The 113,499-nt window shown below is 62.9% G+C and carries 109 protein-coding genes, 3 tRNA genes, 1 other RNA gene and 1 pseudogene (1 of these 114 only partly in view); 55 read left to right on the forward strand and 59 right to left on the reverse strand.

The window, feature by feature from the left end:
• Positions 1-93, forward strand: a 93-nt coding sequence (locus tag HV823_RS27220) for an IS3 family transposase (RefSeq protein ID WP_343051870.1), incomplete at its 5' end; no start/stop codon positions are given.
• 367 nt (positions 94-460) lie between these two features.
• Here the strand turns inward: HV823_RS27220 and HV823_RS26725 are convergent.
• The 9 genes and pseudogenes from HV823_RS26725 to HV823_RS15320 all read right to left on the reverse strand — a co-directional run.
• Positions 461-1,165 (reverse strand): annotated as a pseudogene (locus HV823_RS26725) (DEAD/DEAH box helicase family protein); the annotation flags it as partial.
• A 761-nt stretch (positions 1,166-1,926) separates the two neighbouring features.
• Positions 1,927-3,315: a type IV secretory system conjugative DNA transfer family protein gene (locus HV823_RS15285; RefSeq protein ID WP_176950599.1), complete on the reverse strand. Its 1,389-nt coding sequence runs from the start codon at positions 3,313-3,315 to the stop codon at positions 1,927-1,929.
• Positions 3,312-3,533 (reverse strand): hypothetical protein, encoded by a 222-nt coding sequence (locus HV823_RS15290; RefSeq protein ID WP_176950600.1) that lies wholly within the window; start codon positions 3,531-3,533, stop codon positions 3,312-3,314. Before HV823_RS15290 ends, HV823_RS15285 begins: the two co-directional genes overlap by 4 nt.
• Positions 3,530-4,018 carry a hypothetical protein gene (locus HV823_RS15295; RefSeq protein WP_176950601.1) on the reverse strand — a complete coding sequence of 163 codons (489 nt, stop codon included), beginning with the start codon at positions 4,016-4,018 and terminating at the stop codon, positions 3,530-3,532. The genes HV823_RS15290 and HV823_RS15295 overlap by 4 nt, the downstream gene beginning before the upstream one ends.
• A 16-nt stretch (positions 4,019-4,034) precedes the next feature.
• Entirely contained in the window at positions 4,035-5,303 is a 1,269-nt protein-coding gene (locus HV823_RS15300; protein ID WP_176950602.1) for a relaxase/mobilization nuclease domain-containing protein, read from the reverse strand.
• A complete protein-coding gene (locus tag HV823_RS15305) occupies positions 5,300-5,731 on the reverse strand; it encodes a hypothetical protein (RefSeq protein WP_176950603.1) in 432 nt (143 codons plus the stop codon). Before HV823_RS15305 ends, HV823_RS15300 begins: the two co-directional genes overlap by 4 nt.
• A gap of 442 nt (positions 5,732-6,173) precedes the next feature.
• Positions 6,174-6,575 carry a DUF1398 domain-containing protein gene (locus HV823_RS15310; protein WP_176950604.1) on the reverse strand — a complete coding sequence of 134 codons (402 nt, stop codon included), beginning with the start codon at positions 6,573-6,575 and terminating at the stop codon, positions 6,174-6,176.
• A 42-nt stretch (positions 6,576-6,617) separates the two neighbouring features.
• A complete protein-coding gene (locus tag HV823_RS15315; RefSeq protein ID WP_176950605.1) occupies positions 6,618-7,070 on the reverse strand; it encodes a MarR family winged helix-turn-helix transcriptional regulator in 453 nt (150 codons plus the stop codon).
• Positions 7,071-7,263: 193 nt separating this feature from the next.
• Positions 7,264-9,669, reverse strand: a complete 2,406-nt coding sequence (locus HV823_RS15320) for a calcium-binding protein (protein ID WP_176950606.1) — start codon at positions 9,667-9,669, stop codon at positions 7,264-7,266.
• Between the two features lie 408 nt (positions 9,670-10,077).
• Between HV823_RS15320 and HV823_RS15325 the strand changes: the two genes are divergently transcribed.
• Positions 10,078-13,182 (forward strand): glycosyltransferase, encoded by a 3,105-nt coding sequence (locus HV823_RS15325; protein ID WP_176950607.1) that lies wholly within the window; start codon positions 10,078-10,080, stop codon positions 13,180-13,182.
• Between the two features lie 113 nt (positions 13,183-13,295).
• Positions 13,296-14,168 carry a glycosyltransferase gene (locus HV823_RS15330; RefSeq protein ID WP_176950608.1) on the forward strand — a complete coding sequence of 291 codons (873 nt, stop codon included), beginning with the start codon at positions 13,296-13,298 and terminating at the stop codon, positions 14,166-14,168.
• An 81-nt stretch (positions 14,169-14,249) separates the two neighbouring features.
• On the opposite strand, the gene HV823_RS15335 is transcribed toward HV823_RS15330, so the two are convergent.
• The 3 genes from HV823_RS15335 to HV823_RS15345 form a co-directional block, all read right to left on the reverse strand.
• Entirely contained in the window at positions 14,250-15,215 is a 966-nt protein-coding gene (locus HV823_RS15335; RefSeq protein ID WP_176950609.1) for a phytanoyl-CoA dioxygenase family protein, read from the reverse strand.
• 213 nt (positions 15,216-15,428) lie between these two features.
• Positions 15,429-15,504 (reverse strand) — tRNA-Ala (locus HV823_RS15340).
• A 145-nt stretch (positions 15,505-15,649) separates the two neighbouring features.
• The gene (locus tag HV823_RS15345; protein WP_176950610.1) at positions 15,650-16,039 is read right to left on the reverse strand and encodes a TIGR02300 family protein; all 390 of its coding nucleotides are present in this window, start codon (positions 16,037-16,039) and stop codon (positions 15,650-15,652) included.
• Positions 16,040-16,358: 319 nt separating this feature from the next.
• Here HV823_RS15345 and aroA point away from each other — a divergent pair, with 319 nt between their 5' ends.
• The 3 genes from aroA (at position 16,359) to rpsA (ending at position 20,322) form a co-directional block, all read left to right on the forward strand.
• Positions 16,359-17,705, forward strand: coding sequence for a 3-phosphoshikimate 1-carboxyvinyltransferase (gene aroA, locus HV823_RS15350; RefSeq protein ID WP_176950611.1), 1,347 nt, complete (start codon positions 16,359-16,361; stop codon positions 17,703-17,705).
• Between the two features lie 165 nt (positions 17,706-17,870).
• A complete protein-coding gene (cmk, locus tag HV823_RS15355) occupies positions 17,871-18,500 on the forward strand; it encodes a (d)CMP kinase (protein ID WP_176950612.1) in 630 nt (209 codons plus the stop codon).
• 115 nt (positions 18,501-18,615) lie between these two features.
• Positions 18,616-20,322: a 30S ribosomal protein S1 gene (gene rpsA, locus HV823_RS15360; protein ID WP_176950613.1), complete on the forward strand. Its 1,707-nt coding sequence runs from the start codon at positions 18,616-18,618 to the stop codon at positions 20,320-20,322.
• 94 nt (positions 20,323-20,416) lie between these two features.
• Here the strand turns inward: rpsA and HV823_RS15365 are convergent, their stop codons facing one another.
• Positions 20,417-22,135: a hypothetical protein gene (locus HV823_RS15365; protein ID WP_176950614.1), complete on the reverse strand. Its 1,719-nt coding sequence runs from the start codon at positions 22,133-22,135 to the stop codon at positions 20,417-20,419.
• A 351-nt stretch (positions 22,136-22,486) separates the two neighbouring features.
• Between HV823_RS15365 and HV823_RS15370 the strand changes: the two genes are divergently transcribed.
• On the forward strand, positions 22,487-22,819 hold the full coding sequence (locus HV823_RS15370) for a DUF6665 family protein (RefSeq protein WP_176950805.1): 333 nt from the start codon (positions 22,487-22,489) through the stop codon (positions 22,817-22,819).
• 49 nt (positions 22,820-22,868) lie between these two features.
• Here HV823_RS15370 and HV823_RS15375 read toward each other — a convergent pair whose 3' ends face one another.
• Both HV823_RS15375 and HV823_RS15380 read right to left on the reverse strand, forming a co-directional pair.
• Positions 22,869-24,110 (reverse strand): hypothetical protein, encoded by a 1,242-nt coding sequence (locus HV823_RS15375; protein WP_176950615.1) that lies wholly within the window; start codon positions 24,108-24,110, stop codon positions 22,869-22,871.
• Positions 24,111-24,210: 100 nt separating this feature from the next.
• Positions 24,211-24,837: a ribonuclease D gene (locus tag HV823_RS15380; RefSeq protein ID WP_176950616.1), complete on the reverse strand. Its 627-nt coding sequence runs from the start codon at positions 24,835-24,837 to the stop codon at positions 24,211-24,213.
• 106 nt (positions 24,838-24,943) lie between these two features.
• Between HV823_RS15380 and HV823_RS15385 the strand changes: the two genes are divergently transcribed.
• Entirely contained in the window at positions 24,944-25,294 is a 351-nt protein-coding gene (locus tag HV823_RS15385; RefSeq protein WP_176950617.1) for a hypothetical protein, read from the forward strand.
• Between the two features lie 74 nt (positions 25,295-25,368).
• Here the strand turns inward: HV823_RS15385 and HV823_RS15390 are convergent, their stop codons facing one another.
• A complete protein-coding gene (locus HV823_RS15390; protein ID WP_176950618.1) occupies positions 25,369-26,115 on the reverse strand; it encodes a type 1 glutamine amidotransferase in 747 nt (248 codons plus the stop codon).
• A 220-nt stretch (positions 26,116-26,335) separates the two neighbouring features.
• Between HV823_RS15390 and HV823_RS15395 the strand changes: the two genes are divergently transcribed.
• The 3 genes from HV823_RS15395 (at position 26,336) to pyrC (ending at position 28,545) form a co-directional block, all read left to right on the forward strand.
• Positions 26,336-26,962 (forward strand): nucleoside triphosphate hydrolase, encoded by a 627-nt coding sequence (locus HV823_RS15395; RefSeq protein ID WP_176950619.1) that lies wholly within the window; start codon positions 26,336-26,338, stop codon positions 26,960-26,962.
• A gap of 108 nt (positions 26,963-27,070) precedes the next feature.
• The gene (locus HV823_RS15400) at positions 27,071-27,421 is read left to right on the forward strand and encodes a DUF805 domain-containing protein (protein ID WP_176950620.1); all 351 of its coding nucleotides are present in this window, start codon (positions 27,071-27,073) and stop codon (positions 27,419-27,421) included.
• Positions 27,422-27,507: 86 nt separating this feature from the next.
• The gene (gene pyrC / locus HV823_RS15405; protein ID WP_176950621.1) at positions 27,508-28,545 is read left to right on the forward strand and encodes a dihydroorotase; all 1,038 of its coding nucleotides are present in this window, start codon (positions 27,508-27,510) and stop codon (positions 28,543-28,545) included.
• 9 nt (positions 28,546-28,554) lie between these two features.
• Here pyrC and HV823_RS15410 read toward each other — a convergent pair whose 3' ends face one another.
• Positions 28,555-29,316, reverse strand: a complete 762-nt coding sequence (locus tag HV823_RS15410) for a Crp/Fnr family transcriptional regulator (RefSeq protein ID WP_176950622.1) — start codon at positions 29,314-29,316, stop codon at positions 28,555-28,557.
• 257 nt (positions 29,317-29,573) lie between these two features.
• Here HV823_RS15410 and HV823_RS15415 point away from each other — a divergent pair, with 257 nt between their 5' ends.
• Positions 29,574-29,957: a hypothetical protein gene (locus tag HV823_RS15415; RefSeq protein ID WP_176950623.1), complete on the forward strand. Its 384-nt coding sequence runs from the start codon at positions 29,574-29,576 to the stop codon at positions 29,955-29,957.
• Here the strand turns inward: HV823_RS15415 and HV823_RS15420 are convergent.
• A complete protein-coding gene (locus HV823_RS15420; protein ID WP_176950624.1) occupies positions 29,948-30,397 on the reverse strand; it encodes a DoxX family protein in 450 nt (149 codons plus the stop codon). The genes HV823_RS15415 and HV823_RS15420 overlap by 10 nt on opposite strands.
• 200 nt (positions 30,398-30,597) lie before the next feature.
• On the opposite strand from HV823_RS15420, the gene HV823_RS15425 reads away from it, so the two are divergent.
• Entirely contained in the window at positions 30,598-30,882 is a 285-nt protein-coding gene (locus HV823_RS15425) for an Rdx family protein (RefSeq protein ID WP_176950625.1), read from the forward strand.
• Between the two features lie 54 nt (positions 30,883-30,936).
• Here HV823_RS15425 and HV823_RS15430 read toward each other — a convergent pair whose 3' ends face one another.
• Entirely contained in the window at positions 30,937-31,395 is a 459-nt protein-coding gene (locus HV823_RS15430; RefSeq protein WP_176950626.1) for a BA14K family protein, read from the reverse strand.
• A gap of 200 nt (positions 31,396-31,595) precedes the next feature.
• Here HV823_RS15430 and HV823_RS15435 point away from each other — a divergent pair, with 200 nt between their 5' ends.
• On the forward strand, positions 31,596-33,032 hold the full coding sequence (locus HV823_RS15435; protein ID WP_176950627.1) for a phosphohexomutase domain-containing protein: 1,437 nt from the start codon (positions 31,596-31,598) through the stop codon (positions 33,030-33,032).
• 101 nt (positions 33,033-33,133) lie between these two features.
• Positions 33,134-33,220: transfer RNA gene (locus HV823_RS15440), tRNA-Leu, on the forward strand.
• Positions 33,221-33,374: 154 nt separating this feature from the next.
• On the opposite strand, the gene HV823_RS15445 is transcribed toward HV823_RS15440, so the two are convergent.
• Both HV823_RS15445 and HV823_RS15450 read right to left on the reverse strand, forming a co-directional pair.
• Positions 33,375-34,214 carry a hypothetical protein gene (locus HV823_RS15445; RefSeq protein ID WP_176950628.1) on the reverse strand — a complete coding sequence of 280 codons (840 nt, stop codon included), beginning with the start codon at positions 34,212-34,214 and terminating at the stop codon, positions 33,375-33,377.
• 113 nt (positions 34,215-34,327) lie between these two features.
• Positions 34,328-35,743, reverse strand: a complete 1,416-nt coding sequence (locus HV823_RS15450; RefSeq protein WP_176950629.1) for a helix-turn-helix domain-containing protein — start codon at positions 35,741-35,743, stop codon at positions 34,328-34,330.
• Positions 35,744-35,877: 134 nt separating this feature from the next.
• Between HV823_RS15450 and HV823_RS15455 the strand changes: the two genes are divergently transcribed.
• From HV823_RS15455 to HV823_RS15475, 5 genes are all read left to right on the forward strand, one after another.
• A complete protein-coding gene (locus HV823_RS15455) occupies positions 35,878-37,410 on the forward strand; it encodes an acyl-CoA carboxylase subunit beta (RefSeq protein ID WP_176950630.1) in 1,533 nt (510 codons plus the stop codon).
• A 15-nt stretch (positions 37,411-37,425) separates the two neighbouring features.
• Entirely contained in the window at positions 37,426-37,803 is a 378-nt protein-coding gene (locus HV823_RS15460) for a hypothetical protein (RefSeq protein ID WP_176950631.1), read from the forward strand.
• Between the two features lie 2 nt (positions 37,804-37,805).
• Positions 37,806-39,812 (forward strand): acetyl-CoA carboxylase biotin carboxylase subunit, encoded by a 2,007-nt coding sequence (locus HV823_RS15465; RefSeq protein ID WP_176950632.1) that lies wholly within the window; start codon positions 37,806-37,808, stop codon positions 39,810-39,812.
• Positions 39,813-40,066: 254 nt separating this feature from the next.
• Positions 40,067-42,205: a methylmalonyl-CoA mutase gene (gene scpA / locus HV823_RS15470; protein WP_176950633.1), complete on the forward strand. Its 2,139-nt coding sequence runs from the start codon at positions 40,067-40,069 to the stop codon at positions 42,203-42,205.
• A 305-nt stretch (positions 42,206-42,510) separates the two neighbouring features.
• On the forward strand, positions 42,511-43,002 hold the full coding sequence (locus HV823_RS15475; RefSeq protein ID WP_176950634.1) for an acyl-CoA thioesterase: 492 nt from the start codon (positions 42,511-42,513) through the stop codon (positions 43,000-43,002).
• Between the two features lie 89 nt (positions 43,003-43,091).
• On the opposite strand, the gene HV823_RS15480 is transcribed toward HV823_RS15475, so the two are convergent.
• The 3 genes from HV823_RS15480 to HV823_RS15490 all read right to left on the reverse strand — a co-directional run bounded on the left by HV823_RS15480 (position 43,092) and on the right by HV823_RS15490 (position 47,016).
• Positions 43,092-44,297, reverse strand: coding sequence for an MFS transporter (locus HV823_RS15480; protein WP_176950635.1), 1,206 nt, complete (start codon positions 44,295-44,297; stop codon positions 43,092-43,094).
• Between the two features lie 199 nt (positions 44,298-44,496).
• Positions 44,497-46,329: a translation elongation factor 4 gene (lepA, locus tag HV823_RS15485; RefSeq protein WP_176950636.1), complete on the reverse strand. Its 1,833-nt coding sequence runs from the start codon at positions 46,327-46,329 to the stop codon at positions 44,497-44,499.
• An 87-nt stretch (positions 46,330-46,416) separates the two neighbouring features.
• Positions 46,417-47,016, reverse strand: a complete 600-nt coding sequence (locus HV823_RS15490; protein WP_176950637.1) for a GNAT family N-acetyltransferase — start codon at positions 47,014-47,016, stop codon at positions 46,417-46,419.
• A gap of 80 nt (positions 47,017-47,096) precedes the next feature.
• Between HV823_RS15490 and HV823_RS15495 the strand changes: the two genes are divergently transcribed.
• Positions 47,097-47,498, forward strand: coding sequence for a ketosteroid isomerase-related protein (locus HV823_RS15495; protein WP_176950638.1), 402 nt, complete (start codon positions 47,097-47,099; stop codon positions 47,496-47,498).
• A gap of 63 nt (positions 47,499-47,561) precedes the next feature.
• On the opposite strand, the gene HV823_RS15500 is transcribed toward HV823_RS15495, so the two are convergent.
• The gene (locus HV823_RS15500; protein ID WP_246301484.1) at positions 47,562-48,878 is read right to left on the reverse strand and encodes an MFS transporter; all 1,317 of its coding nucleotides are present in this window, start codon (positions 48,876-48,878) and stop codon (positions 47,562-47,564) included.
• A 103-nt stretch (positions 48,879-48,981) separates the two neighbouring features.
• On the opposite strand from HV823_RS15500, the gene HV823_RS15505 reads away from it, so the two are divergent.
• The 3 genes from HV823_RS15505 (at position 48,982) to HV823_RS15515 (ending at position 50,443) form a co-directional block, all read left to right on the forward strand.
• Positions 48,982-49,563 (forward strand): helix-turn-helix domain-containing protein, encoded by a 582-nt coding sequence (locus HV823_RS15505; protein WP_176950639.1) that lies wholly within the window; start codon positions 48,982-48,984, stop codon positions 49,561-49,563.
• A 14-nt stretch (positions 49,564-49,577) separates the two neighbouring features.
• Positions 49,578-50,114, forward strand: a complete 537-nt coding sequence (locus HV823_RS15510) for a GNAT family N-acetyltransferase (RefSeq protein WP_176950640.1) — start codon at positions 49,578-49,580, stop codon at positions 50,112-50,114.
• A 107-nt stretch (positions 50,115-50,221) separates the two neighbouring features.
• Positions 50,222-50,443, forward strand: coding sequence for a hypothetical protein (locus HV823_RS15515; protein ID WP_176950641.1), 222 nt, complete (start codon positions 50,222-50,224; stop codon positions 50,441-50,443).
• A 46-nt stretch (positions 50,444-50,489) separates the two neighbouring features.
• Here HV823_RS15515 and fabI read toward each other — a convergent pair whose 3' ends face one another.
• The 3 genes from fabI to fabA are packed head-to-tail and all read right to left on the reverse strand — an operon-like array spanning position 50,490 to position 53,089.
• On the reverse strand, positions 50,490-51,296 hold the full coding sequence (fabI, locus tag HV823_RS15520; protein ID WP_176950642.1) for an enoyl-ACP reductase FabI: 807 nt from the start codon (positions 51,294-51,296) through the stop codon (positions 50,490-50,492).
• 7 nt (positions 51,297-51,303) lie between these two features.
• On the reverse strand, positions 51,304-52,527 hold the full coding sequence (gene fabB / locus HV823_RS15525) for a beta-ketoacyl-ACP synthase I (protein ID WP_176950643.1): 1,224 nt from the start codon (positions 52,525-52,527) through the stop codon (positions 51,304-51,306).
• 46 nt (positions 52,528-52,573) lie between these two features.
• Complete coding sequence (gene fabA, locus HV823_RS15530) at positions 52,574-53,089, reverse strand: 3-hydroxyacyl-[acyl-carrier-protein] dehydratase FabA (protein WP_176950644.1); 516 nt, start codon at positions 53,087-53,089, stop codon at positions 52,574-52,576.
• Between the two features lie 320 nt (positions 53,090-53,409).
• Between fabA and irrA the strand changes: the two genes are divergently transcribed.
• On the forward strand, positions 53,410-53,832 hold the full coding sequence (gene irrA, locus HV823_RS15535; RefSeq protein ID WP_176950645.1) for an iron response transcriptional regulator IrrA: 423 nt from the start codon (positions 53,410-53,412) through the stop codon (positions 53,830-53,832).
• A gap of 51 nt (positions 53,833-53,883) precedes the next feature.
• Here the strand turns inward: irrA and HV823_RS15540 are convergent, their stop codons facing one another.
• Positions 53,884-54,519 carry a TRIC cation channel family protein gene (locus HV823_RS15540; RefSeq protein ID WP_176950646.1) on the reverse strand — a complete coding sequence of 212 codons (636 nt, stop codon included), beginning with the start codon at positions 54,517-54,519 and terminating at the stop codon, positions 53,884-53,886.
• A 129-nt stretch (positions 54,520-54,648) separates the two neighbouring features.
• Between HV823_RS15540 and HV823_RS15545 the strand changes: the two genes are divergently transcribed.
• The gene (locus HV823_RS15545; RefSeq protein WP_176950647.1) at positions 54,649-55,122 is read left to right on the forward strand and encodes a hypothetical protein; all 474 of its coding nucleotides are present in this window, start codon (positions 54,649-54,651) and stop codon (positions 55,120-55,122) included.
• A gap of 4 nt (positions 55,123-55,126) precedes the next feature.
• Here HV823_RS15545 and HV823_RS15550 read toward each other — a convergent pair whose 3' ends face one another.
• The 11 genes from HV823_RS15550 to rimP form a co-directional block, all read right to left on the reverse strand.
• Positions 55,127-55,918 (reverse strand): YdcF family protein, encoded by a 792-nt coding sequence (locus HV823_RS15550; protein WP_176950648.1) that lies wholly within the window; start codon positions 55,916-55,918, stop codon positions 55,127-55,129.
• 181 nt (positions 55,919-56,099) lie between these two features.
• Complete coding sequence (locus HV823_RS15555) at positions 56,100-57,116, reverse strand: class I SAM-dependent methyltransferase (RefSeq protein ID WP_176950649.1); 1,017 nt, start codon at positions 57,114-57,116, stop codon at positions 56,100-56,102.
• A gap of 96 nt (positions 57,117-57,212) precedes the next feature.
• The gene (pnp, locus tag HV823_RS15560) at positions 57,213-59,357 is read right to left on the reverse strand and encodes a polyribonucleotide nucleotidyltransferase (RefSeq protein WP_176950650.1); all 2,145 of its coding nucleotides are present in this window, start codon (positions 59,355-59,357) and stop codon (positions 57,213-57,215) included.
• Between the two features lie 337 nt (positions 59,358-59,694).
• Positions 59,695-59,964, reverse strand: a complete 270-nt coding sequence (gene rpsO, locus HV823_RS15565; protein ID WP_176950651.1) for a 30S ribosomal protein S15 — start codon at positions 59,962-59,964, stop codon at positions 59,695-59,697.
• A gap of 180 nt (positions 59,965-60,144) precedes the next feature.
• The gene (locus HV823_RS15570) at positions 60,145-61,875 is read right to left on the reverse strand and encodes a sensor histidine kinase (RefSeq protein ID WP_176950652.1); all 1,731 of its coding nucleotides are present in this window, start codon (positions 61,873-61,875) and stop codon (positions 60,145-60,147) included.
• A gap of 186 nt (positions 61,876-62,061) precedes the next feature.
• Entirely contained in the window at positions 62,062-62,997 is a 936-nt protein-coding gene (gene truB, locus HV823_RS15575) for a tRNA pseudouridine(55) synthase TruB (RefSeq protein ID WP_176950653.1), read from the reverse strand.
• Positions 62,998-63,007: 10 nt separating this feature from the next.
• The gene (rbfA, locus tag HV823_RS15580; RefSeq protein ID WP_176950654.1) at positions 63,008-63,409 is read right to left on the reverse strand and encodes a 30S ribosome-binding factor RbfA; all 402 of its coding nucleotides are present in this window, start codon (positions 63,407-63,409) and stop codon (positions 63,008-63,010) included.
• A 72-nt stretch (positions 63,410-63,481) separates the two neighbouring features.
• Positions 63,482-66,130, reverse strand: coding sequence for a translation initiation factor IF-2 (infB, locus tag HV823_RS15585; RefSeq protein ID WP_176950655.1), 2,649 nt, complete (start codon positions 66,128-66,130; stop codon positions 63,482-63,484).
• Positions 66,131-66,236: 106 nt separating this feature from the next.
• Entirely contained in the window at positions 66,237-66,899 is a 663-nt protein-coding gene (locus tag HV823_RS15590; protein WP_246301491.1) for an RNA-binding protein, read from the reverse strand.
• 140 nt (positions 66,900-67,039) lie between these two features.
• Positions 67,040-68,647: a transcription termination factor NusA gene (gene nusA / locus HV823_RS15595; RefSeq protein ID WP_176950656.1), complete on the reverse strand. Its 1,608-nt coding sequence runs from the start codon at positions 68,645-68,647 to the stop codon at positions 67,040-67,042.
• A gap of 126 nt (positions 68,648-68,773) precedes the next feature.
• Complete coding sequence (gene rimP / locus HV823_RS15600) at positions 68,774-69,361, reverse strand: ribosome maturation factor RimP (RefSeq protein WP_176950657.1); 588 nt, start codon at positions 69,359-69,361, stop codon at positions 68,774-68,776.
• 305 nt (positions 69,362-69,666) lie between these two features.
• On the opposite strand from rimP, the gene HV823_RS15605 reads away from it, so the two are divergent.
• The gene (locus tag HV823_RS15605; RefSeq protein ID WP_176950658.1) at positions 69,667-71,298 is read left to right on the forward strand and encodes an MFS transporter; all 1,632 of its coding nucleotides are present in this window, start codon (positions 69,667-69,669) and stop codon (positions 71,296-71,298) included.
• Between the two features lie 28 nt (positions 71,299-71,326).
• On the opposite strand, the gene HV823_RS15610 is transcribed toward HV823_RS15605, so the two are convergent.
• Together HV823_RS15610 and recR are read right to left on the reverse strand one after the other, a co-directional pair.
• Positions 71,327-72,646: a lytic murein transglycosylase gene (locus tag HV823_RS15610; protein WP_176950659.1), complete on the reverse strand. Its 1,320-nt coding sequence runs from the start codon at positions 72,644-72,646 to the stop codon at positions 71,327-71,329.
• A gap of 14 nt (positions 72,647-72,660) precedes the next feature.
• Complete coding sequence (recR, locus tag HV823_RS15615) at positions 72,661-73,266, reverse strand: recombination mediator RecR (RefSeq protein ID WP_176950660.1); 606 nt, start codon at positions 73,264-73,266, stop codon at positions 72,661-72,663.
• Positions 73,267-73,327: 61 nt separating this feature from the next.
• Between recR and HV823_RS15620 the strand changes: the two genes are divergently transcribed.
• Positions 73,328-73,939 carry an MOSC domain-containing protein gene (locus HV823_RS15620; protein ID WP_176950661.1) on the forward strand — a complete coding sequence of 204 codons (612 nt, stop codon included), beginning with the start codon at positions 73,328-73,330 and terminating at the stop codon, positions 73,937-73,939.
• 83 nt (positions 73,940-74,022) lie between these two features.
• Here the strand turns inward: HV823_RS15620 and HV823_RS15625 are convergent, their stop codons facing one another.
• The 3 genes from HV823_RS15625 to ffs all read right to left on the reverse strand — a co-directional run bounded on the left by HV823_RS15625 (position 74,023) and on the right by ffs (position 76,395).
• On the reverse strand, positions 74,023-74,346 hold the full coding sequence (locus HV823_RS15625) for a YbaB/EbfC family nucleoid-associated protein (protein ID WP_176950662.1): 324 nt from the start codon (positions 74,344-74,346) through the stop codon (positions 74,023-74,025).
• Positions 74,347-74,380: 34 nt separating this feature from the next.
• Positions 74,381-76,246, reverse strand: coding sequence for a DNA polymerase III subunit gamma/tau (locus HV823_RS15630; RefSeq protein ID WP_176950663.1), 1,866 nt, complete (start codon positions 76,244-76,246; stop codon positions 74,381-74,383).
• Positions 76,247-76,297: 51 nt separating this feature from the next.
• An RNA gene (gene ffs, locus HV823_RS15635) (signal recognition particle sRNA small type) lies at positions 76,298-76,395 on the reverse strand.
• Between the two features lie 121 nt (positions 76,396-76,516).
• Here ffs and HV823_RS15640 point away from each other — a divergent pair.
• Positions 76,517-76,927, forward strand: coding sequence for an HIT domain-containing protein (locus HV823_RS15640; protein WP_176950664.1), 411 nt, complete (start codon positions 76,517-76,519; stop codon positions 76,925-76,927).
• The gene (gene nudC / locus HV823_RS15645) at positions 76,924-77,898 is read left to right on the forward strand and encodes an NAD(+) diphosphatase (protein ID WP_176950665.1); all 975 of its coding nucleotides are present in this window, start codon (positions 76,924-76,926) and stop codon (positions 77,896-77,898) included. The genes HV823_RS15640 and nudC overlap by 4 nt, the downstream gene beginning before the upstream one ends.
• Positions 77,899-77,938: 40 nt before the next feature.
• Here the strand turns inward: nudC and HV823_RS15650 are convergent, their stop codons facing one another.
• On the reverse strand, positions 77,939-78,793 hold the full coding sequence (locus HV823_RS15650; RefSeq protein ID WP_176950666.1) for a prephenate dehydratase: 855 nt from the start codon (positions 78,791-78,793) through the stop codon (positions 77,939-77,941).
• Positions 78,794-78,804: 11 nt separating this feature from the next.
• A complete protein-coding gene (locus HV823_RS15655; RefSeq protein WP_176950667.1) occupies positions 78,805-79,560 on the reverse strand; it encodes a 3-deoxy-manno-octulosonate cytidylyltransferase in 756 nt (251 codons plus the stop codon).
• A 147-nt stretch (positions 79,561-79,707) separates the two neighbouring features.
• Here HV823_RS15655 and HV823_RS15660 point away from each other — a divergent pair, with 147 nt between their 5' ends.
• A complete protein-coding gene (locus HV823_RS15660; RefSeq protein ID WP_176950668.1) occupies positions 79,708-80,355 on the forward strand; it encodes a c-type cytochrome in 648 nt (215 codons plus the stop codon).
• A 162-nt stretch (positions 80,356-80,517) separates the two neighbouring features.
• Here HV823_RS15660 and HV823_RS15665 read toward each other — a convergent pair whose 3' ends face one another.
• Positions 80,518-81,465: an AEC family transporter gene (locus HV823_RS15665; RefSeq protein ID WP_176950669.1), complete on the reverse strand. Its 948-nt coding sequence runs from the start codon at positions 81,463-81,465 to the stop codon at positions 80,518-80,520.
• A 457-nt stretch (positions 81,466-81,922) separates the two neighbouring features.
• Here HV823_RS15665 and HV823_RS15670 point away from each other — a divergent pair, with 457 nt between their 5' ends.
• Positions 81,923-82,264: a hypothetical protein gene (locus HV823_RS15670; protein ID WP_176950670.1), complete on the forward strand. Its 342-nt coding sequence runs from the start codon at positions 81,923-81,925 to the stop codon at positions 82,262-82,264.
• A 72-nt stretch (positions 82,265-82,336) separates the two neighbouring features.
• Here the strand turns inward: HV823_RS15670 and HV823_RS15675 are convergent, their stop codons facing one another.
• Together HV823_RS15675 and HV823_RS27055 are read right to left on the reverse strand one after the other, a co-directional pair.
• Positions 82,337-82,663, reverse strand: coding sequence for a hypothetical protein (locus HV823_RS15675; RefSeq protein WP_176950671.1), 327 nt, complete (start codon positions 82,661-82,663; stop codon positions 82,337-82,339).
• Between the two features lie 437 nt (positions 82,664-83,100).
• The gene (locus HV823_RS27055; protein WP_281374095.1) at positions 83,101-83,235 is read right to left on the reverse strand and encodes a hypothetical protein; all 135 of its coding nucleotides are present in this window, start codon (positions 83,233-83,235) and stop codon (positions 83,101-83,103) included.
• Between the two features lie 223 nt (positions 83,236-83,458).
• Here HV823_RS27055 and HV823_RS15680 point away from each other — a divergent pair, with 223 nt between their 5' ends.
• The 6 genes from HV823_RS15680 to HV823_RS15705 all read left to right on the forward strand — a co-directional run bounded on the left by HV823_RS15680 (position 83,459) and on the right by HV823_RS15705 (position 90,836).
• Positions 83,459-84,169, forward strand: coding sequence for a thermonuclease family protein (locus HV823_RS15680; RefSeq protein WP_176950672.1), 711 nt, complete (start codon positions 83,459-83,461; stop codon positions 84,167-84,169).
• Between the two features lie 443 nt (positions 84,170-84,612).
• A complete protein-coding gene (arcD, locus tag HV823_RS15685) occupies positions 84,613-86,085 on the forward strand; it encodes an arginine-ornithine antiporter (RefSeq protein ID WP_210270815.1) in 1,473 nt (490 codons plus the stop codon).
• Between the two features lie 49 nt (positions 86,086-86,134).
• Complete coding sequence (gene arcA / locus HV823_RS15690; RefSeq protein ID WP_176950673.1) at positions 86,135-87,361, forward strand: arginine deiminase; 1,227 nt, start codon at positions 86,135-86,137, stop codon at positions 87,359-87,361.
• Positions 87,362-87,408: 47 nt separating this feature from the next.
• A complete protein-coding gene (locus HV823_RS15695) occupies positions 87,409-88,413 on the forward strand; it encodes an ornithine carbamoyltransferase (protein WP_176950674.1) in 1,005 nt (334 codons plus the stop codon).
• 2 nt (positions 88,414-88,415) lie between these two features.
• Positions 88,416-89,351 carry a carbamate kinase gene (arcC, locus tag HV823_RS15700; protein ID WP_176950675.1) on the forward strand — a complete coding sequence of 312 codons (936 nt, stop codon included), beginning with the start codon at positions 88,416-88,418 and terminating at the stop codon, positions 89,349-89,351.
• A 27-nt stretch (positions 89,352-89,378) separates the two neighbouring features.
• A complete protein-coding gene (locus HV823_RS15705) occupies positions 89,379-90,836 on the forward strand; it encodes a Na+/H+ antiporter NhaC family protein (protein ID WP_176950676.1) in 1,458 nt (485 codons plus the stop codon).
• Positions 90,837-90,906: 70 nt separating this feature from the next.
• Here HV823_RS15705 and HV823_RS15710 read toward each other — a convergent pair.
• Positions 90,907-90,996 (reverse strand) — tRNA-Ser (locus HV823_RS15710).
• A 238-nt stretch (positions 90,997-91,234) separates the two neighbouring features.
• Between HV823_RS15710 and HV823_RS15715 the strand changes: the two genes are divergently transcribed.
• The 3 genes from HV823_RS15715 to HV823_RS15725 all read left to right on the forward strand — a co-directional run bounded on the left by HV823_RS15715 (position 91,235) and on the right by HV823_RS15725 (position 93,505).
• Positions 91,235-91,555: a hypothetical protein gene (locus HV823_RS15715; RefSeq protein ID WP_210270816.1), complete on the forward strand. Its 321-nt coding sequence runs from the start codon at positions 91,235-91,237 to the stop codon at positions 91,553-91,555.
• 93 nt (positions 91,556-91,648) lie between these two features.
• Positions 91,649-92,299, forward strand: a complete 651-nt coding sequence (msrA, locus tag HV823_RS15720) for a peptide-methionine (S)-S-oxide reductase MsrA (protein WP_176950677.1) — start codon at positions 91,649-91,651, stop codon at positions 92,297-92,299.
• Positions 92,300-92,512: 213 nt separating this feature from the next.
• Positions 92,513-93,505, forward strand: a complete 993-nt coding sequence (locus HV823_RS15725) for a BMP family lipoprotein (RefSeq protein ID WP_176950678.1) — start codon at positions 92,513-92,515, stop codon at positions 93,503-93,505.
• A 96-nt stretch (positions 93,506-93,601) separates the two neighbouring features.
• Here HV823_RS15725 and HV823_RS15730 read toward each other — a convergent pair whose 3' ends face one another.
• A complete protein-coding gene (locus HV823_RS15730) occupies positions 93,602-93,832 on the reverse strand; it encodes a SlyX family protein (RefSeq protein WP_176950679.1) in 231 nt (76 codons plus the stop codon).
• 173 nt (positions 93,833-94,005) lie between these two features.
• Between HV823_RS15730 and HV823_RS15735 the strand changes: the two genes are divergently transcribed.
• The 7 genes from HV823_RS15735 to deoA are packed head-to-tail and all read left to right on the forward strand — an operon-like array spanning position 94,006 to position 100,931.
• The gene (locus HV823_RS15735) at positions 94,006-95,541 is read left to right on the forward strand and encodes an ABC transporter ATP-binding protein (RefSeq protein ID WP_176950680.1); all 1,536 of its coding nucleotides are present in this window, start codon (positions 94,006-94,008) and stop codon (positions 95,539-95,541) included.
• Positions 95,538-96,671, forward strand: a complete 1,134-nt coding sequence (locus HV823_RS15740) for an ABC transporter permease (protein ID WP_176950681.1) — start codon at positions 95,538-95,540, stop codon at positions 96,669-96,671. Before HV823_RS15735 ends, HV823_RS15740 begins: the two co-directional genes overlap by 4 nt.
• 4 nt (positions 96,672-96,675) lie before the next feature.
• Positions 96,676-97,647, forward strand: coding sequence for an ABC transporter permease (locus HV823_RS15745; RefSeq protein WP_176950682.1), 972 nt, complete (start codon positions 96,676-96,678; stop codon positions 97,645-97,647).
• Between the two features lie 3 nt (positions 97,648-97,650).
• The gene (locus HV823_RS15750; protein ID WP_176950683.1) at positions 97,651-98,043 is read left to right on the forward strand and encodes a cytidine deaminase; all 393 of its coding nucleotides are present in this window, start codon (positions 97,651-97,653) and stop codon (positions 98,041-98,043) included.
• Positions 98,040-98,849 (forward strand): purine-nucleoside phosphorylase, encoded by an 810-nt coding sequence (locus tag HV823_RS15755; protein WP_176950684.1) that lies wholly within the window; start codon positions 98,040-98,042, stop codon positions 98,847-98,849. The genes HV823_RS15750 and HV823_RS15755 overlap by 4 nt, the downstream gene beginning before the upstream one ends.
• Entirely contained in the window at positions 98,842-99,615 is a 774-nt protein-coding gene (deoC, locus tag HV823_RS15760) for a deoxyribose-phosphate aldolase (protein WP_176950685.1), read from the forward strand. The genes HV823_RS15755 and deoC overlap by 8 nt, the downstream gene beginning before the upstream one ends.
• A 2-nt stretch (positions 99,616-99,617) precedes the next feature.
• Complete coding sequence (gene deoA, locus HV823_RS15765; protein WP_176950686.1) at positions 99,618-100,931, forward strand: thymidine phosphorylase; 1,314 nt, start codon at positions 99,618-99,620, stop codon at positions 100,929-100,931.
• On the opposite strand, the gene HV823_RS15770 is transcribed toward deoA, so the two are convergent.
• From HV823_RS15770 to HV823_RS15800, 7 genes are all read right to left on the reverse strand, one after another.
• Entirely contained in the window at positions 100,921-101,451 is a 531-nt protein-coding gene (locus HV823_RS15770; protein WP_176950687.1) for a TIGR02281 family clan AA aspartic protease, read from the reverse strand. The two genes, deoA and HV823_RS15770, sit on opposite strands and share 11 nt — an antisense overlap.
• A 170-nt stretch (positions 101,452-101,621) precedes the next feature.
• On the reverse strand, positions 101,622-102,251 hold the full coding sequence (gene upp / locus HV823_RS15775) for a uracil phosphoribosyltransferase (RefSeq protein ID WP_176950810.1): 630 nt from the start codon (positions 102,249-102,251) through the stop codon (positions 101,622-101,624).
• 118 nt (positions 102,252-102,369) lie between these two features.
• Positions 102,370-103,338, reverse strand: a complete 969-nt coding sequence (locus HV823_RS15780) for an adenosine deaminase (RefSeq protein ID WP_176950688.1) — start codon at positions 103,336-103,338, stop codon at positions 102,370-102,372.
• A complete protein-coding gene (locus tag HV823_RS15785; RefSeq protein WP_176950689.1) occupies positions 103,335-104,564 on the reverse strand; it encodes a phosphopentomutase in 1,230 nt (409 codons plus the stop codon). The genes HV823_RS15780 and HV823_RS15785 overlap by 4 nt, the downstream gene beginning before the upstream one ends.
• Positions 104,565-104,706: 142 nt before the next feature.
• Positions 104,707-105,300 carry a TadE/TadG family type IV pilus assembly protein gene (locus HV823_RS15790; RefSeq protein WP_176950690.1) on the reverse strand — a complete coding sequence of 198 codons (594 nt, stop codon included), beginning with the start codon at positions 105,298-105,300 and terminating at the stop codon, positions 104,707-104,709.
• Positions 105,297-105,953, reverse strand: coding sequence for a TadE/TadG family type IV pilus assembly protein (locus HV823_RS15795; RefSeq protein ID WP_246301485.1), 657 nt, complete (start codon positions 105,951-105,953; stop codon positions 105,297-105,299). Before HV823_RS15795 ends, HV823_RS15790 begins: the two co-directional genes overlap by 4 nt.
• Before the next feature lie 169 nt (positions 105,954-106,122).
• Positions 106,123-106,560, reverse strand: coding sequence for a pilus assembly protein N-terminal domain-containing protein (locus tag HV823_RS15800; protein ID WP_246301486.1), 438 nt, complete (start codon positions 106,558-106,560; stop codon positions 106,123-106,125).
• A gap of 367 nt (positions 106,561-106,927) precedes the next feature.
• On the opposite strand from HV823_RS15800, the gene HV823_RS15805 reads away from it, so the two are divergent.
• The 7 genes from HV823_RS15805 to HV823_RS15835 form a co-directional block, all read left to right on the forward strand.
• Positions 106,928-107,116, forward strand: a complete 189-nt coding sequence (locus HV823_RS15805; protein ID WP_176950691.1) for a Flp family type IVb pilin — start codon at positions 106,928-106,930, stop codon at positions 107,114-107,116.
• 164 nt (positions 107,117-107,280) lie between these two features.
• Entirely contained in the window at positions 107,281-107,793 is a 513-nt protein-coding gene (locus HV823_RS15810) for an A24 family peptidase (RefSeq protein WP_176950692.1), read from the forward strand.
• A 231-nt stretch (positions 107,794-108,024) separates the two neighbouring features.
• Complete coding sequence (gene cpaB / locus HV823_RS15815) at positions 108,025-108,834, forward strand: Flp pilus assembly protein CpaB (RefSeq protein WP_176950693.1); 810 nt, start codon at positions 108,025-108,027, stop codon at positions 108,832-108,834.
• Positions 108,835-108,848: 14 nt separating this feature from the next.
• A complete protein-coding gene (locus HV823_RS15820; protein ID WP_176950694.1) occupies positions 108,849-110,393 on the forward strand; it encodes a pilus assembly protein N-terminal domain-containing protein in 1,545 nt (514 codons plus the stop codon).
• A 61-nt stretch (positions 110,394-110,454) separates the two neighbouring features.
• The gene (locus HV823_RS15825; protein WP_176950813.1) at positions 110,455-111,105 is read left to right on the forward strand and encodes a CpaD family pilus assembly protein; all 651 of its coding nucleotides are present in this window, start codon (positions 110,455-110,457) and stop codon (positions 111,103-111,105) included.
• A 30-nt stretch (positions 111,106-111,135) separates the two neighbouring features.
• Positions 111,136-112,425, forward strand: coding sequence for a CpaE/TadZ family protein (locus HV823_RS15830; RefSeq protein WP_176950695.1), 1,290 nt, complete (start codon positions 111,136-111,138; stop codon positions 112,423-112,425).
• Positions 112,426-112,462: 37 nt separating this feature from the next.
• Positions 112,463-113,499: the 5' portion of a TadA family conjugal transfer-associated ATPase gene (locus tag HV823_RS15835; RefSeq protein WP_176950696.1), read on the forward strand. 433 nt of this gene lie beyond the right edge of the window; the window shows 1,037 of its 1,470 coding nt (coding positions 1-1,037); its start codon is at positions 112,463-112,465; its stop codon lies beyond the right edge, outside the window.

Here is a 113,499-nt window from a genome sequence, read left to right on the forward strand (position 1 = left end):
GACTACATCGAAATGTTCTACAACCCGAAACGCAAGCATGTCAGAAACGGGATGCTGTCGCCGGTAGAGTTCGAGATGCGGCAGAAAACCTAACCCGAGGGTGTCTACGAAACTCGGGGCTATTCAACTGCCTTATCAAAGCGTCGCTGTTGCCTATCTTGGAATGCAACAGCAGCGGTTTCAGATCTGTGGCCAGGCGGTCGTAGATCTCATGTACTTTTTTTGCTTTCGTGATGTTCTTGCAGCGGACCATCATCAGATGATTGAAGCCATTAGCTAGGTCTGCTCTCAACCGTGCAATTGCAGCCTCAGCAATAATTGCATCGGCCTTGGATGATACAGGCTCATATATCGGCTGAAATGTGATTGGCTTGAAATAGTTTTCTTCCTGCGCGCGCCGCAAGGGATAGCTGTAAATGACTTGTCCATCGACAAGGAGGCCGTCACGCCGAAACGGTGTGGCGGTAAACTGCAAAACCTTTCGATCGCGAAAGGCGCCACGAAAAGAGCTCCAGCCTCTTGCAGCCACGTGATGTGCTTCATCCACGAAAAGCACCTTAACGCGCTTCGCGATTTCCTCAGCTAAATTGAATGCCGTTTCTTCAGCCGTATCGCCTTCGGCTTCTTCAATAGACTCTTCTTCATCATCATCTTCGTCCTTCTCGGCAGCGCTCTTCTTTCCTTGAAACGCCGCCATAGTGCTGACCACAACATGACACCGCTCAAATATCTCTAAGTCCTCAATAGTCTTTGGTCTTTTACTGATGATGCCAACGACGGGGTTTGAAACACTGTCATCCAATGCGTGCAGCTTCCGCAGCCAACCGAAATTCAGGAACTTGCCCGCAGTCTGACTTCGCAATGCATCTGTGGGGACGATAACCAGCACGCTTTGACAATCATAAGCTGCGAGGGTCGCAAGCATTGTCTCCGTTTTGCCTGTTCCTGTCGGCATCACAACGGTCGCTGGCTGGCTTGTTAGGCTCCAATGAGCGCCAATGGCGTGTAAAGCGCCAATTTGGGGAGGGCGAAGGCCTTCATTCCCAGCCGAAACAGTTCCATCTGCGTTTTGCTTTTCATGATGAAAATGAAATGAGGAAGGCCAATTACTTGAAATTGAATCGAGAACAGAAAGCCATCCTGTTTTCGCTGCTTTCTCATTCATCTCGTCGATAAGACGATGCGATTTCCATGTAAGACTTCCATCGGATTTCCGAGACAAGAGCCCGTCTATATCAACTGGCCGCTTGAGGTTGGAACGTTCGGTGATCAGAACTGTCTCGCCGCCATGAAGCGTGTAGACTGTTTCTTTCGACCTGGAGGTTACCGCTACTTCACCGGTGGGTTGAGCCGAAACAAGCTGTTTAGGTCGGAGTACGCATTGTATCGCGCCAACAGATGTCTTTACAGGCCCGTAGTTGAGCGGCGGCAAGCTGATCTCAATAGCCTCATCGAGAGCCAAGGTATTTATCGCATCCACGCTTGCTGACCCCGCATGTAGTGTATTCGTTAACACGATAAACTACATGTTGTGTATTTACTAGTCTCTGGCGCTGCCCAATACACGACTCATGCATCGTAGAGAGTCAACTAGGGCAGCGAAGCGTCGATGAGGGTCTGGTATTCGTAACCCGAGACGAAATTCCCGAAACGGGGCTGATCGCAGAGCATACTTTTCTAAGAAGTTCAGCGCATCCTCCAAGGTATCATCTCTGACATCCTCGTTAAATGCCCGCCTCACTGCGTCGGTTAGGATCGCCCAAGCGTCATGTTGGCCGAGCAAGTCAGCGCCTTCCTCAGCCCAGAGGCCGAAATGCTTCACACCGCGATACTTCTTGGAAAAATCATGCATAGAACAAATCAAGAACAAAAGAGTGGTTCTGTCCAGAAGAATCGACGCGTTCTTTCCAGAACTCCATGCATATCTTATGGCGTCAGCCACTCATACTTATCTGGCCTGTGACGAACATCGCGCAAATATCCTGCCATTTCAGGCCGTTCCCAGAAGTTCGGGAGGGCGACCGTATAAAATCCGTGGTCGCGAGACTCCAGCAGGCCACTATCGCCACCGGTGGCTTGCCTAATATTCTCAACCTGGAGAAGGGGGCGATGCTGTTCAGACAAGTTATCACCAGAACCATTCACCTGGTTCTGATTGACGTTGAAACCGCGTACCATAACCGATGTCTTGCCGGATCGATGTTCGATCTCTTTCAGCGTGTCTCCGTCGGGGAGGCCACGATAGATCGTATGTGCGACGGCTTTCTTCCAAATACGCGCGGTCTCTTTTCCATACCGGCTTTCGATTTGAGCTGCAGCATTCTGGAAGACGCCTAGGAAGTTAATGCCGCCCTGTCGGTAAAGTGTAAGCATTTCGAAGAAATTTGAAACGTAAAGTTGTCCCCATTCCTCACCGATAACAAGCGCGCGTAGCGGCCCATGTGCATCCGCAAAGCGATCAATGATGGAAGCAGCCATCGTCCCCACAAACATTCGGCTTGAATCGCTGCGAGCCGACCCGATGATGAAAAGCGCGGTGCGCCCATACTTCATATCAGCGGGGTCGAAGCTGTTGGTTTCGGTGACGTCGCGCGCCGCAGAGGATGGCTGAAAACCTTGAAGCCGTTCCACCACCGTTGAAGAATATGCGTTCCATTGATCGGTAGAGGCCGTGAGGTTTGCGATCATCCTGCACATACCCCAATCCTCCTCCATGTCGGGATTTTCGGCCCATTGGCTGAGGTCCCATGCAATCTCTTCCGGCGCGCGCCCGAAGAAATCCCAGAGCCCGCCAACCGTACATGGACGGTACGAGGAGGGATGCAGAGCCGCTATCTTGTAATATAGGGCGAAGCTCGTCCGCACGCCTTGGCCGATCCATTTATGGGCCGGATTTGGATCGACCGGAACGAGATAGCTAGCAGCGTCGTATGCAGCTTCCCACACGAGAGATCGCAACGCTGGATTACCAGCGATTTCCAAAAGGCGAGTATTCGGGTTGTAGGTTTCAGATGGGTAGCCGTAGAGCTTGCCAGGATTGATAAATCTGACGCGATAGCCTTCGCGTTCAAGTGTTTTCCACGAAACCCAAGCCAGCTCGCCGTCTTTTGGATCGGTGATAATCTTCGATAGGTGCGCCGTTCTCGGTGACACGAGATTGACGCCAAGAAACCGCGTGAGCTTGCCCTTGCCCGCCTGAGCGTCGATGGCAACTGGCTCGGTGCCATCGTAGATCAACGGATTGCCGTTGAAGAAACCAAGTTCGATCCCTCGTTTCAGGTTTCGATATACGGCGAGTTCGGTGCTGTGGGTCATAACAGGCCAGACCTTCTCAGCTCTTCTTCGTCATTGAGCTGCGCAGTGCCGAGCGCACCAGACGGATGAGCGGTGAGCATCGCGCGCATTCGCGCGCGCGCCTGTTTTTCTGCTCTATCTCGCGCAATCCGAGCTTGCGCGGCATCTTCCCATGCAAGGCGCTGTTGAGAATGAGATTCCAGCATCCAGAGGAAATTGTACGCCGAGGTGAGATTCATCGCGCTTCCTCGTCATCCCAAGATGCGTATCGGAACGGTTCGGCTTGCACTGGCGGCGGGGCAAGAGCGCGGGATGCAGGCTGCACGACTTCAGGGTCTTCAATCGCGTTCTTGCGTTTTTCTTCCTCCTGATGCGCGACATAGCTTTGCAACAACGCACCGAAGACATAACCGACCCATGGGCTGTAAGTCAGGACTTCCGGCTTGAAGGCCGTCCCTAATCCAGCGGACATCAGGACGACTAGCAAAGGAGCGACAACCGCGCCTATGAGCCCACAATATACGAAGCTACGTGCTTCCTCCGGCGTGATTGTTGTCCGCCAAATCGTTCTTGGCTCATTCCAAGCCCAGATCGCCACGACCGTGAGCACCGCAACGATGATTGCGAATACGAAGAATACGAACATAGCCAAGATGATGAAGCTCGCGGCTATCAATCCGGCGGCTGCGGCAAAATTAGCAGTTTCGTCATTCCGAGAAGACATTTTGACACTCCTTGGTTTAGCGTTCCAGACGAAGACCCCGCGAAATCACGCGGGTTTGCGATTGCCCTCGATTTTGCGAGAGATTGAGATAGCGACCGACATCCTTGCGGAGATCGCGAAGCAGCGAAGCTTGGTTTTTTCGCAGTTCGACAATTGATTTTTGCAGGCTTGCTCGCTCCGAGCGTTGCCGATCAACTAGCTGCGCACGTTCCGCCGCCTGGGCATTGAGGGTCGATTGCGCTTCCTGCTCGTTCTGCTGTCGAACCTTTTGGTATTGGCCAGTGAGACGATGCCAAAGCCCCCGCAGTCCTTTAGGGATGCGGCCCGCGCGTGTTCGGGTTTCATCGATCCAACGCTGGCCCTGACGGTCAGCAAGAGCGGCGCGTTCGGCGCGGTGCTCACGCGTCATCGCCTGTTTTAACTCACCAAGCGATGCAGATCGCTCAGCGAACCGCTTACGGGATTCATCAACGTGACGACGGATCGTAGGGCTCATCCGTACGCCAATTTCTCGTTGGAGCTTGCCCACATCCGGTAGATTGATGCCGTCACCTAAGCGACCCCGCATCTGCTTGGCTGTCATGCCAAGAGTGCGCGAGAGCGATTGAATGCCGCCTTCGTGATCGACCAAAACGAAGCTCCGACGGTCGCCGCGACCGAGGCGAAAGCCATATTCTCGGAGAGCGCGATCGAAGGTGGTTCCACTGTCCGACCTGGACCAGCAGTCTTGCACGAGTTGTTTAGTCCATCGTGGGTCAACGCCTTGGCGTTTGGCCTGCTGCCATTCCGCCAGTGTGAAATTTGTAGGATCGCGTTTCGCAGTATCGAGCATGCCGCGCGGCATGTCCCAGCCATGTTCAAGATAGAGGCTTTTGGAAATCTCCATCATTCGGTTCTTGAAAAAGGGAAGAGGGCGCGCCGTCATCGTGTCCGCATCGATCCTCGACCAGACGCAGTGAATATGAGAACGCCCGTCCTTCTCGTGACCAACGATTGCGCGGGGTTGGCCCGTCAGTCCCAGACGTTCTTCGACACGATCTATCGCCTGGTTGAAAGCTTCCAGCGAAACGACTTTGCCAGAGGGCGGATTCAGCGAAAGCGAGAAGAGGTACTGGCGGCATTTCGTGCCACGGCTCACAGCCTCAGCTTCTTTAAAAGCACCGTGCAGATCGTCCGCCGAGAACCCCCGCAATTCGTGGATATTGACGTGCTCATTGTCATCGATACGCATCAGGTGCGCCGCGAGATTTTGGCCGTTGCCTCGCTGTGAGCCTTTCAAAATCATCGCGCGGCTCCCGTTTGAAGCCCGAGCGCGTCGATCAGGATTTTTCGTAGTTCGACTACAGAGCGGCAGGCCTCAGCAAGATCGGCCTCCGTTTCTGGCGTGACGGGCAAAACGCCCAGGTGCACAGCTTTCGCAAGCTGATTGAGGTTCGACGCAAGATGCGAGCGCCCCAGAAGAGCCAGAATCTGTGCTAGTGCCTTCTGGTCTTCGACCGAAACCCCGATTGCGCGCCGTCCTTTCAAGGGCGGGGAGCCGAGCGCCTTCGATTTGATATAAGCGCCGAGGGGGACACCCCGAGCTTCGGCGTAAAGACGTGATCTTTCATCCTCGCTGAGGCGCAGGCTAAATGGCGCTTTCCGTCTCTTTGCCAGAATGGGTTGGACCGCTGAGACATGTGCTTTAGGCGAAAAATCTGCGCTCAGGGACATGGCGGCACCTGCAAGCCATCGCGCTTACGGTGCTCAAGGAAGGCGTTCCATTCGATAAGGGTCTCGAACAACTCGTTCGAAGTGGCGCTATCTATGCGCGCCATTCTTTCCACCACGCCTAAATAAGTCTAGGCACCACGAAGGATGAGGTAGCTTTGCGCTCTCTCGGTGGTTTGTGAGCGCGGACGCCCGCTTCCAAGGCGCTTCTCAATTCTGGAAAAAGGCCGACATCCTTGGACGGCTGACGCTTGAACGTCGCCGCATGCCCCTCCAGGGTATAGTCCGTCATCGGAGTCGGTCAGGTGGCGACCAGTGCTGCTCTGAACTCGCATTGCGACGGCTAAGCCACAGCTCGCGCGCATGAATACAGTTCCGAGCCCGAGGCAGACGGCGGGAACGGCCCCGCCGATCAAAAATCCGGAGCGTCATGACCGGTACCCCGTCACTTTGGGAAGCGCTCGACATGGGTCTCGGCCGTGCGGCCGAAATAGACGACGCGCCGGCCCAGGAACGAGACGAGATATCCCGCGCAGCCGGCGGCTTTCGCCTTCTCACAGAAGGCGACGTAGCTGTAGTCGGCGGGGTTCGCCTGCGCCCACCGCACCAGGCGCTCGACCTCGGTAGTATCGAAGGCAGCGGCGACGTTGCCAGCCGAGGGCTGCATATCCATCGGTACGCTGTCGCCGTCAGGCAGATAGTAGGTCTGGCTGTTGCGGCGATAGTCGACCATATAGCCCTCGAATCCGGCAGCGATCAGTTTGCCAACAATCTCCGGAAAGCTCAGGCTCCCCTCGCGAGCTGCGCGCAGGCAAGTTTCGGCAATAGAAATCCGTTCCGCGTCCATGACAGCTTCCTTTCGTTTCGATGTTGAGGTTGGCCGGCGGGTTCAGTCCACCGGGGTTGCTTTCAGCTCGCCCCGTTCAGCGAGAACCCTCAGGATACGGTCGAGCGCTTCGTGCTCTTCCTTCGTCAACACCCCGAAGAATTCAGCGTCATTCTGGTCGGCAAGCGATGCCAGGACGGGGATTTTGGCCCGGCCCTCCGCCGTCAGGGACAGGCTGTGGGCCCGCTTGTCGTCCGGGCTTTCCGCCCGCTTAACCAACCCTTTGGCCACCAGCCTCTCGGCAAGTTTGCTGATCGCGCCCTTGGTCATGCCCATCCTCCCGGCCAGAACTGACGGAGGCGTCGGCTCGAAGTCGTAGAGCGCTCGCATGAACGACCACTCCGCAACGGTGACATCTTCGCCCGATACCTTGCGCGCGAACTCCTGCGACACGGCGTTTGACACCATTCGCATCCAGTACCCGGTGTGATCGGTCAGCTCCGAGGTCGAGGTCATGAGGCACTCCTTGTTGACTAGGAAACTAACTCGATAAAGTTTCCTAGTCAATAACAAGACTGATTCCGACATGCCTATGAACGAGGCAACATTGGGAAGGAGGAACCACCACCCGGATCAGTTCACAAACGAAAAGAGCGCGCCCGTCGCGGCGCGCTCTCACGATCTTGAATGATCTCTCCGATCGGAGAATTCAGAGAATGAAGTCGGACGCCTTGAAGGTGATCAAGTGATCCACGAAGATCGAAAAGTCGGCCTTCTTGTCGCCATTCACATCGCCGGTGACGAGCGTCCCTGAGCCGGACTTCTCATACCGCAATTCACCGGCTTTGCCGCTGAATACGTCCTTGTCAATGAAGCTGAAAGCCTGGCCGCCGGACTTCTTCGTGTTGGCGTCGATCCGCGATACGTCGATCAGATCACCCTGGCTGCGATAGAAGTCCTTGATCGTGTCCCGACCGCTGGCAGCAACGGTGGAGTCCTTTGTCGAGGTGAAGATAAACCGGTCCGCGCCAGAGCCGCCGGTCAGCACGTCCGCACCCAGGCCGCCGGTGATGCGGTCGTTGCCGCTGCCGCCGGAAAGGATATCTTTGCCCTTGCCGCCGTCGATGAAGTCATTGCCGCTGCCGCCGTTGATCTTGTCCGCAGACGAACCACCCTCGATATGGTCGCTTCCTTTGCCGCCAGTGACGTTCAGCTTCGTGCCGGACGCCGCGGAAATGTATGCGCCGCCGTTGTCCAGCTTGACCGGACCCGAGCCGCTGATCCTGACGAGATCGACATCCTTGATGTCGGTCGTCGCGATCTTCGTTCCCGTGCTGTCAACCTTGACGGTCAGGTATCCCTTGTCGCTCTGGAGCGCTGTCTTCTTGCTGATCGTTACCGTGCCCACCGACGGCGCCTTCGTCATGTCGATGACTTCGATCCCGTCGAGGCGACCGAAGGCAGTCAACTTGAGGCTGGATCCCTTGACGACCTGAATGGTGTCTGTGCCGGCACCACCCACGAGATGGAGCTTGTCGTCGAGATAGCCGGGCGACATCTTGAACACGTCATTCTTGTTCGTGCCGGTCGCGCCCCGCTCCGAGCCCATCAGTTCGACGGTGACGCCCTTACTCACGGCCTTGCTGAAGGTGAAGTTCTTGTTGGCGAGCTTGCTGGCGGTCACGTTGTTGAGAACGACCTCGTCGCCCCCGCCAAGCGATATGACCGTCGATTTACCGATCTGGCGGATCGCAAGGTCGGCCTTGCGGACGATGCCGGTGCTGGAAAGATCAAGCTTGTCTTCGGAAAGCGAGAAATCAGTCACCGTGTCCAAGTCGTAGCCGCGCTTGAAGATGAAGAGATCGGCGCTGCCACCGCCTGTCAGGATATCATTGTCGGCACCGCCGTCGATACGATCCTTGCCGTTGCCGCCGACAAGCTTGTCCATGTCGGCACCGCCGGCGAGATCGCTGCCGGAGTTGGAACCGTAGATGTTGTCCTGCGCCGAGCTGCCGCGGAAATACTTGAACTTCACGTCGTTCGCATCGATCGTGGAATTCGGGTGGATCTTCGGATTGCCCGGTGCAACGCCGCCGTGAGCATATTTGCCGTCGTAGCTCAACACCGCGCGATCGACGTAGATGGTGTTCTGGTCGTCAGGGCTGCCGTGGAAGTTGATGTCGCGGTTTGTCGAAAGGACGTGGAAGCTATTGTAATGCTCCGCGCTCCACGAACCGAACAGAACCGAATGGCGCATGTCCATGTCGGTGAGGTTGACGAAGGTGTTGTTGAAGGCGTGCTTGAAGAAGAACGCGTAGCCGTTGCCCTCTGCGCCCTTGTTGTGCGAGCCGATGGTCGTCAGCCTATCACCCGAAATGCCGTATACCGAACTGAAGGTGAAGCCATGCGAGGCGTTGTCCTTCACTTCGATGTCGTGCAGATTGACATCGGTCGCACGGGTGACCTCGACGGTCGAGGAATTGTTGAACTTGTCAACCTTGTTGGTGAAGTCGAATTTGCCGGCCGTGCCAAGATCAGTCTTGATCGAGAGCCCGCCGATCTCGATGTTCTTGACCACGTTGACGACGCTGACGGTCGTCTTGCCCTTCTCAAAATTGTAAGGCGTTGGCGACTTCTCCAGCACCACCTCGCCGGTCTTGGTATTCACCGACTTGACCTTTGCGATCATTTCTCGGAGCGGGTCGGTTCCTGCGGCCTTAAGGTGCGTATTGCCCACGGACTTGAACCAGGCGTCGTCGTTCGCCTGCTGAAGCTGAATGATGGACCCTGCTGAAATGCCATCGACGTTCGACAACTTGAGCGTCGTCGTCTTTCCCTTGACGGTCGATTCCGTGAGACTGGCTGTCAGTTCGACTGCCTTGCCGCCCTGAATATCAAAGGCAGTGGCGTTGTCTGTGTCTTTCGCCTTGACCGTGATATTCGTCTTTCCGACGCCCGCGCCGAGGATGGTGATGTCGCTGCGTGCGATCACGACCTTGTCGTCGAAGGTGTAGTTTCCTGCCTTGAACTGGATCGTCGAGCCCGCGGCCGCGTTTTTGATTGAGGCAGAAATGTCGGCAGCTTTAGCGCCGACTTCGATCGTATATGTTGCCAATTTCGTCACCACCGTCTGTGATAGAGTTCAGGATTACTGACCGGAAAAATAGAACCCGCACATGTCAGTTGTTCCAGCCGAAAAAACTCAAGGCACCTATTCGAAGATCGCCCTAATTTTGCCGCTTGCTCAATCGACAGACATGCAGACGCCAGCCCCAGCTTCTGGCGGTCCGGGCCGCAGATCAGCACAGGTCGCCTTCAAGGTCGAGACAGTCTCCAAAATTCGTTAAAAAATGGCCCTCTCCGACCCCATGTATTTTGACTTCGACAGGGGCCTCCACTATGGATGTGCCGCTATTTCGGCGAACGGTGCCACAGCTGTAGCGGTCACTGGCAAAATCACTGCAATCGACCGCAACATCAAGAGGGATGCATGACAGGCCAGCATCAATCGCAAGACAACGGTATGCTTGACGCTTCTGGAGAAGCCCTTCCGATCGACGGCAACACCGGGACGCCGCATGTCTCCAATGGTGCGGACATACTTGCGCTGACAGAAGAGTTTCGCTCGCTGCTGGACCTGAACGCCGCCCTTCGGCTGCGCGTCGACGCTTCTGAGCGGGCCATGCGCAACGCTGCCGCCGCCGCCGACAGGCAGAAGGACCAGCTTGCCTACCGGCTTGGCAGCGAACTGATCGCGGCCAGCCGTTCCGTCTCCGGGCTCGTGGGGCTGCCGGTTTCGCTGCGCCGGGCCTACAGGGAATACAGGATAGACCTGTCGAAGCGCGGTCAGGACGCACCGTCTCCGGACGATCCGGTTGCCCATCCGGCAGAGGAGACGCACCCGGCGCTTTCCGAAACCGCTGACGATGCTCGATCACAGGCAGATCTCGCGGACAATCTTGCGGCCCAGATCGAGGCGCTCCAGCAAAATAACGCGATACTCCTGGAGCGTGCGGTTCAGGCAGACCAGGCCAAGCGGCGCTCAAAGGATGCGATCAGCCAGATCCAGGCCCAGCTCGCCTACCGCCTCGGCGCAGACATCGTCGCGGCACGATCGCTGCCGGCAATGCTGAAGTTGCCCTTCGCCCTGCGCCATACCTATGCAGACTTCAAAAGGAAGAGCAGGCAGGGTTCTGCGGGCAAGCGCGGCAAAAAGGGCGACGGCCAGGTATCGAACCATCGCAATATCGCCGACCTCGAAGCGAAAATGTGGGGCGGGTTTGCCAGATACGCGCACGCCGAACTCGAGCAATGCCTGGAAGACCGTGGCCTGAGCTCCAGCCAGCGATCAGCCGCAGCTTATGCTCTGGCGCGCTGGAGCTTCGTCGAGGGTGACTTCAGCCATGCGGCCGATCTTATGGAGCGCAGCATCCGGCTCCACCGCGACAACATTCGTGAGAAACGCCTGTGCCAGTTCATGTGCCTGGCGCAGGCGGGTCGCGCCGCGGAAGCCGACACGCTGATGCGCGGGATGCAGGCGAAGGTGGATTCCTTCATCGACTTCTCGCTCATGCAGGCGGACGTGCTACGCCGAAAGGCGCGTCTTGAGGGCCAGTCGCCGTCCGAGTGCGACCAGATCTATCTGAATGGCCTCAACTTCGCGATGACACCATCCGGCATGGCGCCGATCAGGCTCGCCGACCCCTCAAAACCTCTCAGCATCTGGAACATTATCGCGCATCCGCCCGCAAGCCAGGCGGCACAGGACCTGAAGGTTTCCATCATCATTCCGGCCTTCAATGCCGAGAAGACCTTGACGATGGTGCTGGAGAGCCTCGCGGCACAGACATGGCGCAACATCGAGATCATCGTCGTCGACGATTGCAGCACCGACGGTACCTGCGCGCTGGTCGAGCGGTTCGCGGCTGACGATCCGCGTGTCCGCCTCGTTCGGCGCAAGGTCAACGGCGGAGCCTATCCGTCGCGGAACGACGGTGTGGAAGTAGCGACCGGCGACTTCATCACCGTTTGCGACAGCGACGACTGGTCTCATCCGGAGAAGATCGAGCGGCAGATGCAGGAACTGCTGGCCAATCCGGACTGCGTGGCAGTCCTTTCCCACTGGCTTCGCGTCGACGACGACCTTGGCGTGGTCGGCTCCTGGATTCCGAAGAAGAGCCTGCTGGACATGAACTTCTCCTCCCTTCTGGTCCGGCGCGAGGTCTTCGACCGCCTGCGCGGCTGGGATGAAGTGAGGGTGACGGGGGACGCGGAGTTCAGGTCGCGGATTGTCGCCGTCTACGGCGATGCTTCGATCTGCAAGGTCAGACATAACAATATCCTGTCGTTCTCCCTGGCGCGCGAAGATTCGCTGACCCGCTCAAAGGCGACGCACATGCGCTCGCTCTACTACGGCGTTCGCGGCCAATACCGCGATTCCTACCGCAACTGGCATCTGAGCCTCGAGCAAGGCGGCGATCCCTATCTTCCCCGGACAAACGGCCGTTTCCCGGTGCCGATGGGTAACCAGCGCCGACCGGCCGGAGAGCAGACGTTCGATCTCGTGGTCATCTGCGACTTCGTCCTCAAGGGCGGCGCGTTTGTTTCGACGATGAACTACATTGCGGCCGCTGCCCGCTCCGGGCTCAAGATCGCCGCGGTCCACTGGCGAAAGTATGAGTTGAACGTTGAGTCGTCGCTCAATCCCGTTTTCTACGACGCCTGCCTCAAGCACGGCATTGCAATCCTCACGCCCGGCGACATTGTGAAGGCCAGCACGGTGCTGATCGGCTATCCTGCCGTGCTGCAGAACCTGCCCGACCGCTTTGCGAAGATCGAGGCCGACAACGTGATCGTGCTGATCAACCAGTTCGCGACACGGCTGGTGGACGGTTCCGACCGTCAGTATGAACCGGAGGTGATCCGCCAGCATCTGGTGGAGCTGTTCGGCACGCCCGGCACCTGGATACCGATCTCGCACTGGGTGAAGCGGCTCATGCAGGAGGATCCGACCTATCCGGAGCCTTATGCCGATCCGTGGCACCCGATGGTCGATACCGATACGTGGTGCTCGGAACCGATCGTATGGCGCGGCGGCGGTGATCGCCGCCCGGTCCTCGGCCGCCATGGCCGGGACGCCTACACCAAATGGCCCAGCACGCTCGAGGCGCTCAAGGCCGCCTACTGCGTCGACACCGATGTCGAAGTGAAGTTTCAGGGCGGCGCGAAGCATGCGAGAGGCATGCTCGGCTACTCGCCGCAGAACTGGGAAGTCCAGCATTTCGATGCCACGCCCGTCAGCACCTTCTTGGCGGACCTCGATTTCTTCATCCACTTCCCGCACGAACTCTATATCGAGGAATTCGGTCGTGCGCCCATGGAAGGGATGGCTGTCGGCAAGGTGACGATCCTGCCGCCGCAGTTCCGGGAGACCTTCGGGGACGCTGCCGTCTACTGCGAGCCCGAACAGGTTCTGGAGACTGTGCGCCGGTTCTGGAGCGATGAATCCGCCTACCGGGCGCAGGCCCAGAAAGGGCGCGACTTCGTTCTCCGCCACTGCAACCAGCAGCAGTTCCCGGCGCGACTGGAAGCTTTTGCGGGACGAGCAGAAATCTTGAAACGCGCCTGAACTCTGCGTCGAGAGAGGTCAGCCTGTTGCGGCCGCGGTCATTCCCGAGCGCATCCGGCGAAACGTCACGGATATATCATTGGCCGAGTCCGGCCAATCAATGGAGCCTGTTGGTGTCGCTACGCAAGATCGCCGGGGGAAGCCCTGCCAGCAATTCAGAGACGACCCTCGCCTTTGCGTTCGACAGTGGCTATCTCGCGCCCTTCGGCGCCATGCTACGCTCGATGGTCAAGCAGCGCACGCTGCTCGACTGTCCAATTGCCATCTACACCGACGATCCGAATGTCTTCAAGGATCCGCTGGTGCTGGCCGTCACCGACGTCAAGCGCACGGTCGACGGACCGCTTCTCGAAACCATGTACAAGGCGGCCAGGGACACCGTGAAGAGACCGGAGCGTGCGGCCTGGAACAAGGGCACGTTCCTCAAATGGTCGGTGTTCGAGCGCCAGCAAACAAGGCAGCTTCTTTTCCTTGACGTCGACATGATCTGCCGTGCCCCGCTGGAGGAGTTGCTGGCGCTGCGTCCTCGAAAGCCCTTTCTCTGCGCGCCGCAGATCCAGCGGTCGCTGTTCCAGGATGGCGACGGCAAGCGCCGGGCAGATGCTGACATCGAAGCCCGCTTGCAACGCCTGCTGGATGGGGAACTCTGGGGCCCGCATACGCGGCGCGTCAACAGCGGAATGATGCTCATCCGCGAACCCCTGCTGAGCACGGAATTTCGCGACGAACTGCTGCGCTATGCGTTTGCCTCCGAACCGCAATTGAACGAGCAGAGTCACTTCAGCAAATACTTCGCCGAGAACCCTTCACTCATGACGACAGTGAGCGTGAAATACAACTTTCAGGCGAATTACCTGCGCTACATCGAACAAGCCAAGCGCAGCGACTTCGCTTCCCAGGCAACGATCCTGCACTACGCCGGCAAGAGCAAGCCCTGGAATGCCACGAAGCACGAGCCGTTCCAGCTGGAATGGTTCTGCGCCTGATCTTTTCGTCATGCTGCTGCTGCTGGCGGCGTCACATCGGGCTTTGTCGTGCAAGCGGCAAGCTACCAAGCCATGCTTCGCTTACCTGATCACCGGCTCGCCGTGATAGCGCCGCCGTGATGGCTTGGATACGCCGAACCCGACTTCCATCATCAGGCGCGGCTTTTGCGTCGCCACCGTTCCCATATGGAATCCAAAGGGATCCTCCACGAAACCGAAGCCTGCGCTGCCGGTCAGCGTCTGGGCATTCTCCCTGCCGTAGAAATCCAGCACTTCGTTTGCCGGATGCCCGACGAGCAGCGTCAACTGATGTTTCAGGCGCCGGCGCCGATGGCTGCCGCGGACGTAGACATGCGGGCCTGCGGTCTCGTCGACATCGGTCAGATAAAAGAAGAACTTCAGCATGCGCCAATCGTCCAGATCGAAATGATACTTGAAGGAGGCACGGCTGAGATCGGCGTCGGAAGCTGATTTCGTCGGGAAACTCCACCAGATACGCGCGCAGATGAGCTGCGCCTCTCCGCCGAGATAGTGCCGGGCCACATCCAGCAGCAGCGGATCGCGCTGGACGGTAAGCGCCGCCTCGCATTGCATCACCCGCTCGAAATGATGGCCGCTGAGGATGGTCCTGCCGAAACGGCGCTCGGCCTGCTCATGATCGGCCGCCAGAAACTCGAGCTTGCGTTCGAAGTTGCCGAAGCACGGCGTCTCATGACCGAAGCGCGCGATTTCCTCGCGGATCTCGGCCGGCAGCACAAGACAGGTAGAGATGCCGCTGCTTCTCAACTCATTGGCGATACGCGCAGCATCCAGCATGCCGAAGATGGATGGCGCCGCAGCCGACGCGGGCGACACGCGCCGCGCGGTGAGCCAGTGCGCCCTGCGAAACGGCATGGTGCGCGCCAGCAAGAACATCGGTAGCCAGGCCGGGTTCTCCCTGAGATCGGCAAGATAGGTCGGAACGCGCGCCGCCATGCGGCGAAAGCGTCCTCCCGTACGGGCAATGGTCTCGAGATCCCTTGCTTGAGGTCCACGCGTGACAGGCATTTCGGCTTCCTTTCGGGAAAATCACCTTCCCTCCCGGCCCTCCGCCTCCCGCCGGAGCATTCTAGCGCGTCCCCGCAGGGCGGGCAGCCGCTTGCGATCCTTGCACACGGCCAGGGGCAACACCCAATGGAGATGTCGCGTACAGCCGATAGCATCGCGACGACATTCATCGATGCGAAACTTCGCCAATTCGTTAAGATTTCAGGTGATATTTGGTGGAGCTAAGCGGGATCGAACCGCTGACCTCTTGCATGCCATGCAAGCGCTCTCCCAGCTGAGCTATAGCCCCATCAAGGGTCCGGCGAGGCCGGTTCCGGGATACCGAACCGGGTTTTCCCCGGCAGGTGCGGCTTCATACTTCCGGTTTCAGAAGATGGCAAGCCGAAAAATCCAATCCGGCCGAATTTTTTAAATCCGGCCGGAAAATCATAAACTTAGACTTCCTCGTCGTCGCCGGTAACGCCGATGATGCCGCTCATGTCGTCGTTTTCGTCATCTTCGTCCTGTTCGAGGAAGGTGTCGTCGTCGTCATCGCCGATATCGACGTCGTCGTCGCCCAGATCCGGCAGGTCGTCGCCGCCCGATGCTTCGTCGTCAGCATCCTCCAGCGACACAATTTCGACTTCCGTGTTCTCGGTATCGACCTCGTTGACTTCCTCGTCCTCATCCTTCTCCAGGACGGCGGCCGCAGACGTCTCCTCGAAATAGGACAGCGGATAGGACTTGCCGGTGTAAGGCGATACGATTGGGTCGCGATTCAGGTCGTAGAACTTACGGCCCGTTTCCGGGTCAATGCGCTTGGTTCCAAGTTCCGGTTTTGCCACTGTCAAAGCCTCTTGAATGGCCGAATATTTCCGGCGAAGCCGGATAACCGGCGGATGGTCGGGTAAAAGAATTAGCCGGTCCCCATAATCGTCTTGACCGCCGCTGTCAAAGACTAACTTTGCCGCCTTTTGCGGGGCTTGCGGGCTTTAGAGTGGCTGCGGCTTTTTCTCGGGCGGGTTGATGACGCTCGATACGCTTTGTGATAGCACCCCGCAGAACTTCCGGCGAAGGGTCCCGCACGCAGGCCGCAGGCGCTTGCGGCCGCGCGGCCGTCCGTTCGCCAAGGCACGCACGCTCTTTATTGAAGGAACTCGCACCATGTCGCATGGCGCCCAGGCAAAGCCCGCAACTGCACGCAAGTCGAACGCCCTTTCCGGCACCGTCCGCATTCCCGGCGACAAGTCGATCTCGCATCGCTCCTTCATGTTCGGCGGGCTTGCCAGCGGCGAGACCCGGATCACCGGCCTTCTGGAAGGCGAGGACGTGATCAACACCGGCAAGGCGATGCAGGCCATGGGTGCGAAGATCCGCAAAGAGGGCGACACCTGGATCATCAACGGCGTGGGCAACGGCGCGCTTCTGGCACCGGAGGCATCGCTCGACTTCGGCAATGCCGGCACCGGTTGCCGGCTGACGATGGGCCTCGTCGGCGTCTACGATTTCGATTCCACATTCATCGGCGACGCCTCTCTGACGAAGCGGCCGATGGGACGCGTGCTCAACCCGCTACGCGAAATGGGCGTGCAGGTGAAGTCCGCCGACGGCGACCGGCTGCCGGTGACGCTGCGCGGCCCGACGACGCCGACGCCGATCACCTACCGCGTGCCGATGGCGTCCGCGCAGGTGAAGTCGGCCGTGCTGCTGGCCGGCCTCAACACCCCGGGCATCACCACGGTGATCGAGCCGGTCATGACGCGCGACCACACCGAAAAGATGCTGCAGGGCTTCGGCGCGAACCTGACGGTCGAGACGGACGTAGACGGTGTGCGAACGATCCGTCTTGAGGGCCAGGGCAAGCTGACCGGCCAGGTGATCGACGTGCCCGGCGACCCTTCCTCGACCGCCTTTCCGCTCGTCGCGGCCCTCTTGGTCCCCGGCTCCGATGTGACCATTCTGAACGTGCTGATGAACCCGACGCGCACGGGCCTGATCCTGACGCTGCAGGAAATGGGCGCGAACATCGAGGTGCTGAATGCGCGTCTCGCCGGCGGCGAGGACGTGGCCGACGTTCGCGTGCGGCATTCGGAACTGAAGGGTGTCACCGTGCCCGAGGAACGGGCGCCCTCGATGATCGACGAGTATCCGATCCTAGCCGTCGCAGCCGCTTTTGCCGAAGGGACAACCGTGATGAACGGGCTGGAGGAACTGCGCGTGAAGGAGAGTGATCGCCTTTCCGCCGTCGCCGAAGGGCTGAAGCTGAACGGCGTCGATTGCGACGAAGGCGAGGCCTCGCTGGTCGTGCGCGGCCGGCCGGACGGCCGTGGTCTCGGCAATGCCTCGGGCGCCGCCGTTGCCACTCACCTCGATCACCGCATCGCCATGAGCTTCCTGATCATGGGGCTGGTCTCCGAGCATCCGGTGACGGTCGACGATGCGACTATGATCGCCACCAGCTTTCCTGAATTCATGGGCCTGATGGCGGGACTGGGCGCGAAGATCGACTAGCAGCCGGCCTTGGCCGGCTCCGTCTCCCCGAACTGGAGGCGGCCGATCACCGAAACGTAAGCAGGACGTGAACAGACGCGCTGCAAAGGTGCACCTCTCCTCTTGGCAGCGCGCACCATTTTCCGCTAACACGCTCGTGAAACCGAAGTGCCGCAAGGGGGTGAAATGACGACGATCGCCATCGACGGCCCAGCGGCTGCCGGCAAGGGCACGCTGTCGCGGCTGATCGCGGACGCCTACGGTTTCCACCACCTCGACACTGGCCTGACCTATCGCGCCACGGCAAAGGCGCTGCTCGACCGCGGGCTGCCGCTGGACGACGAGGCGGTCGCCGCCGGCGTTGCCCGCAATCTTGATCTGTCCGGCCTGGACCGCACCGTGCTGTCTGCCCACGACATCGGCGAGGCTGCCTCGAAGATCGCAGTCATGCCGGCCGTCCGCCGGGCTCTGGTGGAGGCACAGCGCGAATTCGCCGAACGTGCGCCCGGCACCGTGCTCGATGGCCGTGACATCGGTACCGTCGTCTGCCCGGATGCCGTCGTGAAGCTCTACGTCACCGCGTCCACGGACGTGCGCGCCCGCCGTCGCTACGACGAAATCATCGCCAATGGCGGTGCTGCGGAATACGACGCCGTCTTTCAGGATGTGCGCCGCCGTGACGAGCGAGATATGGGGCGCCTCGACAGCCCGCTGCGGCCGGCGGAAAACGCGCACTTGCTTGACACCTCGGAAATGAGTATAGAGGCGGCGTTTTCGGCTGCGCGATCCATCATCGACGCTGCCATTAAACATTAGAGCGACAAGCCGTCCCCGCGCCGGTTTTGCTTCCCCAAAGGGAGGCGGATGTGCCTCGCTCGTTGTCAACGCTAACCCCCGGCGCCCGTGCCCCAGAGGCACATCAGGAGTTTCCATGTCTCAAGCTAATCCCACGCGCGACGATTTCGCAGCCCTTCTGCAGGAATCCTTCGCCACCAACGACCTGGCCGAAGGCTATGTCGCCAAGGGCATCATCACCGCCATCGAAAAGGATGTCGCGATCGTTGACGTCGGCCTCAAGGTCGAAGGCCGCATCGCGCTCAAGGAATTCGGCGCCAAGTCCAAGGACGGCACGCTGAAGGTCGGCGACGAAGTCGAAGTCTACGTCGAGCGCATCGAGAACGCGCTGGGCGAAGCTGTTCTGTCGCGCGAAAAGGCTCGCCGCGAAGAGAGCTGGGCCAAGCTCGAAGTCAAGTTCGAAGCTGGCGAGCGCGTCGAAGGCGTCATCTTCAACCAGGTCAAGGGTGGCTTCACCGTCGATCTCGACGGCGCCGTTGCCTTCCTTCCGCGTTCGCAGGTCGACATCCGTCCGATCCGCGACGTCACCCCGCTTATGCACAACCCGCAGCCCTTCGAAATCCTCAAGATGGACAAGCGCCGCGGCAACATCGTCGTTTCGCGTCGTACGGTTCTCGAAGAGTCCCGCGCCGAGCAGCGTTCTGAAATCGTTCAGAACCTCGAAGAGGGCCAGGTTGTTGACGGCGTCGTCAAGAACATCACCGATTACGGTGCGTTCGTCGACCTCGGCGGCATCGACGGCCTGCTGCACGTCACCGACATGGCATGGCGTCGCGTCAACCATCCCTCCGAGATCCTGTCCATCGGCCAGTCGGTCAAGGTTCAGATCATCCGCATCAACCAGGAAACCCACCGTATCTCGCTCGGCATGAAGCAGCTCGAGAGCGATCCGTGGGATGGCATCGGCACGAAGTACCCGACCGGCAAGAAGATCTCCGGTACGGTCACGAACATCACCGACTACGGTGCGTTCGTCGAGCTGGAGCCGGGCATCGAAGGCCTGATCCACATCTCCGAGATGTCCTGGACCAAGAAGAACGTACACCCCGGCAAGATCCTGTCCACGAGCCAGGAAGTCAGCGTCGTCGTTCTCGAAGTCGACCCGACCAAGCGCCGCATCTCGCTCGGCCTCAAGCAGACGCTCGAGAATCCGTGGGAAGCATTCGCGCATAGCCATCCGGCCGGCACCGAAGTCGAAGGCGAAGTCAAGAACAAGACCGAGTTCGGCCTGTTCATCGGTCTCGAAGGCGACGTCGACGGCATGGTCCACCTCTCCGACCTCGACTGGAACCGTCCGGGCGAGCAGGTCATCGAGGAGTTCAACAAGGGCGACGTCGTCAAGGCTGTCGTTCTCGACGTGGACGTCGACAAGGAGCGCATCTCGCTCGGCATCAAGCAGCTCGGCCGCGATGCGGTCGGCGAAGCTGCCGCTTCCGGCGACCTGCGCAAGAACGCTGTCGTCTCGTGCGAAGTCACCGCGATCAACGACGGCGGCATCGAAGTGAAGCTGGTCAACCACGAGGACATCTCGTCGTTCATCCGCCGCGCCGACCTGTCTCGCGACCGTGACGAGCAGCGCCCCGAGCGTTTCTCGGTCGGCCAGGTCGTCGATGCACGCGTGCTGAACTTCTCCAAGAAGGACCGCAAGATCCAGCTGTCGATCAAGGCTCTGGAAATCGCCGAAGAGAAGGAAGCCGTCGCACAGTTCGGTTCTTCCGACTCGGGCGCTTCGCTTGGCGACATCCTGGGCGCGGCCCTGAAGAACCGCCAGAACAACGAGTAATCGTTCTTCACGGTCTGAAACAGTAAACCCGCGGGGAGCGATCCCCGCGGGTTTTCAGTTTGTCGGCCACGTCACTTCCGTCGCCACGCAGCCGTCACGTCCAGTATTCGCCACGCTTCTGGTAGTATGCGAAGCCGGGGTCGGGTGGGCCGACCAGATCCTCGATCTTGCGGCGGCGGCGTTCGATGTCCGGAGTATCCGCTTCCGCGGCCGGTTCCTGGCCATCGCCTTGCGCGTCGCCCTCGCCGGCACTCTCGTCTTGCGTCCGGTCTTCCGGCGTCTCTTCGTCCTCGGCGGTAGGCTTGTCCTCCTCCGCCTCGTCCTTGCGCCGTGCCTCGCGCGTCTCCAGATCATCTGCGGCAGGCAGGTAGGGGACGAACGGGACGGCAATTCCATCGCGCATTATCGTCGGCAATGGCGGTCTTTCCGCCGGCTGATCTGGCAGCGCGACAGCCGGCGGGCGGGCGGGCGCCGGCTCGCCATGAACGGCGGTGCGCGGCTGACCGGCCTGCGTTTCACTGTCGGCAGGTGGCGTCAGGGACGCAGGCGCTGCGGCCGCCCTGCCCCTCGCAGCTTCGGCCGGAGCCTGCTCCGGGGCGCGTGCCGCAGTCGCCTCAGTGGCGAGTGCCTGCACCGTATTTGCCGCCCTTGGCAGCTTTTCGGGCTGTTCGTCGCCTTCCTGCTCGGGAACGAGTTGCGGCGCCGGCACATCCGGCTCTTCCGGCAGAGGCGCCTGCAGCAGCAGACGAAGCACCAGCGCCTCGTCCTCGCTCAGATTTGCGACGACGCCGGCGATCAGGCGCATCACGCCTTTCTGTTCGCGCCCGGTATTTACGGCCATAGGTGCGCTCACCGGAGGGCTTACGGGCTCGCCCATGTTTGTCGTCTGCGCGGCTCCTGCCGTGACCTCGCGCCCTCCCGTGGTCGGCATCGGGTTGGCGGTTCCGGCGAGCGGCCTGTTCACCTCACTGGCAGGACGGCCAGGCGCCCGTGCGTCCTCGCGCACCGGCGCCTGCGGCTCCGTGGCGGGGCGAGGGGCTGGCTGCTGGGGTCGAGAAGCCTCTTCCGGTGCCGGCTTTCGCGATGGCGTGGGCGCATCTTCGCGCAGAGCGGGCAGCGCGGGTCGAGCGGGCGCACCCGTATTCGTCTCCTTCTCACCTTCGAACAGACGCCGGAGTGCTGCCTGCAGCGAGCGGCTGTCGACGATACCTTCGCGGCCCGGCTGCACCGCCTCCCCTTCCCTGCGGACTGCCGCGGCCAATAGGGCCTCGGCAGGGAAAAAGCGCTGGAGAGTACGGACCGCCGCCGGCGCATCGTCGTCGCTGCCGATTTGCGCTGCGGCCGAAAGCAGTGCCTGGGCAAGGCGCTGCGCATCCGGACCGCCGGGATTGCGGATCACTTCCATGAGGATGCGCGTAGGCGTCGATGCAAGCACCGCGGTCAGAAGTTTTTCAGTCGAAGGCCTCAGTTCGGCAGGCAGGCGCGCAATGAGGTTTGCGAGGTTGCGGGTGGCATCCTCGCCTGCGCCGCCACGTTGCGGCAGCGTTTTGATGGCATCAAAGAGGGCATCGAGCAGTTGCCGGCTGACACCATTGTTACCGCTGTTACCGCTGTTGCCGCCGCCAACACCGTCGCCGCCACGCTCGATCTGACGCATCATCGCCTCGAGCAGGCGAAGCAGCACCGCGGCCCTGAGGTTGGCCAGGGCCTCGGCGGACAGTACGGGACGAGCGCCATCGGGCGCGGCTTCGCCTGCGGGCTCCGTCGTCGACGGGATCGGGACTGTGATCGACGTCGCTATGCGCGGCAGCATCACCATCTCCATACGGCACCCTCAGATCGCTGCCGTCCCGGCAGGCACGGATGCCTCTCTCAAACGATCCATGTTCAGGCTGGCGGGGCATCATGCGCGCCCATGAGGTTTGACGTTCGGCCCCGCGCCGCGGGCTGCCATTTTACAAGCCTTCGATCTCGATCGGATCGGTACACACCGGTACCCTGCTGCAGAGAAACGAGGCGAACGTCGCCTGCGATCCTCGCATGCTTGATCTCCAAGGGATCTCACATCATGGTTAATTTTGCGTTATCGCGATCACGGACCGCCGACTTGCCGTCCCGCGCCGGATCGCCGAAGATGGCGCCGTCCAGCGATATCGAGAGCACCATGTCCGTTCGCCCGCCGCAATTTCAGGACCGTCACGTCTCAACCGGCTTCAACGTGCTCGAATACGAACTGATGGCCGAGCGCGCCGATGCGCTGGGACGTCACGGAACGAAGGTGGAAACGGCGCTGGAGCGGCTCCGCGGCAGGACCGAACAAGGCTGCAGCCCGCTAGAGCGCGAGGAACTGCTGGATGTCGCGGCAGACGCGGTCTGGGCCTTCTTCATCCAGCGTGAAATCTGCGGCTTGCGCGACCAGCGCGACATCGTCCGCCGCTACGCCATCCCGAAGGAAGTTCTTGCGAGGGTGGGTATCGTCCGAAAGACCGGCAGCTGAATGCTACATACATCGTCACCGGCCTTCGCCGGCGTCAGGCCGCCCAGTATCAAGCAGCCCTTCGGCGCAGCAACTCGTAGATGCCGATATCGTCTACCGGCAGGAACAGGTCCGGCTCCGCATCGGCAAAACGGTCGACCGCGAGTGCGTCCTCGACCTCCTCCTTTGCCTTCAAACCCGCGCCGACCACGCCGGCGGGCAGGGTTTCTGCTACCGGGCGATCGCCTGGGCCGGCATTGTCCAGTTCGGCGTTGTCGTTATCTGCGCTCGGTGCGTCGGGAAGCGCGGCCAGCACCTCAATCAGCTCCAGCCCGGCGTCCGTCGGCGAAGCCGGGCCGCTTGTGCCATCTTCATCGCGCTGGGCGATATGGTCTCCGACCGCCTCCTGCATGTCGCGAACGTCTTCAAGCTTCTCGGCGTTCTGCAGATCCTGAATGGTCTCTTCGCGCTCGGCCCTCGTTTCCTCATCCTCGACGCGGCCAGGATCATAACCTTTGTCGCCGCGCTTCAACTCTTCGAGCGTGCTCGGATCGGCAAGTTCCTCGAGACGCTGGATGACCTTGCGCATCTCGCGGCTCATCCCGCTTTCGCTCTCCGCCTGCTCGGCGAGCGCGTCCTTGACCCGCTGGCCGGCGTCGCTCCAGGGGTTTGCGATGGCAGCGATCATGTCCGATGCGGTCAGGCCGAGCTTCTTCAGCCCGGTCGTCTCCTCCAACGCGGCGACGCTCTTCGGTAGCACGGCCCGCTGGGCCGTCAGCGTTTCGGCAATGCGGGCGCCGAAGTCTTCCTCTTCGCCCGTCAGCCCCGCCTGGCTCGCTATGCGGGCTGCAAGGACAGCGTTCGGAGCGGTCTTCGACGTCGAATTGCCCTGCATGACGTCGATCACTTCGGCCTCGCTCACGCCGAGAGACTTCAGCGTCAGAACGGCCGGTTCGCCGCGGCTGTCCGTCTTGGCGAAGCCGAGCATGGAGACGGCGTCACCGAGGCGCTGCGCAAAGGAGAAGCTCGATTCGTCCTTGCCCTGCGTGATGCCCAGGGCCGAGGAGAAACGGGAGATCAGCGTGGCGAGAGGATCCGGATCGCCCTTCAAGGCACCGAAGAAGTAGGCGGTGATCTTCTCGTTGGCGACGGCCTTCGGCGAATCGCTGGTCACGCCGAAGGTCTCGTCCTTGCGATCCTTGCCCTTCGCCTTGTCGTCGGCCTCCTTGTGACGGGCCTCCATCTCCTCGATCATCTTGCCAAGCTGATCGGAGACCTGCAGGCCGGTCGACTGTGAAAGGGGCGGAATCATCAAACTGTCCCGATTGCAAAACCTGAATTCATGCAGCCGAAAATAGCGGCGATTTGGTTAAGCAATTCTGACCGATCCGTGCCGGCTTTTGCCGGCACCCTCAGCTATGGGCGAAGATATCCGTTTCGTCCCAGCCGAGCAGGTCGAGCTTGGCACGCGTCGGCAGGAACGCGAAGCAGGCTTCGGCGTGCTGCAGCCGCCCGTCCCGGACAAGCCGCGCCATCAGCTTGTCGCGCAGCGCGTGCAGGTGAAGCACGTCGGATGCCGCATATTCGAGCTGGGCCGGCGAAAGCGTCTCGGCAGCCCAGTCGGAAGACTGCTGCTGCTTGGAAATGTCCACCTCCAGGAGTTCCTTCAGATTGTCCTTCAGGCCGTGACGGTCGGTGTAGGTACGCGTCAACCGGGAGGCGATCTTGGTGCAGAAGACGGGCGAACAGGTGACGCCGAAGGTGTGGAACAAGACGGCGATGTCAAATCGACCATAGTGGAAGATCTTCTGGCGGGAAGGATCACTGAGCATGGCGACGAGATTGGGGGCCCGCGTCTGTCCTGCGGCGATCTTGATGACATCCGCCGTGCCGTTGCCGGGGGAGAGCTGGACGACGCACAGCCGGTCGCGACGCGGGATCAGCCCGAGGGTCTCCGTATCGATCGCGATCGCGCCGTCATAGCGCGCAGCATCGGCCGCCGAAATGTCGCCCTCGTGATATCGTATTGCACTTGCCATCTCAAACCCCACATAATCTGCAGAAACTGCCTGGGCTATATCGCATGATTGCCCGGCGCGGTACTATGCGAGGCCAATATTGCACCCGCTGACGCAATGGATAGATATGAAACCGCCGAAACCTCACCGCTGCCGCGACATCGTCCTTGCCCTTCCCTTTGCTGTGGCGCTGCTCTCGCTCTCCTCGCCCGCTTTCGCGCAGCAGGCGGGAGCCTTTGCGGGCGGAGAGAAAGCCTATCCTTTCACAGACCTGCCCGGCGTAAAGTCCCAGGAAGACAAAGCTGCAGCCGCAGCTGCAAACGAGGTTGTCTGTACGCGGAGCTATGACGACACTGACGTCCGTCGCTGGGGCGAGTTCAAACACCCGGTCTACACATGCACGCAGAACGGCCGCAGCTTCTCAAGCCGCAATCCACCGCCCTCCCGCGAACGCGAACTGCGCGGGTTAAACTGGTAGGCTGACGGCGACCGATCCAGACCGTCCCTTCCGGCAGGGAAACGCGGCATGCCGGGGCGCTCAATGCCAAAAAATCAGGCTGCACTGCCGACTGGCACACCACCCTGCGCCTCCATGCCGGCGGCGATCGTCGAGACCCAGGCACGGGCAATCGCCAGGCCCGCAGCATCGGCGGCGGGGCCGCGCGCGGCGGCGATCGCATCGAAGCCGTCGATCCATCCCGGCTCCATCCGCTCGATCTGCTCCGGGAAAAGGTCTCGCCACCAGGTTGCGACCGACCGGTCCACCTCGAAGTGGAATTGCGTGCCGTAGGTGGCGCGGCCGATGCGGAAGGCCTGGTTCGTCGCGGTCTGATTGTGTGCCAGCCGAATGGCACCTTCCGGCAGCGTGAAGGTGTCGCTGTGCCACTGGAAGATCGGAAAGGCACCGCCGACCGAGGCGAGCAACGGGTCCGCGAGCCCCTGTTGCGTCGGCTGGATGTCGCACCAGCCGAACTCGAAGGCTTCTCCGATGAGATTGGTCGCACCATAGCTGCGCGCCAGAAGCTGGCTTCCGAGGCAGACGCCGAGAACGGATCTGCCGGCGTCGCCATAGCGCCGCATCATGGCGCACAAAGCCGGCAGATAAGGATGCCTCTCATCGTCGATGGCCGATTGGGGGCCGCCCATGACGACCAGCGCGTCGTAGGCCAGTCCGTCGGACGGCAGCGCCTCTCCGGCATGGGGGCGACACAGCTCGATCTTTGCGCCGGCCTCGAGCAGAGCGGTTTCGATCTGGCCAAGGGCCGTTATCCTGTCATTCTCGACGACCAATACGCGCATCTGCATCTCCCTTTGGTTGCGGCAGACAAGCACGGCGCGTTCCGGCGTTCAAGAACCAAGGTTGATACAACGCCTTGCGACTTTTCAGAGGGAATGTGGAGGCTGCTGCGGCCCGACCCGTCTGCGCCTTGCCGATACCCTCCATCTCGCACAATATGCCGCCTCCTGCGGTCGCCGCCATGGTCGGCATCAAGGGATCGCAACGGGAGGCGCAGGCAACATGAACAGCATCATTGCGGTGATGGCGTCAGAGATCATCCGGCGCGCCGGCGATACCCGGCGCTTTCTGATTGCGATCGCCGGTCCGCCGGGTTCGGGAAAGTCCACCCTGGCCGACGAACTCCGCGCCAGCCTGAAGGCCCGTGGCGAGCGCGCCGAGGTGTTGCCGATGGACGGCTTTCATATGGACAATGCCATTCTGATCGATCGGGGGCTGCTGGCCCGCAAGGGCGCGCCCGAAACGTTCGACGTGCGCGCATTCCTCGACATCATCCGCGCCGTGCGCCCGGCGGATCAGGAGGTGCTGATCCCCGTCTTCGACCGATCGCGCGAACTCTCCATAGCCTCTGCCAGGGTGGTCTCACTCGAGCACCGATTCATCATCGTCGAAGGAAACTACCTGCTGCTCGATGAGGGCAGGTGGGCGGAGCTGGAAGGCTTGTTCGACTATTCCGTCATGCTCGCCCCGCCCGTGCCGGTCCTCGAGCAGCGCCTCCTGGATCGCTGGATCGGCTACGGGCTGACCGAGGAAGTGGCGCGTGCGAAGGCGCACGGCAACGACCTGCCGAACGGTCGGCTGGTGCTTGAAAGTCGCCGGCGCGCCGACGTCACGCTCGACAACGCCTGACGCCCCGTTGGCCTTGCTGGCCGCATTGATGTGCGGCGCAAGATGGTGCAGTTTCACACGCACAACCTGAGTGTGCGACCGCGCCTTCGGGCGCCCGAGGGGGATAGCATGACATTTTCGCAAGCAATCTCTACCGTCTTTTCCAAGTATGCCGTCTTTACCGGCCGTGCGAGCCGCCCGGAATTCTGGTGGTTCGCGCTTTTCAATGTCATTGCCTCCGTCGTTCTCGGCAGCATCGACCAGGCCGTATTCGGCCGAGAGATCCTCAGCGTCGTCTACGGACTTGGCGTGCTCCTGCCAGGTCTCGGCGTCGCCATTCGCCGCCTTCACGATACCGACCGCTCCGGCTGGTGGCTGCTGGTGGGGCTCATTCCGCTGATCGGCTGGATCGTGCTCGTCTACTGGTATGCGAGCGAGGGAACGCGCGGCGAAAACCGGTTTGGCACCAGCCCGGCCTGACAACCGGCAAAATGTTTGCCTTCGGCGGTCCTGGGGTGATAATGCCCGCGGTATAGATTTTCATCGAGCCGCGGAGTACTCAGCGCATGCAATCGATCACCATTCGCCGCCCCGACGACTGGCATCTGCATCTGCGCGACGGCGAGATGCTGAAGGGCGTGATCGGCGATACCAGCCGCCATTTCGCCCGCGCGATCATCATGCCGAACCTCGTTCCGCCGGTCGTGACCACCGCCGACGCGGCAGCCTATCGCGAGCGCATCATGGCCGCGCTTCCCGCCGGCGACCGCTTTCAGCCGCTGATGACGCTCTACCTGACCGAGCACACGAACCCCGACGACGTGGAGGAAGGCAAGGCGAGTGGGCTGATCACCGCCGTCAAGCTCTACCCCGCGGGTGCGACGACGAACTCGCATGGCGGCGTGCGCGACATCGAGAAGGCGATGCCCGTGCTCGAGCGCATGGCCAGGATCGGCCTGCCTCTCTGCGTGCATGGCGAGGTCACCACGCCGGAGGTCGACATCTTCGACCGCGAGGCCGTCTTCATCGACACTGTGCTCGATCCGCTGCGCAACCGCCTGCCGGAGCTGAAGGTGACGATGGAGCATGTGACGACGAAGGACGGCATCGACTACATCAGGAATTCGAAGACCAATCTCGCCGGCTCGATCACAACCCACCACCTGATCATCAATCGCAATGCGATCCTGGTCGGCGGCATCAAGCCGCACTACTACTGCCTTCCGGTCGCCAAGCGCGAGCATCACCGGCTCGCCCTTCGCGCGGCCGCCACCTCGGGCGATGCACGCTTCTTCCTCGGCACCGATTCGGCCCCGCATGTCGACCCGCTCAAGGAATGCGCCTGCGGCTGCGCCGGCATCTACACGTCGATCAACACCATGAGTTGCCTGGCGCATGTCTTCGAAGAGGAGAACGCGCTCGACAGGCTGGAAGCCTTCTCTTCACTTAACGGTCCAGCCTGGTACGGCCTGCCGGCAAACCAGGACACGATGCGGCTCGTGCGTCGCGAGACGCCCCTATCCTATCCGCCAAGGATCGAGACGGGAGCAGGTCCCGTGACGGTGTTCGACCCGATGTTTCCCCTTCACTGGGACGTCGCCTGACAGCGCACGTCAGATAAAGGGGCGGGCCGTCTCCTTGAGACCCTCCCAGCCGGATACCTTGAGAAGGCCATCGGGATCGTTCACCTCGCAGCCGCCATCCTGCCAGCGGATCAATTGACGGTCCGACAGTTTGCGCAACGTCTTGTTGGTGTGGACAAGGGATAGACCGAGCGTATCGGCCAGGTGCTGCTGCGTCAGCGGGATGCTCCGACGTGCACCGTGCAGCATTCCGACCGCCATGGCGCGCTGATGGATGTAGGACAAAAGATAGGCCGTACGCTCCAGCGCGGAACGCCGTCCAATGCTGAGCAGGTGTTCGTCGAGAATCCGCTCCTCCCGTGCCGCGATCCAGGTGAGGTCGTAGGCGAGAGAGGCGTGGCGCGAAAACAGGCTGTCGAGCTTCGAGCGCTCGAATACGCAAAGGGTGACCGGCGTCAGCGCCTCGACGGAGTGGTCGAGCTCTCCCATCAGCACGCCCTGCAGACCGAGCAGATCCCCCGGAAAGGCATAGTTCATGATCTGCCGGCGGCCGTCCTCCAGAAGCTTGTAGCGAAATCCCATGCCCGTCAGCACCGTATAAATGTGCGGACTGTGGGTCCCCTCCACCAGAACCGTCGCCCCGCGCTCGACCGACAATTCTCCGACCTTGAACTGCGACACGAATTCCAGTTCGCGCGGCGAAAATTTACGGAAGCTCTTCAGTTCCTGAAGCGGACATTTGGAGCAGGGTGTGTGCCACTTGCCCGGCGCGGGGGCTGAGGCCCCGGTCATGTTGGTATCCGCAATCTGCGACAGCGCTGCCACACGTTTGGATCAAGCCCCATCAAACCATTCCTTCCCCGGTTGCAGACATGTGGTCTATCAACGCGAAAGCGATTTCTTCGGTTCCAGCCAAGGGGCTTTCGCTACGTCTTTTTTAAATGACGTCAGCGCGTTCGAGAGAGACATTGCCCCGCCCCGGGCGCGCTTGCACCCATTTTAAGGAGCCAGCTCGCAAGCCCTCCTCTGCCCTGGAAAGTACGCCTGCAATGAACAAGGCCTATCCGCATATCGCAATCGTGGAGGAAGAGTTCCTGATCGCCGTCGATGCCGAATTCTTGATCAACTCTACCTTTGAATGCCGCGTGTCGAACATTCGGCCGAATCAGTTCGAGCGGTGGACCGACTCAGATCTTGCAGCACTGAGCCTCTGTCTGGTCGACCTTTCCGTGCGGTCCATGTCGGGCGCCGACGGTACGTTGCGGCTGAAAAGGCTTGGCGTACCGCTCATTTTCACCTCGGTATCGGAAGCGCACCGATCCGGCGTTGCGCCCTTCGATGGCGCTCCCGTCATAATGAAGCCCTACGCCGACGAGGTACTGCTCGCCGCCGTAGGGAGGATGCTGCCTCAATTGAAGCCGCGTCAGAACTGACGGCCCAACCGCGCGTCGACCGACTGGCCGTTGGCGCCGCGAACCGCGAAATAGAGCATGATTGCAGTCCAGAGGATGGACTTTTCCGCGCCGCCAATGCCCTCCGCCTTGACGATCCAATGGAAGTAGACGGTCACGGCCAGAACGATCGCAGACGCGATGGCGGCCGGGCGCGTGAACAGCCCGATCGCCACGAGGATGCCACCGAAAAACTCCGTCGCCGCCAGAAGCGGGGACCAGAAGACGCCCGGATAGAAGCCGAGCCCTTCCACCATCCCGACTGCGCCAAACGGGTTGAGAATCTTTCCGTAGCCGTGTGTCACGAGAAGCAGACCGGCGACGAGGCGGAGCAGCGTTTCTGCACTTTCACTCAGGGAAGAATAGACAGGCCCAAGGAACGGAAGGAAAAGTCGGTCACGAGGTGAAGTAAAGTCGCTCATGGGAGTTACCGTTGAAAATTGTTGCACTGCACCCTTGTCCGCGGACCGCTGCTGACGCGCAAGCAGCGCCTCGACAAAACATGATGAACTGAGTTGACATTTTCGTGAGTCGTCTCAGCAGGGCGGGATTGCCAACCCGGCGCCATCGGCATAAGCCGGTCGCTATCGGCCCCGACAGAAGCCAGGTGAGCAGACTGAATATGAGCGAACAAAAGCCCCGGATCTCCATCCTGTACTGTACCCAATGCAACTGGCTGCTTCGGGCGGGCTGGATGGCCCAGGAACTGTTGCAGACGTTTGGCGACAGCCTTGGCGAGGTTACCCTCATTCCCGGCACCGGCGGCAATTTCGAGATACGGATAGATGGGGAACTGATCTGGGAGCGTAAACGCGATGGCGGTTTCCCCGGACCGAAGGAACTGAAACAAAAGGTGCGCGACGTCATCGAGCCCGAGCGGGATCTCGGTCACGTCGACAGGAACTGATCGGGCAAGCTTGTGGGTGCCGCACTATTGCGGCACCCGACGGCGCCCTGCCTTTCACGGATAGGGCGAAACGCAGGCCCTGTAGACGCCGTTGCCCGCGTGATAGCGGTTGGTCGCCGGCTCATAGGTACGATATCGATTCATGCACCAGGCAACGTGAGCCCCCGCACCGCTATAGGCGCGAGGCGCATAATACGGGCTCTCATAAGGGCGGTAGATCGTCACGCTCGACGAATAGGGCCGGTAATACGGCCGGTAGTAGGGTGCATAGGGCCGGTACGGACGATATATCGGCCAAGCGTAGGCTCGATAATATGGCCGGTTGATCGGATTGTAGAACGGTCCGGAATTCCAGCAGCTATAGGCATTGCAAGCAACGGCGGCCGGCAGAACTTTGGTTCCGACGATCCGATCGGCCTGCACGAGAGATCCGGCACTGGCACCGGGGGCGGAAACCAGTGCGCTGGCAAGGGCCAGTGCGCCGGTTAAAACGAAACTGCGCAGCCTGAACATTTCGACCCCCTGTGCGTTAGGAGAGGTGGAATTTCGACAAGTTCCGTAGTTTTCCGGCGCATTCGCGCGCCACACATCCTGGCCGTCATTCGCGCCCGCTCCAGAGCCCCTGGCCTTCGGAATCGAAGGGTGGGACAAGCCGGAAAAAATCGGGCATGAAATGCGGGCGGAGACCAGCATACTACAACTTGGAGCATGAGATGAGTCTGAAATTCGGCACCAGCGGGCTGCGCGGCCTTTCGACGGAACTGGAGGGCCCACCGGCAGCACTCTACGCCACCGCCTTTGCACGCTACCTTTTGGAAGCCGGTCTCGCCAAGGCGGGCGATACGGTGCTGATCGGCCGCGACTTCCGGCCGTCCAGCCCGGCAATCGCTGCGATCGCAGCCGGCGCCCTGCGCCGGGCCGGTCTGGCGCCTCTCGATTGCGGCACCGTCCCGACACCGGCGCTGGCGCTCTTCGGCCTGAAAAAAGGGGCCGCCAGCCTGATGGTCACCGGCTCCCACATTCCCGCCGACCGCAACGGCATCAAGTTCTACCGGCCGGACGGCGAAATCGGCAAGGATGACGAAGCGGCGATCACGCAGATGGCCGCTGCCATGTCCAGCGCCGGCGAGGTGCCGGATGCTGAACCGGCGGTCGCACCCGATGGCTCCGCCGATGCCGAAACCCTGTTCCTGAAGCGCTATGACGGCCTGCTGGCCTCCGGCGCACTTGATGGCAAGCGTATCGGCATCTACCAGCACAGCACGGTCGCGCGGGACCTGTTCGTCACCGTGCTTTCGGCCTTCGGCGCCGACTGCGTGCCGCTCGGACGCTCGCAGGAATTCATCCCGGTCGATACGGAGGCCGTCTCGCCGGATACGATCGAGATGCTGCAGCGCTGGTCCAGCGAGCACGCTCTCGACGCGATCGTCTCTGCGGACGGCGACGGCGACCGTCCGCTCGTAGCCGACGAAACCGGCACGCCGCTGCGAGGCGACCTGCTTGGCCTGATCACCGCGAACTTCCTCGGCGCCGACGTTGTGGCAACGCCCGTCACCTCCAATTCCGGCATCGAAGCCTCAGGGACCTTCGAGGTCCGGCGCACGCGCGTCGGTTCGCCCTTCGTGATCGCGGCCATGGATGAGGCCGTCGCGGCCGGTGCGAAGGCCGTGGTTGGTTTCGAGGCCAATGGAGGTACGCTGACGGGCACGACCTGCACTGCCAATGGCCGCACGCTCTCCGCACTTCCAACCCGCGACAGCTTCCTGCCGGCGCTTGCCGTTCTGGCCCTGGCAGTCGAACGCGATCAGCCGCTGTCGGCCATCGCCCCTGATTTCGGCCTGCCGGCCGCCGCCGCCGACCGGCTCGAGAACTTTCCCGTGGAAACGAGTGCGGCGCTGATGGCGGAGCTTCGCTCAGGCCCGCAGGCGCTGGCCGCGTTCCTGGCACCGCTCGGAACGCCGGCGATGACGAGCGACATCGACGGGCTGCGCGTGACGCTCGAAGACGGCCGCATCATCCATTTCCGCCCCTCCGGCAATGCGCCCGAAATGCGCTGCTATGTGGAAGCCGGAGATGAGCGTGCCGCCCAGAGCCTGCTCGAGGACGGCCTCGATCTGATCCGCCAGTGGGCCGCCGGTCGTCGGGCGTAACGACCGGCCGTGGAGAAGCCGAGGGAAAATCGCATGTCGTTGCAAAAACTTCAAAAAGCCAGTTGACACCGGCGGCGGCTCCCCGTACATCCGCGTCCGTCGCCCAGATGGCGGAATTGGTAGACGCGCCAGCTTCAGGTGCTGGTACTCGAAAGGGTGTGGAGGTTCGAGTCCTCTTCTGGGCACCATTCCATTGTGAAGACGTTTCACAACGTCTTAAAGAAACCCCGGACATCCGGGGTTTTTCTTTTTTGGTCATGATTTACGCTTCCGCATAACTACAATCGGCGCCGGCCCGAAACGCCACTCGGCACAAGACGCCGATCGAAACATGTTGCCCGGCTACTTCATCAACCGCTTAAACGGCTGACCGAAGATCTTGAGCGTCTGCTCATAGCTTGGCGGCATGTGCTTCAGCGTGGTGTCCCTGAAAGAAATGTGATGAATCTTCCGAGTTCGGTTGTGCGGCTTGGCGGAAAACTCCGTCATGAACGGCAGGAAATGATCACGGTAGTGGGACACATCCGCGTTGTTCTGCGCATAGAATATCGTCGACCCGCGATGGGCACGGCTCCTGCCTGCCTCGATCACGGAGAATCGGTGCAAATCTTCCGGCGGGATCTGGCCGGAATTGTCACCATTGTATTTGCGGAGCGAGGCAAAGTAACGGGGCTGGTTTTGAAAGCGCCACAACTCGATCTGGGGATTGATACAGTAGCATTCCTTGGCGTGGCCCATCATCGTAGATTGCAGGGCGGCGAAGCCGCCTCCAGACGAGCCCATGACAATGAACTTTGCCTCGGGGGCGATCACTGACCTGATGTAATGGAGCTGGGTCCAGACCCTCTCCAAGGTCCATTCATCCCGGCGACCGAGATACCAGTCGATATGCAGGCCGGTCGAAGGCGCGACCGCGGGATCGCTGACACAGACGACGGGATACTTGCACCGCCGGCCCCATGACCAACGGTTGAATAGCGGCGTTTCCGAGTGAAACTGGCGGTTCATTGCGCCGTTGAAGAAAACCAGGATGTATTTCTTCCGTTCGTTATCATGCAAGAAATAGTGGCCGCATGAGCCAAAGCCTGCCCGCAGGAGTTCATCGATGCTATCGTGCGTCGGGATCACGACCGGCTGGCTTTTGCCCTCTTTCTCGACCTTTTTGGGCAAGCCCCATCGCATGATTTTGTTTCTCCAGCGCGTCTTCGCAGCGGTGCGATACTCGTCACAGCGGCAATATCACAACGGTCATTTGCGTCAATCATGCGTCGCCCAAGCCGACTGCTTTGACGCGCTCATCCCTCCAACCCGTAAGGCACGATCCGGCGCACGTTGTGATCCACGTGCAGCCTGCGCTTGAAGGGCGGGACGGCGCGGCTGGCACAGTCGGCACGCTCGCAGATGCGGCAGGAGATGCCGATCGGGGCAAAGGCTCCGGCATTCTCCATATCGAGGTCGTCGGCATAGACGAAGGCGGGCGCGTAGGAGATCTCGCAGCCGAGCGCCAGCGCAAATTCGGGCCGGGCGGCACGAAAGCCACCGCTGCCCTTCGAGGCATGGGTGGCCAGACAGAGATAGCGCACGCCGTCCGGCGTCTCCGCCAGTTGGCGCAGGATCCGGCCGGGCCGCTCGAACGCCTCGTGGGCGTTCCAGAGCGGACAGGCAGCGCCGAAGCGGGCGAACTGGAACTTGGCTGCGCTGTGGCGCTTGGTGATGTTGCCTGCCCGGTCGATGCGGGCGAAGAAGATCGGCACACCCTTCAATCCGGGACGTTGCAGCGTGCTGAGGCGGTGGCAGACCTGTTCGATCGAGGCGCCGAAACGGGCGGCGAGCAGTTCCAGGTCGTGGCGCAGATCCTGTGCAGCCTGCAGGAACGCGCCATAGGGCAAAAGCAGGGCGCCCGCGACGTAGTTCTCCAGCCCCATGCGGCAGATCTCCAGCGCCTCCTCCGAGCGGAACCCCGCCCCTTGCGCCACGGCGTCGATCTCGCTTGCGGCCTGCAGCTGGGCGATCTGCAGCGCCAGCTGGAAATCGCGCGTCGAGGCGGCGGCATAGGGATTAAGCGTCAGGACGCGGGCCTGCGGATCATAGCGCCGAATGGCGTCGTCGTCGGCAGCCCCGCGGGCAACGCGCACTGCGAACCTGCGCTCCAGATGCTCGGTCAAGACAGCCTGGTTGTCGCCGCGACCGATGCCGAGATCCACAGCCAACCGTTCGGCAAGGACGTCGAGCTCATGGATGTAGTTGTCGACGAAATGAAAGAAGTCGCGCACTTCTTCGTAGGGCGTCATTTCGGCGGGCCCGCCGGCGCGGCCAAGCGTGGCGTCGAAGCTCGCGAGCCTTTCGCTGTTGCGCCGGTAGGCCTGATGACAGGCGATCAGCGCATGCGCCAGCCCTGGTGCGTTCTGGGTGACGAGCTTCAGCTCCTGCAGGCTCGGCGAATAGGTCGCAAACAGCGGATCGGTCAGCGCCTCCGACAACGCCGACATCAGGCGGTCGTTCTCGCCGACAGACAGTTCGGCGATGTCCAGCCGAAACTTGTCGGCCAGCGCCAGCAGCACAGCAGCGGAGACAGGACGCTGGTTGTTCTCGATCTGGTTCAGGTAGCTGGTAGAGATGCCGATCCGCTCGGCAAACTGGCCCTGCGTGATGCCGCTCGCCTGCCTGAGATCGCGGACCTTGCGGCCGATGAAGAGTTTGCCTATCGCCATGACGCCTACCGAATTTGCAAATTCGCATTTTCAATATTGCTATTTTATATTTCCGCTTTCGCACCCGTTCAATTGTTTTCCGCAAGGCAATATCGGCATAATGGGCGCACAAACCGATTTCACAGGGAGTGAGAATGCGCCCGATACTGGAGCAGTTACAGGCTCGACGCGACGAGGCCTATCTCGGCGGCGGGCAGAAGCGGATCGACGCCCAGCACGGCAAGGGCAAGCTGACCGCGCGCGAGCGGCTGGAGGTCCTGCTCGATGCAGGCTCGTTCGAAGAATACGACATGTACGTAACCCACCGAGCGGTCGACTTCGGCATGGCGGGCCAGAAGATCGCCGGCGACGGCGTCGTCACCGGCTGGGGTACGATCAACGGCCGGCAGGTCTACGTCTTCTCTCAGGATTTCACCGTGCTCGGCGGCTCGCTGTCAGAGACGCATGCGCAGAAGATTTGCAAGATCATGGACATGGCTGTACGCAACGGCGCGCCGGTGATCGGGCTGAACGACTCGGGCGGCGCCCGCATCCAGGAAGGCGTCGCCTCGCTTGCCGGCTATGCCGAGGTGTTCCGCCGCAATGCCGAGGCCTCCGGTGTCATCCCGCAGATCTCCGTCATCATGGGGCCCTGCGCGGGTGGGGCGGTCTATTCGCCTGCCATGACCGACTTCATCTTCATGGTGCGGGACAGCTCCTACATGTTCGTCACCGGGCCGGACGTGGTCAAGACGGTGACAAACGAGATCGTCACCGCCGAGGAACTGGGTGGCGCCGGCACCCACACGAAGAAGTCCTCCGTCGCCGACGGCGCCTACGAGAACGACATCGAGACGCTGGAGCATGTGCGGCTGCTGTTCGATTTCCTGCCGCTGAACAACCGCGACAAGCCGCCGTTGCGTCCCTTCCACGACGACCCGGCGCGGCTGGAGGCACGGCTCGATACGCTGATCCCCGACAGCTCCAGCAAGCCCTACGACATGAAGGAGCTGATCCTGGCGATTGCCGACGAAGGCGACTTCTTCGAGCTGCAGGAGAATTTTGCGAAGAACATCATCACCGGCTACATCCGGCTCGAGGGCCAGACGGTCGGCGTCGTCGCCAACCAGCCCATGGTGCTGGCCGGCTGCCTCGACATCGACAGTTCGCGCAAGGCTGCGAAGTTCGTGCGCTTCTGCGATGCCTTCAACATTCCGATCCTGACGCTGGTCGACGTGCCAGGCTTCCTGCCAGGCGTTGCGCAGGAATATGGCGGGGTGATCAAGCACGGCGCCAAGCTTTTGTTCGCCTACAGCCAGGCGACCGTACCGATGGTGACGCTGATCACCCGCAAGGCCTATGGCGGGGCCTATGACGTGATGGCGTCCAAGCACATCGGCGCCGATGTCAACTATGCTTGGCCGACAGCCGAAATCGCGGTGATGGGCGCGAAGGGCGCGACGGAGATCCTCTACCGCTCGGAACTGGGCGACACGGAGAAGATCGCAGCGCGCACGCGGGAATACGAGGAGCGGTTCGCCAATCCCTTCGTCGCCGCCGAGCGCGGCTTCATCGACGAGGTGATCATGCCGCATTCCTCCCGCAAGCGGATCGCCCGCGCCTTCGCCTCGCTCAGGGGCAAGCAGGTGGACGCGCGCTGGCGCAAGCACGACACCATTCCGTTGTGAGGGAAGACAAGAATCATGGCCAATCTTCCCGACATGACAAAACACCGTGGCTTCCCCTCCGGAATGCCGGGCACGGGCGTCCAGTTCACCATCCGACGTGCCAATCCGAAAGGCGTGACGCCGATCAAGGCGCTGCCCCGTCGCGCCCGGCCGGGCTCGGCCGAGCACAAGATCGATGCGGCCTTCCTGCATGCGCTCTGGCACCATTTCGGACCGGAACCTTTCGAGCGTGGCAATCTCGATGCGGCCCGGCTCAACCTGCTCTTCGGACGCGAGGTCGTGGCCGCGGAAAAGGATTTCGACCCCACCTCCTATGAGGCAATGCTGGTCATCGACGAGAAGGCGGCCCGTGCCTCCTTCCCGGAATCATTTGAAGATGTAATGGAGATCTAGCCTTGGCGATCAAGAAAATCCTCATTGCCAATCGTGGCGAGATCGCCTGCCGGGTCATCAAGACCGCCCGCAAGATGGGCATTGCCACCGTCGCCGTCTATTCGGACGCCGACCGCGAGGCGCTGCATGTGCAGATGGCCGACGAGGCGGTGCATATCGGTCCGGCACCGTCGAACCAGTCCTATATCGTCATCGACAGGATCCTCGACGCGATCCGGCAAACCGGCGCCGACGCGGTTCACCCCGGCTACGGCTTCCTGTCCGAGAACGCCGCTTTTGCCGCAGCGCTGGAGAAAGAGGGCGTCGCCTTCATCGGCCCGCCGGTGGGCGCAATCGAGGCGATGGGCGACAAGATCACCTCGAAGAAGATCGCAGCCGAGGCCGGCGTTTCCACCGTGCCCGGCCATATGGGGCTGATCGAGGATGCCGACGAGGCGGTGAGGATTGCGGCCAAGATCGGTTATCCCGTGATGATCAAGGCGTCCGCCGGCGGTGGCGGCAAGGGCATGCGGATCGCCTGGAACGACACCGAAGCACGCGAAGGGTTCCAGTCCTCGAAAAACGAGGCGAAGAACTCGTTCGGCGACGACCGCATCTTCATCGAGAAGTTCGTCACCCAGCCCCGACACATCGAGATCCAGGTGCTGGGCGACAAGCACGGCAACACGCTCTATCTTGGCGAGCGCGAATGCTCGATCCAGCGGCGGAACCAGAAGGTGATCGAAGAGGCGCCGTCCCCCTTCCTCGACCAAGCCACCCGCAAGGCGATGGGTGACCAGGCCGTGGCTCTCGCAAAGGCCGTCGGCTATCATTCTGCCGGCACGGTTGAATTCATCGTCGACGGGAACCGCAATTTCTACTTCCTCGAGATGAACACGCGGCTGCAGGTGGAGCATCCCGTCACCGAGCTGATCACCGATATCGACCTGGTCGAGCAGATGATCCGCATCGCAGCAGACGAGAAGCTCGCCTTCGGCCAAGCGGACGTCAAGCTGAACGGCTGGGCGATCGAAAGCCGGCTCTATGCCGAAGATCCCTATCGCAACTTCCTGCCGTCGATCGGCCGGCTGACGCGCTACCGTCCGCCGGCGGAAGGCGCGCATGAGGACGGCACGATCGTGCGCAACGACACCGGCGTCTACGAGGGCGGCGAAATCTCGATGTATTACGACCCCATGGTCGCCAAGCTCTGCAGCTGGGGGCCCGACCGGACGGCGGCGATCGAGGCGATGGGCCGGGCTCTCGATGACTTCGAGGTCGAGGGCATCGGCCACAACCTGCCCTTCCTGTCGGCGGTGATGCAGAACGGCCGGTTTCGCGAGGGCCGCCTGACGACCGCCTTCATCACGGAGGAATTTCCGGACGGTTTCCACGGGCTGGCGCCGGATACAGCCGCAGCGCGAGGGATGGCAGCGGTCGCGACCCTCATCAACGACCGCCTGCAGAGGCGGGCGACAAAGATCTCCGGCACGATCGGCAACCATCGCCGTGTCGTCGGCAGGGAATGGGTGGTGGCGCTCGGCAGCGAGGCTATCGCTGTCACCTTCGCCCAGGAGGGTGACGCGTCCCGGATCACCTTTGCGGACGGCGGGACGGCTTCTATCCACAGCGACTGGCTGCCGGGCCAGACGCATGCGACCTTCTTCGTCGACGAGATGCCGATGGGCGTGAAAGTCGACAAGATCGGTTATTCGCTGCGGCTGCGCTGGCGCGGCATCGACGTCATCGCCCGGGTCCGCGAACCGCGCGTCGCCGAGCTGGCGAAGCTGATGCCGGTCAAGCTGCCGCCCGACACTTCGAAGATGCTGCTCTGCCCGATGCCGGGGCTGATCACCGCGATTGCGGTTGCCGAAGGTGACACGGTGGAAGCGGGACAGGCACTCGCCACGATCGAGGCGATGAAAATGGAGAACATCCTGCGCGCCGAGAGAAAAGCGGTGGTCAAACGCGTGGCGGTGCCCGTCGGCGCCGGTCTGGCCGTCGACGAGGTCATCATGGAGTTCGAATAAGGGCGTACAATGCCTGGGGCCCCGGTGCGGGATCGCCCCTCAACCACGCGCAAGGCGGACTTGCCCCCTCACCCTAGCCCTCTCCCCGCAAGCAGGGAGAGGGGACTCGGATACCTCCGGCGGCAGAGGGAGAGGCGCTGCCGATACAGCAGGCCTCCTTCGCCCCGCTTGCGGGGAGAAGGTCCCGGCAGGGGGATGAGGGTCAGACACCGGAAGACGCCAGCCGGCAGAGAGAATGGAATCGGAGTGGAACGATGGCCGAGAAGACGATCAAGGACTGGCAGGCGCTCGCCGAGCGCGAACTGAAGGCCTCGCCGGAAACCCTGACCTGGCACACGCCGGAGGGGATCGACGTCAAGCCGCTCTACACGGCGGAGGATCTTCAGGGTGTCGACCACCTCTCTTCGCTGCCCGGCATCGCGCCATTCGTGCGCGGCCCGCGGGCGACGATGTATGCCGGGCGGCCGTGGACGATCCGGCAGTATGCCGGCTTCTCGACGGCGGAGGAGTCCAACGCCTTCTACCGCAAGAACCTTGCCGCCGGGCAGAAGGGACTTTCGGTTGCCTTCGACCTTGCCACCCACCGTGGCTATGACAGCGACCATCCCCGTGTGCTCGGCGACGTCGGCAAGGCGGGCGTCGCGATCGATTCCGTCGAGGACATGAAGATCCTGTTCGATGGCATCCCGCTCGACCAGATGTCCGTTTCGATGACGATGAACGGCGCCGTGATCCCGATCCTTGCGAACTTCATCGTCGCCGGCGAGGAACAGGGCGTTCCGCGTGCAGCGCTTTCGGGGACCATCCAGAACGACATCCTCAAGGAGTTCATGGTTCGCAACACCTATATCTACCCGCCCGAGCCCTCGATGCGGATCGTCGCCGACATCATCGAATATACGGCGAAGGAGATGCCGAAGTTCAACTCCATCTCGATCTCCGGCTACCACATGCAGGAAGCGGGCGCGACGCTCGTCCAGGAACTGGCGTTCACGCTGGCCGACGGGCGCGAATATGTGCGCGCGGCACTCGCCAAGGGGCTGAACGTCGACGACTTTGCCGGCCGCCTCTCCTTCTTCTTCGCCATCGGCATGAACTTCTTCATGGAGGCGGCGAAGCTGCGCGCAGCGCGCCTCTTGTGGACGCGGATCATGGGGGAGTTCGAGCCGAAGAAGGCATCCTCGCTGATGCTGCGCACGCACTGCCAGACGTCGGGCGTGTCCCTGCAGGAGCAGGACCCCTACAACAACATCGTCCGCACCGCCTTCGAGGCGATGTCGGCCGCCCTTGGCGGCACGCAGTCGCTGCACACCAATTCCTTCGATGAGGCGATCGCGCTGCCGACGGAGTTCTCCGCCCGCATCGCCCGCAACACCCAGCTGATCCTCCAGCACGAGACGGGTGTCACCAAGGTCGTCGATCCGCTTGCCGGCTCCTATTATGTCGAGAGCCTCACGAACGAGCTGGCAGAGAAGGCCTGGGCGCTGATCGGGGAAGTCGAGGCGCTCGGGGGCATGACGAAGGCAGTGAACGACGGCCTGCCGAAGCGGCTGATCGAGGAAGCGGCGGCGCGCCGGCAGGCGGCGGTCGACAAGGGCGAAGAGGTCATCGTCGGCGTCAACAAGTATCGGCTCGAGAACGAGCAGCCGATCGACATCCTCGAGATCGACAACAGTGCCGTGCGCGCTGCCCAGATCCGACGCATCGAGGAGACGAAACGCCGGCGGGACGGCGAGAAGGTCAAGGCGGCGCTGGACGGGCTCGCCGAGGTGGCACGCTCCGGCCAGGGCAACCTGCTGGCGGCCGCCGTCGAGGCGGCACGCGAACGCGCCACCGTCGGCGAGATTTCGGACGCCATGCGCCAGGCTTTCGGCGACCATGCGGCGACGCCGGAGGTTATCAAGGACGTCTACGGCGAGGCCTATCGCGGCGAACCGGAACTGCAGATTCTCAAATCGCGCATGTCGGGCGTCGAGGACAAGCTCGGCCGCAAGCCGAAGATCATGGTCGCCAAGCTCGGCCAGGACGGTCACGATCGCGGCGCAAAGGTGATCGCATCGGCCTTCGGCGACATCGGCTTCGACGTGCTTGCCGGTCCGCTGTTCCAGACGCCGGAAGAGGCCGCCGACATGGCGCTATCGGAGCGGGTCAACGTCGTCGGCGTCTCCTCATTGGCCGCCGGCCACAAAACGTTGCTGCCGCAACTGGTGGAAGACCTGAAGAAGAAGGGCGGCGGCGAGGTGATCGTCGTCTGCGGCGGCGTCATCCCGCGGCAGGACTACCAGTATCTGCATGACCACGGCGTGGCCGCGGTGTTCGGCCCCGGCACGAATGTCATCGAAGCGGCCAACTCGGTGCTGGACCTTCTGGAAGGGCGGCGCCGCAACGTCTGAGGCACCGGACGCGACGCTTCGGCAAGCGATGGCCGCGACGGCGCGTCAGAGAACGATCCAAAGCTCCAGCGCATTTCTTAGCCGGATAACTGCCTCACACAGGCGAGTTGGCAGCAGCGCTTCCTGTCCGGTCGCGGCAGGGTGCTGTTAAGCGGCTCTGCGCATCGGGCGTCAACATCGGTAATCAACGCCAACGAATCCCAGGAATGGTCAAGGCCACGCTTCTCCTCGCGGCGGGCGGGCTGTAGGCTTGGGCGCCCGGTCCGCGGATCGGCTGTCATACCCCGTTTCTGAAAGGACCGCGCATGGACCGCGCCCATGACCCAAGCCAGCTCGAGATGGTGGTGTTGATGACGCCGGATATGGCGAATTTTTCCGGCAAGGTGCATGGCGGGGCGCTATTGAACCTGCTCGACCGGGTGGCCTATTCCTGCGCCTCGCGCTTCTCCCAGCAATATGCAGTGACGCTTTCGGTCGACCAGGTGGTGTTTCGCCAGGCGATCCATGTCGGCGAACTCGTCACCCTCAGCGCCTCGGTCAACTTTGCCGGCCGCACTTCGATGGAGATCGGCATAAGGGTCGAGGCGGAGAACATCCGCACCGGCGAGCGCCGCCATACCAATTCCTGCTATTTCACCATGGTCGCCGTCGACGCCGACGGCAAGCCGACCGCGGTGCCGGCGCTTGTCCTCGACACGGAGAGCAAGCAGCGCCGCGCGAAGGCCGCCGAGGGACGCCGGGCACTGCGGCATGAGTTCGAGGCGCGGTACAAGGAGATGAAGGAGGGTACGGAGTAAGGTGGAAGCGGCGCTTATCTGAAAGGTCGCTTTGCGCCAACTGCTTGCATCGGCAGCTCGGCGAAGATGGCCGTCAGCCGGAAGTCGGGCTATCGAACGGCGCTTATCGGTGACGCATCGCTGCGGATCGCCACTTCTGCAATGACAAGCGAACAAAAGCCCGCGATGAAAAAGCCCACCGAGAGGCTCACGGCCGTTCCGTCATAGAGCGTGCCCAGACCGACGGCGAACAGGGTTGCCACAAGGCTTGATCCTGACGCGATCAGAGATGCGCCAAAGCCGGCAACATCCCCGAGCGATTGCATAGCCATGGCATTCAGATTGCCGAACAGCACGCCGATGGCAAAGAACGCCGCGTACAGGAACGTCATCAACACTGCGAATGGCAGGCGGTCACCATAGCCAATGGATGTCAGCATCATCAGAAGAGCGGTTGATGCCAACCCCATGAAGGCGGCACGCGCCATTGCCTCCATGCCGAAGCGTTGAACGAGCTTGGCATTGAAGAACGACGCAAGCCCCATCCCCGTAGCCAACAGCGCGAAATAGAAGGGAAATGTTTCCTTGATGCCGTATGCGTCAAAGAAGAGATCGGCCGCGGTACTGAGATAAAGGAGCTGTGCACCGAACACCAATCCGGTCGCCACGATCAGGAGGGCTACACGGCGATTGGCGAGGATGCGGCAGACGTTAGAGAACAGGAGTGTGGGTCGAAACGGAACGCGTCTTGCGACAGGTAGAGTCTCCGGCTGCCGAACCATCAGCCATAGGCCCAGAAGTCCCGCGATTGCGAGGTAGGCCACAAAAACACTGCGCCAGCCACCAAGGAAAATGAGACCTTGAGCCAGGCTCGGAGCAAGCATGGGCACCAGAATGAAGAGGGTGAACATGAAGGACATGATGCGAGCCATGGCATCGCCTTCGAACTGATCGCGTATCATGGCTCGTGTCGCAATCTTCGGGCCGGCCACGCCTACGCCCTGAAGGATCCGGCCGAGCAGGACCATCTCCATCGACCCCGCCAGACCGGCAACGATAGTCCCCGCGACGTAGATCCCAAGGCCCAGCAGCAGCGCCGTTTTTCGTCCAATCGCATCGGACAAGGGGCCCAGTAGCAGTTCGCCGAATGCCATGCCGAAGATGAAGAGGGATATGATGTGCTGCGTGGAGAGCGGCGGAGCAGGCGTGACTTGCGCACCGATATCCCGAAGCCCCGGCAGTAGCGCATCAATGCTGAGCGAGGTCAGAGACGTCAGAAGAGCATATAGGACGAGGCGTTCTCGAATACCGATCAAGACTGAAGTGGCCCGTTTGAAGAAACAGGATGCTGAAACTATACGACATGCCCACAACGGCAATGGGTCGAAAGCGGGCAGAAACCCGCAACCGATGTATGGCGGCTGCCCGGCCCCGCCCTGACCAGAAGCATCAAGGGCAGCAGGCGAGCAGCTATGGCTCCCCGCGTTTACGACCTGCGAAGGATCTCGCAGCCCCTCACTCGTCGCCCATCTTGAGCGCGGCGATGAAAGCCTCCTGCGGGATTTCGACCTTGCCGAACTGCCGCATGCGCTTCTTGCCGGCCTTCTGCTTTTCAAGCAGCTTTCGCTTGCGGGTGGCGTCGCCGCCGTAGCACTTGGCGGTCACGTCCTTGCGCAGCGCCGAAATGGTTTCGCGGGCGATCACGTTGCCGCCGATCGCGGCCTGGATCGGGATCTTGAACATGTGCTTCGGGATCAACTCCTTCAGCTTCTCGCACATCTCGCGGCCGCGCTTTTCCGCCGCCATGCGGTGCACCATCATGGAGAGCGCATCGACCGGCTCGCCGTTCACCAGGATCGACATCTTCACCAGATTGCCTTCCTTGTGGTCGGTGATCTGGTAGTCGAAGGAGGCATAGCCCTTGGAGATCGACTTCAGCCGGTCGTAGAAGTCGAAGACGACCTCGTTGAGCGGCAGATCGTATGTGATCATCGCGCGCGTGCCGACATAGGTCAGCTCGATCTGGATACCGCGCCGATCCTGGCACAGCTTCAGGATGCCGCCGAGATAATCGTCGGGCGTCAGGATCGTCGCACGGATCCACGGCTCGTGGATCTCCGAGATCTTGACGACGTCCGGCATGTCGGCCGGATTGTGCAGTTCGCGCTCCGAACCATCGGTCATGAACAGCTTGTAGACGACCGAGGGCGCCGTCGCGATCAGGTCGAGGTCGAATTCGCGCTCCAGCCGTTCCTGGATGATCTCCAGATGCAGAAGGCCGAGGAAGCCGCAGCGGAAGCCGAAGCCGAGCGCTGCCGAGCTTTCCATTTCGAAGGAGAACGAAGCATCGTTGAGGCGCAGCTTGCCCATCGCCGAGCGCAGGTCCTCGAAATCGGCCGCATCGACCGGGAACAGGCCGCAGAAGACCACCGGCTGGGCCGGCTTGAAGCCCGGCAAGGCCTTTGCCGTCGGGCGCTTGTCCTCGGTGATGGTGTCGCCGACGCGGGTATCGGCCACTTCCTTGATGGACGCGGTGATGAAGCCGATCTCGCCCGGGCCGAGGCTATCCATAGCCACCATCTTCGGCGTCAACACGCCAACGCGCTCGACGGTGTATTTCGCGTCCGTGCCCATCATGCGGACCGTCTGCCCCTTGGAGAGACGGCCTTCGATGATACGCACCAGCACCATGACACCGAGATAGGTATCGTACCAGCTGTCGACGAGCAGCGCCTTCAGCGGTGCCTTTTCGCCACCCTCGCTCTTCGGCGGCGGCAGCTTGTGGACGATCGCCTCGAGGACGTCGGGGATGCCGAGGCCGGTCTTGGCCGAAATCAGCACGGCCTCCGAAGCATCGATGCCGATGACCTCCTCGATCTGGTCCTTGATGCGCTCGGGTTCGGCGGCCGGCAGGTCGATCTTGTTGAGGACGGTGACGAGTTCGTGGTTGTTATCGATCGCCTGGTAGACGTTGGCGAGCGTCTGGGCTTCCACGCCCTGGGAGGCGTCGACGACCAGCAGCGAGCCCTCGCAGGCCGACAGCGAACGGGAGACCTCATAGGCGAAGTCGACGTGGCCGGGCGTATCGATCAGGTTCAGCACATAGGTCTCGCCGTCATTGGCCTTGTAGTGCAGGCGCACCGTCTGGGCCTTGATGGTGATGCCGCGCTCGCGCTCGATCTCCATGTTGTCGAGCACCTGCTCGGACATTTCCCGATCCGCGAGGCCGCCCGTCGACTGGATCAGCCGGTCGGCCAGCGTCGATTTTCCGTGGTCGATGTGGGCCACGATCGAGAAGTTGCGGATATGGTCAAGGGGCGTCGACGAATTGGTGCTCATGGCCGCCATATAGCAGCGCGCCTTGCGCCCGCATAGCGGTAAATTAACCGGTCGTTCGCCGTATTTTCAGGCTATTCGCTCTCGCAGGCTCAGGCATCAGCCATTGTCGCCAAGGTCGCGGATCCAGAAGGACAGCGGCTTGGGACTTTCCTGCCTCTCGTCGAGGTCGCGCCAGGTGAATGTCGTGCGCAGTTCCGGGTGATGGCGGTAGCCGCGGTTCCGCCAGAAGCCGTTGAGCGGAACGTAGTCAGCGGGCCGGCGCGGATGGTCGGCGGGCCGCTCGACCGCACAGAAGGTGCAGAGCATCAGCCCCAACTTTTTCGCCTGCGCCTCGCGGCCCTCGAAGAATTTCACACCGACGCCGCGGCCGCGATATCCCGACAGGAGGACGCTTTCGCCGAAGTAGAAATAGTCGCCGGGATCACGGCCGGAGGCGACGAATGGCGCCTGCACCTCCCCGGTTTCCGCCGCCATCGGCGTTCCGGTCGCAGCCCCCACCACGCTATCGCCGTCGAAGGCGAGAACGAAGACCGATCCCTCGGATTTCGCATATGTGGCCAGATATGTTCGCTCATAGGCGAGATCGCCGTCGTAAAGATAGGGAAAATCCCTGAAGACGGAGATCCTCAGCCGCGCGAGATCGTCAAAATAAGGCGCCGCTCCGGCACCCGAAAACGATTTGATTTCAAGGGTCATTCAGCATTTCCACGTGACGCCGGCTTGGTTATACATCGACCGTCCAGTTCAGCAAGCATGCCCGCTCAAGGAGAGAATTCATGAAAGCCGCCGAGATCATCCGCGCCTACTACGATGCCTTCAACCGCCAGGACATGGAGGCCTTTCTGGCGCTGCTCGACGAAAACGTGGTGCACGACATCAACCAAGGCGAACGCCAGGTCGGCAAGGCGGCTTTCGCGACGTTCATGGCCCACATGAACCGCTGCTACAAGGAAGAGCTCACCGACATGGTGATCATGACCAGCGAGGACGGCAGCCGGGGCGCGGCGGAATTCGTCGTCAATGGCGCCTATCTCGCGACCGACGAGGGCCTGCCGGAGGCCAAGGGCCAGACCTACAAGCTGCCGGCCGGCGCCTTCTTCGAAATGAAGGGCGACAAGGTGAGCCGTGTCACCAACTACTACAGCCTCAACGACTGGATCGCCCAGGTTGCCGGCTGAGCCTGCTCAAGCCCAACGGCGCCGCACACGCGGCGCCGGATGCCTCTGACGACTGAATTCGCGCTATCGTTTGTCGGCCGCCGCGTGCAGCTTCGCCGCCGGCTCCGGTGTCCCTTCCACGAGAGCACCCGCATTCGGAACCTGCGCGCTCTTCAGCTCGAACCCCTCCCGTTCCTCGACAGGCACGGTCTCGCGCTTGCGCAGGCGGGTCAGCACGAAGACGCCGTAGGCGATCGCAACGGCCATGGCGGCATAGATGAACGTCTGCTCGCCCAGAACGGGCGTCAGCATCGTCACCAGCAGCGGCACGAGCGTAGCCGAGACGGACCACGCAACCAGGAGCGTAGAGGCCAGCGGCACGAAGTCCGCCGGATCGGCGCGATCGTTGGCGTGCGCATTGGCGATCGAATAGACGCTCTCCACCGCACCTGCCCAAATCGCAAACACCACGACCAGCAGGATCAGGTTGGAGAAGGAAACCCCGAGCGCGGCCACGGCGGCCGACGTGATCAGCAGGCAGGTGACGATCAGGACGATCCGCCTGTCGAGGCGGTCCGAGAGCATGCCGAGCGGATACTGGACAAAGAACAGCCCGAACTGCATGCCGAACATCAGCGCGGCGATATCCTGCTGGCTGACGTCGTTGGCGGCGGCATAGATAGGCGTGAAGCCCTGCACGACCATCGACAACCCGCCGGCGGCGAGAACGCCGACGAAGGCGACCGGCGAATTGCGCCATGCCTTCCTTATGTCGGGGCTGGCCTTGGCGGGCGGCGGCGGATTGGCAAGGCGGGTCAGCCCGATCGGCAGGAGCGCCACCGCGGTGAAGAAGATCGTTGCGATGGGGGCGATGTTTCCGCCGGCCGGTATCTGTCCGAACAGCCACGCGCCGAGCCCCAGGAATATGACGTAGGCCATGTAGAAAAACGACATGGCCTTGCCGCGCCAGCTGTTTTCGCTGGCGTGGTTGAGCCAGCTTTGCGCAATGATGAAGTTGATGTTGCCGGCCGTCCCGTACAGCCCGCGCGCGACGATCCAGACGATCGGATGGACGCCAAGGCTGATCAGCACTGCGGACAGGATGACGAGCGCCAGAGAGCAGGAAAAGGCGCGTGCATGACCCACCCGACGGATGAGCGGGCCAGCGAGCACGCAGCCAAGAAGGCCGCCGAAGGCGATCGCTGTCACGGCTGCGCCGGGCGCCCAACCGGCGTCTCCGGTCTTCGACAGGACGAAGGGGACGTAGGCGAACATGATGCCGTTGCCGATCGCGACACCGCACATCGAAAAGACGATCGCCATGATCGACAGGAGCGACGCGCTCTTTGCCTTGCTCGCCTGCATGTTCAGAAGCCCCTTCCCCGCGACCACCGCCACCATAGCTGCCGCCAGCCGGACGCGTTGTCGTCTTAGCGGCACAAAGGAAAATATTTCCTGAAATCGCGAGACGCTTGACTCCATTATATTGTCGAGCATATCTACTATGATGGAAAATGAGACAGACCACATAGACATCGTCATTGCCGAGCGTTTGAAGGCGTTGCGCGGCGGGCGCGGCCTGACGCTGGACGAACTTTCAAATCGATCCGGCGTCAGCCGGGCGATGATTTCGCGCATCGAACGTGGGGAAGCGAGCCCGACGGCGCAGCTGCTGTCGCGGCTCTGCGCCGCGCTCGACGTCACCCTTTCCACCTTCTTCGCCTCCGAACGCGACGAGAAAGGCCCGCTCGCCCGACGCGCCGAGCAACCGATCTGGCGAGACCCGGAGACGGGTTACGAGCGTCGCGCCATATCGCCGCCGCAGACCGCCTCGAGGATCGACGTTGTCGAGGTGGAGCTCCCGGCCGGCGCGAGGGTTGCCTACCCCCCGGAGACCGGCAAGGCCGGCATGAGCCAGCACGTCTGGCTGTTCTCTGGCGTACTGGAGATGACCGTGGCGAACGTCACCTACCGCCTGGAGCCTGGCGACTGCCTCTATATGAGCATCTCCGAGGGTCACATCTTTCACAATACCGGCGATGCGGCGGCACATTATGCCGTCGTCCTCGACCGCGGACGCAACTGAAGAAAAGAGAAAACATGCACATCATCAGGTTGCTCGATCACGACGAGACGAAGGCCCGGATTGCGGAACTCGCCGATGTCCTCGTCGACTGCGTCATGGGCGGCGCGTCGGTTGGCTTCATGGCGCCCTACGGCAGGGCAGATGCGCTACCCTTCTGGGAGGGCGTCGCCAAAGGTGTCGCCGACGGCTCGGTTCTGCTTTTCGTCGCCGAGCTCGACGGCGTCATCGTCGGCACCGTGCAGGTCGGCATGCAGCAGATGCCGAACCAGGGCCACCGCGCCGACGTCAAGAAGCTGCTGGTCAAGGAAGCGGCACGCGGCCGCGGCATCGCACGGCAACTGATGGAGCGCGCCGAGCAAAAGGCGGCGCAATGCGGCAAGAGCGTGCTCGTCCTCGACACGGCGACAGGCAGTCCCGCCGAAACCGTCTACCGCAAGCTCGGATGGGAATGGGTCGGCGTCATTCCGGATTATGCGCTCTACCCGGACGGCAGCTTCTGCGGCACGACGCTGTTCTACAAGCGGGTGGGGCCAGTAGCGACCGCCACCTGAAGCCGCAGTCGCTCGGGTGTGGCGTATGGCCGCCTTTACAGATCCTGATTGCAATCCGGCCCGATCAGGTACACCATCCTGCCGATCCCCTTTGAGGAGAGCGCGCGATGGTGTTCGGGCCTTCAAGACCGCCAATCACAGAAGACGTGGCGGAGGTGATTGCAAAGGACGTCAAGCAGGGCGAAGGCCACTCCGAAACGTCGGAGAGCCCGATCGCCTTCGTTCATCACCCGGGAACTCCGGTGCAGATGAACGGTCGCGTGCGCTGGCTGTTCCTGGGAACAGTGATCGCGATTGCGGTTCTGCTGGCGATACTCGTGCTGAGATGAGAAGGCCGCAGCAGGCCGGCAATCCCCTTCGGCTCGCGCCGAAACCCTACTCGCTGTCCGCCTTGGACAGGGTCTCGAGCGCCGGCATCGACGTGATGTTATAGCCCGCGTCGACATAGTGGATTTCGCCGGTCACACCGCTGGAGAGGTCGGACAGCAGGTAAAGCGCCGAATTGCCGACGTCGTCGATCGTGACGGTGCGGCGCAGCGGCGAATTCTTCTGCTGCCAGGACAGCATGGCGCGAGCATCCGAAATGCCGGCGCCTGCGAGCGTGCGGATCGGGCCGGCGGAGATCGCGTTGACGCGTATGCCGCGCGGGCCGTAATCGGACGCCAGGTAGCGGACGGAGGCTTCCAGCGCCGCCTTGGCAACACCCATGACATTGTAGTTCGGCATCACGCGAACCGAGCCGCCATAGGTCAGCGTCAGCATCGTGCCGCCTTCGTTCATCAGATCGGCCGCACGGCGGGCGATCTCGGTGAAGGAGAAGCAGGAGATGACCATCGTGCGGGTAAAGTTGTCGCGCGAAGTGTCGGCGTAGAGGCCCTTCAGTTCGTTCTTGTCGGAGAAGCCGATCGCGTGAACGATGAAGTCGAGCTTGCCCCAGCGCTCCTTGATGGCGCCGATGACGGCATCGACCGAGGCGATGTCCTCGACGTCGCAGGGCAGCAGGAAATCCGAGCCAAGCTCGCCGGCCAGCGGCTTCACCCGCTTGCCCAGCGCTTCGCCCTGATAGGTGAAGCAGAGTTCCGCCCCCTGCCCGGCCAGCGCCTTCGAAATCCCCCAGGCGATGGAGTGATTGTTCGCGACCCCCATGATCAAGCCGCGTTTGCCCTTCATGATCCCCGTCATCGATCTCTTATCCGTTGTAGCGCTGGAACACGAGCGTTGCGTTGGTGCCGCCGAAGCCGAACGAGTTGGAAAGCGCGATATCGATCTTCGCATCGTCGATGCGCTTGCGAACGATCGGCACGCCGTCGAATTCGGGATCCAGCTCGGCGATATGCGCGCTTTCGCCGATGAAGCCGGCCTGCATCATGAGAAGGCTGTAGATCGATTCCTGTACGCCAGCCGCGCCGAGCGAATGGCCCGTCAGCGACTTGGTCGACTGGATGTGCGGGATCTTGTCGCCGAAGACCTCGCGGATAGCGCCGATCTCCTTGCTGTCGCCGACCGGCGTCGAGGTGCCGTGGGTATTGATGTAGTCGACGTCGCCCTTCACCGTGGCGAGCGCCTGGCGCATGCAGCGGACCGCGCCTTCGCCGGAAGGGGCGACCATGTCGTAGCCGTCCGAGGTGGCGCCGTAGCCGACGATTTCGGCGTAGATCTTGGCGCCACGCGCCTTGGCGTGTTCCAGCTCTTCAAGGACGAGTACGCCTGCACCGCCGGCGATCACGAAACCGTCACGGTTGACGTCATAGGCGCGCGAGGCGGTTGCCGGGGTCTCGTTGTACTTCGAGGACATCGCCCCCATGGCGTCGAACAGGTTCGACATCGACCAGTCGAGATCCTCGTGGCCGCCGGCGAACATGACGTCCTGCTTGCCCCACTGGATCATTTCGGCCGCATTGCCGATGCAGTGCGCCGACGTCGAGCAAGCCGATGAAATCGAATAGTTCACGCCATGGATCTTGAACCAGGTCGCAAGCGTCGCAGAGGCGGTGGACGACATGGCCTTCGGAACGGCAAAGGGACCGATGCGCTTCGGGCTGCCGTTCTTCAGCGTGATGTCGGAGGCCTCGACGATGGTGCGCGTCGACGGGCCGCCGGAGCCCATTATGATGCCGGCGCGATCGTTTTCGGAATAGTCTTTTTCGGCAAGGCCGGAATCGGCGATCGCCTGCTTCATGGCGACATGGTTCCAGGCGCCGCCCTGCGACAGGAAGCGCATGGCACGGCGATCGACCATATCGGACGTATCGATGTTCGGTGCACCCCAGACCTGGCACCTGAAGCCATGCTCGGCAAAATCATTGGAGAAGCTGATGCCGGATCTGGCTTCGCGAAGCGACGCCGTGACCTCGTCGGCATTGTTCCCAATGGAAGACACGATCCCAAGACCCGTGACAACAACCCGTCTCATAGATTCTGACCTTTTCTTGCTTTGTCGCTCGATGTGCGCTTCGACCCTACTCGGCCTTGTCCTTCGACAGGCCGACGCGCAGGTCGGTGGCCTGATAGATCAATTCGCCATCGGCCTTGAGCCAGCCGTCGGCGGTGCCCAGAACGAGCCGTCCGCGCATGACGCGCTTGAAATCAATACCATATTCCAGCAGCTTCGTATGCGGGCGGACCATGCCCTTGAACTTCACCTCGCCGGTCGACAGCGCCATGCCGCGGCCCGGCTCGCCGAGCCAGCCGAGGAAGAAGCCGGTCAATTGCCACATGCCGTCGAGGCCGAGGCAGCCGGGCATGATCGGATTGCCCTGGAAGTGGCAGGGAAAGTACCAGTCGTCCGGGCGGACGTCGTATTCCGCGCGGATGTAGCCCTTGTCGAAATCGCCGCCGGTTTCGGAAATGTCGGTGATGCGATGCACCATCAGCATCGGCGGAAGCGGCAGCTGGGCGTTGCCCTGGCCGAAAAGCTCGCCGCGTCCGCAGGACAGGATTTCCTCGTAATTATAGCTGGATTGCCTGGTCGTCATGGACTGTTTCTTCCCGGTCCTTAGAGTTCTTGTCGTCTAGCTTTAGAGCAGTATGGGGCCAAAATGAAGCGATGGCCCGGTCCTACGCCGTCTGCGGCTGGCCCGCCAAGGGAGGGCGCGCCAGTTCGAATTTTGCGTTCCGCATACATGATGACCGGAGCAACAGCTAGTCCTAAGTGCCGACTGCGACGCCAAAGCATTGGTTTTCGGCATGCAGCAGTCTTTCTCCCCCGTTCAAAACTATTGAATCCGGCGCTCGCAAAAGTTATATCGGAACGTCAAGATTGTTCTGCAAGAGCGGACGAACGGATTCGTCGACCATGGCGCATGTGAGAGAAGTCAGCATCGAAACGCGGTTGCGCGACTGTGGCCTGCGGCCGACCCGCCAGCGCATCGCGCTCGCAGATCTGCTCTTCGCCAAGGGCGACCGACACCTGACGGTCGAGGAATTGCACGAGGAGGCGGTCGAGGCTGGCGTGCCGGTCTCGCTCGCGACCGTCTACAACACCCTGCACCAGTTCACCGAGGCCGGTCTCGTCCGCGTCCTGGCGGTTGAGGGGTCGCGCACCTACTTTGACACCAACATTTCCGACCACCATCACTTTTTCGTGGAGGGCGAGAACGAGGTGCTGGATATTCCTGTCAGCAGCATCCAGATCGGCAACCTGCCACAGCCGCCCGAAGGCATGGAAATCGCTCATGTCGACGTGATCATCCGTCTGCGACACAAGAAAAGCCGCTGACGGACCGAGACTTCCCGCTTCCCTTCTCCAGATTGATAGCGGCCGCGACGGCTACATGACGTCATCGGGATGTCTGCCGGGCCGTGGCTTGTAGACCGGAATCCGCCATCCGAAACGCAACGCGCCGCCGCGCACCGCGAACGCAGCGAGCACGCCGGCAGCCGACGCAACGACCAGCGGAGCACCCGCTACCGATGCAGCGGTGAACACCGAAGCGCCGCTGAGCGCCGCGGTGACATAGATTTCCGGCCGCAGTAGCACCGAGGGTTCCCCCGCCAGAAGATCGCGCAGGATGCCGCCGACGCTCGCCGTCATAACGCCGGTGGTGACGGCAACGGTCGGCGACCCCGTGGCAGCAAACCCCTTTGCCGCTCCCATCACGCTATAGGCGGACATGCCGACCGCATCGAGCCAGAGCAGCATGCGGTATCGGGACTCGAAGAGGTGAGCGGTGAAATAGAGCACCAGGCCGACGCCGATGCAGACGAGCAGATAGGCCGGCTTGAGCACCCAGAAAACCGGCACAGCGCCGAGGACGACATCGCGGAAGGTTCCACCGCCGACGCCGGTCGCAGCAGCCAGGAACAGGAAGCCGATGACGTCCAGTTGCTTGCGCGAGGCCGCAAGGGCACCGGTTGCGGCGAACACAGCAACGCCGGCATAGTCGAGCAGTTCCAGAACGGTCACGCCATCCTCCGAGAAGCCGCAGCCAAGCCTCGCAAAAGCTTGATCGGGCAATGATCCCCTCAAAACGCCCATACGGGCGCTTCCTTACCTATCTTGACCGATCCCCACATCAAGGAAAGGCCCTGAACGATGTTTTCCCGCGCAGTGCTCTCCAGCCTCGTCCTTTCGTTCGCCCTGCTCTCCCCCGCGCCGCTGAAGGCCGCCGAAATCGTGGATGACGCGATCGCACAGGAGAAGGCCGAAGTGGCGCAGACCTGTAAGGTCGCCACCTATGGTGAGCATTTCTCCGATATCGTCGACTTCAACAATGACGGGCTGGACGACGTCATCGTCAACCTCGGCGCGGTGAATTGCGACGGCGTCGACGGCAAGCTCTGTGGCGATGTCGGTTGCCCGCACAATTTCTATGTCGGCGTCGCCGAGGGCGGATATGTCTTCGTCGCCAACGCCGATCTCTACGGCTACGAACTGAAGAAGCGCTACGGCAACCTGACGTTCGAAATGAAGGCGAACGCCGCCTCCTGCGGCCGCGATGACGACGAATACTGCATCATTACCAGCCGCGTGCGCGGACTGCGTTTCGACACCATCTCCAAGCGCTGAGGCGCTATTGCGGTAGCAGCGTCTCGGTACGTCCGGCTACGTAATAGGCCAAAAGCCCGATCCATTCACGCAGCGCCGTCGTCGTCAACTGCGCGTTGGACGACGGCTGGGTGAAATCGAGACGCAGGCTGGCGATGCCGCTCGTGCGAAAGTCGGTCGGCCAGGGCAAAACGTCCAGCCCCGATTTGCGGAACAGGCCGATCGCGCGCGGCATATGGAAGGCCGAGGTCAGGAGAAGGCAGTTTTCCAGGCCGTTCTCGGCGAGCAGCCCCTTGGTGTTCTCGACATTTTCGAAGGTGGTGCGCGACGTTCTCTCCTGAACCAGCCGCTCCGGCCCTATTCCGAAGGCCGAGAAATACGCTGCCGATATGGCCGCGTCGCCCGCGTAGCGCCCGCTGAAGGAACCGTCGCCACCCGAAACGAGGACGCGTGCCTGCGGATATGTCCGCAGCAGCTTGGCCGCCTCGACAAAGCGATCTCCCGCCTGGTTCATCTCGAAGCCGCCGCGAGCGGCGATGACCTCCGCCTCGAAGCTGCCGCCGAGCACGATGAGGCAGCGCGGCCCCTCCTCAGGAAGGCTGGCGCGCGCGAACCGGTTTTCCAGTTGTTGCAGCAGGACCGTGCCGGTGCTGGTATAGAGGGTGACGAAGAGGATGCATGCACAGAGAAGCAGGAAGGCGGCCTGCAGGCGGCTGCGTCCGAACCAGCCGAGCAGCAGGGCGGCGACGACGGCGAGAAAGGCCAGCGAAAGCGGCTGCGCCGCGAGCCAGAAGACCTTGGATGCGAAATAGCTCAAACCATCTCCCTCGATGCGCGGGTTTGCGAATCACGAGGCAGACGGAATCACGTCGCACAGCGAAGGGAAAGGTCTTCGGCGGCTCCAACCGTTCCGGCGGCGTGATCTCACGGCCTGTTGATGACGTTGCCGCCGGACACGACGATGTGACAGTCTACAGCCAACCGGAACCGGAAAACGCCTACTTCCGGCCCCACAGCACCTTGAAGCGGGCATTGCGGCACACCTCGCCGCTGTCCTTGAACGCTTCCTTCAGCACCGGCTCGTAGGGAAGACCGCGGTTGGCCACGAGCATGAGACGGCCGCCGGCCTTCAGCGATTTTGCCGCCATGCGGATCATGGATGCGCCCAGACCGTGATCGGCAGCATGCCCCTCGTGGAAGGGCGGGTTCATCACGATCAGGTCGTAATGGTCGCGCGGCGGCTCGGCGGTCAGGTCCTGCCAGTAGAACCGGGTGGGGACATCCGGGCAGTTTTCCGCCAGGTTCTCCTTCGCCGCCTCCAGCGCGTTATAGTCCGCCTCGAACAGGTCCACGCCCTTCAGGCCGGGTGCGCGCTCTGCGAGCAGCACCGAGAGATAGCCCCAGCCAGCGCCGAAATCGGCCGCGTGGCCGCGAAAATCCTCGGGGATGCGCGTGGCGAGGAGCTCGGAGCCCTCGTCGATCCTGTCGTGCGAGAACATGCCGGGCGCAGCGGTGAAGCGGCCCTCGACGCGGACAGGGCGGGTGGCCAACGCGCCGGCCGGTTCGGAAACATCCGCCGGACGGCGGAACCAGAAAGCGACACCATGGTATTTCGGCGCATGATCGCCGCCAAAGCCGAATCGGTCGATCCGCTTGCGCAGCGACTGGATGCCGTCTTCCTTGCCGCCGGCAATGACGATCAAGCCACCCTCATTCACCCGCCGCAACGCTTCGGCGATGCGGTTTTCGTTTTCGCCCTTGTGCTTGCCGCAAAGGATCAAAGCACCGTCATACCCCTCGCCTTCTATCGTCGGCGTCACTTTTGCGCGCTGGCCTTCGAGCGCGCGGTAAAGCGGTCGCAGCGGCTGCACCGCGTCGATCCCGGCTGCGAAGCCCTCCGGCAGCCGCTGGCCGGCCTCGGCGCCGAGAAACAGATACCGCTGGCCTTCGGCAGGCAGATCGAGAATCCCGGCGGAAAAGGGATGGAATAGGGTCTTGAGGGCGTCGCGGCTCATCAGAAGGGCTTTCGGAGTGTGCACAGCCTGTGCGCTATCATAGAAAGGGGGCGCGGAACATTCCGCTCCGCGCCCCCGAAATCGATCGAAAAGATCTTACTCGGCAGCTTCGCCGCCGTCGCTCTTCTTCTCGGCGGCGACTTCCTTGCCGGTCGACTGGTCGACGACCTTCATGGACAGGCGAACCTTGCCGCGCTCGTCGAAGCCCATCAGCTTGACCCAGACCTTGTCGCCTTCCTTGACGACATCCGAGGTCTTCGCAACGCGCTCGGACGCGAGCTGCGAGATGTGGACGAGGCCGTCGCGCGGGCCGAAGAAGTTGACGAAGGCGCCGAAGTCGGCGGTCTTGACGACCGTGCCTTCGTAGATCTGGCCCACTTCCGGCTCGGCGACGATCGAGTGGATCCACTTGCGGGCCGCCTCGATCTCCTTGGCCGACGAGGACGCGATCTTGATGGTGCCGTCGTCTTCGATGTTGACCTTGGCGCCGGTCTTCTCGACGATCTCGCGGATGACCTTGCCGCCCGAGCCGATGACTTCGCGGATCTTGTCGACCGGGATGTTCATCACTTCGATGCGCGGCGCAAACTCGCCGAGTTCGGAGCGGCCCTCGGTGATGGCGTTGGCCATCTCGCCGAGGATGTGCTTGCGGCCACCCTGCGCCTGCTCAAGCGCGACCTTCATGATCTCCTCGGTGATGCCGGCGATCTTGATGTCCATCTGCAGCGAGGTGATGCCGTCGGCCGTGCCGGCGACCTTGAAGTCCATGTCGCCGAGGTGATCCTCGTCGCCGAGGATGTCGGAGAGAACCGCATAGCGGTCACCTTCGAGGATCAGGCCCATGGCGATACCTGCGACCGGCTTGGCCAGCGGAACGCCGGCGTCCATCAGGGCGAGCGAGGTGCCGCAGACGGTTGCCATCGAGGACGAACCGTTGGATTCGGTGATCTCGGAGACGACGCGCAGCGTGTAGGGGAACTGCTCCGCCGACGGCAGCATCGGGCGGATGGCGCGCCAGGCAAGCTTGCCATGGCCGATCTCGCGGCGGCCCGGGGAGCCCATGCGGCCCGTTTCACCGACCGAGTAGGGCGGGAAGTTGTAGTGCAGCAGGAAGCGTTCCTTGTACATGCCGGTCAGGCTGTCGACGTACTGCTCGTCCTCACCGGTGCCGAGCGTGGCGACGACGATCGCCTGGGTCTCCCCGCGGGTGAAAAGCGCCGAACCATGGGTACGCGGCAGTATGCCGACTTCGGAGACGATCGCACGAACGGTCGACAGATCGCGGCCGTCGATGCGGCTCTTGGTGTCGAGGATGTTCCAGCGGACGATCTTCGCCTGCAGGTGCTTGAAGACCGCACCGATGACTTCGGCGGTGTACTTCGGCTCGACGCCTTCCGGGAAGAAGTGCGCCTTGACCTTGGCCTTGACGGCGTCGACGGCAGCGTAGCGATCAGCCTTCTGGGTGATCTTGTAGGCGGCGCGCAGCTCGGTCTCGGCAAGGCCGAGCATTTCTGCTTCGAGTTCGGAATGATCTTCCGGCGTGAAGTCGCGCGGTTCCTTGGCAGCCACTTCGGCGAGCTTGATGATCGCGTCGATGACCGGCTGGAAACCCTTGTGGCCGAACATGACGGCGCCGAGCATGACGTCTTCGTTCAGTTCCTTGGCTTCGGATTCCACCATCAGGACGGCGTCCTGGGTGCCGGCGACGACGAGGTCGAGAACCGATTCGTCCATCTCGTCGAGATGCGGATTCAGGACGTATTCGCCATTGATGTAGCCGACGCGTGCACCACCGACCGGGCCCATGAACGGAACGCCCGAGAGCGTCAGGGCGGCGGAGGCTGCGACCATCGAGAGAACGTCGGGATCGTTTTCAAGGTCGTGCTGGACGACGGTGACGACGACCTGGGTGTCGTTCTTGTAGCCTTCCGGGAAGAGCGGGCGGATCGGACGGTCGATCAGGCGGGAAACCAGCGTTTCCTTTTCCGACGGACGACCCTCGCGCTTGAAGTAGCCACCCGGGATCTTGCCGGCGGCGTAGGTCTTTTCCTGGTAGTTGACGGTCAGCGGGAAGAAGTCCTGGCCGGGCTTCGGCGCCTTGGCCGACACGACGGTGGCGAGAACGACGGTCTCACCGTAAGTGGCCAGAACGGCGCCGTCAGCCTGACGGGCGATCTTGCCGGTTTCAAGCTTGAGCGGACGGCCCGCCCATTCGATTTCAACCGTATGGGTATCGAACATGTCTTGTCCTTACGTGGTTGCGGAGATACGCACCGCCGCCTTGCCGGCGCAGGTGGCTCTATCCGCATTCATGACACATCATGGGCAAGACAACGGGAGGCTTCGCTTTGGCACCGTGTACGCCGCCCCGCTCTGGCGCTTCGCGCGCTACCGGAGACAGGCGAGCGCCTGAAGCATCCTGCAATCCTGCCCCATGACAGGTCATCGGTTGGTTCCGCAGGACCGGCCCATCCGGCCTGCTGGAATATCTCGGTTCCGGGTCTCGGAACGTTTCGCGGAAAGTCTTCCGCAAAAAAGCGCTGGCGGGCGTTCCATACGGAACGCCCGCCAGAATTGGTTAGCGGCGGATGCCCAGGGCAGCAATCAGCTTGCTGTAGCGGGCTTCGTCCTTCTTCTTGAGGTAGTCAAGAAGCGAGCGGCGGCTTGAAACCAGCGTCAGAAGGCCACGACGGGAGTGGTTGTCCTTCTTGTGGTCCTTGAAGTGACCGGTCAGGTTGTTGATGCGCTCGGTGAGGATCGCAACCTGAACTTCCGGAGAACCGGTGTCGCCTTCGACGGTTGCATATTCCTTGATCAGCGCAGCCTTGCGCTCGGCAGTGATCGACATCGTATTATCCTTTCTGAAATCGGAGGACTTGGGACGCCAGTCGCCGGGATGTCGTCCAGCGACGGCCATGAAGGCATGGCGGGATACAGTCCCGCATGCTGGCGCTGCCTATAAACCATTCAATGCAGAAATGGAAGAGCCGTCGAAAGACCGTGTCGGCACCCTCGCCGGCAACGGCGGTCAGGCGCCCGAACTCGCGTTGCCGCCCCCCTGATCCCCCTCGCCCTTCAGCTGCGCAAGCGGGATCCAGACCAGCCATTCTATGCCGTCCGGCCTCATGTTGCGCTCGAGCTCCGCCTGCAGCGCCATGCCCAGCATCCGCTCCAGAACGACGCTGCCGAAGCCCTTTCGCTCCGTGGCGACCTGCTCCCGATCGATATCTGCGCCCCGTTCGCGCCAGACCAGGGCCAGCCGCCCGTCCTCGATCGTCCAGGAACAGTCAACGATGCCACGCTCGTTCGCCAGCGCGCCATATTTGGAGGCGTTCGTGGCCAGCTCGTGCAGCGCCATGCCAAGGGTCTGGGCGGCCTGGCTGTCGATACGCACCGACGGCCCGGCTATCCGCACCCGTGCGCCGTTGTCCGGGATGAAGGGCTTCAGCTGGTTTCTTGCGAGCTCGGCAAGTTCCACCCCCTGTGCCGCATGCGCGATCATCAGATCGGTCGAACGCGCCAGACCCGCCACGCGCTTGCGGAAGGTGTCGGCAAACACCGTCGCGGAATCGGCCGCATTGGCGGACTGGTTCAGCATGGCCTGGATGACCGTCAATTGGTTTTTCGAGCGATGCGCAACCTCCCGCATCAGGAAGCGGATTTCGTTTTCCGCTCTCGCCCGGGCGTCGGCAGCTTCCGACAGCGACTTGGAGACGGTGTCGAGCTCGGAGATCACGTGCCGGCGCGGCGGGACGCCCTTTCCGAGCCCCAGTCGTGTCGCGTCGCGCGCCAGCTGCCGGACGTCGCGGGAAACCGCCCTGGCGATAAGGATCGCAGCGGCAGCGGCCAGTCCTGCGAAAGCGGCACCGCCGAGAACCAGCCAGAGAAACGATGCCTTGGCCGGGGCCTGGACGTCGGAGGCCTTCGCCCAGGCGACGATCTTCCAGCCGGTGAGCGCGGAGAAGTCGGTCACGACCTGATAGTCCGTATCGTCATGACGCGCATCGCCAATGCCGATCCTAAGGGCCGGAACGACCTGCAAGAAGAAAGGCTTGCCTACGGTGGTCGCCGGATCCGTAGAAACGATGACGGTGCCTGCATCGTCGAGAACTGCGGCGTTCCACCCGGGCGAAAGAATATCGCGATGCACCGTCCCGAGGAAGTCCTCCGCGTTCTGGGTCAGCGTCAGAAGGATCTGTTCCCCGGATGCCAGCGTCACCGGCATGTGCACGTTGAAGACCCATTTCTTCGCGGTCTGCCCGTAGAAAAGCCGCGACACGGTGGGCTTGCCGTTTTCGAATGCCCGTTGTGCCGTCTCCCTGTCAGAGGTCGGACCGAGGGCCGTGCCGTAGGGCACGCGGGTATTCAGCCGTTGATCGAAATTCCTGTCGATCACAAGCAGGTAGTCGTTGGTCCCCGCCAGCGCCTTTTCGGCCTGATCCTGCAGGCCGCGGAAATCGCCGCGCAACAACTGCTCGGACGTCGCCAGCACCGCAAGCGTCGACAGCATCGACGTTATTTCACGCTCGATGACGCGCCCCACGGCGCCTGTCGATGTTCGCAGCAGCGATTCCTGCACGCGCTCCTGCGCCTCGTTGGCACGGTCGAGAAGCACGGCGGAGAATATGAACGGTGGGACGATCGCCAGCAGGATCAGCGACACGAGGTAGAAGGCGATAGGATGCCGGAAGCGACTACGCCAGCGGAAGGCGCTCTTTTCCGACGATTGCTGCGACTTCTTCTGGTCAGAGATCGTCAACCGATGGCCCCTCTGCTGCCATGAGCGCCGAACGGCCGCCTTGCGCTACGGCCGATGCCGCCAAGCTGGCGGCGACATCCGTCTATTGAGCCTTTCACAGCCCGCGAAATCAAGACGCCAATGGCGCTTTGGCCCGACGGCAAGGCAACGACTGCCGACGAAAGCCGCCGGCGACCCCGGATTTCGTTAGCCGGCGAACACGCGCTTGGGACGGAACTCCCCGCCGGCGATCTCTCCGATCGCCACCAGCTTGCCGCGCGCCGTGGCATAGGCCTCGTCGGCGGAAACCGGCGCATCGCGCCCGCGCAGGATGATGGGGTTGCCCATCCGCAGCCGATGCGCCTGATCGTCATTGATGACGATCTGCGGCAGGTTGGAAAGCGCCTCGCCGGTATCGATCAGGAACGCGTCCAGCGCGGCGAGCCGCTCGGCTTCGTCCTCGATCTCTTCCAGCGCGGTCAACGCCGACAGCGGTACCATCGTGTCCTCGCCGAAGGGAGCGACATAGGTGCGACGCAGCTCGGATATGTGGCCGAAGCAGCCGAGGTCACGGCCGAAGTCACGGGCGAGCGCCCGGACATAGGTGCCCTTGCCGCACTCGACCTCGAACCTTGCGGTATTCGCATCAGGGCAACCCAAGAGGGTCAGGCGATGGATCTCGACCTCGCGCGAGGGAATTTCGACCGTCTCGCCGTCGCGGGCGATGTCGTAGGCGCGCTCGCCGTCAATCTTGATCGCCGAAAATTGCGGCGGCACCTGCTGGATGACGCCGGTGTAGCCCGGCAGCAGCGCCTTGATGGCCTCGGGCGCGGGGCGGCCGTCCGAAGACCGCGTCACATCACCCTCGAGATCGTCGGTCGCCCGCTCTTCGCCCCAGGTAACGGTGAATTCGTAGATCTTGCGCCCATCCATCACATAGGGGACGGTCTTCGTCGCATCGCCAAGCGCGATTGGCAGCATGCCGGAGGCAAGCGGGTCGAGCGTGCCGGCATGTCCGGCCTTCTGCGCCTTGAACAGCCACTTGATCTTGGAGACGGCCTCGGTGGAGCCGAAATCGAACGGCTTGTCGAGAATCAGCCAGCCCGAAATCGGGCGGCCCTTCGGTTTGCGGGGTCTGGACATATTTTTCTATTTATTCTTCGTCGGTTTCGTCGAGGTCGCGTGCGACCTCGGGAGAGCGCAAAAGCTCGTCGATCTTCTTGTAGTTGTCGAAGCTCGTGTCATCGCGGAAGCGCACGTCCGGCATGTACTTCATCTGCCGCAGTTGCGGACCGAGACGGCCGCGGATGTACTTGGCATTGCGGTTGAGTGCATCGATGACGGCTGCGTGGTCAGGAACGCCGAGGGGCGTCACAAAGGCCGTCGCATGCTTGAGATCGGGTGACATACGCACTTCCGAAATGGAAATGACGGTTTTCTCGATCAACGGATCGCGCACTTCGCCACGCTGCAGCACCTGGGTGATCGCGGCGCGAACCTGTTCACCGACGCGCAGCATGCGCTGCGAGGGCGCGGAGGACGTTGCTCTGGTCATTGTCGTTACCTTCAAAAAAATGCGAGCGCCGAAACCCTCCGGCGCCCGCATGACAACTGCCTGAACGAGCCGTTACAGCGTGCGCGTAACGTGCTCCACGCGGAAGCACTCGATCGTGTCGCCGGCGCGGATGTCCTCGTAGTTCTCGAAGGCCATGCCGCATTCCTGGCCGGACTGCACTTCGGAGACTTCGTCCTTGAAGCGCTTGAGCGTCTTGAGCTTGCCTTCGTGGATGACGACGTTGTCGCGAACGAGGCGTACACCCGATCCACGCTCGACCTTGCCTTCCGTGACGCGGCAACCCGCGACCTTGCCGACCTTGGTGATGTTGAACACCTCCAGGATCTCGGCATTGCCGAGGAAGGTCTCGCGCCGTTCGGGCGACAGCAGGCCCGACATCGCCGCCTTCACGTCATCCACCAGATCGTAGATGATGTTGTAGTAGCGAATCTCGATGCCCTGGCGCTCGGCGAGGCTGCGGGCCTGCGAATTGGCGCGAACATTGAAGCCGATGATCGCCGCATTCGAGGCTTCCGCCAGCGAAATGTCGGACTCGGTGATGCCGCCAGCGCCCGAATGGACGATGCGGGCACGGACTTCGTCCGTTCCGAGCTTCTCGAGCGCACCGGCGATCGCTTCGATCGAACCCTGCACGTCGCCCTTGATGACCAGCGGGAACTCCTTCATGCCGGAGGTCTGCAACTGGGTCATCATCTGCTCGAGCGAGCCGCGCGAGCCGGACTGGCGGGCAACCTGCTTCTCGCGGGCGAGACGCTGGCGGTACTCCGAGATTTCGCGGGCGCGGCTCTCGTTCTCGACAACGGCGAACTTGTCGCCTGCCGCCGGCGTGCCGGAAAGGCCGAGGACTTCGACCGGCAGCGACGGACCCGCAGCCTTCACATGTTCGCCCTTGTCGGTGACGAGCGCGCGCACGCGGCCCCACTGGTCGCCGGCGACGATGATCTGGCCGGGCGTCAGCGTGCCCTTCTGGACCAGCACGGTCGCAACCGCACCGCGACCGCGGTCGAGTTCGGCTTCGACGACGACGCCTTCGGCCGTGCGGTTCGGATTGGCCTTGAGATCAAGGATTTCCGACTGCAGCAGGATCGCCTCGAGCAGTTTGTCAAGGTTGGTGCCGTTCTTGGCCGATACTTCGACGTCGAGCACTTCACCACCCATGGATTCGACAAACACCTCGTGCTGGAGGAGCTGCGTGCGAACGCGCTGGGCGTCTGCCGTCGGCTTGTCGATCTTGTTGATAGCCACGATGATCGGAACACCTGCCGCCTTGGCATGGTTGATGGACTCGATCGTCTGCGGCATCACGCTGTCGTCGGCCGCGACCACAAGGATCGCGATGTCGGTCGCCTGCGCGCCGCGGGCACGCATCGCCGTAAACGCGGCGTGACCGGGCGTGTCGATGAAGGTGATCTTGTTGCCGTCGTGTTCGACCTGGTAGGCGCCGATGTGCTGGGTGATGCCACCGGCTTCGCCGGCAACCACGTTAGCATGGCGGATCGCGTCGAGCAGCGAGGTCTTGCCGTGGTCGACGTGGCCCATGATCGTGACGATCGGCGGACGCGACTGCAGTTCGGCCTCATCGTCGGCAACGTTGAAGATGCCTTCCTCGACGTCGGATTCCGACACGCGCTTGACGGTGTGGCCGAATTCGCCGGCGATGAGTTCAGCCAGATCGGCGTCGATCAGATCGCCCGGCTTCATCATCTGGCCTTCCTTCATCAGGAATTTTATGACGTCCACGGCGCGTTCGGACATGCGCTGCGACAGTTCCTGAATGGTGATGGTCTCGGGCAGCACGACTTCGCGCGAAATCTTCTCGCGCGTTTCCTGCATCATGGAGCGCTTGAACTTTTCCTGACGGCGGCGGATCGCAGCCATCGAGCGACCGCGCGTTGAGCCGTCTTCGTCGGACGAAGCAGTCGTCAGCGTCAGCTTGCCCTGGCGGCGGCCTTCGTCGCCCTTCGGACGAGCCGGAACCTTTGCCGGTTCGGGACGCGTGACCTTGCCGCGCACCGGCGCGCCGGCACCGCGGGGGCCGCGACTGTCATCCTGCTCCGTCTCGCGGCGTCCGCGGACTGCCCCTGCCGGTGCGGGAGCCGACGGTGCGGCGGGCCGGGCAACGGCCGGACGGGGTGCTGCAGCGGGCGCTGCTTCCTGCGGTGCGACCGCAGCAGCCACAGGCTCGGCCTCGGTTTCGCCGCGTGCTTCGGCCTCGGCCTTGCGCTCGGCTTCTTCCTTCTCGCGCTGAATGCGGGCTTCTTCCTCGGCCTTGCGGCGGGCTTCTTCCTCGACCTTGCGGCGCGCTTCTTCCTCGGCGCGGCGACGGGCGTCCTCGGCCTCGCGCACCTGCGCATCGGCGAGCGCCCTGCGGCGAGCCTCGATCTCATCCGGAGAAAGCTGGTTCAGCACGACGCCGACACGTGGCCGCTGCGGCTCCTGGCGCGGCGGGGGCGGTGAAACCGGCTGCTGGCGCACGGGTGCCTGCTCGGCTACGCGAGGCGCAGGCGTCACCGGTTGGATCGGCGGACGTTCGTCCTCCGGGCGCGACGGACGGCGCTTGCGGGTCTCGACCACGACCGCCTTCGTGCGGCCACGGCCCATGTCCTGACGCACCGTACCCTGCTGAACCCCCGAGGGTTTCAGGGTCAGCGTCTTCTTGCCCGCTACGCTGATCGTCTTGTCGTCTTTGTTGTCGGTCATTCCGTATCCGTTCCGTTGGATCAGAGCCGGATGCGCAACACCAGACCCTGTCGTTCAATTCCTGTCGCCCGACGCGCTTGATGCCGGTTTCGGCCGGTCACCCGCGTCATCGCTGTGGCTGGCGAGCGTCGCCCTGCGCCCGACCCGAGCCATCGCCACGGTACATTTCGAGCATGATTGCGCGCTTCACTACACCCTCACCCGCCTGCCCTGCAAGCGCGCAAGCATGGATAAAAGCATTCTGGCCCAAAAGCCCCTCCATTTCGGCCTGCGAAAGCAGGCGGTAGGAAGCAATTTCGCTTTCTTCGTCCGCAGCAAACATATAGGCCCGCCGCGCCTGATCTATCTTCCTGACACCGTCGGCCGCGGCATCAGTGGCATGGAACACCGCCAGCGCCGCACCGCTGCGCACAGCCTTGTCGACATTGGCGCCGCCGGTGACGAACTGGCCGGCCTTGCGGGCAAGGTTCATCATCCCCGCAAGCTGCCCCATCAAAAGCCGGTCGACCTCGGCGCCGAGGTCCGGCGAAGCCTTCACCTCGGCCTTCAGCGCGCGTGCGAACAGCTTCTTCGCCACCGCCTTCTCGATCAGCGCACGCTCGGCCTTGACCCAGCATCCGCGTCCCGGCAACTGCCGCTTCAGATCGGCGACGACACTGCCGTCAGGCCCGGCGACGAACCGGATAAGTGCATCGGGATCGCCGCTCTCGCGGGTCACGATGCACATGCGGCCGTTCTCGCCGTCGTCGTTCTTTCTGCTCTCGGGCAACGGCTTCTCCGGCTGCTGCGTTTCAGTCGCATTTCCGCCTCTCGCAGAGCTGCGGAAATGCTCAATCGTTTTCGTCACCTTGCAATTCCGGAACGGCGGTTAAGCGCCGCTCCCGGAACCGCTCTTGAGAAGGATCCCGCTCAGGCGTCCTGCTCCGCGCCCTCGACAACTTCGACCGGGGCGTCCTCGGTGGCGAGATCGGCCTCGGTGATCCAGCCTGCTGCCAGACGCGCCTGGACGATCATGGCCTCGGCTTCGGTGCGCGAAACGTCAAACTTCGAGAACAGCCCCTCGAACTTCTTCGTCTCGCCGTCCTTGCGCTCCGACCAGCCGACCAGATCGTCCGCGGCGCAGCCGGCGAAGTCCTCGACCGTCTTGATCCCGTCCTCGCCGAGCGCAACCAGCATCTGCGAGGTCAGGCCGTCGATCTGGCGCAGTTCGTCGGCAACGCCGAGTTCCTTGCGCTTGGCATCCAGTTCCGCCTCGAGGCGGTCGAGATATTCGCGGGCGCGGGTCTGGATCTCGGTCGCCGTGTCCTCGTCGAAGCCGTCGATCGAAGCGATCTCGTCGAGATCCACATAGGCGAGTTCCTCGACGGCGGCGAAGCCTTCGGAGGCGAGCACCTGGCCGACCATTTCGTCGACATCGAGGGCATCCATGAAGAGGTTGGTGCGCTCGTTGAATTCCTTCTGGCGACGCTCGCTCTCTTCCTGCTCGGTGAGAATGTCGATGTCCCAGCCGGTCAGCTGCGAGGCGAGACGCACGTTCTGGCCGCGGCGGCCGATCGCAAGCGACAGCTGCTCGTCCGGAACGACCACTTCGATGCGCTCGGCATCCTCGTCGAGAACGACCTTGGCGACTTCCGCCGGCTGAAGGGCGTTGACGATGAAGGAAGCGGGGTCCTGCGACCACGGAATGATGTCGATCTTCTCGCCCTGCAGCTCGCCGACGACGGCCTGGACGCGCGATCCGCGCATACCGACGCAGGCGCCGACCGGATCGATCGAGCTGTCGTTGGAGATGACGGCGATCTTGGCGCGCGAACCCGGGTCACGCGCAACCGACTTGATCTGGATGATGCCGTCGTAGATTTCCGGAACTTCCATGGTGAACAGCTTCACCATGAACTGCGGATGGGTGCGCGACAGGAAAATCTGCGGGCCGCGCTGCTCGCGGCGGACGTCGTAGACGAAGGCTCGGACGCGATCGCCGTAGCGCATGTTCTCGCGCGGGATCATCTCGTCGCGGCGGATGATGCCTTCGCCACGGCCGAGATCGACGATGACGTTGCCATATTCGACGCGCTTGACCGTGCCGTTGACGATCTCGCCGACACGATCCTTGTATTCGTCGAACTGGCGGTCACGCTCGGCCTCGCGCACCTTCTGCACGATCACCTGCTTGGCGGACTGGGCGGCGATACGGCCGAAATCCATCGGCGGCAGCGGGTCGGCGATGAAGTCGCCGAGCTTGGCGTCCGGGTTGCGGTCGCGCGCCAGTTCCAGCGGAATCTGGGTCGAGTAGTCATCGGCGTGCTCGACGACCTCCAGCAGGCGCTGCAGGCGGATCTCGCCGGTCTTGGAGTTGATGTCGGCGCGGATGTTCGATTCCGAGCCATACCGCGAACGGGCGGCCTTCTGGATGGCATCGGCCATCGCAGCCAGAACGATTTCGCGATCGATGACCTTTTCGCGGGCCACGGCATCCGCGATCTGCAGAAGTTCGAGCCGGTTAGCACTGACTGCCATTGTCTCAAGTCTCCGTTGTCACGCCGGACGCTTCCGCCGGCCATGGGGAGCGGCGCACCGCTCCGGTTCCATCCTCTACACCGCAACCGCCCAGGCCCTGCCCTGCGGTCACGCTGCACTCAATATTCACTCTTCGTCTTCGCCGTTCTGGTTCGCCGCTTCCGCCTTTGCGGCCTTGTCGGCGCGCAGCGCGTCACGGATCAGATCGTCGGTCAGGATCAGCTTCGCCTCGGCCAGCGCCGAGAACGGGATCACCACGGTCGGTTCCTCGCCGTAGGCGGGCTGATCGCGTTCGACCGTGAAACCGTCCTCATCGCTGGAAACGATCTTTCCGCGAAAGCGCTTGCGGCCATCGACGAGGATCGAGGTCTCGCACTTGACGAGATGACCCTGCCAGCGCGCAAAATCCGACTTGCGGACCATCGGACGATCGATGCCCGGCGACGAAACCTCGAGATGATACGCCTTGTCGACCGGATCCTCAACGTCGAGGACCGGCGAGACGGCCATCGAGACGGCCTCGCAGTCCTCGACGGTCATGGTGCCGTCGTTGCGCTCGCACATGATCTGCATCGTCAGGCCGTTCTGCGCCGACATACGCACGCGCACCAGGCGATAGCCCAACTGCTCGAGCGTCGGCTCGATAATATCGGCAACGCGCCGGTCGAGACCCGTCTCAACGATCAGCCGCGGTTCGTTCTGAATTTCCGTCATGGTCGCTTTCTCCACCCGGGCATGGCGCCGGCCGCAATCGAAGGCTTGGCGGCACGACGGGGCGTCTTCCAGTGTGCGCCTGACCGGGCCAATAAAAAAGAGCGGGTCCTCGCGGGCCCACTCTTCATCAAACCGATCAAGAATTTGAGCCTGATATATACGCGATCGGCCCGGATTGCAAGGTCGGGCGGCAGGAAGGCCCTGCACCTGTCAAAATTGCAGGTTCACTTATGGTTCATCTTGCCGCAGGCGCTGTCCTCGCTATCCTGTCGCGCAACGACGAACAAGAACAGTGAGACTGAGCAGTGCCCGACCGCAAATCCCCGCTTGCGCCCTTCAGGCACAAAACCTTCCGGCTCATCTGGGCGGCGAGCCTGGTCTCCAACTTCGGCGGCCTGGTGCAGTCGGTCGGCGCTGCGTGGATGATGGCGTCGATTTCCAGCTCGGCCAACATGGTGGCGCTGGTACAGGCCTCGACCTCGCTGCCGATCATGCTGTTTTCGCTGATTTCCGGGGCTCTTGCCGACAGTTTCGACCGCCGCCGCATCATGCTGACGGCGCAGTTCTTCATGCTTGCCGTGTCGCTGACGCTGACGCTCTTTGCCTGGTGGGGGCTGATCACCCCGTGGCTTTTGTTGTTCTTCACCTTCCTGATCGGCTGCGGGACCGCCCTCAACAACCCGGCATGGCAGGCCTCCGTCGGCGACATGGTGCCCCGCGAGGACCTTCCGGCGGCCGTGGCGCTGAATTCGATGGGTTTCAACATTACCCGAAGCGTCGGCCCCGCCGTGGGCGGCGCGATCGTGGCGGCAGCCGGCGCGGCAGCGGCCTTCGCCGCCAATGCCTGCAGCTATTTCGCCCTCATCTTCGCGCTCCTGCGCTGGAAGCCCGCCGTGCCGGAAAACCCGCTTCCGCGCGAGACGTTCGGGCGGGCAATCTCCGCCGGACTGCGCTACGTGTCCATGTCGCCCAATATCGGCAAGGTGCTTTTGCGCGGCTTCGCCTTTGGTCTTTCGAGCAGCGCCATTCTGGCGCTTCTGCCGCTGGTCGCACGCGATCTGGTCGCCGGCGGACCGCTGACATACGGTATCCTGCTCGGCTGTTTCGGCGTCGGCGCGATCGGCGGGGCGCTGACCAGCGCCTGGGCGCGCGAGCGCTTTACCAGCGAAGCGATCGTGCGCTTTGCCTTCGCCGGTTTTGCGGCAAGCGCGACGATCACGGCAACCAGCAGCTACGCCGTCATCACCGGCCCCGCACTGTTTATCGCAGGCTCTTGCTGGGTGCTGGCGCTGTCGCTCTTCAACACCACCGTGCAGCTGTCGACGCCGCGCTGGGTCGTTGCCCGGGCGCTGTCGCTTTACCAGACCACCACCTTCGGCGGCATTGCCGGCGGCAGCTGGCTCTGGGGCGTCGTCGCAGACGGACACGGCGCCGCCAATGCACTCCTCTGGGCGGCAGCCGCCATGCTCGTCGGCGGCGCGCTCGGGCTGCGTTACGGCCTGCCGCAGTTCGAATCGCTCAACCTCGATCCGCTCAACCGCTTCAGCGAGCCGCATCTGCCGCTCGACCTGAAGCCCCGCAGCGGACCCATCGTCATCCTGATCGACTACGAGATCGCCGAAGAAGACATCCCGGCCTTCCTGACGGCGATGACGGAACGGCGGCGCATCCGCATCCGTGACGGCGCGGGCCAATGGACCCTGATGCGCGACCTTGAAAATCCAACCGTCTGGACCGAGACCTACCATGTGCCGACATGGATCGAATATGTCCGCCACAACCAGCGGCGCACGCAGGCCGATGCCGAGAACGGCGATATTCTTCGCGCGCTGCATCGCGGCGCGGAGCCGCTTCGGGTCCACCGGATGATCGAACGGCAGACGATCCTGCCGAACGAATACGAGCGCTACAAGCAGCACGTGGACATGCACCACTGACCGGAGAACCAACTGGCGGCTGAACGGTTCAGCGCAGTTTCGTCTTCAGGGACGCATCGGGATAGCAGGTCGGCTGGAGGCCGGCCTTTGCCTGCCAGTCGCCGAGAGAGCGGCGGGTCTTGTAGCCGGGCAACCCGTCAACCTTGCCGACGTCATAGCCCTTGGCGACCAGCGCCTTCTGCATGGCGAGCACGTCCGAGCGCAGCATCTTGCCGACATCGCCCCAGGCGCCGGTGAACGCTCCGCTGCCATAAGCGATCCGATCGGCGAGATTGCCGATGTAGAGCGCATAGAGGTCGGAATTATTGTATTCCTTGATGACGTAGAAGTTGGGCGTGACGATGAACTCCGGACCGTGGGTGCCGGCCGGGACCAGCATCATGCCGGAGGCGCGCGCCTCGCTGGGGGCGAACGGCTTGCCGGACACGCGCTCGATGCCGGCGGACGACCAGTGGCCGATCGGCTTTGCAAGGTCCGGTCCTTCCTGCGCGCAGGAAACGCCATCGGGGATGCGCACCTCGTAGCCCCAGCCGCGGCCCTGCTCCCACCCCTTCTGGCGCAGGTAATTGGCGATCGAAGCAAGGCTGTCCGGCACCGAATTCCAGATGTCGCGCACCCCGTCGCCGTCGAAGTCGACGGCATATTTCAGGTAGCTTGTCGGCATGAACTGCGGCTGCCCCATGGCGCCGGCCCACGAGCCCTTCAGCTGGGCCGGCGTGCGGTCGCCACCGTCGATGATATGCAGGGCTGCGATCAGTTCGCGGCGAAACATGTCCTTGCGGGTCGACATGAAGGCCTTGGTCGCCAGCACCTCGATCGCCGCATGGGGAATGTCGGCACGGCCGAAGCCGGATTCGCGTCCCCACACGGCGAGGATGATCTCGCCGGGCACGCCATAGGCCTGCTCCACCTTGCGCAAGGTCGCAGCGTGGGTCTTGGCCAGCGTTCTTCCGCTGGCGGCGAGCCCCTGCAGCCTCTTCTCGGAGAAATAGGCGCCGGGGGAGGAAAACTCGGCCTGGCTCTGCTTGCGTTCCGTCTTCGGCTTGGATCCGGGCGGCACGAGATCGGGCAGGTCCCAGTTCAGGCTGATGCCCTCGAACGCCGCCGCGAACGCCTTCTGCGACACGCCGGCCTGCCTGGCCTCCTGCCAGACGTCCTTCTGGAGCCAGGCCTGGAACTGGCGCTCGACGTCTGTCCGGCTCTGGGCGAGGGCCGGGAGCGGCAGGGCGGCAACGAGCAGCGCCAGCACGGCGGCGCGCGCCTTCCTTTTCCACGATTCCGCCTCCGGCGCACCGGCCACGGAATGAGACAGATGGCCGGCAGGCCGGGTGAGGTCGCGTCTTCGCATCGCCGCTCCTTCGGTCAAATCGTCGTGCGCGCCCTGAGCGCTGCCGTCAGCGTACCTTCGTCGAGATAGTCCAGCTCGCCGCCGACAGGCACGCCATGGGCAAGGCGGGTGATCTTGACGTCCAGCCCCTGCAGCTGGTCGGTGATGTAGTGCGCGGTGGTCTGGCCCTCGACGGTGGCGTTGACGGCGATGATCAGCTCGCGCACGCCGCCTTCCGACACCCGGTTGATCAGACCGCGGATATTGAGATCGTCGGGGCCGACGCCGTCCAGCGGAGACAGCGTGCCACCGAGCACATGATAGGCGGCGTTCATCGCGCCGGCGCGCTCAAGCGCCCAGAGGTCGGAAACGTCCTCGACGACGATGATGACCGAGCGGTCGCGGCGCTCGTCGGTGCAGACCGTGCAGGGATCGACGGTGTCGACATTGCCGCAGCAGGAACAGATCCGAACCTTGCGATGCGCCTCGCCCATGGCGTCTGCCAACGGGCCGAGCAGTTGATCCTTCTTCTTGACCAGATGCAGCGCGGCGCGGCGCGCGGAACGCGGTCCGAGCCCCGGCACCTTTGCCAGCAGCTGGATGAGTTTTTCGATTTCGGGTCCGGTGACTCGTTTTGCCATGGCCGGTTTCTATCCCATATCCTCAAGAAACGGAATCCATGCCGCACACAGGGAACAATCGATGAAGATCCTTGCCGTATGCACCGGCGTCGCCCGCCCGGTACCGGGAAAGAGCTATAAGTCCGGCATTTTCAAGGCGCCGTCCGACGCGCCGATCATGGTCGACCGGGAGGGGCTGATCGGGGATACGATCTGCAACCGCAGGCATCACGGCGGTCCGGAACAGGCGATCTACGGCCTCGGTTCAATCGACCTGGACTGGTGGTCGGCCGAACTCGGCCGCACCATTCACCCCGGCACGTTCGGCGAGAATGTCGTCATCGAGGCCATCGACAGTCGCAGCATCTGCGTCGGCGACCGGTTCGAGACAGAAAGCGCGCTCATGGAGGTGACTTCGACGCGCGTTCCCTGCGCGACACTCGCCGTGCGCATGGGCGATCCCGGTTTCGCCAGGCGCTTCATGGATGCAGCCCGACCGGGCTTTTATTGCCGCGTACTGCGTGACGGCGTCATCCAAGCCGGGGACGAGACAACATATGCACCGTTCCAAGGCCCGGCCGTCACCATGCCGGAACTGCTGCGCACCTACGGCAGGAACCTGTCCGACGCCGATCGCGCGCGCTATCTGGCGACGCCCATCAGCGACAAGCTGCGCGCCGCGCTGACCGGCTGATCAACGGAAGCGATCAGCGCGGCCACGCCTGCGCGGCAGCAGCGCCTGTGACTGGCGAAACGCGAGCCGCCTTTCGGTGGCGATCAGAACGGCAGCTTGAAGCCCGGCGGGATCGGCAGGCCTGCGGTCAGCGCCTTGGTCTTTTCCGCAGCTAGCGCCTCGGCCTTGTCCTTGGCGTCCTTGTGAGCGGCGACGATCAGGTCTTCGAGGATCTCGACGTCGTCTTCCTTGAACAGCGAGGGATCGATCTTCAGCCCGTGCAGATTGCCCTTGCCGTCCAGCGTGACGGTGACCAGACCTCCGCCGGACGTGCCATCGACGGAGAGCGCAGCGATTTCTTCCTGCACCTTCTCCATCTTGGCCTGCATTTCCTTGACCTTGCCCATCATGCCCATGATGTCGCGCATCGGTCGCTCCTTCCGTTCTTCTCTGTGAGATGCATCAAAATTCGATGTCGTCGCCGGGCAGGATGTCGCCCTCGGCAGACTCGGCCGCTGCGGCAACCTCGACCGTCTCGTTCTCGACTTCCGGCGGCTTGATCCGCACGTCGGTGATCTTGGCGCCCGGGAAACGCTGCAGGATGGCTGCGACGTCCGGGTCCTGTCGCGCGTCGGCGACGCGCGCCTCTTGCGCCTTGGCTTCGGCTTCGGCAAGCGTCAGGCCGCCGGCCTCGCGCGAAACGATGACCATCCAGCGGATGCCCGTCCATTCCTCCAGGCGACGCTGCAGATCGCCCACCAGAGACTTCGGCGCATCGTCGGCAAGGCCGATCTCGGCGCGTCCCGGCTCGAACTTCACCGGCCGGACGAAATTGCGAAGTAGCGCCCGAAGGCGGATGTCGCGGTTCTTCGTGCAGAGCTCGGAAATATCCTCAAGCGAGGCGACCGGCACCTTCGGCGCGGGCGCTGCCTCCGCCGGTTGCGGAGCGGGCTGGATCGTCGCCTGCGGCTGCTGGTCGCCGGCCGGCACCGCCCGCAGCATCGTCGCCCCGCCACCGGAGCGCATGCTCGGCTGCTCGGGACTGCGCGCGACTGCGGAAACGGACGTCGGCGCGGGCGCGGCGCCGGAATAGGCCGGCCCGGACGACGGGCGCTGGCCATTTCCGTTGCCGCCGCCGTTGGCCAGCTCGGCAAGGCGCCGCGCGGCATCTTCCGGCGAAGGAAGGTGGGCGGCGTGCGCCAGCCGGATCAGCACCATTTCTGCCGCGCCAGCGGGACGGCTCGAGGATTCCGTCTCCGGTATCCCCTTCAGCAGCATCTGCCAGATGCGCGACAGGGCGGTGATCGCAACGGTCTGCGCCAACTCGGCGCCGCGCACGCGCTCGATCTCGCTCAGCGACTGATCGGTTGCCGCGTCGGGCACATATTTCATCCGCGTTACAAGGTGGGTGAAATCGGCAAGGTCCGTGAGCACGACCGGCGGGCTGGCACCGGCCTCGTACTGCGCGGAGAACTCGGCAAGGGCGGCTGCGACGTCGCCACGGATCACATGCGTGAAGAGATCGACGATACGGGCGCGGTCGGCAAGGCCCAGCATCGAACGCACCGCAGCCGCCTCGACGACGCCGCCGCCATGGGCGATCGCCTGGTCGAGCAGCGACAGGCCGTCACGCGCGGAGCCTTCGGCGGCACGCGCGATCATGGCGAGCGCATCGGACTCGGCCTGCACGCCTTCCTTTCCGAGGATGGTGGAGAAAAGTCCGACGAGATCGGTGGCGGCGATGCGGCGCAGGTCGAAGCGCTGGCAGCGCGACAGCACCGTAATCGGCACCTTACGGATTTCCGTCGTGGCGAAGATGAATTTCACATGCTCCGGCGGTTCCTCGAGCGTCTTCAGCAGGCCGTTGAAGGCCTGCGTCGAGAGCATGTGCACTTCGTCGATGATGTAGACCTTGTAGCGCGCCGAGACCGGGCGGTAGCGCACCTGCTCGATGATCTCGCGGATGTCGTCGATGCCGGTGTGCGAGGCGGCATCCATCTCGATCACATCGACATGCCGGCCTTCCATGATCGCCTGGCAATGCTCGCCCGGCAACTTCAGGTCGATGGTGGGACGGTCGATCTCGGCGGTCTTGTAGTTCAGCGCGCGGGCAAGGATGCGGGCGGTCGTCGTCTTGCCGACCCCGCGAACGCCCGTCAGCATGTAGGCCTGCGCGATGCGGCCGGTCTCGAAGGCGTTGGTCAACGTGCGGACCATCGGCTCCTGGCCGACCATCAGGTCCGTAAAATCCTTGGGACGGTACTTGCGCGCCAGAACCCGGTATGCGGCGGGTTTCTCACCTGACGGAAGTGGAGTGTCGTCGCTCATCGCCCCTGCCGCATCGCTTGAAAATAGCGTCCCGACAGGACAGGACGTTGGGTGGGAGGCTGGCACGATGACCCGTGCCGGGGCTCGTTAGGGCTGCTTCCTTCCGGACCTGACCCGGTTGGCGAGTGGCTCGTCCACCACCAACCTCCCGACCTCCATATCGGCAATATTGGACCAGAATGCAAGCCGGCCTGCCAAAAAACTATTGGTGCGGGGGCGAAGGCGTGGCATGACTCAGTGGGGCGGAGCGCGAAGACGGGAGCGACGGATTTGAACGCATTCGAGGTGGACGAGCGGCTTGTTCGAGACAGCGAGCTTCTGACCCAGATCGGACTTTGCGAGCTGCGCCTGATGAAGGATGCCCGCTGGCCCTGGCTCGTTCTCGTGCCCCAGCGCGCCGATGCCTGCGAGATCTTCGACCTCACCCCGCTCGACCAGACGATGCTGACCTTCGAGATCAACCTGGTGGCGGATGCGCTGAAGCGGGCAACCGGCGCCACCAAGATCAATATCGGAGCGCTCGGCAACATCGTCCGCCAACTCCACGTCCATGTGATTGCCCGCAGCGAGGGCGACCCGAACTGGCCCGGTCCGGTCTGGGGCTTTGGTGCCGCCGAAAGCTGGACAGGCGAAAAGAAGGTCACGTTCACCAAGACACTGCTGGAACATTTGAACTCATGAAATCCACGATCTTCGACCTGCACCTGCCGCACGCCGAACCCAGCACCATGGTCGCCTTTGCCGAGAACAGCCTCGACCGGCGCTCGGAGTACCGCGCGGAAGATTGCATAGCGCGCGCACTCCAGACCGAAGGCGTGCACGCATTTGCGTTTGCCGGCGGAAAGCTTGTCGTCAAACACGACGAGAAGATCATCGATCCGCTCTTTGCGCCGTACGAGCTGGCCGGGCTCGATCCGATCGTCGACGAGACGATCCTGCTTGGCTACCTGAAGAACGGTGAGCCGCGGCTGGCCGTTCCGGTCCGTGCAGACCCCGATACGCTCCATGAGCCGTTGAGGGCCTCCGACGGCCGTACGCTCTACCGCCAGCAGATGCTGGACGACGACCTGTTGGGACAATTCGCGCAAGCCTCGGCGCTCCTGACCTGGAACGGCAACAGCCGCTTCTGCGGCAAATGCGGTTCACCGACCCGCATGGAGATCGGCGGCTATCGACGGGTATGCAACGCCTGCGGGCACCAGACCTTCCCGCGCACGGATCCGGTCGTCATCATGCTGGCGATCGATCTCGAGCGTGATCGCTGCCTGCTCGGCCGTTCGCCGCATTTTCCTGAGGGGATGTATTCGTGCCTCGCCGGTTTCGTCGAGCCGGGGGAGACGATCGAGCATGCCGTGCGGCGTGAGACGCTGGAGGAATCCGGCATCCGCCTCGGCCGCGTGCGCTACCACGCCTCCCAGCCCTGGCCGATGCCGCACTCGCTGATGATCGGCTGCTACGGCGAAGCGAAATCCTTCGACATTCATCGTGACGAGCAGGAACTGGAGGATTGCCGCTGGTTCTCGCGGGAGGAAACAGCCGCTATGCTGGCGCGAACCGCAAGCACCGATCCCGTGACCGGCGCAACCACCTCACCGCCGAAGGGCGCGATCGCGCACCGGCTGATGCGCGACTGGCTGGACTGGCCCGCCTGAACTGCCCCGAAACGGCCCGATTGAACGAGCCGGGCACGCCTCACATGCTGAGGCGCATCGGATGGGCGCGGTAGCTGCCGAGGATGCGAACCTTCTCCGAGAAGAACCGCAGCTCCTCCAGCGCGCGCCGCAGGTTGGCGTCGTCCGGATGCCCCTCGATATCGGCATAGAACTGCGTGGCAAAGAACTTGCCGCCGATCTGGTAGCTTTCCAGCTTCGTCATGTTGATGCCGTTGGTGGCAAAGCCGCCCAGCGCCTTGTAGAGTGCTGCAGGAATGTTGCGCACGTTGAAGACGAAGGTCGTGACGATCACCTCGTCGGACTTGGTACGCGCCGGAACGTCGGCCTCGCGCGCAAGCACGACGAAGCGGGTGACGTTGCTTTCGGAATCCTCGACGTTCTCCGCGATGATCTCCAGACCGTAGAGATCGGCGGCCAGTCGGGGCGCGAGCGCCGCCATGCTGCGGTCCCCCTTTTCGGCAACGAGCTTTGCCGCGCCCGCCGTGTCGCCTGCGATCACCGGCTTCCAGCCGTTCATGCGCACGATCCGCCGGCACTGGCCGAGCGCGTGGATGTGGCTGTGCACCGTGCGGACCTCATCCTTCGTCACGCCCGGCAGCACCATCAGCTGGAAGCGGATCGGCATGAAATACTCGCCGACGATGTGCAGCCGCGATTCCGGCAGGAGATGATGGATGTCGGCGACCCGCCCCGCGAGCGTGTTCTCGATGGGGATCATGGCGAGATCGGCATCGCCGTTTTCGACCGCGAGGAAGGCTTCCTCGAAGGTCTGGCAGGGCAGCGGCTCCATCTGCGGAAACATGTCCCGGCAGGCCATGTCGGAATTCGCGCCAAACTCGCCCTGGAAGGCGATCTTGTTGTTCTTCTGTATCATGGGACGGTCCATCAGAGGGGCGCGGCCGCAAGCAGCCTGCGGGCCTTTTCGAGATCGGCGGGAGTATCGACACCGAGCGGAACGGTGTCAACGATCTCGGCGTCGATGCGAAGGCCGGCCTCGAGCGCACGCAACTGCTCGAGGGACTCGCGCTTTTCGAGGGTCGAAGGCGGCAGCGAGACGAACATCTCCAGCGCCTTGCGCCGATAGGCATAGAGGCCGATATGATGGTAGAGCGGCCCATTGCCGTGCGGGGCGGTGGCGCGGGTGAAGTAAAGCGCGCGCAACCGGTTCTGGCCGATAGGCGAGCCTACGACCTTGACCACGTTCGGGTTCGTCTTTTCCTCCGCATCGGTGATCTCGGTCGTCAGCGTCGCAACGTCCGTCGCCGGATCGGAAAGCGGGTTCAGCGCGGCGCGGATCGTCGCCGGATCGATGGTCGGAAGGTCACCCTGCACGTTTATGATCACCTTGGCCCGACCGTCCGGGTCGCACTTCAGCAGCGCTTCGTGGATCCGGTCGGAGCCGGACTGGTGCTCGACCTTGGTCATGACCACTTCGAAGCCTGCCGCCGCCACCGCGTCGAAGGTCTCCTGGTGGTCGACTGCGACCACCACGCGGCCGGTACCGGATTCGGCGGCGCGCCTTGCCACCTGCACGATCATCGGCGCTCCGCAAATGTCGGCCAGCGGCTTGCCCGGAAGGCGGGTGGAGGCCATGCGGGCCGGGATCAGGACAAGCGTCTCGTCGAAACTCGAAGAATTCATGCGTAGCCCTTCAGATATCGCGCAAAAAGTGTCAAAACGTCTCAGTGCCGGGCGCACAATGACTGTTGCAACGAAGCAGCAAAAGACATAGGTTCCGCGCAAATTCAAGACTATCGGCATAATAGTGCCGCTTCGTGGGAGCTGAGGATGAACCCTTATATCAACATGGGCGTGGGCGCCCTGCTTGGCACTATTTTCGTGCTGATGTCGGTGTCGATCGCCTCGGAGGGCATTTTCCATTCGGCTGCCCCCGAGAAGGAAGGGTTCACGATCGTCGCAACGGAAGGGACTACCGAGGGCGGCGCGGAGGGTGGAGCCGAGGCCGCAGCGACGCCGATCGCAACCCTGCTCGCATCGGCCGACGCCTCGGCCGGCGAAACGGCCTTCAAGAAGTGTCAGGCCTGTCATAGCGGAGAGAAGGGCGGACCGAACAAGGTCGGCCCCGATCTCTGGGACATCGTGAACCGCCCGATCGCCGCGCATGAAGGCTTCAGCTACTCGGCGGCCATGAAGACGTTTGCCGAGGGCGGCAAGCAGGTCTGGGACTTCGACCACCTCAACCACTTCCTGGCGGCACCGAAGAAGTACATCGCCGGAACCGCGATGGGCTTCGCCGGCCTGAAGAAGGACGACGAGCGCGCCAACCTGATCGCCTACCTGCGTACGCTTTCCGACAATCCGGCCCCGCTGCCGAGCCCTTCTGCCGAAGGCGCTGCCGCTGCACCGGCCGCCGAAGGCGCGACCCCGGCCGAAGGCGCGACCCCCGCAGCGGAGCCTGCACCCGCCGCGCAGTGATCCTGCCTGACACTCGATTTCGAAACCCGGCCAATGGCCGGGTTTTTCGTTTCAGGCCTCTGCCGAGGGCAGCGGATATCCGCGCTTGCTGGAGCGGCAAAGCCACCCGGTCAGCCGTGCGCGCCCTGCGCGCCGCGCGGAGAAAGCATTGCCGCGGCCGGATCACGCCCCGAGAAGCCACGCCCAGAACGAGACGCTGACGACGCCCGCCATGGTCGACATCGTGATCGTCGACGACGCCAGCGCGTGCCCGACATTGAAGTGATTGGCCAGCAGCCAGGCGTTGACGCCCGTCGGAACGGCCGACGTCAGCACGATGGCGGTCGTCCAGTTCTGATCCAGACCGACGAGGCGGCAGGCAAGGAAGACGCAGGCGGGCAGCAGGAAGAGCTTGAAGGCCGACATCACCATGGCCGGCGCCACGTTGCCGCGAAGGCCGTACTTCACCAGCGCCATACCGATCGATACAAGCGCTGCCGGCGCCGCGACCGAGGCAAGCTGATCGACGACGATCTTGGCCGGCCCTTGCAGTGGGACGCCAAAGAGATGAAACAACGCGCCGCAAACGAGGCCGATCACCAGCGGGTTGCGCACCAGGCTGCGGCTGAGCCCGAGCACGAGGCTGGTGGCACTCTGCGCCGGACGTGTGCCCTCCTTGCGCTCCGCCAGTTCCATCAGCACCGAGCCGGCAACCATCATCACCGGCAGGTGCACCGACAGCAGAACGGAGATCGCCACCAGGCCGTCGTCGCCCACGATACGAGACACCAGCGGCAGCCCGATGAAGACGGTGTTGGCAAAGGCCGACGACACGCCTGCCAGAACACCGTAGCGACGATCGCGCCGAAAGAAGAGCGTCGCCACCAGGTGGGCGATCGCCCAGGTCACGGCGACCCCGCCGAAGTATGCCACCCAGATGCGCCAGGGCGAGCCGCCCTCGAACGTCGCCTCCGCAATCGTCCTGAACAGCAGTACCGGGACCGCAACCCGAAAGACAAACTCGCCGAGCGCATCGCCGACGGCGGGCTTCAGATAGCCCGTCTTGACGAGCACCCAGCCGAGCAGAATGAGCGCGAAAAGGGGAATGACGTTCGTTACGGTATCGGTCATTGGAGCGGGTGCGAGCGACGGGAGAATATGGAGCGGGGCCGCAAACGAATGCGCGGCACTATCATCTGCAATGGGTAGCGGAAGCGGATGGCGCGGTCCACTGCCGCGCGAAATGAAAAAAGCGGGGACTTGCCCCGCTTCCTCATCCCCGCCTGTGGCGGGAAGCGATCCGTCTGCTGCCAGTACATCCGTGGTCAGCGAGAACGAACCGAAACTTTGCGACGCACCGTGCCGGGCGTCTATGGCACCCCTTCTAAGAGTTCACGGTTACAGCCGTGTGACAGAAGGCGGTGCCGATCTGATTGCCCCAGCATCGGCGGATTTGGTTAATAAAGGGTTAATAACAGACGCCGATCCGCGGACGAGACGCCGTGCGGAATGATTTGCCTTTTTGGGGAACCCGACACAGGTATCTCTAGTTCATTCAAGACAAGGAACTGCACCCAGGAGAATTGCAATGGCAGATGAAAAGCAGCCAGGCCGGCGCGCGCCGCTCGGCGTTGTGGGGTCTTCCAAGAAGTCGGACAAATCCGTCGAGGATACTGTCGGCGCATACGCTGCCGACGCCGATGCGGAGGCCGCGAAGGCGGCAATTACAGAACAGCTGGAAATCCTGAAGGGCGAGGTGGCGCAGCTGCGCGAAACCCTAGGCGTGATTGCCGAGAACACCGGGCAATATGCCGTTTCGCGCGTCAATTCGGTGCGGGAGGAGGTGCGCGTCGCGGTTGCCGCCAATCCGCTCGGGGCGCTCTTTGGCGCCGCACTCGTCGGATATCTGTTCGGCTTGCGCCGACGCTGATGCGTGCCGGCCGCAAACTGCGGCCGGCAGAGCCGGAAGACTATTCTTCGTCGCAACGAGCAGTCAGCTGCCTCAGCGCCAGTAGCGGCTGCTGCGCGACGGCTGTTCGCTGGCCGACGCCAGGAGGTATCCGAGGGCGACGCCGGCAAGGCCGGCGACAAGAACGAGCGTGGAGACCGCCGCAGGGTGTTCCCGGGCAGCGCCTGCCACAGCCGCCCCCTCGGAGCGCACATATCCGGCGCCCTGACGTGCGGCGGCACGCACGGACTTGCCCGCCCTGCCGGCCCTGTCGCGCGCCTCATCGACCACTTCGCTCGCCTGGGCGGACATCTCCTTTCGCAGCCTGTCGATCTCCTCGCGAAGGCTCTGAAGCTGCGTCTGGGCATCCAACTCTGCCATGGGTGATCTCCCTTTCGATGTTTAAACCAACCGCAAGGTAAGTGCTGCTGCGCAAATCAAACCGAATTGCGGGTTGCCAACCTTCGGTCCGTTTGGCGGCAAGCCCTCTTGCCGCTCATGCCTAACAACGACCGGAAACGGTGGAAGTTCCTGCAACCGCGAAATGTGCCAGAGTTCGCATCGTTGAAATGAAACAGCCACCAGACAAGAAGAACCCGGCGCTGTGCGGGGCGCCGGGAGGCACAGGTTGGGGCATTTTCTGAGGTGGCGCCGGCGCCACAAAGAAAAGCTTAGGTGCAATCAATGTTTGCGCCAAGTGGAATTGCACAATCTAGCTCGAATTATCGAGCAGCTAGATCGTTCGATAGCCCGCAGCGCGCGCAAAGCCGCTGCCTTTCAATCATATAAGGACGGTTTCGTCCCCGGACCTTGCTGTATTACTCGACGACGGCGACCTGATCGGCCTGGCTGGACATGGCGTGGTGGTCTACCATTTCGGGAACCAAAGCCAGTCCGAACATGACGGCGACGAACGTGACGAAAACCGTCACGGACAGGGTGGTGCGAATCATGGCGGCCCTCCTTTCGGCACTCAGACTATCCCAATGCGGGCCTCCGCACCGGCCTTTTCTGAACGCCAGATGAACAAAAAAGTTTGAACGGGGAAAGTAACGAAAAGTATACGCCTGACATGCGGCGGCTTCGGAAGCCTGTGGCGGCGCGCGCCGCTTTGACATCGGAGACGAAGCGGGCGTACTTACGGCAGCAGATCAGCCAGCGATTCCGGAATAGAACATGCCCTCCAAAAAACCGCGAAAACGCCGCTCGTCCGGAACCCGCAAACCGTCGTCCGCGCGCCAGCGCATGTGGCCCTGGTATGCGCTGGGTGTTGCAATCGTCGCCGCGATCGTCGCGCGCGAGAATATGGACAGCCTGACGAGCCTGCTTCGGCCAGGCAATACGGTTCGCGTCTCCGAGCAGCCGGCCGCGCGGCCGAAGCCGGCAGAACCGCCGCGACGCGCGCCCGAAAGGCTCGCCGAACCGGCCGAGAAGCGCCCGCCGACGCCTGCAGCCACGATGCCACCGGCACCGACCCCGGACACGAGGCCGCTTTTGCCGCCGCAGCCGATTCCCGTGCAGCCCAGCCAGACCGCGGGCGGAACGGCCTTTTTCTATTGCGGGATAAAGCAGGACAACTGCATCATCGACGGGGGCAATTTCGTCTATCACGGCGTGAAGATCCGGCTGGCGGACATCTATGTTCCGGCGACGAAGGAAGCCAAATGCGACCGCGAGCGCAATCTGGGCGGCGACGCGAAGGAAGCGCTGCGCCTGCTGCTCAACGCCGGTGATTTCGAACTTGCGGCATGGAAGCCGATCGACGAGGACCAGTACGGCCGCAAGCTGCGCATCGTCGTTCGCGACGGAAAATCGATTGGCGATGCGCTTGTGGCCCGTGGCTATGCCCGGCCGTGGACCGGCCAGCGCGAATCATGGTGCCCGTGAGACATCCGATAGCAAGCGCGCCCGGCAAGCATCGCCTCAGTTCACATTCGAGCCGTCGGACCGACTTCTACGTCGGAGGCGGCAAAGGACGCTTGGCGGCACCTGCCACGCCAGCCCCACGCGGCTGTTCTCGCATGGCATGACCATGCACACGACGTGAGCGAAGGTGCGCCGTGCCGATTCCTTCACCAAAGCCAGAATGCGACGTCACGCAACCATGAAGCGTTCAAGCCGTATGTGCGCCGGATAGCCGGCCGCCGCGGTGCGCGGCGTGCACGTTTAACGCGTTTCCGGCCGCCACACAATCATGACGGCTTGCGTTCCTCCCCACGCAAGTATGCTCCCGGTAAGATACGCTCAGATACGCAGGCCGAGGCACCGCGTCTGCTACAGTGCTCCCACATACCGAGGTTCGAGTAGCGCCCAGGCGTTGTGGGGGGATCATGGCTATCACTCATGATCAGGTCATTGCCACTGAAAAGCCGTCGGACAAGCTGACCTTGCTGCCGTTAACCGCCCTGGTCGTCGGATCGATGATCGGCGGCGGCGTCTTCAACTTGCCATCGGACATGTCGCGCGGTGCGGCGCCCGGGGCCATTGTTATCGGCTGGGTCATCACCGGCATCGGCATGTTGACATTGGCGCTGGTCTACCAGTCCCTGGCGAACCGCAAGCCGGACCTGAACGCCGGGCCCTATGCTTACGCCAAGGCGGGCTTCGGTCCGTATATCGGCTTCAACAGCGCCTGGGGATATTGGCTGAGCGCCTTTCTCGGCAACGTGGCCTACGCGGTCGCGATCTTCTCTGCGCTCTCTTTCTTCTTTCCGGCCTTCGGCGATGGCAACAACCTGATATCCATCGTCGGCGCCTCGCTCTGCCTTTGGCTGATCCATGCACTTGTGCTGAATGGCATCAAGCAGGCCGCCTTCGTCAACATCGTCACGACAATCGCCAAACTCGTCCCGCTGATGCTCTTTGTGCTGATCGCGATCATTGCCTTCAACTGGGACAAATTCACTTTCGACTTGTGGGGCCGCGGGACGGAAGGCGGAGCCGCCAGCCTCGGCAGCGTCATGGATCAGGTGAAGAGCACGATGCTCGTGACGCTGTGGGTATTCATCGGTATAGAGGGCGCCAGCGTCTACTCGGCCCGCGCCGCGCGCCGATCCGACGTCGGACGGGCGACAGTCATCGGCTTCCTCGGCGCCCTCGGCATCTACATCCTCGTCTCCATCCTGTCGACCGGCATCCTATCGCAACCCGAACTGGCAGGCCTGAAAGTGCCCTCCATGGCCGGCGTACTGGAGCCGCTCGTCGGGCGGTGGGGCGCGTCGCTGGTCAATCTAGGGCTGATGATCTCCGTCGGCGGAGCCTTCCTGTCCTGGACGCTCCTGTGCGCGGAAATTCCCTATACCTGCGGGCGTGACGGGACCTTTCCGAAATGGTTCGCGGTGGAGAATGCCAACGGATCGCCTGTGAACGCGCTGTGGGCCACCAATCTGATGATCCAGGTGTTTCTCATCCTCAGCTTCTTCTCCAAGAGCGCCTACCAGTTCTTCTATTTCATAGCGTCCGTGGCGATCCTGCCGCCCTACGTGTTTTCCGGCGGCTACGCCCTCAAGCTTGCGCTGACCGGCGAAACCTATGGAACGGATGCCAAGGCGCGACGGCGCGGCATGATCGTCGGGTTGATCGCCACGCTTTACGGCATCTGGCTCGTCTACGCCGCCGGCCTCACCTACCTGCTCATGTGCGCTGTGCTCTTCGTTCCCGGCATCTTCGTCTATGCCCGCGCGCGCAGGGAGCATGGCGAGCCGACATTCGTCGGCGCCGAACTTCTCATTGCGATCGGGATTGGTCTGCTGGCCCTGCTCGCCGTCTACCTGATGTGGACGGGAGCAATCAGCCCCCTCTAGTCGCGGTCCGCATTGCCAATTGTGACAGTTTGCTCGTTGGAGGGACCAGATGCGCAATTTCGGTGTCCATTCGGAAGTCGGAAAGCTGAGAACGGTGATGGTCTGCCGGCCATCGCTTGCCCACCAGAGGCTCACCCCCGGCAACTGCCACGACCTTTTGTTCGACGATGTCATCTGGGTGCACGAGGCCCAGAAGGACCATTACGATTTCGTCCTGAAAATGCAGGAACGCGGCGTGGAAGTGCTCGAACTGCACGACCTCCTCGCGGAGACGCTGCCGGACAAGGAGGCCAGGGATTTCGTCCTAGACCGCCGCATCATTCCCAATGTGCTCGGGACGCAGGTTTCGGAAGCGATGCGTCCGTGGCTGGACGAGATGCCGGCGAAGGAACTGGCAGCCTTCCTGATCGGCGGGATCGCCGTCTCCGATCTGCCCGACATACGCGGCAAGGATCTGATGCTGGAGGCGCTCGGAGCGCCGGAGTTCGTCATCCCTCCGATCCCCAACACCCTGTTCCAGCGTGATCCGTCGTGCTGGATCTATGGCGGAGTGACGGTCAATCCGATGTTCTGGCCGGCCCGCCGAGCCGAGACGCTGCTGCAGCGGGCGGTCTACAAGTTCCATCCGTCGTTCAGGGATGGCGACTTCCAGATCTGGTGGGGCGATTCCGATGAACCCTTCGCCAACGCGACGATGGAGGGCGGCGACGTCATGCCGATCGGAAACGGCGCCGTGCTGATCGGCATGGGCGAGCGCACGACCTACCAGGCCGTCGGCCAGGTGGCGCAGGCGCTGTTCAAGGCAAAGGCTGCAACCCGGGTCATCGCCTGCCTGATGCCGAAGAGCCGCGCGGCCATGCACCTCGATACCGTGTTCAGCTTCTGCGACCGGGATCTGGTGACCCTCTTTGCCGATGTCGTCGACCAGATCCGCTGCTACAGCGTCTATCCGCGCGGCGACGACGGCACCTTCGAGGTGCATCCGGAGACGAAGCCGATGCTGGATGTCGTCGCCGACGCGCTCGGATTGAAGAAGCTGCGGACCGTCGCGACCGGTGGCAACGCCTATGAGGCCGAGCGTGAACAGTGGGACGACGGCAACAACGTCGTCGCGCTCGAACCCGGCGTCGTCATCGCCTACGACCGCAATACCTACACGAACACGCTGCTTCGCAAGGCCGGCGTCGAAGTCATCACGATCCGCGGGGCCGAACTCGGCCGCGGCCGCGGTGGCGGCCATTGCATGACGTGCCCTGTCTGGCGCGACCCGGTCTGACGGCTGTCGAACCGATACCAACCCTTCAACAGTGCTGGAGCCGCATCATGAGCCTCAACCTCCGCAATCGCTCGCTTCTGACGGTGCAGGATTATACGCCGCGCGAGTTCCGCTTCCTGCTCGATCTCGCTCGCGACCTGAAACGGGCCAAATATGCCCGCACGGAGCAGCAGCATCTCAAGGGCAAGGAAATCTGCCTGATCTTCGAGAAGACCTCGACGCGCACGCGCTGCGCCTTCGAGGTGGCCTGCTCGGACCAGGGGGCGAACGTCACCTATCTCGACCCCGCCGGCTCGCAGATCGGCCACAAGGAATCCTTCAAGGACACCGCACGCGTTCTCGGGCGCATGTATGACGCGATCGAGTATCGCGGTTCCGCGCAGAAGGGTGTGGAGACGCTGGCGCAATATGCCGGCGTCCCGGTCTATAACGGCCTGACCGACGAGTATCACCCCACCCAGATGCTCGCCGACGTCATGACCATGCGCGAGCACAGCGACAAGCCGATCGCCGACATCAAATATGCCTATGTCGGCGACACGCGCTCCAACATGGGCCATTCGCTTTTGATCGTCGGCTGCCTGATGGGCATGGACGTGCGCATCTGCGGACCGAAATCGCTCTGGCCGTCCGACGACTATCGCAAGATCGCCGAGGAACTGGCGGATAGATCCGGCGCCCGGCTGACGATCACCGACGATCCCAAGGCCGCAGTCAAGGGCGTCGACTTCATCCACACCGACGTGTGGGTATCCATGGGCGAGCCGAAGGACGTCTGGAAGGAGCGCATCAAGCTCCTGATGCCCTATCAGGTCAACACGGCGCTGATGAAGGCCAGCGGGAATGCCCAGGTCAAGTTCATGCACTGCCTGCCCGCCTTCCACGACACGGATACGGTGGTCGGCAAGCAGATCGCCGACGATTACGGCATCTCCGACGGGCTGGAAGTCACCAACGAGGTGTTCGAATCCGAAGCCAATATCGCCTTCGAGCAGGCTGAAAACCGCCTGCACACGATCAAGGCCCTTCTCGTGGCAACCCTTGGAGACTGACCATGCGCATCGTGATCGCATTGGGCGGAAATGCGCTCCTCAAGCGCGGCGAGCCGATGACTGCGGAAGTCCAACGTCGCAACATCCGTGTTGCCGCCGAAGCCATCGCGCCGGTCACCAGGGAGCACCAGGTCGTCATCACCCACGGCAACGGGCCGCAGGTGGGGCTGCTCGCGCTGCAGGGGGCCGCCTACCGGCCGGAGGAGGCCTATCCGCTGGATGTGCTCGGCGCCGAGACGGAGGGCATGATCGGATACATGCTGGAACAGGAGCTCGGCAACATCCTGCCCTTCGAGGTGCCGTTTGCAACGCTTTTGACGATGGTGGAGGTCGATGGCGACGATCCCGGCTTCAAGAACCCCACAAAATTCGTGGGACCGGTCTACGAGAAGGCCGATGCGGATCGGCTGGCGGCCGAAAAGGACTGGGTCTTCAAGCAGGATGGCGAAAAGTGGCGCCGCGTCGTGCCCTCGCCGATGCCCAAGCGCATCTTCGAAATCCGGCCGGTGAAATGGTTGCTTGAAAAAGGCACGATCGTCATCTGCGCCGGCGGGGGCGGCATCCCCACCATGTACAAGCCGGGCAAGGAGCGTTTGCTGACCGGCGTCGAGGCGGTGATCGACAAGGACTTCTGCTCGGAACTGCTCGCACGCGAGCTCGAAGCCGACCTGTTCATCATGGCGACCGACGCGCAAGCCGTCTTTACCGATTGGGGAAAACCCGAGCAGAAGGCGATCCACCGGGCCAATCCGGAGACGATCAGCAGCTACCCGTTCCCGGCAGGGTCGATGGGGCCGAAGGTGGAGGCGGCCTGCCACTTCGCCCGCAGCACCGGCAAGGTGGCGGCGATCGGTGCGCTCGCCGATATCGAGGCCATCGTGCGCGGCGAGCGCGGCACGATCGTCAGTTCCTCATTTTCTGGCATGACATGGCACTGAAACCCCTTTGACCTGAACGGGTGGATCATGGCTGACGATGGCGGGAACGTAGCTTCGGGCGCGGCAGGCCTGCGTCCACCGTCTTTGCTGGACGCGCTTACGCCCTGCGTCACGCTGATCGTGCTTTTGGCGTTGTCCTATCTGCTCTTCGGCGATACCGCGTCCTCGGGGCCCAACCAGATCGCGCTCGTCTTCTGTGGCCTCGTCGCCGCCGGCATCGCCTACAAGAACGGCATGGCCTGGTCGGGCATTCGCGAGGCCGTCGTGCAGGGGATCGCGACCGGCCTGCCGGCCATCATGATCCTGCTGTCGGTCGGCTCGCTGATCGGCACCTGGGCACTCAGCGGCACGATCATGTCCATGGTCTACTACGGCTTGAAGCTTCTCAGCCCGAACTATTTCTACGCCACCACGGCGCTCGTCTGCGCCGTGGTCGCCTTCGGCATCGGCAGTTCCTGGACCGTCGCGGGTACGATCGGCATCGGATTGATGGGCATTGCCACCCATATGGGCCTTTCCCCGGCGATCACCGCGGGCGCGATCATCTCCGGCGCCTATTTCGGCGACAAGGCGTCTCCCTTGTCCGACACGGTGAACCTGGCAGCGGCGACCGCAGGGTCGGACATCTATGCGCATATCCGCGAATCGCTCTGGACCTCGATACCGGCTCTCGTGCTGGCGCTCGTGCTGTTCGCCATGCTCGGCAGGCCAGGCGAATTCGATGCCACAGCCGTGCTGCAAGCGATCGAGGCGAAGATCAAGGTCTCGCTCTGGTCTTTCCCGCCGCTGGCGCTGGTGTTCGGGCTGTCCATCGCACGCATCTCGCCGGTCGTCGCGATCTTCTCCGGTGCACTGGCCGGCGCGCTGCTGGCTTGCATCCAGGATCCCGGGCGCGTGATCGCTTTCGCCAACATTCCCGACCTCCCGACAGGGCTGGCACTACTGAAGGGAACGTGGGCGGCGCTTGCCAACGGCTATACGATCACGACGGGCGACAAGGCGATCGACGTCATCCTGAGTCGCGGCGGCATGGCGAGCATGATGAACACCGTCTGGCTCATCATCACCGCTCTTGCCTTCGGTGCGGTGGTCGAGCATGCGGGTCTGCTTGGCCGTCTGATCGATCCGCTCGTCGCACGCACCACCACCAGATCCGGCCTCGTCTCGACCGTCGCCGGCACGGCGGTGATCTCCAACGTCATCACGTCCGACCAGTACATCTCGATCGCGCTGCCGGGCCGGATCTTCCGGGCAGCCTTCGCCGAGCGCGGCATGGCACCGGTAATGCTCTCACGCGTGATCGGCGACACGGCCACCGTCACCTCCCCGCTCATCCCCTGGAACAGCTGCGGCGCGTACATGGCAGCAGCCCTCGGCGTCGGCACGATATCCTACGCCGGCTTCTGCTTCTTCAACTTGCTCAACCCGGTGATGACGATCGTCTTCACCCTGCTCGGCTGGCGGGTCATCACCAAGCAGCGTTAGCAATTGGGCACCGTTTTGCTCGCAGGAGGCACGCGCCTGCTGAAGCCATCACGATGATCTTGGGGAAGGATGGCGGACAGAGAGGGATTCGAACCCTCGATAGAGTTTCCCCTATACACGCGTTCCAGGCGTGCGCCTTCAACCACTCGGCCACCTGTCCATCCGCTGACGGCCGGTGGTCAATCCGGCGCGGGCCGCAAAGCTGTTTCCAGTTGGCGGGACGGCGCGATATATACCGATGATGGCGCCGGGATCAACCGCTTTCTGACAGAAATTTGACGCGCACCTTCAGAAGCGAAAGTTCAGCCGATTGCAACGGGACACAGCGCCCCTTATCTATGTGCAGAAGCATGGAACCGGCCGGCCTCTCCCCCGCCTCTCCCGGAGTGACAACCACGATGATACGCTTCGTCTTCAGGATGCTCAGCCTCGGCATGCTGGTGCTCGCGATCATGGCCGCGACGCTGGATGCGATCCAGTCGGTGGCCGCGTCTGCGCCCATCCTGACGCCGCTCGCGGTCGCATGGAGTGCCGCCAGCCCCGAATCGATCGCGTTCGTCGCCGACACGCTGATGAACCGGGTGCACCCGGCGCTCTGGGACCCGGCGGCGCTGTGGGTGCTGTCGCAGCCGGCGGCAATCGTGCTGCTGGTCGTGGCGCTGCTCCTGTGGATGATCGGCTACAAGCGCCGACGGTTCGCCGGCCGCTTCACCGCCTGAACGAGAAACCGGCCCGAGGCGAGGCCACCGGCCCCGTGCCCGTTCGCACCGATGAAAATGCCCGGCCTTCCGGGTCTGAAAGGAGTATCTCGCGTGTTCCTGATCGACATGTTCAACAAGAAGACGACAATGCCGACGTCTGACGGCGCCCTGCCCGGCCGGCCGGATCCAATCCCGACGGCGGAGACGCACTTCGTCAATGGCCATCCGTTGAAGGAGCCTTATCCCGACAATACCCGCAGCATCCTGCTGGGTCTCGGCTGCTTCTGGGGCGCCGAGCGGCTCTACTGGCAGATCCCCGGCGTCTACGTCACGACGGTCGGATATTCCGGCGGCTTCACCCCGAACCCGACCTACCAGGAGACGACCACCGGGCTGACCGGCCATACGGAAGTCGTCCGTGTCGTCTACGACCCCAAGATCGTCTCCCTGGAGACGCTTCTGAAAGTCTTCTTCGAGCAGCACGATCCCACGCAGGGCATGCGGCAGGGCAACGACATCGGCACGACCTATCGGTCGGCGATCTACACCACCGACGACGACCAGCTGCATACCGCGATCAAGGTGCGCGACCAGTACCAGGCGGCGCTCGACGCGGCCGGGCATGGAAGCAGGATCACCACGGAAATCGCGCCGGCCGGCGCATTCTATTTCGCGGAGCCCTACCACCAGCAGTATCTCGCCAAGAATCCCGGCGGCTACTGCGGATTGCGCGGCACCGGCGTCTCCTGCGCCATCGGCTGACCGAACACGACGCCTCCGTCGACATGCGGATTGCGGGCCCCGACGGGCCCGCAACGATTTTTTACCAGTTGAAAAAATTGTCGTGAAATTTTGCTGCCGGCGTGCAAGGATCGCCGCGTCTGATCCTAGGGAACAGGGTTGGCACTCCGCAGACAGTCACTTTATGGGACGTGCGGGAGGACCCAAAAAAATCAATAGCAACAGGGCTGCACGATGAAAAAAACCTTGATCACTTTCCTTGCCACGGCGGCCATGTCGGCGACGGCGCTTGCGGCCGACATCAAGCCGGCGATCATCTACGATCTCGGCGGAAAATTCGACAAATCCTTCAACGAAGCAGCCTTCAACGGCGCCGAGAAATTCAAGGCCGAGACCGGCATCGAATATCGCGATTTCGAGATCGCCAACGACGCCCAGCGCGAACAGGCCTTGCGCCGCTTCGCCGGCGACGGCAACAACCCGATCGTGATGGCCGGCTTCGCCTGGTCCGCCACGCTGGAAAAGGTCGCGGCCGAATACCCGGACACCAAGTTCGCCATCATCGACATGGTCGTCGACAAGCCGAACGTTCGCTCCATCGTCTTCAAGGAAGAGGAAGGCTCCTGGCTCGCCGGCATCATGGCCGCCATGGCGTCGAAGTCCAAGACCGTCTCCTTCGTCGGCGGCATGGACATCCCGCTGATCCACAAGTTCGCTTGCGGCTATATCGGCGGCGCGAAGTCGACCGGCTCCGACGTCAACGTTCTGGAAGCCTATACCGGCACCACGCCTGACGCCTGGAACGACCCGGTCAAGGGTGGCGAGATCGCCAAGTCGCAGTTCGACCAGGGCTCGGACGTCGTCTACCATGCCGCAGGCGGCACGGGCGTGGGCATCCTGCAGGCAGCCGCGGATGCGGGCAAGCTCGGCATCGGCGTCGATTCCAACCAGAACATGCTGCATCCCGGCAAGGTGCTGACCTCGATGCTGAAGCGCGTCGACGTCGCCGTCTACGACGCCTTCAAATCGGCGAACGACGGCAGCTTCACCCCCGGCATCAACGTGCTCGGTCTGAAGGAAGAGGGCGTCGGCGTCGCGATCGACGACAACAACAAGTCCCTCATCACCCCGGAGATGCAGGCCGCCGTCGACAAGGCGAAGGCCGACATCATCGCCGGCACGGTCACCGTCCACGATTACATGTCGGACGAATCCTGCCCCTATTGACAGAAAACGGAATGAAAGCCCGCCGGTTCCCAGCGGACCGGCGGGCTTTCCGTGTCCCTCATGGCGGCACTGCGGGCGCGGCCGCCGGCGAGCGGCTCAGTAATGGGGCGGGCGCGTGATGGCAGGCGCTTCGAGCGAATTCTCCTCGACGACGAGGAAACGCTCCGCGAGTTGGTCCAGCTTGGCGCGCATCTGCTCAACGAGCTTCCATTGCTCGGCCAACTGGTCGGACAGTTCCTCGATCGTTCGGCCCTGGTGGGCGACATGCTCCTCGAGCGCGGCAATGCGGCCAACGCTGTCTTCGTCGAGGCTCACGGGACTGGTCATGGTTCGCTCGGCCCGCTTTAAGAGCCGCCTTCCGCTTCGTTGCCGCGGTCTAACCAATCACGGCGGCTGCGGCAATGGTGCTGGACATCAGCAACGGAAGCAACAAGACTGGCGCGAATAATCCGCGCCAGGCGGACGGACGGGTTCCACCTCCAAAAAGACAACGGATCGTCATGGACGAATTGGCAATCGAACTGAAGGGCATAGACAAGAGCTTCGGCCTCGTCCACGCCAACAAGGACATCAACCTGAAGGTGCGCAAGGGGACCATCCACGGCATCATCGGCGAGAACGGCGCCGGCAAATCGACGCTGATGTCCATCCTCTACGGCTTCTACCAGGCCGACCGCGGCGAGATCCTGGTCGACGGTCGCGCCATCGACATCCGCGACCCGAACACGGCGATCACGGCCGGCATCGGCATGGTCCACCAGCACTTCATGCTGGTGGAAAACTTCACCGTGCTGGAAAACGTCATGCTGGGCGCCGAGGAGAGCTGGATCCTGAACGCCGGCATTTCCAGGGCGCGGGCCGAGTTGAAGCGGCTCGAGAAAGAATACGCGCTCGACGTCAACCCGGACGCGGTGATCGAGGAGCTGCCGGTCGGATTGCAGCAGCGCGTGGAAATTCTGAAAGCCCTCTACCGCAGGGCCGATATCCTGATCCTCGACGAACCGACGGGCGTCCTGACGCCGGCCGAGGCGGACCATCTTTTCCGCATCCTCGAGCAGCTGAAGGCCCAGGGAAAAACGATCATCCTCATCACCCACAAGCTGCGCGAGATCATGGCGATCACCGACGAAGTGTCCGTCATGCGCCGCGGCGAGATGGTGGCGACGCGCGAGACCGCAAAGACCTCGGTGGAGGAACTGGCGGAGCTGATGGTCGGCCGCCGGGTACTGCTGCGCGTCGAAAAAGGCGAGGCGCACCCGGGCGAGGTCAAGCTTTCGGTGAAAAACCTGACCGTGCGAGACAGCCGCGGCGTGACCATGGTCGACGATGTCTCCTTCGACCTGCACGCCGGCGAGATCGTCGGAATTGCGGGCGTCGCCGGCAACGGCCAGTCGGAGCTGCTGGAGGCGATATCGGGCATCCGCCGTGCGGTTTCCGGCAAAGTGCATCTGGGTGGCGAGGCAATCGACGTCACCGGCCATGCCGACCCGGCCGAGCTGCGATGGCGCGGGCTCGCCCATGTCCCGGAAGACCGTCACCACGTCGGGCTGGTGCTGAAATTCGAGGAAAGCGAGAACGCCATCCTCGGCTATCATGACGACCCTAAATACCGCAAAGGCTTCGTGCTCGACATTGACGCCATCCGCGCCGACGCGGAAGCCAACATCCAGAAATACGACATTCGCCCGCCGAATGCGCGGCTGAAGACCGCGAACTTCTCCGGCGGCAACCAGCAGAAGATCGTGCTGGCGCGTGAGATGGAACGCGATCCGGACGTGCTCATCATCGGCCAGCCGACCCGCGGCGTCGACGTCGGCGCGATCGAATTCATCCACAAGCGCATCATCGAGATGCGCGACCAGGGCAAGGCCGTGCTGCTCGTCTCGGTCGAGCTCGACGAAATCAGGGCTTTGTCCGATCGTATCCTCGTCATGTTTGCCGGCCGCGTCGTCGGCGAACGCAAGCCCGATGCCTCCGAAGGCGATCTCGGCCTCTTGATGGCCGGCGTCGAAGGCCCCAAGGAGGCCGCCGAATGAGCACCCCTTACGCAAAACTGCCGGGCTGGGTCGAATACGGCCTCATCCCGCTCGTCAATCTCGTCGTCGCCTTCGCCGTCGCGGGCCTCGTCGTGCTGCTCGTCGGTGAAAGCCCGCTGGAAGCGGCCTACCATATGGTCAACGGCGCCTTCGGGCGCGGCGAATACATCGGCTTCACGCTTTACTACGCCACCACCTTCATCTTCACCGGGCTGGCAGTCGCCGTCGCCTTCCATGCCGGCCTGTTCAACATCGGCGGCGAGGGGCAGGCCTACGTCGCCGGCATCGGCGTCGCGCTCGCCTGCCTCTGGCTCGACCGGTTCATGCCGTGGTACGTGGTCTTTCCGGTGGCGATCCTCGGCGCCTCCCTGTTCGGTGCGGCGTGGGCGTTCCTGCCCGGCTGGTTCCAGGCCAAGCGCGGCAGCCACATCGTCATCACCACGATCATGTTCAACTTCATCGCCGCGAGCCTGATGAACTACATGCTCAACCGGGTGCTGAAGCCGCTCGGTTCGATGTCATTGGAAACGCGCACGTTCGAAGCCGGCGGCCAGTTGCCGAGGCTCGACTGGCTGATGTCGATCTTCGGACTGAGCGTCGGCACGGCGCCCTTCAACGTCACCTTCCTCCTGGCTCTGGCTGCAAGCTTCGGTGTCTGGGTGCTGATCTGGCGCACGAAGCTCGGCTACGAGATGCGCACCATGGGCCACAGCCCTTCGGCCGCACGCTACGCCGGCATCAAGGAGGCGCGGATCATCGTCATCACCATGATGATATCCGGCGCACTCGCCGGCATGATGGCGCTGAACCCGATCATGGGCGAAACCTACCGCATGCAGCTCGACTTCGTGCAAGGCGCCGGCTTCGTCGGCATCGCGGTAGCGCTGATGGGCCGCTCGCACCCGGCGGGGATCATTCCGGCGGCGATCCTGTTTGGCGTGCTCTACCAGGGCGGCGCGGAGATCGCCTTCGAGATGCCCTCGATCTCGCGCGACATGATCGTGATCATCCAGGGCCTGGTGATCCTGTTCGCGGGCGCGCTGGAGCACATGTTCCGCCCCGCCATCACCCGCGCCGTCCTCGCCTTCTCCGGGCGCGGACGCACGCAAGCGGCCGCCAAGGGAGCCTGAGCCGATGGACTATCTCCAGCTGTTCCTCGAGCTCGCCCAGTCGACGGTGCGGCTTTCGACGCCACTGATCCTGGCGGCGCTTGCAGGCCTTTTCACCGAACGCGCCGGCGTCTTCGACATCGGCCTCGAAGGCAAGATGCTTGGCGGCGCCTTTGCCGCCGGCTGCGTCGCCTTCGTCGCACAATCGGCGATGGCCGGCCTGCTGGCCGCCGTCGTCGTGTCGGTGCTGCTGTCGCTGGTGCACGGCTACGCCTCGATCACCCAACGCGGCAACCAGATCGTCTCGGGCGTCGCCATCAACTTCATCGTTGCCGGCTCCACCGTCATTCTCGGCGAAGCCTGGTTCCGGCAAGGCGGCCGCACGCCGGCGCTTTCCGAGGGCGCCCGCTTTCAGGTGATCGACCTGCCCTTTGCCGAGGAACTACGCGGCATACCGCTGCTCGGCCCGATCTATGCCGACCTCATCTCCGGCCACCAGGCACTAACCTATATCGCCTTCCTGATGGTGCCGGCGAGCTGGTGGATCCTCTATCGCACCCGCTTCGGCCTGAGGCTCCGGGCCGTCGGGGAGAACCCCGGCGCGGTCGACACGGCTGGCATCTCGGTGATCTGGATGCGCTACCGTGCCGTCATCTGCTGCGGCATCCTGTGCGGCATCGCCGGCGCCTATCTGTCGCTCGCCGCCAACGCCGGCTGGACGAAGGGCATGACCGCCGGCAAGGGCTACATCGCACTCGCTGCCCTGATCTTCGCCAAGTGGCGACCGGTGCCCGTCATGTTCGCCTGCCTGCTGTTCGGCTTCCTCGACGCGTTCGCGATCCGCTATCAGAGCACGCCGCTGCCGCTGATCGGCAAGGTGCCGGTACAACTGATGCAGGCGCTGCCCTATATCCTCACCGTCATTCTGCTGGCCGGCTTCATCGGCAAGGCCATTCCGCCCAAGGCCGGCGGCGTACCCTATGTAAAGGAGCGGTAATCCATGTCCCACGATCTGTTCGAAGCGGCGCGCACCGCGATGGGGTTTGCCTATGCGCCCTATTCGAAGTTTCCGGTGGGGGCTGCGATCCGCGCCGATGACGGTAAGGTGTATGCCGGCGCCAACATCGAAAACATCTCGTTCCCGCAGGGCTGGTGCGCCGAGCCGACGGCGATCGGCGCCATGATCATGGGCGGGGCGAAGAAGATCGTCGAAATCGCTGTCATCGCCGAAAAGCTGCCGCTCTGCCCGCCCTGCGGCGGCTGCCGGCAGAAGATCGCCGAATTCGCCTCTCCTTCGACGCGAATCTATCTCTGCGACGAGACCGGGGTAAAGGAGACCATGACGATCAACGAACTGCTGCCGCATAGCTTCAAAACGGAGGTCATCGGATGAGGGCGGCACTCGACCACCTCGTACCGCGCCTTGGCGGATTGGCTCCACGTTATGGCGTCGTCCTCGGCTCCGGCCTGGGCTTGCTGGTGGATGCCGTTGAAGGCGGTGTTCGCATTCCCTATTCGGAGCTGCCGAGCTTTCCCACAAGCTCCGTTTCCGGCCATGCCGGCGAGATGGTGATCGGCCATTTGCGCGGCGTTCCGGTCATCATGCTGTCGGGTCGGGTGCACTACTACGAAAAGGGCGATGCGAACGCGATGCGCGGGCCGATCGAGGTCTTGAAAGGTCTCGGCGTCAGCTCGCTGATCCTGACCAATTCCGCCGGCTCGCTGCGCGAAGACATGCCGCCCGGCTCGGTGATGCGCATTTCCGACCACATCAATTTTTCCGGCGCCCATCCGTTGATAGGAGTCGAAAGCGACGACCGCTTCGTCGGCATGACCAACGCCTATGACGCCGGGCTGGCGGCGCAGATGGAAGCGGCGGCGCAGAAGACGGGTACGCCGCTGCATCAGGGCGTTTACATGTGGTTTTCCGGCCCGAGCTTCGAGACGCCGGCGGAAATCCGCATGGCACGGGTGCTGGGCGCCGACGCTGTCGGCATGTCGACCGTGCCGGAAGTGCTGATTGCGCGTTTCCTCGGTCTCAAGGTGGCGGCCGCGTCCGTCATCACCAACTACGGCGCCGGCATGACCGGGGCCGAACTCAGCCACCATGAAACGAAGGACATGGCCCCGGTCGGCGGTGCACGGCTCGCCGCCATCCTCGCCGAAATGATCGCGGCCGGAGAGAATGCCGATGAATGAAGCCACGCCCCGCCTCGTCGCCGCCAAGGCGCTTTCGTTGCTCGACCTGACGGACCTTTCCGACGATTGCGACGCCGCCGCGATCGAGACATTGTGCCGGCAGGCCAACACCCCGTTCGGCCCGACGGCTGCGATCTGCATCTGGCCGCGTTTCGTGGCCCTGGCGCGAGAACTGCTCGGCGCCGGCAGCGCCATCCGGATTGCAACCGTTGTCAACTTCCCGTCCGGCGACCTTCCGGTCGATGCGGTCATTGCCGAGACGCGGCAGGCGATTGCCGACGGCGCAGACGAAATCGATCTCGTCATCCCCTACAAGGCGCTGATCGCCGGGAATGAGGACGCGGTGCGGCAGATGATCCGCGCCGTCAGGGAGGCCTGCCCGCCGCCGGTGACGCTGAAGACGATCCTTGAGACCGGCGAATTGAAGGACCGCGATCTGATCCGCAACGCCTCGCATCTCGCGATCTCGTCGGGCACCGACTTCATCAAGACCTCGACCGGCAAGGTGGCGGTCAACGCGACGCTGGAAGCCGCAGACATCATGCTCAACGCAATCCGCGAGAGCGGCCGCAACGTCGGCTTCAAGCCTGCCGGCGGCGTGCGGACCGTCGGCGAGGCAGCACTCTATCTCAACCTCGCCGCCACGATCCACGGTCCCGACTGGGCGATGCCGTCCACCTTCCGTTTCGGCGCCTCCGGACTTCTGGGCGACATCGTCGCCGTGCTCGAGGGACGAGAATCCGGCACGCAGAGCGCAGCCTACTGACGATGCTGCCGCAGGAGATCATACGGCGCAAACGCGACGGCGAGGTGCTCCAGGCGCAGGAGATCTCCGGCTTCATCCAGGCGCTGACGGATGGCGCGGCGAGCGAGAGCCAGATCGCTGCCTTTGCGATGGCCATCTGGTTCCGCGGCATGGATGCGCGGGAAACGGTCGCATTGACCGAAGCGATGCGCGATTCCGGCGACGTGCTCGATTGGCGCGAGATCGACCGGCCGGTGGCGGACAAGCATTCGACCGGCGGGGTCGGCGACAACGTCTCGCTGATGCTTGCACCGATTGCGGCCGCGTGCGGGCTGGCGGTGCCGATGATCTCCGGCCGCGGGCTCGGCCATACCGGCGGCACACTCGACAAGCTGGAATCGATCCCCGGCTATGGGATCGACCCGGCGCCCGAACTCTTTCGTCAGGCGGTGAAAGAAGCGGGTTGCGCGATCGTCGGCCAGAGCGCGGCGCTGGCGCCGGCCGACCGGCGGCTCTACGCGATACGCGACGTCACCGCGACGGTGGATTCCGTACCGCTGATCACCGCCTCGATCCTGTCGAAGAAGCTGGCAGCCGGCCTGCAGTCGCTCGTCCTCGACGTCAAGCTCGGTAACGGAGCCTTCATGACCAGCCGCGCGGATGCGGAACGGCTGGCGCAAGCGCTCGTGGAGGTCGCAAACGGTGCCGGCCTACCGACGACGGCGCTGATCACCGACATGAACCAGCCGCTTGCCGATGCAGTCGGCAACGTGGTCGAGGTCGAAAACTGCATCGACGTCCTGAAGGGGGCGAAGAAAGGCACACGGCTCGAACGCGTCGTGCTTTCGCTGGCCGCCGAGATGCTGGTCAGCGCAGGCGTCGAAGCAGATGCGGCGGCCGCACATGGGCGCGCTCAGCGGGCGCTTGCGGACGGAAGTGCGGCCGAGGCTTTCTCGAGGATGGTGTTCCTGCTCGGCGGGCCGGCACGGCTGCTGGATGAGCCGTCACGCTGGCTTGCGAGGGCGCCGGTCATCGTGCCGGTCACGGCCGACACAGCGGGCTACGTCGCATCCTGCGATACGCGCGGCATCGGCCTGGCGGTGATCGAACTCGGCGGCGGCCGGACCAGGCCGGATCAGGTGGTCGACCACCGCGTCGGCTTCGACCAGTTGCTTCCGCTCGGTTCGCGCGCGGAGAAGGGCGACGAGCTCGGGCGCGTGCACGCGCGCTCGCAAGAAGAGGCCGAGGCCTTCGCTGGACGCCTGCGCGCCCTCTACACGATCGAGGATGCCGCACCCCTGCCCGACTATCCGATCGTCAGCCGGATCAGCGGATAAGCCGCATGCTGCTGCCGTCCACCTGATAGGATGCGAGCCCCTTCAGGAAGGTCATCCCGACGAGCATGCCGTCCAGCGACTTGTCGTCCAGCACCATCGCGCCGACGTTCGACACGGTGATGGAGCCGATGGCGACGCTGTCCAGGCGCACATAGGCGGCCCGCGCCCGGCCGTTGGCCGTATCCACGGCATATCGGAACTCGAGCTTGTTGCGGGAAAAGCCGAGCCGCTCGGCCGTCGACAGATTGATCGCAACCATGCTGGCGCCTGTATCCACCATGCCTTCGACCTTGCGGCCGTTGATGGTGAAGAGGCCTGAGAAATGCCCCCTGTCGTCGGCTTCGAGCGTCACGCCGCGGTTGCCGGTGTAGCGAGCGGTCGAGACCGATTGCGCCTGTGCCGCAGCTGTTTGGGCCTTGTCCGGCGCCTCGCCGGGAGCGAGGAAGGTGCCGGCCAATCCGGGCACATAGACAGCTGCGACCGCAACGGCCGCGACCACGAACAGACTGCGAGCGAACATGGCATCTCCTGCGGGAATCATCCCCGACCCGTGCGAGCTCCGAACTCGAAGATCGCCGGGCGGATGCCCGCATTAGACCATGCACGGGTTGACGGACCAGAAAGAACCGGTGGAGACGTCCCATTTTGCCACAACGAATGAAAGACGTGGCTAACGGATAATTAAGACGCTTACTTGGTGCCGTACATGCGGTCACCGGCGTCGCCGAGGCCCGGCATGATGTAGCCCTTTTCGTTCAGGTGGCTGTCGATGGAGGCGGTATAGACAGGGACATCCGGATGGGCGGCGCGGAAATTGCGGATGCCCTCGGGTGCCGCCAGCAGGCACAGGAAGCGGATGTTGGTGGCGCCGCGCTCTTTCAGCTTCTCGATTGCGGCGATCGCAGAATTTCCCGTCGCCAGCATGGGGTCGACGACGATGATGAGGCGCTCATTCAGAAGGTCCGGCGCCTTGAAGAAGTACTCGACGGCCTCGAGCGTCTCATGGTCGCGGTAGACGCCGATATGCGAGACGCGGGCGGAGGGGACCAGTTCGAGCATGCCCTCCAGAAGGCCGTTGCCGGCGCGCAGGATCGAGGCGAAAACCAGCTTCTTGCCTTCGAGGACCGGCGCATCGATCGTCTGCAGTGGAGTTTCGATGCGCTCGGTGGTCAGTTCGAGATCACGCGTGACCTCGTAGCAGAGCAGCGTCGAGATCTCGCGCAGCAGCCGGCGGAAGCTGCCGGTGGATGTTTCCTTCTTGCGCATGATGGTCAGCTTGTGCTGAACGAGCGGGTGATCGATGACTGTGACGCCGTCCATGGCCAAACCTTCCGTCATGTTGGTTGATCCCTTCTTTTTTCACATTCGCTCCATGTCCTGCAAGAGACTGCAGGCGGTGGCATTGCGTCATCCCCGGTTGCGGGCCGGGCGAGCGTGATCAGAGCCGCGCGAGCAGCCCCACCCTCGTCTCCTCGTCGACGAAGGCAGCCGCGATCGCCGTCCTCGTCATCGCATCCAGTTCCTCGTCGGAAAAGCCCATGATGCGCGAGGCGATATCGTATTCGCGCTCAAGCGAGGTCTTGAAGAAGGGCGGATCATCGGAATTCAACGTGACCTTCACGCCGGCCGCCTGCAGGCGGCGGAGCGGATGGGCGGCGAGGTCGGGAAAGACGCCGAGCGCCACGTTGGAGCCGGGGCAGACTTCCAGCACCACGCCTTCTTCGGCCAGCCGCGCCACGAGACCGGGATCCTCGACGGCGCGCACCCCGTGACCGATGCGGGTCGGGCGGACGACGTCGAGCGCATCGCGCACGCTCGACGCACCGCTCAATTCGCCGGCGTGAATGGTGATCCCCAGCCCGGCGTCGCGGGCGATATCGAAGGCGCGGGCAAAATCGGCAACAGCACCCATGCGCTCATCCCCCGCCATGTTGAAGCCGGCAATGAGCGGATTTCGGGCCGTCGCAGCGTAGTGCGCCGCCCATTCGACCCGTTCCGGGCCGCGATGCCGCAATCCGACGACGACCATGCGGCATTCGATGCCACTGCGCATCCGTGCCGCTTCGATCCCCCGGCCGATGCCGGCAACATAGGCGTCTGCGCCAAGGCCGACAGCCTCCGCATGATCGGGCGAGACAAAGAGTTCGCTGTAGACCGCGCCTGCAGCCGCCAGTTCGTCGAGATAGGCTTCGGTCAAAAGCGCGTAGTCGTCCTCGCTGCGAAACAGACCGGACACGGCGTCGTAGGCTGCGAGGAAGCTGGTGAAGTCGTGCCAGACATAGGCGCCGCCCTGCACAAACGCGTCCGTGGCGACGCCGTATCTGCGCGCCTGCGCCAGTGCCAGCGCCGGCGGAACGGCGCCTTCGAGATGGCAGTGAAGTTCCGCCTTTTTCAGCATCCGCGTCACAGGAAGCTGCGCCCATGAGGTCCCGGCGCGATGCCGAGATGCTTTGCGATCGTTTCGCCGATGTCTGCGAAGGTCGGGCGGATGTCGAGCAGGCGGGAGCGGATGCCCGGCCCGAAGCTCATGATGGGTACGCGCTCGCGGGTATGATCGGTGCCGCGCCAGGTCGGGTCGCAACCGTGGTCGGCGGTGAGGATCACCAGGTCGCCCGCGTGAAGCTTGCGGTCCACCTCCGGCAGGCGCCGGTCGAAGGCCTCAAGTGCCGCCGCATAGCCGGCAACGTCACGGCGATGGCCGTAGAGCATGTCGAAATCGACGAAATTGGTGAAGACTAGATCGCCGGCCTCCGCCTCGTCCATGGCCTTGAGCGTCGCATCGAACAGCGCCATGTTGCCATTGGCCTTGGTCAGTCGGCCGATGCCCCTGTGGGCGAAGATGTCGCCGATCTTGCCCACCGCATGCACCGTGCGCCCTGCCTCGCTGAGGCGGTCGAGCAGGGTCGGCTCCGGCGGAGGAACGGAATAGTCGCGCCTGTTGCCGGTCCGCTCGAACGTTGCCGGCGTCTCGCCGACAAAGGGGCGGGCAATGACACGGCCCACCTTTCCGCCGGGCCACTCGTCAAGGATGATGCGGACGGTCTGGCAGAAGGCGAGCAGCCGGTCGAGGCCGAAATGGCGTTCGTGGGCGGCGATCTGGAAGACGGAATCGGAGGAGGTGTAACAGATCGGTTTGCCGGTGCGGATATGCTCTTCGCCGAGGCGGGCGATGATGTCGGTGCCGGAAGCGTGGCAGTTGCCGAGGATGCCGGGCACCTTTCCGAGCTCGCAGATGGTTGAAACGAGATCGGCGGAAAAGGCTTCGCCTTCGGCAGGGAAGTACCCCCAATCGAACATCACAGGCGTACCGGCAATCTCCCAGTGGCCCGACGGCGTGTCCTTGCCGCGCGAGACTTCGCTCGCCGCGCCATGCTGGCCGAAGACGCGGGCAGGCACTTCCATTCCGTCCGGAAAGCGTCCGGACGCAGCTTTGGCCGCATGCAGCAGACCGAGTGCGGACATGTTTGGCAGCTTCAGCGGCCCGTGACGCAGTCCGGCGCGGTCGGCGGCGCCGGCAGCGCAGAATTCGGCGATGTGGCCAAGCGTATCGGCGCCGTCGTCGCCGAAGTCTGCCGCATCCGGTCCGCCGCCGATACCGAAGGAATCCAGCACGAATAGAAAGGCTCTCGCCATCTGTCACCTATCGACATCGGGTTTGGCTGCGGGCGCAATGCCTCCGGACGCACTCCGGAACGTTATATGCGCTGCGGCTCAATTACGCTTATCTAGGGTCGGAATGGCATGGAAGAGGTGGCCGGCTCAAGAAAAATCGGCGTCAGCCACAGGTGGTGCACGTGATGGTGCTGCCCAGTCGCGCACGGCTGTAGCTCGTCCGATGGAGATTGATCGACTTGATCGTCTCGGCGGTCGCACCGGGAATGGCCACCAGCACCTTGTAGGGCATCGTCAGTTCGGTCCTGACGATGAAGGATTCGACCTTCGTCATTTCCGAGGGCAGCTGCACGGTGGTGCCCTTCACGTAAGGCACGCCCTTGGCCTCGTTGCGCGACCAGGCAATCGTGGCGTTCCCGTTGTCGTCGATCTGGATGCCGGTGATTTTCAAGGTGTAGTTGTTGGCGGTGTACGGTGCCAGAAGGTTCGACGCTATCGACGGCATCTCGTCGAGATATGTGGGCGAAACTTCCTTAACCTGGGCGACGACGTCGGCAATCGTGGCGGCGGAACGCCCGACCTTGGAGGTGAAGGACCAGGCGACGGAGATTTCGTAGGCTCCAATGTAACCGACGAGCAACAGCGGCATCACGATGGCAAACTCGACAGCACCCGCTCCATCGCGCGCGCGTATCAGTCTGCAAAAAGCAGCCTTCAGGCTTCGACCTGAACTCGATGTTCTCGTGCTCTTCGTCATTGATACGCCTCGTTCTGAATGACAGCCGTTGCGACGAGGAGATAGTCGCTCAACGAACCGTCGGGCGCCTGCAGGTTCGCCAGGTAAGGCCGCATGAAATCGAGGATAACCGGCCAGCGATAGTAGGCGCGGACGATGTTGATCGCGGATTTTCCGCCCGGCGAAAATTTCAACTTGGTCGTGTCGAGCGGGCCCGTCTCTGGATCTCCGGTTCGAGGAACCGTGTTGGCCGGCAAATCCGCGAAGCTCGGAGCGCTGCGCACGTCGAGAAATAGCCGGGAAGGAATGTCGATTTCCTGCAGCGAACAGGTCATCATGATAGTGAGTTCCTCGCAGAATTTGGCGCGGAATGCCGTTTCATCCTTCACGTCGGTCGGCTGGCCGGTATTGAAGGTAATTTCGCCCATTCTGATCTTGCGGGCGATCTTGTCGTTGGCGTTGACCAGCACTTGCTCGGCGGCAAAGGAAGCAACCGTTTCCATGGTTGCAAAGACGACCACAAAGAACATCGGGGCAAGGATTGCGAATTGCAGAGCGGATCCGCCCGAGCGTTCCCGCAGCAGACCTTTCAGCTTGCTCCTTGCTCTTTCCCCAAATCCGCCCGACGCCGTCAGCATGGTCGCCATCCCACCCAAACTCGCGTCGTCATCCATGGACAATCGACGCACAGACCCGTGCGCAGTCCCGTCAGGCGGCCGCAACGGCTGCGCAGGGACGCATGTCAACCAGCCTAGAAGATAGAACGTTTATTTTTCGTGAGCGGGAACGGGAGTGTTTTAGAGAATTCTCACTTTTACGCAGGGCGTGACGGTGAAAGAAGCGTCAGGGACCGCTGCCGGCCGCATTCTTACCGCGATCGGCGTGCTGCTCGCAGATCGGCGTGCAGGAGAGTACGGAACGCTCGGTCTGGCGGAAAACGCGAACCGTGTTGCCCTCGTCGATGGAGACGAGGATGCGCTCGTCCACGATCGCGTTGCCGTCCGCATCGAGCAGGACGAGATTGGTCGTTCCGAAATTGCGGCCGGTCAGCACGATGGTCTTGGCGTCCGCGACCGTCGCATCGGCGACTTCGGCATTTCCGACGATGACCTTGCTGACCGGACGGTCGAGCTTCAGTACGCGCGCGTGATCCATATAGACCCGCATCATCTCACCGTCCTCGGCGCGGGCGACGCCCACGGCCAGACAAGAGGGAAGCAGGAGAGCGCCAATGGCGAGGCGGATGCCCCCGGAAGTCGCAAGTGTGCCAGCGGTTCTCATCTGCAATGTCCCGAACTGAGGTCGCCTAGAAGATGGACTCGAATGGTGAATGAAGACTTAAGGGCCCGAAGCTTTCTTCCTGTCGCACCGAAAGCTGCGCGACCGACCCTTCGGCAAAGATGATCGTAACAGGAACAATGTGGACGCTCTCAGTATAGGCGCAATATAGGAGTGCGTGATAGCGCGCATTTTAGCGGCGATGTTGCTCCTTTGTTTACCACGATATTCGGGAAGCCGCGTTAACGCGATGGTAACCCACTTCCTTAAGCAGCCAGCAATCCGGCCCGTGTAGGTTGCAGTCATCCGAACAACGGCAAACAGTTGTCGGACGTGCTGAACCAAAACCCTGGAGTTAGGAGAAATTCCCATGACCAAGATCTTCGCTCGCTTCCTGAAGGACGAATCCGGCGCGACCGCCATCGAATATGGCCTGATCGCTGCCCTGATCTCCGTCGCCCTGATCGGCGGCGCCAGCGCCCTCGGCGGCTCCCTCGACACGACGTTTGGCAATTTGTCGGATGCGCTCGACGAAAACAACACCCCGGCCACGCCCTGATCGGCACAGGCGCCATGCGGGCAGCCGCATCGGCATGAGAATGGTGAGGACCGCGCCCAAGGGGCCGGTCCTCTCTTCATTTCCGCAGCGGTCCATCGCGATCTAAAGCTGGTCGCGATTTCTTAATTTTCGTGGGGCAATACTGGGCAGGTGAGGAAGAGCTTATGACCGAAGCAGCCATCTTTGTCGTATTTCCGATTTGCCTGGCGATTGCAGCGTTATCCGACCTGCTCACCATGACGATCCCCAATCGCGTCTCTGCGATTCTTCTCGCGTCCTTCATTCTTGTTGCACCGCTGGCGGGACTGACGCTCACAGAGATCGGTCTCCACCTTCTTGCCGGCCTTCTGGTCTTCGGCGTCTGTTTCATGCTCTTCGCCGCAAACGTCATGGGCGGCGGTGACGCGAAGCTTTTGACTGCGAGTTCCGTCTGGTTCGGAATGAGTGCCTCGCTGGTGTCCTACCTGCTCTACGTGTCGGTTTTCGGCGGTCTTCTCACGCTTGTGCTACTCTCGATGCGCGCCCGTTCCAACACGATCCTGGCATCCGGCCTGCCGGTTCCCGATCACCTGCTGACGGAAAAGAAGGTGCCCTATGGCATCGCGATCGGCATTGCAGCCTTTGTCGCCTATCCGGCATCGCCCCTGATGCAGGCTGCCCTCGCCACCTTCCACTGACGCCGCCGGCCGCGACGGCTTGCTTAAAGCGTGATTTTCGAACGCCGGGACTGAGAATTCTCGTCCGACTTTAGCCATTGCAATTAAAGATTGAAGGCAAATCCCGGCAACGTATCATAGTGTGCGCCGCGCAACGCCTCGTTAACCACGTCCTTAAGCAAGTCATTAACCATAATTATACCATTTGGTGCGCAATGTGACGATGCAATCTTGCACGTCCAGGGGCGAACCATGAAACCGGCGCGAATCATTATTCTGGCAGTGGCCGTCTTGTCGGCCGGTGTTGCAGGCTATCTCGCGCTGCAGCTCGCCCGCGGCAACAAGATCTCCGTCGCAAGCCAGCCGGTGGTCGAACGCGAACCGAGCATCAACGTGCTCGTCGCCAAGCAAAGCCTTCCGATCGGCGCGCGGCTCAGCGCCGATTCGGTCGGCTGGAGCGAGTGGCCCAAGGGCAACGTCGTCGAGGGCTTCATTACCGAGCAGGGCCGGCCCGATGCGCTGGAAAAGCTAGCAGGTGCCGTCGTGCGCATGCCGATCTTCAACGGAGAGCCGATCCGGCAGGAAAAGATCGCCGATTCCAGCAGCAAGATCATGTCTTCGCTGCTTCCCGCCGGGAAGCGGGCGGTATCGACGGAGATCTCGGTTGCCACCGGTGCCGGCGGCTTCATCCTGCCGAACGACCGCGTCGACGTCATCATGGTCCGTGAAGGCGACGACGACGCCAAGATCACGGAAACCATCCTCAACAATGTCCGCGTGCTGGCGATCGATCAGCAGATCCAGGAGAAGGACGACGGCTCGAAGACCGTCGTCGGCACCACCGCCACGCTCGAACTGACCCCCGACCAGGCAAAGGTGATCACGGTAGCCCAGCAGATGGCCGAACGGCTGCAGTTGGCGCTTCGCAGCGTGGCCGATGCCCAGGAGGAAGATACCCAGGCGGCGGAACATCTGCTGAGCGGCGGCGACGGCGCTCCGACCATCCAGGTCATCAAATCCGGCGAGATCGTCAGGGCCAACTCGCCCGCGGCCAACCAGTGAAGCAGGAGCGCAACGTGCGTGGAATCGGGAAGAAATTTCGGGCTTCGGTTGCCGGTGGGCTGAGCTTCTGCCTCGCCTTGTCGGGCATGCCCGCAGCGATGTTCGACGGGGCGGCAGGCAGGGCGGAAGCGGCTTCCGCCTCGATCGTCCGCATCGCCAATGCCGGACCTGGGGCGCGCAAATCGCTGAAGCTCGGCCTCAACAAGGCCATCGTCGTCGATCTTCCGACCGATGCGCACGACATTCTGGTGGCCGACCCCATGAAGGCGGATGCAGTGACGCGGACCTCGCGCCGCATCTACATCTTCGGCAAGGAGATCGGACAGACGAACGTCTTCATCTTCGGACCGAATGGCGAAGAGATCGTCAGCCTGGACCTCGCCGTCGAGCGGGACATCTCCGGGCTCGAGGCGCATCTTCGCCGCTTCATCCCGGATTCCGACATTTCCGTCGAGATCATCTCCGACAACATCGTGCTGACAGGCACCGTGCGAACCCCGCAGGACGCGCTGCAGGCAGCACGCCTCGCCGACGTCTTCCTGACGGGCGGTGAAGCGACAACGCGAACCGTAACCGCCCAGGGCAACAACGGCGACGCTGCCATCTTCGGCGAAGATCGGCAGAAGTCGCAGGTCGTCAACATGCTCAAGATCGACGGCGAGGACCAGGTCACGCTGAAGATCACCGTGGCCGAAGTCAGCCGCCAGGTGCTGAAGCAGCTCGGTTTCAACGGCTCCGTGACCGGCAGCGACGGCGGCATCTCCTTCCGCAATCCCACCAATCTCGGCGGCGCGATCGACTGGGCGACCAGCGGCGCGCTCACCGGAACGATCGGCGGAACCGCAATCGCAAGCTATATCAGCGCGATGGAGCAGGCCGGTGTGATGCGCACGCTGGCCGAACCGAGCCTTACGGCCATTTCCGGCGAACAGGCAAAGTTCTATGTCGGCGGCGACTTCAAGGTGCTCAGCGAGCAGAGCATCAAGGCAAACGAGGATACCGGCGCGCCCGAAGTCGCCCGCACCTATGACACCGTCGACTACGGCATCCGCCTGAACTTCAGGCCGGTCGTGCTGTCCGCGGGGCGCATCAGCCTCAAGGTCGAGACTGAAGTTTCCGAGCCGACACTGGAAGGCTCGGCATCGCTGATCGGGCAGAAGGCCATTCCGGGCGCCACCGCGCTCGGCATTCGCCGCAGGCAGGCATCGACCAGCGTCGAGCTGCCCTCGGGCGGTTCGATCGTCATCGCAGGTCTTGTCCGCGACGACATCCGCCAGGCGATGTCCGGCTATCCGGGCCTCTCGAAGATCCCGATCTTCGGCACCCTGTTCCGCTCCAAGGATTTCGTCCGCAACGAGACGGAAATGGTGATCATCGCGACGCCCTACCTGGTTCGCCCGGTCGCCAGAACCGCCCTGAACAAGCCCGACGACAATTTCAACCCGACGAACGACGCCGCAAGCTTCTTCCTCGGTCGCGTCAACCAGATCTACGGCCGCAAGGAAGCAGGTGTGCCCGCCGGCACATACAATGGCTCCGTCGGCTTCATCTACAAGTGAGCGGGGCACGAACATGACCGAACGCACCCGCTTCCACGACCCTGTCGAAAGGCACCGCCTCATGCCGATCTCCCGCCTCGTCACGGCCTCTCTCCTCCTCTCGGCGGCAATGCTGGCCGGTTGCGCGTCCAAGGACGCGACGGCGACCGGGTCGATCCCGGACGACTACCGCACGCGCCATCCGATCGTGCTGACCGAAGCCGAACACACTCTTGACGTGCCTGTGGCCTCCGGGGACCGCTCGCTGACGCTTGCCATGCGCGATAACATTCGCGGCTTTGCACAGGACTATGAGGCGAAATCGAAGGGGACGGTGCAGATCATGGTTCCGCAGGGGTCGCACAATGCGGGCGCTGCAGCATCGCTTCGCAAGGAGATCCGCGCCACGCTCGTGAAGGAAGGCATTCCCAGCAAGCGCATCATCGAAACGTCCTACAGCGCTGCGGGACAGGGGGATGCGGCGCCGATCCGGCTGGCCTTCATTTCCACCACGGCGAAGACGAACACTTGCGGCCAGTGGCCGGAGGACCTGACGCTGAACACGATGGAAAACAGGCAATACTACAATTTCGGCTGCGCGAGCCAGGCCAACCTGGCCGCCCAGATCGCCAATCCGATGGACCTCGTCGGTCCGCGCGGCATGACGCCCATCGACGCGGAACGCCGAGGCACGGTGATCCAGGACTATCGCGACTACGGAATGAGCGAGTGACGGCGAGCGAACAGTGACGGGGCCTTGAAGATGACGAGCATCCAGTACAGCATCGACGCGGCACACGCTGCGGCAGCCGGCCCTGACGAAGGCCCGGGCGCCGGCGAGCTCGACAACCTGCGCCCGCTGCCGCGCATATCGATCCATGCCTTTTGCGAAAGCGAAGGCATGTTCCAGGCGATGGAGCGCTGCGCGAGCGACCGGCGGATGTCGAAGGTAAGCTTCCGCATCAACAACGGCAGCATCCAGGCGGCGGTCAACATGTTCTCCGCCGCCCCAACGCCGAATCTGATCATACTGGAGGCCTCGGCCCCGCCGTCCGCGCTGATGGGCGAACTGGCTCCGCTCGCCGAGGTTTGCGATCCCAGCACCAAGGTCATCGTCGTCGGCCACCACAACGACATCACGCTCTACCGCGAGATGATCCGCAACGGCATTTCGGAATATCTCGTCGCGCCCGTGTCCATGGCCGACGTTCTGAACGCGGTCGCCGCCATCTTCGTCGATCCCGAGGCCGAGCCGCTCGGCCGCACGATCGCCTTCATCGGCGCCAAGGGCGGCGTCGGCTCGTCCACCATCGCGCACAATTGCGCCTGGGACATCTCGAACCTGTTCTCGACGGAAGTGGTGCTGGCCGACCTCGACCTGCCCTACGGCACGGCCAACATCAACTTCGACCAGGATCCGGCGCAGGGCATGGCGGAAGCCGTCTATACGCCGGAGCGGCTGGACGAGGTGTTTCTCGACCGCCTGCTCGCCAAGTGCTCCGATCATCTGTCGCTGCTCGCCGCGCCGTCCATGCTCGACCGTGCCTACGATCTGGAGCGCGGATCGTTCCAGCCGATGATGGAGGTGCTCCAGAGAAGCGCGCCGGTGAACGTGCTTGACGTTCCGCATGCCTGGTCGGAATGGACGCGCACGCTTCTGTCGGAGGTCGACGAAGTGATCGTGACGGCGGTGCCTGATCTGGCAAACCTGCGCAATGCGAAGAACATGTTCGACGCCTTGAAAAAGCTTCGGCCCAACGACCGGCCACCGCATCTGATCCTCAATCAGGTCGGCATGCCGAAGCGGCCGGAGATCGCGCCCAACGACTTCTGCGAAGCCATCGAGACGCAGCCGATCGCGATCATTCCGTTCGATGCCCAGCTGTTCGGCGCGGCAGCCAACAGCGGACGGATGATCGCGGAAATGGACAAGAAGTCGCCGGCGGCCGAGACCTTCTCGCAGATCGCCCATGTGGTGACGGGGCGAGCCACCGTGAAGAAGCCCAAGAAGGGCGGGCTGGGCAAGATGCTGGGGATGCTCGGCCGGAAGTGAACGGGCCAGAGCCTTGACGAGAACTGGATGACACGGAATGTTCGGTAGACGCGGAAACGAAGGCAGTGGAAAGGGCGGCGGCTTTGCCGGCCATGCGCCGCAGGCCGGCTCGATGCCTCCACCGGTGGCGCTGGCGCCGCAGCCTACGGCCGAACCCGTCCGCGAGACGATCGCCGTCGCGCCGGCACATCAACCCTCGCCGATCGCCCGCAAGCGCTTGCCGCGCACAGAAGACTACTACGATACAAAGTCGCAGGTCTTCTCGGCCCTGATCGACACGATCGACCTGTCGCAGCTCGCCAAACTCGACGCCGAGAGCGCGCGCGAGGAAATCCGCGACATCGTCAACGACATCATCACCATCAAGAACTTCGCGATGTCGATCTCCGAGCAGGAAGAACTGCTCGACGACATCTGCAACGACGTTCTGGGTTATGGTCCGCTGGAACCGTTGCTCGCACGCGACGACATCGCCGACATCATGGTCAACGGTGCCGGCAAGACCTACATCGAAGTGAGCGGCAAGGTGCAGGAATCGGAGATCCGCTTCCGCGACAACGCGCAGTTGCTCTCGATCTGCCAGCGAATCGTCAGCCAGGTCGGACGCCGGGTCGATGAATCGAGCCCGATCTGCGACGCCCGCCTTCCCGACGGCTCGCGCGTCAACGTTATCGCTCCGCCGCTTGCCATCGACGGCACGGCACTGACGATCCGAAAGTTCAAGAAGGACAAGCTGACGCTCGATCAGCTCGTGAAGTTCGGCTCGATCACGCCGGAGGGGTCGACCCTGCTGCAGATCATCGGCCGTGTCCGCTGCAACATCGTGATCTCCGGCGGTACCGGCTCGGGCAAGACGACGCTTCTAAACTGCATGACGCGTTACATCGAAACCGACGAGCGCGTTATCACCTGCGAGGACTCGGCCGAACTCCAGCTCCAGCAGCCACATGTGGTGCGCCTGGAAACCCGCCCGCCGAACATCGAGGGCGAGGGCGAGATCACCATGCGCGATCTCATCAAGAACTGCCTGCGTATGCGACCCGAACGGATCATCGTCGGCGAAGTGCGTGGCCC

It is taken from the genome of Mycoplana rhizolycopersici (genome assembly GCF_013378445.1).
Lineage (GTDB): Bacteria > Pseudomonadota > Alphaproteobacteria > Rhizobiales > Rhizobiaceae > Mycoplana > Mycoplana rhizolycopersici.

Bases quoted from the DNA above. Each gene is read 5' to 3' on its own strand.
- HV823_RS15285 (WP_176950599.1), bottom strand. From the start codon at position 3,315: ATGACCCACAGCACCGAACTCGCCGTATATCGAAACCTGAAACGAGGG.
- HV823_RS15290 (WP_176950600.1), bottom strand. From the start codon at position 3,533: ATGAATCTCACCTCGGCGTACAATTTCCTCTGGATGCTGGAATCTCAT.
- HV823_RS15295 (WP_176950601.1), bottom strand. From the start codon at position 4,018: ATGTCTTCTCGGAATGACGAAACTGCTAATTTTGCCGCAGCCGCCGGA.
- HV823_RS15300 (WP_176950602.1), bottom strand. From the start codon at position 5,303: ATGATTTTGAAAGGCTCACAGCGAGGCAACGGCCAAAATCTCGCGGCG.
- HV823_RS15305 (WP_176950603.1), bottom strand. From the start codon at position 5,731: ATGTCCCTGAGCGCAGATTTTTCGCCTAAAGCACATGTCTCAGCGGTC.
- HV823_RS15310 (WP_176950604.1), bottom strand. From the start codon at position 6,575: ATGGACGCGGAACGGATTTCTATTGCCGAAACTTGCCTGCGCGCAGCT.
- HV823_RS15315 (WP_176950605.1), bottom strand. From the start codon at position 7,070: ATGACCTCGACCTCGGAGCTGACCGATCACACCGGGTACTGGATGCGA.
- HV823_RS15325 (WP_176950607.1), top strand. From the start codon at position 10,078: ATGCTTGACGCTTCTGGAGAAGCCCTTCCGATCGACGGCAACACCGGG.
- HV823_RS15335 (WP_176950609.1), bottom strand. From the start codon at position 15,215: ATGCCTGTCACGCGTGGACCTCAAGCAAGGGATCTCGAGACCATTGCC.
- aroA (WP_176950611.1), top strand. From the start codon at position 16,359: ATGTCGCATGGCGCCCAGGCAAAGCCCGCAACTGCACGCAAGTCGAAC.
- cmk (WP_176950612.1), top strand. From the start codon at position 17,871: ATGACGACGATCGCCATCGACGGCCCAGCGGCTGCCGGCAAGGGCACG.
- rpsA (WP_176950613.1), top strand. From the start codon at position 18,616: ATGTCTCAAGCTAATCCCACGCGCGACGATTTCGCAGCCCTTCTGCAG.
- HV823_RS15365 (WP_176950614.1), bottom strand. From the start codon at position 22,135: ATGCTGCCGCGCATAGCGACGTCGATCACAGTCCCGATCCCGTCGACG.
- HV823_RS15370 (WP_176950805.1), top strand. From the start codon at position 22,487: ATGTCCGTTCGCCCGCCGCAATTTCAGGACCGTCACGTCTCAACCGGC.
- HV823_RS15375 (WP_176950615.1), bottom strand. From the start codon at position 24,110: ATGATTCCGCCCCTTTCACAGTCGACCGGCCTGCAGGTCTCCGATCAG.
- HV823_RS15380 (WP_176950616.1), bottom strand. From the start codon at position 24,837: ATGGCAAGTGCAATACGATATCACGAGGGCGACATTTCGGCGGCCGAT.
- HV823_RS15385 (WP_176950617.1), top strand. From the start codon at position 24,944: ATGAAACCGCCGAAACCTCACCGCTGCCGCGACATCGTCCTTGCCCTT.
- HV823_RS15390 (WP_176950618.1), bottom strand. From the start codon at position 26,115: ATGCGCGTATTGGTCGTCGAGAATGACAGGATAACGGCCCTTGGCCAG.
- HV823_RS15395 (WP_176950619.1), top strand. From the start codon at position 26,336: ATGAACAGCATCATTGCGGTGATGGCGTCAGAGATCATCCGGCGCGCC.
- HV823_RS15400 (WP_176950620.1), top strand. From the start codon at position 27,071: ATGACATTTTCGCAAGCAATCTCTACCGTCTTTTCCAAGTATGCCGTC.
- pyrC (WP_176950621.1), top strand. From the start codon at position 27,508: ATGCAATCGATCACCATTCGCCGCCCCGACGACTGGCATCTGCATCTG.
- HV823_RS15410 (WP_176950622.1), bottom strand. From the start codon at position 29,316: ATGACCGGGGCCTCAGCCCCCGCGCCGGGCAAGTGGCACACACCCTGC.
- HV823_RS15415 (WP_176950623.1), top strand. From the start codon at position 29,574: ATGAACAAGGCCTATCCGCATATCGCAATCGTGGAGGAAGAGTTCCTG.
- HV823_RS15420 (WP_176950624.1), bottom strand. From the start codon at position 30,397: ATGAGCGACTTTACTTCACCTCGTGACCGACTTTTCCTTCCGTTCCTT.
- HV823_RS15425 (WP_176950625.1), top strand. From the start codon at position 30,598: ATGAGCGAACAAAAGCCCCGGATCTCCATCCTGTACTGTACCCAATGC.
- HV823_RS15430 (WP_176950626.1), bottom strand. From the start codon at position 31,395: ATGTTCAGGCTGCGCAGTTTCGTTTTAACCGGCGCACTGGCCCTTGCC.
- HV823_RS15435 (WP_176950627.1), top strand. From the start codon at position 31,596: ATGAGTCTGAAATTCGGCACCAGCGGGCTGCGCGGCCTTTCGACGGAA.
- HV823_RS15445 (WP_176950628.1), bottom strand. From the start codon at position 34,214: ATGCGATGGGGCTTGCCCAAAAAGGTCGAGAAAGAGGGCAAAAGCCAG.
- HV823_RS15450 (WP_176950629.1), bottom strand. From the start codon at position 35,743: ATGGCGATAGGCAAACTCTTCATCGGCCGCAAGGTCCGCGATCTCAGG.
- HV823_RS15455 (WP_176950630.1), top strand. From the start codon at position 35,878: ATGCGCCCGATACTGGAGCAGTTACAGGCTCGACGCGACGAGGCCTAT.
- HV823_RS15460 (WP_176950631.1), top strand. From the start codon at position 37,426: ATGGCCAATCTTCCCGACATGACAAAACACCGTGGCTTCCCCTCCGGA.
- scpA (WP_176950633.1), top strand. From the start codon at position 40,067: ATGGCCGAGAAGACGATCAAGGACTGGCAGGCGCTCGCCGAGCGCGAA.
- HV823_RS15475 (WP_176950634.1), top strand. From the start codon at position 42,511: ATGGACCGCGCCCATGACCCAAGCCAGCTCGAGATGGTGGTGTTGATG.
- lepA (WP_176950636.1), bottom strand. From the start codon at position 46,329: ATGGCGGCCATGAGCACCAATTCGTCGACGCCCCTTGACCATATCCGC.
- HV823_RS15490 (WP_176950637.1), bottom strand. From the start codon at position 47,016: ATGACCCTTGAAATCAAATCGTTTTCGGGTGCCGGAGCGGCGCCTTAT.
- HV823_RS15495 (WP_176950638.1), top strand. From the start codon at position 47,097: ATGAAAGCCGCCGAGATCATCCGCGCCTACTACGATGCCTTCAACCGC.
- HV823_RS15500 (WP_246301484.1), bottom strand. From the start codon at position 48,878: ATGGTGGCGGTGGTCGCGGGGAAGGGGCTTCTGAACATGCAGGCGAGC.
- HV823_RS15505 (WP_176950639.1), top strand. From the start codon at position 48,982: ATGATGGAAAATGAGACAGACCACATAGACATCGTCATTGCCGAGCGT.
- HV823_RS15510 (WP_176950640.1), top strand. From the start codon at position 49,578: ATGCACATCATCAGGTTGCTCGATCACGACGAGACGAAGGCCCGGATT.
- HV823_RS15515 (WP_176950641.1), top strand. From the start codon at position 50,222: ATGGTGTTCGGGCCTTCAAGACCGCCAATCACAGAAGACGTGGCGGAG.
- fabI (WP_176950642.1), bottom strand. From the start codon at position 51,296: ATGACGGGGATCATGAAGGGCAAACGCGGCTTGATCATGGGGGTCGCG.
- fabB (WP_176950643.1), bottom strand. From the start codon at position 52,527: ATGAGACGGGTTGTTGTCACGGGTCTTGGGATCGTGTCTTCCATTGGG.
- fabA (WP_176950644.1), bottom strand. From the start codon at position 53,089: ATGACGACCAGGCAATCCAGCTATAATTACGAGGAAATCCTGTCCTGC.
- irrA (WP_176950645.1), top strand. From the start codon at position 53,410: ATGGCGCATGTGAGAGAAGTCAGCATCGAAACGCGGTTGCGCGACTGT.
- HV823_RS15545 (WP_176950647.1), top strand. From the start codon at position 54,649: ATGTTTTCCCGCGCAGTGCTCTCCAGCCTCGTCCTTTCGTTCGCCCTG.
- HV823_RS15555 (WP_176950649.1), bottom strand. From the start codon at position 57,116: ATGAGCCGCGACGCCCTCAAGACCCTATTCCATCCCTTTTCCGCCGGG.
- pnp (WP_176950650.1), bottom strand. From the start codon at position 59,357: ATGTTCGATACCCATACGGTTGAAATCGAATGGGCGGGCCGTCCGCTC.
- rpsO (WP_176950651.1), bottom strand. From the start codon at position 59,964: ATGTCGATCACTGCCGAGCGCAAGGCTGCGCTGATCAAGGAATATGCA.
- truB (WP_176950653.1), bottom strand. From the start codon at position 62,997: ATGTCCAGACCCCGCAAACCGAAGGGCCGCCCGATTTCGGGCTGGCTG.
- rbfA (WP_176950654.1), bottom strand. From the start codon at position 63,409: ATGACCAGAGCAACGTCCTCCGCGCCCTCGCAGCGCATGCTGCGCGTC.
- infB (WP_176950655.1), bottom strand. From the start codon at position 66,130: ATGACCGACAACAAAGACGACAAGACGATCAGCGTAGCGGGCAAGAAG.
- nusA (WP_176950656.1), bottom strand. From the start codon at position 68,647: ATGGCAGTCAGTGCTAACCGGCTCGAACTTCTGCAGATCGCGGATGCC.
- rimP (WP_176950657.1), bottom strand. From the start codon at position 69,361: ATGACGGAAATTCAGAACGAACCGCGGCTGATCGTTGAGACGGGTCTC.
- HV823_RS15610 (WP_176950659.1), bottom strand. From the start codon at position 72,646: ATGCGAAGACGCGACCTCACCCGGCCTGCCGGCCATCTGTCTCATTCC.
- recR (WP_176950660.1), bottom strand. From the start codon at position 73,266: ATGGCAAAACGAGTCACCGGACCCGAAATCGAAAAACTCATCCAGCTG.
- HV823_RS15620 (WP_176950661.1), top strand. From the start codon at position 73,328: ATGAAGATCCTTGCCGTATGCACCGGCGTCGCCCGCCCGGTACCGGGA.
- HV823_RS15625 (WP_176950662.1), bottom strand. From the start codon at position 74,346: ATGCGCGACATCATGGGCATGATGGGCAAGGTCAAGGAAATGCAGGCC.
- HV823_RS15630 (WP_176950663.1), bottom strand. From the start codon at position 76,246: ATGAGCGACGACACTCCACTTCCGTCAGGTGAGAAACCCGCCGCATAC.
- nudC (WP_176950665.1), top strand. From the start codon at position 76,924: ATGAAATCCACGATCTTCGACCTGCACCTGCCGCACGCCGAACCCAGC.
- HV823_RS15650 (WP_176950666.1), bottom strand. From the start codon at position 78,793: ATGATACAGAAGAACAACAAGATCGCCTTCCAGGGCGAGTTTGGCGCG.
- HV823_RS15655 (WP_176950667.1), bottom strand. From the start codon at position 79,560: ATGAATTCTTCGAGTTTCGACGAGACGCTTGTCCTGATCCCGGCCCGC.
- HV823_RS15660 (WP_176950668.1), top strand. From the start codon at position 79,708: ATGAACCCTTATATCAACATGGGCGTGGGCGCCCTGCTTGGCACTATT.
- HV823_RS15665 (WP_176950669.1), bottom strand. From the start codon at position 81,465: ATGACCGATACCGTAACGAACGTCATTCCCCTTTTCGCGCTCATTCTG.
- HV823_RS15670 (WP_176950670.1), top strand. From the start codon at position 81,923: ATGGCAGATGAAAAGCAGCCAGGCCGGCGCGCGCCGCTCGGCGTTGTG.
- HV823_RS15675 (WP_176950671.1), bottom strand. From the start codon at position 82,663: ATGGCAGAGTTGGATGCCCAGACGCAGCTTCAGAGCCTTCGCGAGGAG.
- HV823_RS27055 (WP_281374095.1), bottom strand. From the start codon at position 83,235: ATGATTCGCACCACCCTGTCCGTGACGGTTTTCGTCACGTTCGTCGCC.
- HV823_RS15680 (WP_176950672.1), top strand. From the start codon at position 83,459: ATGCCCTCCAAAAAACCGCGAAAACGCCGCTCGTCCGGAACCCGCAAA.
- arcD (WP_210270815.1), top strand. From the start codon at position 84,613: ATGGCTATCACTCATGATCAGGTCATTGCCACTGAAAAGCCGTCGGAC.
- arcA (WP_176950673.1), top strand. From the start codon at position 86,135: ATGCGCAATTTCGGTGTCCATTCGGAAGTCGGAAAGCTGAGAACGGTG.
- HV823_RS15695 (WP_176950674.1), top strand. From the start codon at position 87,409: ATGAGCCTCAACCTCCGCAATCGCTCGCTTCTGACGGTGCAGGATTAT.
- arcC (WP_176950675.1), top strand. From the start codon at position 88,416: ATGCGCATCGTGATCGCATTGGGCGGAAATGCGCTCCTCAAGCGCGGC.
- HV823_RS15705 (WP_176950676.1), top strand. From the start codon at position 89,379: ATGGCTGACGATGGCGGGAACGTAGCTTCGGGCGCGGCAGGCCTGCGT.
- HV823_RS15715 (WP_210270816.1), top strand. From the start codon at position 91,235: ATGATACGCTTCGTCTTCAGGATGCTCAGCCTCGGCATGCTGGTGCTC.
- HV823_RS15725 (WP_176950678.1), top strand. From the start codon at position 92,513: ATGAAAAAAACCTTGATCACTTTCCTTGCCACGGCGGCCATGTCGGCG.
- HV823_RS15730 (WP_176950679.1), bottom strand. From the start codon at position 93,832: ATGACCAGTCCCGTGAGCCTCGACGAAGACAGCGTTGGCCGCATTGCC.
- HV823_RS15735 (WP_176950680.1), top strand. From the start codon at position 94,006: ATGGACGAATTGGCAATCGAACTGAAGGGCATAGACAAGAGCTTCGGC.
- HV823_RS15740 (WP_176950681.1), top strand. From the start codon at position 95,538: ATGAGCACCCCTTACGCAAAACTGCCGGGCTGGGTCGAATACGGCCTC.
- HV823_RS15745 (WP_176950682.1), top strand. From the start codon at position 96,676: ATGGACTATCTCCAGCTGTTCCTCGAGCTCGCCCAGTCGACGGTGCGG.
- HV823_RS15750 (WP_176950683.1), top strand. From the start codon at position 97,651: ATGTCCCACGATCTGTTCGAAGCGGCGCGCACCGCGATGGGGTTTGCC.
- HV823_RS15755 (WP_176950684.1), top strand. From the start codon at position 98,040: ATGAGGGCGGCACTCGACCACCTCGTACCGCGCCTTGGCGGATTGGCT.
- deoC (WP_176950685.1), top strand. From the start codon at position 98,842: ATGAATGAAGCCACGCCCCGCCTCGTCGCCGCCAAGGCGCTTTCGTTG.
- deoA (WP_176950686.1), top strand. From the start codon at position 99,618: ATGCTGCCGCAGGAGATCATACGGCGCAAACGCGACGGCGAGGTGCTC.
- HV823_RS15770 (WP_176950687.1), bottom strand. From the start codon at position 101,451: ATGTTCGCTCGCAGTCTGTTCGTGGTCGCGGCCGTTGCGGTCGCAGCT.
- upp (WP_176950810.1), bottom strand. From the start codon at position 102,251: ATGGACGGCGTCACAGTCATCGATCACCCGCTCGTTCAGCACAAGCTG.
- HV823_RS15785 (WP_176950689.1), bottom strand. From the start codon at position 104,564: ATGGCGAGAGCCTTTCTATTCGTGCTGGATTCCTTCGGTATCGGCGGC.
- HV823_RS15790 (WP_176950690.1), bottom strand. From the start codon at position 105,300: ATGACGAAGAGCACGAGAACATCGAGTTCAGGTCGAAGCCTGAAGGCT.
- HV823_RS15795 (WP_246301485.1), bottom strand. From the start codon at position 105,953: ATGGATGACGACGCGAGTTTGGGTGGGATGGCGACCATGCTGACGGCG.
- HV823_RS15800 (WP_246301486.1), bottom strand. From the start codon at position 106,560: ATGAGAACCGCTGGCACACTTGCGACTTCCGGGGGCATCCGCCTCGCC.
- HV823_RS15805 (WP_176950691.1), top strand. From the start codon at position 106,928: ATGACCAAGATCTTCGCTCGCTTCCTGAAGGACGAATCCGGCGCGACC.
- HV823_RS15810 (WP_176950692.1), top strand. From the start codon at position 107,281: ATGACCGAAGCAGCCATCTTTGTCGTATTTCCGATTTGCCTGGCGATT.
- cpaB (WP_176950693.1), top strand. From the start codon at position 108,025: ATGAAACCGGCGCGAATCATTATTCTGGCAGTGGCCGTCTTGTCGGCC.
- HV823_RS15825 (WP_176950813.1), top strand. From the start codon at position 110,455: ATGCCGATCTCCCGCCTCGTCACGGCCTCTCTCCTCCTCTCGGCGGCA.
- HV823_RS15830 (WP_176950695.1), top strand. From the start codon at position 111,136: ATGACGAGCATCCAGTACAGCATCGACGCGGCACACGCTGCGGCAGCC.